The following is a 115343-nucleotide window of genomic DNA, read 5'->3' on the forward strand; positions in this document are numbered from 1 at the left end:
TGAGAACGCATATACAGTCAAAGCTCCTATTCCCCAGTTACTACATAAATGCAAAGTATTTTTTAAAGCCTCAACACCAGCAGTATGTCCAACCGTTCTAGGTAAACCCTTTGATTTTGCCCACCTTCCGTTCCCATCCATAATTACCGCAATATGGCTGGGCATCCGCAGACCATCCAAATCTTTAGGTATTGGAGACACCTCTCCTGAATTATCAGTACTTATCACAGAAGGGTAAGTCAATTTAAAGACTCCTTGCCGTCATTGCTTATCCCAAGATTAACTCTGGACTGAGAACTTTTAGGGTCATTATTAGCGGAAGATGTTTTCAATGAAGAATTAGGGCTGGTGGATTTGGTTGCAGATGAATTAGAAGAATCAAACAATTCTTGCAAAAGGTCGAGTAATCTACTGCTTGTGATAGGTCTTTCGAGTCGTCCTTGGCTAGCTAAAGATAAGGTACCTGATTCTTCTGAAACCACAACACAAATACATCGATCAAATCGTTCAGTTATTCCCAAAGCAGCCAGATGCCTAGTTCCATACCTACTAATACCTTGTCTTGAAAGAGGCAAAATTACTCCTGCAGAAATAATTCTATTCCCCTTTACCAAAACAGCCCCATCATGAAGAGGGGTGTCTGCGGCAAAAAGGTTTAATAGCAATTCAGATGATAATTGAGCATCTATTGGAACTCCTGGGAAGAGGAAATCTTCAGGACGTAAATCACTGCCCATATCAACAACAATTAGGGCTCCTTTTCTGTTTTGTGATAAACGACCAGCTGCTTCAGTTAATTGAGCGAAAGTATTAGAACTTGCCCTAAATTCTTTTTGAGTATTGCCAAGAATCACAGCTAATCTTCCAGTACCTAATAATTCCATTAATCTCCTTAATTCCCCTTGCCACAAAATTGCTAAAGATAATGAGCAGGCCAAAACCAAGGCATCAACAAGTTTTGAAGTAATTGGTAAATTCGCAAATCTCTGAACGAACCAAGCTAATGAAACCAGAAATAGATAACCTCTCAAAAGCCATAATGTTCTTGGCTCTTTAACTCTTGTAAAAAGAAGAACTCCAAGAGAAGACGCAAACAAGACATCAAGTAGGACACTCAAGTTTATAAGCCACCAAAAATTCACTCCTACTCCCCAACGTTATTTCAACTTACCTAATTCCGGCGAATAAAGCGATCAGGTAATATATCTAATTGCAATAGATCTTCAGGAAGTTCTCTTCTTTGAATTAACTCAGCAAGACCATCACGAACCATAATTGTGGCTGGTCTTGGAATTCTATTGTAATTAGAACTCATTGAGTAGTTATAAGCACCAGTTCCAAAAACAGCCAGAAAATCTCCACTTTCACAGGAAGGAAGAAAAAAATCTTTTAACAAAATATCCCCAGATTCACAATGCTTCCCAGCAATAGTAACTTTTTCAAGATTTGTATTCAATGGTTTATCTACTAAGCTCGCACTATATAGAGATTGATAAGTTATCGGACGAGGATTATCACTCATACCTCCATCAACAGATAAATAGGTTCTAACTCCAGGAACAACTTTTTTAGCTCCAATCTTATAAATAGTAAGCCCAGAATTAGCTACAAGAGATCTGCCAGGTTCACACATTAATCTTGGCAAATCTATATTTCTTTCATTACAAGCCCTGACAACAGCATTAGAAATAACTTCAATCCATCTTTCAATAGATGGCGGATTGTCTTCTTGGACATACTTAATCCCTAGACCACCTCCTACATTCAGATCAGCTATTGGATGACCAATTTCCTTTGCAATCTTGAACGTATCGACCATTACACCAGCAAGATCAACGTGAGGTTGAATTTCAAAAATTTGAGACCCTATGTGAGCATGTAAACCAGTTAAATTTGCCCATTTATATGTTTTTAATTCTTCTAAAACTGACTTAATATCATCTGGATCAAAACCAAATTTGCTATCTAGATGTCCAGTCCTAATGTATTCATGAGTATGGCATTCAATTCCAGGAGTAAATCTCAACATTAATTTTGCTGGTTTTTTATCGTTAGCAATGTTTTTTAGCAACGTAATATCATGATGATTATCTAAAACAATCGTCACGTTATTTTTATAGGCAAAATTCAACTCATCGTAAGATTTGTTGTTTCCATGAAAGACGATATTTTCCCCTTTTATTCCTCCTTTCAGGGCAGTAAGTAATTCACCTTCCGATACTGCATCAAGGCCAAAACCCTCAGAAGCAATTACGGCACAAATTGCTAATGAGCTATTTGCTTTTGAAGCATAAAGAGGAAGAGTATCTCCTGGATAATGCTTTTTCAAAGAAGAGACATAGGTTTTGCATGCAGTCCTAAGTGAAAACTCATCAAAGACATAAAGAGGCGTTCCATATTTTTCTGCGAGTTCACTAAGTTGACATCCACCAACTAATAATTTTTCACTTTCATTAATTTCCGAAGAAATTGGGGCTATGTTTAGATTTGGACTATGTATATCCCTATTGGGTTCAAAAGCTTTTGAGCCTTGCATGGAAAAATTTACACTTGAATATTTAGCCAATCTAGAGATCAATCAACCAATTGGTATTCTTTTTAAAGAAAGAAGGATCAATCAATTAAAAGTTGCATATGAATCTCAAAATAATTGAACTTGGGATGATGCACATAAATGATTGCTTGGAGCTAGACCAAAAATCATTAAAAGGTCTTTGGACTAAATCTCAATGGAAAAGAGAATTAAAAGATTCTAAAAGGATTTGTCTAGGAATAATGGACCTAAAAACAAAAAAAATTTTAGGGCTTTGTTCTTCATGGTTAGTATTGGACGAATTATATTTAACTTTGATTGCCGTTCATCCAACACATCAAAGGAAAGGACTAGGTAAATTTCTCTTGTCAGATTTAATCAAACGTTCAAGGTCTTTAAGAACAAATCAAATACATTTAGAAGTTAAAGTGACAAACGAGCCTGCCAAAGCTTTATACAAATCCATGGGTTTTAAAACTATAGCTAGTAGATCTAACTTTTATGAAGATGGAACTAGTGCTCTACTTCTTACAAAAGAAATCAATTAGTAACAAAAAAAAGCAATATTTCAGTACGGTTTACCGAAACAAAACACAAACAAATCGATCATTCTTTGCATCAATTAATACTTTTAATTATTTTTCAACGAACACTTAATATTTACCCTTTATAAAAAAAAACCTAACCGTACACATTTCACACTTAACCCTGATAAATTAGAAACAACAGTAAATGGCTAAAGCTAAATGTTTGAGAGGTTTACAGAAAAAGCTATAAAAGTCATCATGCTTGCTCAAGAAGAGGCAAGACGCCTTGGGCACAATTTTGTTGGAACCGAACAAATCCTCTTAGGCCTTATAGGAGAAGGTACTGGTGTTGCCGCAAAAGTTCTCAAATCAATGGGGGTAAATCTTAAAGACTCAAGAGTAGAAGTTGAAAAAATAATAGGAAGAGGCTCTGGATTCGTTGCTGTAGAAATACCTTTTACTCCAAGAGCAAAAAGAGTACTTGAGCTTTCATTAGAAGAAGCCCGCCAACTAGGTCATAATTACATTGGTACCGAGCATTTATTACTTGGCCTTATTAGAGAAGGAGAAGGAGTTGCAGCAAGAGTTCTTGAAAATTTAGGTGTTGATCTTACTAAAGTCAGGACACAAGTTGTTCGAATGCTCGGAGAAACCGCTGAAGTTACAACTGGTGGAGGGTCATCAAAAGGATCAGCCAAAACAGCAACACTTGACGAATTTGGAACAAACCTGACCAAATTAGCTAGCGAATCAAAGCTTGATCCTGTAGTTGGAAGGCATTCTGAGATTGATCGTGTAATTCAAATACTTGGAAGAAGGACAAAAAATAATCCTGTTCTAATTGGAGAGCCTGGAGTAGGAAAGACAGCTATCGCCGAAGGTTTAGCTCAGAGAATTCAACAAGGCAACATTCCAGACATTCTCGAAGAAAAAAGGGTTCTAACACTTGATATTGGTTTACTTGTCGCTGGGACAAAATACAGAGGTGAATTTGAAGAAAGGTTAAAAAAAATTATGGAAGAAATAAAATCTGCTGGGAATGTAATCCTTGTTATTGATGAAGTTCATACTCTAATAGGAGCAGGAGCTGCTGAGGGAGCAATTGACGCTGCAAACATATTGAAACCAGCTCTAGCGAGAGGAGAACTTCAATGTATTGGAGCTACAACGCTTGATGAATATCGCAAGCATATAGAAAGAGATGCTGCCTTGGAACGTAGATTCCAACCTGTAATGATTGGAGAACCTTCAATAAAAGACACAATAGAAATCCTTAAAGGATTGAGAGAGAGATATGAACAACATCACAGATTAAAGATTACTGACGCAGCACTTGATGCAGCCGCCAATCTTGGGGACAGGTATATATCAGACCGTTTTTTACCTGATAAAGCAATAGACCTAATAGACGAAGCTGGGAGCAGAGTTAGATTACTCAATTCAAAATTACCACCTGAGGCAAAAGAAGTTGATAAAGAACTAAGGGAAATACAAAAGAGCAAAGAAGAAGCAGTAAGAGACCAAAATTTCACCCAGGCAGGAGAACTTAGGGAAAAAGAAGTCGAACTTAGAGACAAAATTAGAAATCTTTTGCAAAATATTAGACAAAAAACCACACCAAATTCTGAGGCTAGCCCTATTGATAATCAGAATAAAACTAATGAAAGTGCTGATCAGTCAGATGAATCAAAAGTATCTCAACCAATAGTTAACGAGGAAGATATTGCTCATATTGTCGCATCTTGGACAGGCGTTCCCGTTCAGAAATTGACAGAGAGCGAGTCAGTCAAACTTTTAAATATGGAAGATACCTTGCATCAAAGATTGATTGGTCAAGACGAAGCAGTCAAAGCGGTTTCAAAAGCAATTAGGAGAGCAAGAGTTGGTCTTAAAAATCCAAACAGACCAATTGCCAGTTTTATTTTCTCTGGCCCAACTGGAGTCGGAAAAACTGAACTTACTAAAGCTTTGGCGGCCTATTTCTTTGGAAGTGAAGAAGCAATGATACGTCTAGATATGTCTGAATTCATGGAAAGACATACTGTAAGTAAATTGATAGGTTCGCCTCCTGGCTACGTGGGTTTTAATGAAGGTGGACAACTTACTGAAGCTGTAAGAAGAAGACCCTATACAGTTGTTTTATTTGATGAAATAGAAAAAGCACATCCAGATGTCTTTAATCTGCTCCTTCAATTACTTGAAGAAGGAAGATTAACCGACTCAAAAGGAAGAACTGTTGATTTCAAAAATACTTTGATAATAATGACTTCAAATATTGGATCTAAAGTTATCGAGAAAGGTGGTGGTGGATTGGGATTTGAATTCTCAGGAGAAAATTTAGAAGATACTCAATACAACAGGATTAAATCATTAGTAAATGAAGAACTAAAACAATATTTCCGACCTGAATTTCTTAATAGATTAGATGAAATAATTGTGTTCAGACAACTAACTAGAAACGAAGTGAAAGACATCGCTGAAATAATGTTAAAAGAAGTATTCTTAAGGATAAAAGAAAAAGGAATATCATTAACTGTCTCAGATGACTTCAAAGAAAGATTAGTTGAAGAAGGCTACAATCCATCTTACGGGGCTAGACCTTTAAGAAGAGCAGTAATGAGGTTATTAGAAGATAGCCTTGCCGAAGAAGTTTTATCTGGAAGGATAAAAGATGGAGACAAAGCAGAAGTTGATATTGATGAAAGTAAAAAAGTAATAGTCAAACATCTTGGCAAAGATAGCTCGAAACCAGAATTAGCTAGTGCTGCTGTTTAATTTTCATTAGAAAAGTTTAATGTCTATAAATAATCACAGTATTTCACCTTTAAAGGTTGTTAGAGGAGAGGGAGCTTGGATTAAATCCCTTGATCTAATCACCATACTTTGCAAAAGGCCTTTAATAATAGGGAGAAGTAACTCTACAAAAAAAATAAGAGCTTCTTTCAAAAAAGATTTACTTTTAAAAGGTATTCAACCAATCTCTTTCGAATTAGATCATGATTGTTGTGAACTAGATATCAAAAATGCATGTCTAGTCTCAAAAAACAACAAATGTGATGGGATTATTGCAACAGGAGGAGGAAAAGTACTTGATGCAGGGAAATTAATTGCTGATATACTCGGCATCAATTGCATAACCGTTCCATTAAGCGCTTCAACATGTGCTGGATGGACTGCTTTATCTAATATTTATACTCCCGATGGCAAATTTGTAAAAGATGTAGCTTTAAAAACCTGCCCAAGCTTATTGATCTTCGATCACACAATTGTCAGAGATGCCCCACCAAGAACTCTTGCTAGTGGCATAGCAGATGCCGTAGCAAAATGGTACGAATCTTCCTTAACAAGCAGTAAAAGCCAAGACGGTTTTGTGCAACAAGCAGTTCAGATGGCTCGGGTTTTAAGAGATCAATTATTATTAAATGGTCACCAGGCTTTCATAGATCCACTAAGCAATTCTTGGGAAACTGTTGCAGAAGGATGCGCTCTGACTGCTGGAATCATTGGAGGGCTTGGTGGTGCAAAATGCAGAACTGCAGCAGCTCATCCCATTCACAACGGATTAACACAACTTGCATATACAAGCAAACCACTTCATGGAGAACTTGTTGGATTTGGCTTACTAGTGCAATTAGATCTAGAAGAGAAAAATTCAACAAGTCAATTACCAAAACAAGCTAAAAAACAACTTATAAATTTCTTCTCAGAACTAAATCTTCCTATTTCAATCGAGTCAATTTGTCTTAAAGATACTACCTCGAGAGAACTACATAAAGCCTGTGAATTTGCCTGTAAAAATAACTCAGATATTCATCAATTACCTTTCCAAATAAATGAAAAAGATCTTTTCGAAGCAATTCAAAGTTATCAACCCTTGCCTAAAACCTCAAAAATAATAATTAATAGCATTGAATCAAAAAATGAATAAAAATATAAATAAAACAAATGCATCGAAGGCATACATTAATAAAATTCGAAACAAAATTATTGATAAACAAGCAAGTAAACTTTTTGAAGATCTTAAATGGTTAAAACTTGAGAATATTTCACGGAATCCATCTGATCTATTTCCAACAGTTTTAACAGGAAAAGGAGAAAAAATACTTCTAATACATGGCTTTGATAGCTGTTTTCTTGAATATCGACGTCTCACACCATTTCTAAAGAAAAATAATAAATTAATAATTCCAGATCTATATGGCTTTGGATTTTGTCCTAGATCTAATGGTAACAAATATGGATTTAAATATTTAATGAAACATTTGAATTATGTTTTGGACTATTTCTCAAAGAATCAACCCATAGGAGTAATAGGTGCCTCAATGGGCGGGGCTTTAGCTCTAGAACTCGCAAGACAAAACCCAAAGAAGGTCAATAAATTACTGCTTTTATCACCAGCGGGATTGGCAGGAAAAAATCCAAAAATACCTTGGCCCTTAAATCATTTTGGGGCCTTTTTCCTTGGTCAGCCTTTTGTTCGCAGGGGGTTATGTAGACAGGCATTCGCAGATCCGAGAAATAGTGTGGGTCCTGCAGAAGAACAGATCGCATCCATTCATATAAAAGTTCCTGGGTGGCAATCATCCTTAGCAGATTTTGCAGCCGATGGGGGAGTTTCTGACTGCGGACTCCCAAAACCAACTCAACCTCTCAAAATTATTTTGGGAAAACATGACAGAATCATTCCTAAGAATGAAAAGGAGGAAACCTACAGGAACTATAAACAAGAAATAGAAATAGCATCAAATTCAGGACATCTTCCACACTTGGAAGAACCAAAGTTAGTTGCTGATTTTTGGGAAAAATTATAAAATAAAATGATAGTTAAGCAGATTCAAGGGAAAGGGATTCTTGCTAAATTATTAGAGCAATGTGTAAGGATATTAATACTAAGAGAGTGTAAAAAAATCAACAATCTTAAAATAAATATTATCTCAAGTTCTGCTAATATAATTAAAGGAAAAATACAAAAAATTAATATTTTCGCTGAAAATATTAATTACAAAGATCTTTTATTCGATAAATTTGAACTAGAAGGTGATAATATTAAAATAATTTTTAAGTTAACCAATAAAGAATTATACTTTAAGAAAAATCCTATAATAAAATTCAAGATCTCTTTATCTCAAAAATCACTAAAAGCAATTTTATTTTCTAATAGCTGGTATTGGATCGGTGAAGTGATTAGCAACGAAGTCCTAAACCAAGAGAAATTAGAAGATATAGAAATAATCAATGATGAATTATTAATTAAAGCCTCTGAAAAGAATATTACTAAAAACAAAGAAGAAAAGATTAACATTCAAACTGAAAAAGGGAAAATCTACCTGCAAAAGAAAAGCAATAAAAAAAGTATTCAGATTCCGATTGAAGATAAAATATTTATTGAAAATATATCTATAGAAAATAATTTAATTAATATTATTGCAAATTCTCCTATTAGTATATAATTATTTCAAGAAGTAATTAATGGTGATAATAAAATTACTATATAAAAAACAATAGCTGGAGTAAATAAATAGCTATCTATTCTATCAAGAATACCTCCATGACCAGGTAAAAAATTGCCTGAGTCTTTTAATCCTGCGTTTCTCTTCAACATCGATTCTGTAAGGTCTCCTACGAGAGAAAACAATGCTACTAAAACACCAATAAATATTCCAATCAATATTCCGAATTCCCATCTAAGTAGATAACCAAAAAAGGCTCCTATTATTATTGAAAAAGAAAGTCCCCCAATCACACCTTCTATAGTTTTAGAAGGTGAGATTGGAGATAATAAGTGATTACCAAATTTCTTACCTACAAAATAGGAACCTATATCAAATCCAACGATCATAAAACATGTAGAAAAAGTTATTAGCATTCCAAAAGTAATAGATGTTGGCCAGTCAATGGGTATCAAGTTAAAGTTATTTGTTAAATCACTTTCTAAAAGATTTCGTAACTTAATCCAATGACTTGGTAAGAATCCTAAGTAAAATAACCCGAAAATTGATGCTGCTACATCAGCAATGGAACCAGTTATTGGTTGTAGCAACAACCAACCACAAATAGCGGCACCTGACAATGGCAAAATAGCATCTGATATTTCAATTGAGATATATCCAAGAGAAGATAGTTGAGTGAAGAAAAGTAATATTTGGCAGGCCAATAATGTGGTCTTCGTAGCTGGCCTTATCCCCGTAAACTCTGCCATCCGAAAAAATTCTAGAAGAGCCAAATGAACAATTAAACTTATTGCAATAGAAAACCACCAATCACCTAAATAGACTATTAAAAAGCCAAAAGCCCCAACTAAAAGTCCACTTAATAATCTCTTTTTCGAAACAGTTAAAAACATTAAATTAGTTGAGAAAAATATAGATTTCTTCTACAAAACATACTTAAAAGGATTTATTAATAATAAATTTCATTATAGCTGATAAGTAGATATGTTTACTCAAGAAGTACTCTTATAAAATCAGAGATTTGTTCTGGCCAAAAGCATTTTTGCTCTATCAACCAATCAACACGAGCTTCGTCCAAAATCTCACCAGGAATCAACAATGGGATTCCTGGAGGGTAAGGACAAACCATCTCAACTGAAATTCTTCCAATAGCATTCTGCAGATTTACAGTCTCAAAATCCGATCCCCAAGAATATGAACATGGCTTGCATGGCTTAGAAACGATGCTGAAAGGTGGTTTTTTAAAAAAACACGATTTCCGTTGACCAAAAGTTGTAAGGATTTCATTCCAAATTCCTACAAATCTTTTTCCTAATTTATTGTGAGATGAAAGCCCTAAGCAAAAAGTTAGTGTTCCTGGCTCAGCTAATTCACCAATTATTCCTTTACTTATAAACCTTTTATCAACTTCAATACCACTCAAACCGAATCTTGAGGTGTGAAGAATGATTCTTAATGGATCACTGTTTTCAAGAAGAGGAACTTTTTTATTAATCAAAAAATCTTTTAATAACTCAGCTTCTTCTATTCGGGATTTCAACTTCTTTAGCCCTTGAGGTTCGATAAGTTCCTTTATTGAACTTTCACAAGAGGCTAACAATAAAGAACTTGGGCTTGAAGTCTGAAGCAATTCAATACTTTTATTGATTTTGAATGGATCAACCTTCTCACCTTGCGACCATAAGACTGCAGATTGAACCAATCCCGGAGCAGATTTATGAAGAGAGTGAACAACTAGATCTGCACCATAAGATATGGCTGACTTAGGTAAATCTGGTCTTATTTCACTTATAAAGTAAGCGCCATGAGCCTCATCAACTAATACTGGCAAAGAATGTGCATGAATCTCCTTAATCAGGGATTCCATATCTGCAGAATATCCTTGATATGTGGGGTTAACTAAAACCACCGCAGCTATGTCCTCTTTAAGTTTTTTTGCTTTTTTTAAAGCTCTTTTAAGCCACTTACTATCAAATACAGAGGCATGACCTCGATCAGTTAAGTAAGGCACATCGAAAAGTAATGGTATTAATCCTCCAAACAAGCATGCTTGAATACAGCTTTTATGTATATTCCTGGGCATAAGAACAGCTTGACCAGGACGAGCGAGAGCTAGTAATGAACTTTGAAGTAAACCAGTCGCCCCGTTGACTCCATACCAGCATCTATCAACACCCGCTTGATAAGCAGAGGACTTTTGACTTTCAGCTATGGCCCCTTCACTAATTAACGGGCCACCAATCTCGAAAAGCTCTGGCAAATCCCATATACCTGGCTTTAGTTTCAATAGTTTTTTTATCTTTTTTGGGAGAGCATTTCCTCTCCCATGGGCTGGCAAAAAAAGGTTTTCGCTTCTATCAGCAGAAAGCAAGTTAAAAAGCCTCATTGAGTAAAAGGAATACCTAAAATCAATGTAGTTAAATTAATCAGTAAGCAAATCAAAAGAACTTCATATAGCGGTAGCTAAAAGAACTTATGATGAATCCATGAAATACGATTTCAAAAGAGATTTCATCTGGCTAATCACAAGGCCATGGATATTGGTGCCTAGATTTATTCAAATAGTTTGGGCGATATCACTATTGTTAGCAAGACTTATTTTTCAAGGTTCAAGCAATGACGAAAAGACTCAAAAAAACCTAGCTAAATTTCTACTTAAAACACTTATTAGTCTGGGTCCCTGTTTTATAAAAGTAGGTCAAGCCCTTTCAACTAGGCCAGATCTAATAAGGAAAGATTGGTTGGAAGAATTAACAAACCTTCAAGATAACTTACCCTCATTTCCTCACGAAAAAGCACTTCAGATTATTAAAAGTGAGCTAGGAAGACCAGCGAATGATCTTTTTGAAGAATTTCCCTCCATACCAATAGCCTCAGCAAGTCTTGGACAAGTTTATAAAGCAAAATTAACTAGCAATTATTGGGTAGCAGTTAAAGTTCAAAGGCCTCTTCTTATTTTCAATATAAGAAGAGATATCGTAATTATAAAAATACTTGGTGTTCTTAGTGCACCAATACTTCCATTAAATCTTGGGTTTGGATTAGGTGAAATAATAGATGAGTTTGGAAGAAGCTTATTTGATGAAGTTGATTACACAAAAGAAGCTAATAATGCTGAAAGATTTTCTACACTTTTCCACAATAACAAGTCAGTAACTATACCAAAAGTAGAAAGACATTTATCAACTGTAAAGGTATTAACGACAAGCTGGATTAACGGTACAAAATTAAAAGACAGAAATGAATTAGTTGTAAATAACTTAAATCCATCAAAAATCATCAGAACTGGAGTTATCAGCGGAATACAGCAGTTATTAGAATTTGGATACTTTCATGCAGATCCTCATCCGGGAAATATGTTTGCTCTTGAAGGTCACAATGATGATTTAGGCAATATCGCTTACGTTGATTTTGGAATGATGGACTCAATTTCAGAGGAAGACAGATTAACTCTTACTGGCGCAATTGTTCACTTGATAAATAACGATTTTTATGCCGTAGCAAAAGATTTTCAAAATCTTGGCTTTTTAAACAAAGATCAAGACCTTAAGCCTCTAATACCTGTATTAAAAGAAGTTCTTGGAAGCGCGATTGGTAAAGATGTTGCATCATTTAATTTTAAAGAAATTACTAATAAATTTTCTGAATTAATGTTTGATTATCCCTTTAGAGTTCCCGCAAGATTTGCTCTAATTATAAGAGCGGTTATTAGCCAAGAAGGACTTGCTCTACGCTTGGATCCTAATTTTAAAATTATAGATCTAGCTTATCCTTATGTAGCGAAAAGATTACTTACTTCAGATACGAATGAAATGATAAATATATTATTGGATGTTATATTTGATCAAAATGGACACATTAGAGTTGAACGAATAGAAAATTTATTTAATGTTCTAGTACAGGATTCTACTACACCGGCAAAAGAACTGATTCCTGTAGCAGGTGCAGGGATTAAGCTCTTAACTAGCTCTAGAGGCTCACTAATAAGGAAGAACTTATTAATGAGCATTATTAAAGATGAAAGAATAGATACAAAAGATATGAAACAATTAATTAAGCTTGTACGAAAAACATTCAATCCTTTAAGAATGGCTTCAAGTCTAACAAAACAAAACAAAACACAAATTGCGTAGAATACTTTTATAAAATACAATAACCAAAAAATTTAAATAAGCATAAAAGCATGATCAATAGCAATATTAAAAATATTTTCGCATTTATTTTAGCCAACTTAGGAGCGGAAGATATTCCAGATATAAATGAATTCATCTCCAATTATCAGCAAATAAAGCCAATTGAAGATCCTATTTTTTGGCTGTCTTGTGGAGCATTTATTTGCCTGATGTCTGGATTGATATTTGCAGACATAATGAAATCAAAACTAAATAATTGGTCATCAAAGAAGATTTCACCAAATCCGCTACAAAATCCTAGAACAATATCAAGTTGGTTTTCATTCTTTACAGGCCTAACAATTATTTTCGTAAGTGCATTAAGTATCATAAACTTTTCTATTATTAAGTCAGTAATATTTTCTTCAATTATCTCAATACTTTTCGGCATAAGCATGTGGAAAGCAATTAAAGATTTATTAATCCAAGTAGAAGAGGGAACAGTTAAAGAAATAGATGAATTTTTTTAATGAAAATAGATTTTATACAATTTATTTTGAAATCAATATAGTATTTAGTTTATAAATAATGCCACTTAATAGATTACAAAAAATAATATCTGACTCCGGTCTTTTATCAAGACGGAAAGCTGACTTAGTAATAAAACAGGGCAGAGTAACATTAAACGGAAGGCAAGCTATTCTCGGAGAGAAAGCAGATCCAACCTCTGATCAAATTTTGGTTGACGGGAGAGATTTACCTAAAAAGCTAAATCATAAAGTTTTTCTATTAAATAAACCTTATGGAGTCATATCTAGCTGCGAAGATAATCATGGAAGGAAAACAATTTTAAGTTTTATTCCATCACACTTACGTCTTGGGATTCACCCTGTGGGAAGGTTAGATTTTGATAGCAGAGGAGCAATTCTATTGACCAATAATGGAGAGTTAACACTTAGACTTACACATCCAAAATACTCCCACACAAAAACCTATCTTGTTTGGGTAAGTGGCAAGCCAAGTCAATCAATACTAGATAATTGGAGAAGGGGAATTTTACTTGATGGCAAAAAAACACTGCCAGCGAAAATAGAATTTTTGGATAACGACTCTCGCAAAACTCTTCTTAAAGTGATTTTAAGAGAGGGTCGCAATCGCCAAATTCGAAGAATAGCAGATCTCATTGGACACCCAGTTCAAGATTTGCAAAGAATATCGATCTCAAATATAAACTTAAATGGACTACAAGAAGGTAAGTGGCGAGAGCTAAAAAGGAAGGAATGGAGCTCAATAATCAATTAAAAACATTTGCATTTTATGGCTCTAAATTTTTACTTCAAAAAATCCTCATCCAAATTTTCTCAGGAGCAGGATAAACCTGTTTCTGAGAATGATTTTTCAGAAGCAATTAATTTATTTAAAGCTGAAAGAAAGAAATCTGGGATTTCTTTAGAGCAACTATCTAATGAGACCAAGATTTCAAAAAATGTCTTAATATCTATTGAAAATGGATGGAAAAAGTATCTACCAGAGAAAACTTATTTGATTTCAATGATCAAAAGTATTGAGACTAAGTTCAATTTAGAGAAAGGTAGTTTAAATGGTTTACTCGCACAAAAAGATAGTATTGATAAAATATCAAGGTTTAAATTTAATTTCATAAATATAGACTTTCTTAATAGCTGGGTTGGGAGCTTATTATATATTGTCTTTATGCTTTCATCGATATTAGCCCTTAATATTCAACTAAGATATCTTATAAAAATAAATAGTGTTTCGACTGAACCAATAATGTTAGAAAATACTATTGTAAAAAATGAAAACAAATTCAATAAAAAAGACAAGTAATTTTATCTCTTATTTGCTTTAGCTATATCACCATATCTTTTTAAAGATTCTTGAATATTCAAATCATTTCTAGATAATCTCCATGACCAATTATTTTCTACTGTCCCAGGTTTGTTATAACGAGAGTTATTATCAAGATTTAATAAATCTTGCATAGGCGCTACAAATAATTTGGCTTTTGTTTCCATACCCATTCGAATCAACTCCCAAGAAGTGAAATTATCAAAATCAACTATTCTTTCTCTAATTTGTTCTTTTCTTTCTTGATCCATTTCTCTCCACCAGCCTTGAGAAGTTGAATTATCGTGCGTTCCTGTATAAACAATCCAATTTTCATTTTTAATATTCTCTGGCAAATAGGGATTATCTAAATTCCCATCAAAAGCAAATTGAAGTATCTTCATTCCAGCTAATTGAAAGTCATCGCGCAACTTTTCAACATTTGATGTGATAAGACCGAGGTCTTCTGCAACTAAAGGAAGAAAACCACTGCAATCTTTTTTTATTAACCCTAGGATCTCTCTTCCTGGGGAAGATAACCAAAAACCATTCTCAGCTGTTTTATCTTTACCAGGAATTGCCCAAAAAGCTTCAAAAGCACGAAAATGATCAAGTCGTAGAAAATCAACTTGTTCTAGATGTCTTGAAATTCTTTTTCTCCACCATCTATATTTGCCGGCTTTATGCCTACTCCAGCGATAAACAGGGTTCCCCCAAAGCTGGCCGGTCTCAGAGAAATAATCAGGCGGAACTCCACTTTGAAGGTATGTATTTGAATTCGTTAAAATAGAAAACAATGATCGATTACTCCAAACATCAGCACTATCTTTAGACACGTAAAAAGGGACATCTCCAAATAAAAAAATCCCAAGATCTTTCGCAAGTTTTCTGATTGATTTCCACTGGCTGTCTAAATGCCATTGGAGCAGCTTATGACCTAACAATTCTCTTTGATTATTAATTTTCCACTTTGCTAATTCTTTCTTATCCTTGGCTGCATATTTATCTGGCCATTCCCACCATGGAAGATCGTTGTTTTGAATTTTTAGTTCCATAAATATGGAATGATCATCCAACCAAAATTGTCTTGAGCACCATATTTCAAATTCTTCTTTAATAGTTCTATTTTGTTTGTCCCAATGATCAACCAAAGATGAACGCAAGGCCTTAACTTTTGAATTAGCTAATTGAAAATCGACTCTATCAACACAAAAAATATTTTCAGAAGAGGATATTTCAAGACTATTAGCTAAGAAACCGTCTCTCACTAAATCATTCTGATCAAGGAACCATGGATTAAAGGCAAAACTTGATGGAGAACTATAAGGAGATCCAAATGAATCCGTAGGAGCTAGAGGTAAAAATTGCCAAACTCCTATCCCAGAAGCAGCTAGTTCATTAAGCCAAATTCGAGAAGGGTTGCCAAAAGTACCGCAGACAGGGCTATCAGGCAAAGAGGTTGGATGAAGAAGGATCCCTGAATTTCTTTCTAATTTCACTTTTTTTATCTCTAAAAAACACGAAGAAAAACTAATAATGATATTTTTTTATTAAATTCAAAATGGATTCCATTGTAAAACGGGAACTCTTTTTCTTAAGTATCAAAAAAATATATTTAGTATTTTTATACTAACAAATCTAATAATAATTAAACATTTATTTTAGAAAAACCAAATCTTTTTTGAATTAAAACAAAAATTCTTATTATATTTCTTTTTATCAATAGCATTATTTATGCATACAGCCAAAATATTTTCTTTTAATAAGCCACTATCAAAGGCGATGATTTAATTTGAGATTTTATATTATTCATTCAAGGAGCCTGCTCCTCAAGATGGCCCTATTTCGATAATTCAGCTCTCTTTATCTTTGTGTTTTCAGCAAAAGTACCTTTAAAAATCTTTAAGCCTTTACCAGAAGTCAAATTATTAATGTTTTCAAAAGAAAATTCTTCAGAAGATATTTATGTACCCCACCTCCCAAAAAGAAGACAGGGCAATGATTCCAGGTTTCACAAAAGCTGATGAGATCTTTTAAGAAAAAATTAAACAAAGCTTTTAGATGATCATGTATCAACATAAAGGTAGATTAGTAAATACTATTTCTTGCTTGCGGTGGAACGGTGACTAGTTTTATAACTGCAGCACATCCTGAGCCTACTAGTCTCAAGCATGACACTAATAGACTCAGATTGATTAGCGGGACATCAAATACAGCATTAGCAACAGAGATTGCAACTTATATGGGGATAACCAATGTCCCTCTAGTTTCAAAAAGGTTTGCGGATGGAGAGCTCTACGTTCAAATACAGCAATCAATACGAGGATGTGATGTTTTTCTAATACAGCCAACCTGTGCTCCTGTTAATGACAGCTTAATGGAGCTCATGATCATGGTGGACGCCTGCAAAAGAGCATCTGCAAGACAAATTACAGCTGTAATTCCATACTTCGGTTACGCCAGGGCAGACAGAAAGACAGCAGGTAGAGAGTCAATAACCGCGAAACTAACCGCAAATATTCTTGTCAAATCAGGAGTAGACAGAGTATTGGCCATGGATTTACATTCGGCACAAATACAAGGTTATTTTGATATTCCCTGCGATCACATATATGGTTCACCGGTTTTAGTTGATTATCTATCAACCATGAAACTTGATGAAATCGTGGTCGTCTCTCCTGATGTAGGCGGTGTAGCCAGAGCAAGAGCCTTTGCCAAACAAATGAAGGACTCACCTTTAGCCATTATTGACAAGCGCCGCTCCGGGCATAATGTTGCCGAAAGTCTCACAGTAATTGGGGAAGTCTCAGGCAAAACTGCAATATTGATTGATGACATGATTGACACTGGAGGAACTATTTGTGCAGGAGCAGAATTACTCAGGAAAGAAGGTGCAAAAAAAGTAATTGCATGTGCATCTCATGCTGTTTTCTCTCCACCTGCTTACGAGAGACTTTCAAAAGAAGGCCTTTTTGAACAAGTTATTGTCACTAATAGTATTCCAGTACCTACTAACTTAGATTTCTCTCAATTAAAGGTCTTATCAGTTGCAAATATGCTTGGAGAAGCTATTTGGAGAATTCACGAAGAGAGTTCTGTTAGCTCAATGTTCAGATAATTCTGTAAATTCACTTCAAAATTAGTTCCACTACCTCTCTTGTATTTGGTGAAATATTTGCTCTATTAATTTTTAAAATTGATTTATACATTCCCTCCTTATTTTCATCGACGTATGTTTTCCATTTACTAAAGATTTTTACCATTCTTGAGGCAGTTATTGGATTAATTTTATCTAAATCTATTAATTTATCAGCAAAAAATAAATAGCCTTGTCCATCAAGAGAATGAAACAACTCAATATTTTGACTAAATCCTCCTAGAACAGCTCGTATTGCATTTGGAGCCTTCCAATCAAATTTAGGATGTGATAATAATTTTTCAATCACATCAATTCCTTCCTTATTAGGTCTTGACGCCTCATATGCGAACCATGAATCCAAAACAACTGCGTTCTCATTCCAGAGGTTATAAAACAAATTTGAAGCTTCATTTGTCTCAACGCAATCAAGTGGTTTCAATGCCCCTAGTGCTGCCTTTGAGATAGTCATTGAAGAGTGATTGATTGATTCAAGACAATTCTTTCTAACATTATTATCGCCCGCAAGAGTTAAATAAGACCAAATAGTTCCTAATAGTTTTCTTTGACCTTTGCCCTCAGGCCATTCATGGTCAATATTGACAAATAATTTACAAGCTAGTGTTCTTAACTCTTGAAGAATTCCCTTACCAATTAAAACTTTGAACTCAAGTGACTTTCTATATATATTTATTGGATCAACTTTTTCACATAGAGATTCCAATTCCGTTAAACCAGGAGTCTTTAAAAGAGTTGCCAAGAAAAAAGGATCTTTTATTTCTAAAGATTTCATGGATTGCTTTATAGCAAAAATAAACTTATCTTCCAATGAGGAATTTGGTTTGTTAAAAAGCCTATTTTTAATCATTTCACGCATTAAAAACTGACCAGAGTCCCACCTCGAGAAATAGTCATTATCATTTAAGAAAAGAAAAAGATAATCATCTATAGACAAATCAGATTCCCAAGCAACAGGGGAAGAGAAACGTCTGAAAATTGATAGAACTGGGGCTTCTTTCTCAAATGGGAGATTAATTTTTAAATTCTTATTATTTTTATCTAAGACAAATAAATTTTCCTCAAAGATAGGTATAGCTCCTTTTTCTCTGCTATAACAAGAATAAAGAATTGGAATAATCATCTCAATATTTTCACTAGTCTGATCACTCTCTATCTTCTGCTTAAAAGAGACATTTAAAATTGAATTTTTCGAATCCCAAGATTGATTAACATATACTTTTGGTGTACCTGATTTATAATACCAATTAAGAAATTTTGATACATCAAAAGGACAATTGCTTTCTTCTTTATAGGCGCCTTTGATTAATGAATCAATGAAATCCTCAGTTGTAGCGGCAGTGCCATCAAAAGTTTTAATATAGATATCGATACCTCTAAAAAACATTTCTCTGCCAAGTAATAGCTCAAGCATTCTTATCAACTCAGCGCCCTTTTCATATATAGTTGTTGTATAAAAGTTATCGATAGCCACATACTCTTTAGGCTTAACAGCATGTGAAGTAGGTCCCTTATCTTCAGCAAATTGAAAATTCCTAAGAAATGAAACATCTTCTATTCGTTTAAGTCCAGTGTTATGAAGATCTGACGTAAAAGATTGATCTCTAAAAACTGTCAATCCCTCCTTCAATGAAAGCTGAAACCAATCTCGACATGTAATTCTATTACCGGTCCAATTGTGAAAATATTCATGAGCTATAACACTTTCTATTCTCTCTAATTCATCATCAGTTGCAGTCTTTGAGTCTGCTAAAACCAATTTTGAATTAAAAATATTTAGTCCCTTATTTTCCATTGCCCCCATATTAAAATGCCTCACCGCAACAATTTTATATTCATCTAAATCATATTCAAGACCATAAGTATCCTCATCCCATTTCATTGCTTTCTTTAGAGAATTTATAGCATGTTTTGTATATTTTTCATCTCCAGATTCAACATATATTAGAACATCAATCAATCTTCCTGTGTTTGTGATATATTTATCAGAAACTGAGTTAAGCTTACCAGCAACTAAAGCGAATAAATAGCTTGGTTTAGGGAAAGGGTCTTCCCATACCACTTGATGTCTATGAACATTATTTTTTAATTTTCCTGAATATTTCTTATTTCCATTTGACAATAAGACAGGATACAATGAAGTGTCAGCTTCCAATCTTACTGTATATTTACTTAAGACATCAGGCCTGTCAGGATGATAACAGATACGTCTAAATCCTTCAGCTTCGCATTGTGTAGTTAACATCCCTGAGCTTATATATAATCCCTCTAATGATGTATTTCTAAAAGGATCAATTTGCGATCTTATTTTTAATTCAAACTCTGCCCCTGGCGGACTCTTTATAATCAAGCATTTATCTGTAACTAAATATTCTTCTGACTTAAGTTCTTTTGCATTTATTGATATTGATAACAATTTAATTTGACTACCATTAAGAATAAGCTTTGTGGATTCTTTGTGCTTTGGTTTAATTATCATTCTTGATTGCACAAAAACACAATCATTTTGAATATCAAAATTTAAATCTATACTCGGTATTAAGAAAGGATATTCAACATAGTCTGATAATTTAATAGATTCCTGAGTTAACATATTAAATAAATTTCTTTAATTCAGAATATAATTTATTTCTTTTGGTTTAATTGTTCAACAGTTTTTAAGAATTTTTTCTTATCTTCATCTGGCACCATCTCCGGGCAATTCTTTATGGCACCATCAAGAATTTGCAAAATTGCTCCATTATAAATATTTTTTTCTGGTAATTTTTCTTTTCCTAATTCTTTAATTAATCCGCCATGTCTACTTGTTATGAGCAATTCATAATTTTTCGCAGCTAAGGAAATAGCCTTAGAGAAATCAACTTCAATTTGTCTTGCCATACACAAATAGTTTATTCCTATTTGTCTGTATAAAAAAATATCTTCATCACTAGCAGGAATAATATTAATTTCCGTTTTGTCAGTTCTAATTTTAGGTGCATTAGATTCCGACTTTATGGAGTTGCTGCAACTTGATAAAAATATTGAAGCAAACATAATTGATAAAGCCAAGATTTTGTGTCTTGGTGAATTTTTAATTTTTCTCAAGAGATTTTAGTCGGTAAGAAACATATGATGCAGGAAAAAAATCTATTAAAAATTCTTCACTTGCAAATTAAATATATAACATACATTGATTTCTATCAAAATAGATTTAACAAACTCTTCAGTTGGGATTCTTAATCCTTATTTCATGATGATTTTCAACTATCTTCAACTTATCGTCAAACCAACTGTAAATAGTTCTGGATCTAAATTTATCTTGGTCTATTAAGCGTGTATGTTCCAATACGTGCCAATTATCGTAATTAGTATCAAAAATCAATTCGTGTTCATCAACTTGCCTAATGTTTGATATTCCTGAAGAATCGGTTAAATAAGAACCATCACGAATTAGTTGATGCCCTTGTAATCGAGCAATTATTTCTCCTTCACTTTTATAAGTTGGTCGTTTAATAAAAAAATCTTTTTCATCCTCGCACCACCACTTAAACCGATAGCTTTCAAATTCCGAATCTGGTTGATTTAACTTGCTTACATTTATGTACATTTCCAAATTAATAGCCTTTTCTTTATCAAAAAAATATTGTCTTTTAGAATGCCACAAACCAATATTCCGACCAAACCATCGCCTTAAATTACTATCAAAGTTGATTCGCAGTCTATCAATACCTACAGCAGAGTCTCTAGTCTTTTCAATACCAGATGAATGTGAAATAGCCATTTTCTGGAACTGAGAGATTTAAAAAGTATTCACTTAATTATTAGCCAATACCTAAAATGAGTCTCATTACCTTAAGGTATGCGTAATTATTTAGATTGCTCGACACTGTGGATAGTGCCGAAGCTCAGGACCGACGACAGTTAAAACTGTTGCTTGTGGCATCTCGCCACCATCTCTCAAGGGGAGATATTCGATCGTTAATTGAATATTTGGAAACAGAAGATAGTGGTTTCATTGTAAACTTAGAATTTTCAGATCCTACTGATAACCCAGAATTACTCGAGCTATATAGATTGGTGGCACTTCCTGCTCTAATAAAATTAGAGCCTTCGCCCAAACAAATTTTTGCTGGAAGTTCAATTTGTTCACAAGTTAAAACTTGGGTACCAAGATGGCAACATGAAGGTCTAATCAACTCTTTTGGCATCAGTCTTAGAGCAAAGACACTTGAATCCAATCAAACACAAAAAGAACTTCTTCTTGAGGATGATCTTCTAGTTCTCCGACAAGAAAACGAAACACTCACTAAAAAAATACATTCGCAAGAAAGTCTTTTAAGAATGGTTGCTCATGAATTGAGGACTCCTTTAACAGCTGCAGGTTTGGCTCTCCAAAGTCAAAAGCTTGGACAAATAAGCATGTCAAAATTTCAAGAAGTCTTAAAAAGAAGGTTAGAGGAGATTGAACTACTCTCAAAGGACTTATTAGAAGTTGGAAGTACTCGGTGGGAAACTTTATTTAATCCTCAAAAAGTTGATCTGGCGAACTTATCTGCTGAAGCGATTCTCGAGCTTGAGAAGCTATGGCTCAATCGCAAAATTAAAATTAATACTGATATTCCTTCTGATTTGCCCTCTGTCTTCGCAGATCAAAGAAGAATGATGCAGGTTTTACTAAACCTCATCGAAAATGCCTTGAAATTTTCCGAAGACGAAGGTGAAATTTTTATAACAATGCTTCACAGAACAAATCAATGGGTTGAAGTAATTGTTCGAGATAATGGACCTGGAATCCCATCAGAAGAACAACACCGAATATTTGTTGATCGAGTGAGACTTCCACAAACTTCTCAAGAGACAACCGGCTTTGGCATTGGTCTTTCAGTTTGTAGAAGAATTGTTGAAGTCCATGGTGGCAAGATCTGGGTAGTTTCCAAACCGACTGAAGGTGCATGTTTTTACTTCACCGTTCCAGTATGGCGAGGACAAAACAAGGATCAAGAAGCCTTGACGAGTGGCAAGGCGGGCCCGTAACTTTCAATTGTGACAACAATTACTTATTGAGTGATTTGTCACTTCATCTGGCCCCATCGTCTAGAGGCCTAGGACACCTCCCTTTCACGGAGGCGACAGGGGTTCGAATCCCCTTGGGGCTATAAATAAAATTTATTTAAAACTTTTTATAGGGCAAAAACCTTTTATTCTGATGGCAAAAATTTAAATGGTATTTCCGTTTTTTTAAATCCTTTACCAGTAGAACAATGAATATAAAAATTTAGTAAAAATTTTTTCGGTTAATCAAAATCAATATCTAAAAGATTTAAATAGATGCATCTTTGGAAGAAATCAGCTTGTGACGGTCTAAAAAGGTGAACCAGAAATTAGTAATATGATGATAAAACAGCTAAAAGTTACCACTTATTGGTAATCTCGGAATCTAATTTAAGTTTTTATGGCTTACTCAGAGACAAAGGTAGTTCTTGGTGGTCTTGCACATATTCCTATCATAATTGGTTTTTTCTACCTAATTCAGAGGCAATATTCATTTGGTGCAATTTTGCGAACTGATAAAAATGCATTGAGCGACAAAGTTAAAGCCAAACCTGCTGCTGCTAAAGCCCCTGCAACTGCAAAGCCTGCTGCTGCTAAAACCCCTGCAACTGCTAAGCCTGCTGCTGCAAAACCCCCTGCAACTGAAAAGCCTGCTGCTGCTAAAGCCCCTGCAAATGCAAAGCCTGCTGCTGCTAAAACCCCTGCAACTGCAAAACCTGTGTCCGAATCAACCCCCTCTTCACCTGCAAAAGCACCGGCAACAAAGAAACCCCATGCAGATGTGCCAGTAAATACTTACAAACCAAAAGCACCTTTCACTGGGACAGTAACCGAGAATTATTCAGCTCTCAAAGAAGGAGCAATAGGGAAAGTTCAACACATAACTTTTGACATATCAGGAGGTGACCCAGACTTCAAATATGTCGAAGGTCAAAGTTGCGGAATACTTGCTGCTGGCGAGGATGCAAAAGGTAAGCCTCATAGGCCAAGACTTTATTCAATTGCAAGCACTAGGTATGGTGATAACTTTGCAGGTAACACACTCTCATTATGTGTACGCCAACTTCAATACGAAAAAGATGGTGAAACAATAAATGGTGTTTGCTCTACATATTTGTGTAACCTATCCCCTGGAGATAAAGTAAAAATTAGTGGTCCAGTAGGGAAAGAGATGCTTCTTCCAGAGGAAGAAGATTCGAACATAATAATGCTTGCCACAGGAACTGGTATAGCTCCAATGAGAGCCTATTTAAGAAGGATGTTTGAACCGACGGAAATTGAAAAACATCAATGGAATTTTAAAGGAAAAGCTTGGTTGTTTATGGGTGCACCAAAAACAGCAAACCTTCTATACGATGCTGACTTTGAACACTACAAATCAAAATTCCCAGAAAATCTTAAATACACAAAAGCAATCAGCAGAGAACAGCAAAACACAAAAGGTGGAAGAATGTATATCCAAGATAGGGTCCTAGAACATGCTGACGAAATATTTACCATGATTGAGAATCCTAAAACACACATTTACTTGTGTGGACTAAAAGGAATGGAGCCAGGGATAGATGAAGCAATGACAACAGCAGCTTCTGCGAAAGGTTTAGACTGGTCTGAACTAAGACCTAAGCTAAGAAAAGCAGGTAGATGGCATGCTGAGACTTATTAGTAAAATAAGAAAGTCTGGAAAGCGATAATTATTAATTACTTTATAAATATTTTTTCTATATTTAATCAATCAATATCAATTTTGTTTTTGGACATCCGACCAAAAAATGGCGGAATGATTAGAAGCAATTTGGATAATATTTCAAATCTAATTGGCAAGGAATTAATCAATGAGCATGCCAGTAACAAACCCGTTGAGAATTGGTCTTCGCCAAGAGCGAGTAGTACCTCCTCAATGTCTGGTTATTTTTGGTGCTTCAGGGGATTTGACTCACCGGAAACTTGTTCCTGCTTTATTCGAGCTCTTTAAACAACGAAGATTACCAAGTGAGTTTGCAGTTTTAGGCTGTGCAAGAAGACCATGGACTGATGAAATATTTAAAGAAAAAATGGAAGAAGCTCTTTCTTCTCGAATAAAAGAAAGTCCAAAAGAATGGGAATTATTTTCTCAAAATCTTTTCTATGAGCCTGTAGACCTTCAACAACCTGAGCACCTTGTAAAGCTTGGAGAAAGACTAGAGGTAATTGATAAGTTAAAAGCAACGCATGGCCATCGAACTTTCTACCTTTCAGTTTCACCCAAATTTTATGGAAGTGGATGTAGAGCTTTAGCAGCCGCAGGATTATTGAAAGATCCTAAGCGCAGTAGAGTTGTTATTGAAAAACCTTTTGGAAGAGACTTCAATAGCGCTCAGATACTCAATTCTCTAGTTCAGAGTTGTGCTCAAGAAAGTCAAATATTTCGAATAGATCATTATTTAGGAAAAGAAACAGTTCAAAATATTCTTGTTCTCAGATTTGCAAATACGATTTTTGAACCTATTTGGAACAGAAATTACATATCGAGTGTTCAAATCACCAGTTCCGAAACAGTTGGAGTTGAAGATCGTGCAGGCTATTACGAATCTTCAGGAGCGTTAAGAGATATGGTTCAAAACCATTTAACTCAAATGCTTGCATTAACCGCAATGGAACCACCTGGGCATTTTGATCCAGAAGCCATAAGGAATGAAAAAGCCAAAGTTCTACAAGCAGTAAAGCTTGCAAATGAAGAGAAGCCTTGGGAATGCTGCGTTAGGGGACAGTACTCAAAAGGAGGAAGCGATGCGGATCCACTCCTTGGATATAGAGAAGAACCTGGTGTTAATCCAAACAGCACAACCGAAACATATGTAGCAATGAAGCTTTTCATAGACAATTGGAGATGGCAAGGGGTCCCTTTTTACGTGAGGACAGGAAAACGATTAGCTAAAAGACTTAGTGAGGTTGTTCTTACATTTAGAGAAGCTCCTGTTCACCTTTTTGATGCAGCTGGGGGATGCCCAACATCAAACCAATTAATCCTCAGAATTCAACCCAACGAAGGAGCTGAATTTAGTTTTGAGGTGAAATCCCCAGGTTCTGGGATGAGAAGTAGACCTGTAAATATGGAGTTTTCTTATGATGAATCTTTTGGAGAGCCATCAGATGAGGGTTATGTAAGGCTCCTAGCTGATGCAATGCTTGGAGATCCAACATTGTTTACTCGAAGCGATGAAGTAGAGGCTGCTTGGCGTTTATATACACCTCTTTTAGAGAAAATTGAGGATTCCCCTTGGGAATTACCTGTTTATCCATATGAATCAAGGACATGGGGTCCTACTGAATCAGACTTACTAATTGGAAAAGATCAGCTTCTATGGAGAAGACCTTGAAAAAATTGAATCTAAATCATTTATTCGAACTAAATTAAATGTCGCCTCAATTAACACTTCAAACGCCTCTTCAGCTACCTCCAGCTGAAATTCCTACATACCTTGAGCAACTATGGTCTCATGAAGAAAGAGGAGATAAAGGAGCCAACACTTTTTGTTTAATTGTCTGGCAACCTGCTTGGATCGAACAAAAACTAGTCAAAACTGGAAAAATATCTGGGCCAGTAGTAGGTAGTCAAAGAAATGATCTTATAGAGGCTGCAAGAGAAATTATTTTAAAAGGTAATCTCCCTAACAGTACTTCACCATTAGATTTTAGAGTTCAATCTTCAATACAATGCGAAGAGCTAATTAAAAATGTAGAAGACCTTAGAGGGCAACATATTGACACCTCAATTAGTAATTTACAACCTAGAAGATTAATAACTATTGCACCAACAATTGAGAAAGAAAATAATTTAGAGACATTAGTTGCCGCATATTGTCCTCTTCCCGAAGAAGGCGGAGGCAAAACAGCTTGTGGCGACGTCATTGTCTTACGAGGTAATAAAACCGTAATTAATGATGGGCTTGAAATTGTTGAGACTCTTGTCCCTGATGAACTTCCTTCTTGGTTGTGGTGGAATGGAAGAGTTGATGAGGCTCCTGAATTCCTTCATGCTCTAGCACTGCCAAATCGAAGATTAATTATTGATACTGCACATGGAGAACCAGGCGTTTGCTTAAATTTATTACTTCAAAGGATTCAATCGGGCCAAGCTGTTAACGACCTTAATTGGCTTCGTCTTAGAAGCTGGAGAGAGACTTTAGCGATGGTGTTTGATCCACTTCAAAGAAGAAATGCTCTTGAGAATTTACAAAAAATCGACATCGATATTGAGGGTTCTCAAACAGTTCAAGGGCTTTTACTTGCTGCCTGGATTGCTGATCGTCTCAACTGGAAACTTGAAAAGTTCATCTGCTCAAAAAAAGATCAGCTAAAAGTTAATTTTCTTCGTCAAGACAAAACTCCTATTGAAGTCGGCATAACTTCTCTACCTATTGGTAAGCCAAGCATTAATCCTGGCCAAATAGTTGGTTTAAGATTAATTTCAAAAGCCAAGAACAAACAAAAAAACGATCTTTGTGTAATTCTCGCATCAGAATCTGGGGAATGTATGAGATTAGAAGCTGGAGGCATGGCAAGAATGGAACTTATTGAACAAGTAGTTCCTATTCAAAAGACCTCTTTAGAGAATGATGTTGCTCGTTTACTTTCCAGTAGTAGAGGAAACACAAGTCCTTTACTTGCGAGTGCGGCACCAATAGCAAATGAGATCCTTGATTTAGTTAATCAATTCAAATAAATATAGTCATTAGATGGCATGCGTAATCTCTGCTATATCAAGTAACAGCGGTAAAACTCTTTTAAGTCTTCTTTTAATTTCTTATTTAAAAAGTATCAATAAAACAGTACAAACTTTTAAAGTTGGACCTGATTATTTAGACCCTCAACAACTCGCAGCGGTATCAAAGAAAGCTTGTCGAAATCTTGATTTAATTCTCTCTGGAGAAAGTTGGGTTAAAGAAAACTTTAATCGCTTTGGAGGATTAACTGATTATTCGTTTGTTGAAGGTGTAATGGGATTATTTGATGGAATTGGCAGTAGTTCCGAAGGGAGTACAGCTGAATTAGCTAAGGTGTTAAATCTGCCAATAGTTCTAATTGTTGATGCCAGAGGGAAAGCTGCGTCAATAGCAGCCTTAATAAAAGGATTTAGAGAACATGATAAGGAATTAAAAATTGCAGGCGTTGTCCTAAATAATGTTCAAACTCCTAGACATGAAAAGATACTATTGGAGGTCCTTGATCACATCAATATAAAGTCATTGGGTTCTCTACCTCCTTGCGAAGACTTATATCTTCCAACAAGGCATTTAGGTTTAGCACCAGCACATGAAATTCTTGAGTTAGAAATTAAAGTTAAAAAGTGGGCATCAATAGCAAAAGAATATCTAGATATTGAAAGTTTTAAAAAACTTTTATTAGCTCCAAAATCTAACCACAAAACATATAAATTTTTGCCAAGGAAAGATCCAAGATTTATTCACCCAATCGCAATAGCTGAAGATAAAGCTTTCCATTTTAGGTATCAAGAAACAAAAGAATTGTTAGAAGATCACGGCATGCCAACTATTACTTGGAAACCTCTTGAAAATGAACAAATTCCAAAAGAAGCTAGAGGATTAATAATACCTGGTGGTTTTCCTGAGCAACATGCAAAACAATTAAGTAGTTCAAAAAATAGCCTTAATTCATTAAGAATTTTTTCTCAACAGTTTCCTATATACGCTGAATGTGGCGGAATGATGCTTTTAGGTAAAAGTATATTTGATCTTGAAGGAAGAGAACATTCAATGTCTGGGGTATTACCTTTTAAGGTCAAAAAAGGTGATTTAAAAATCGGTTATAGAGAAGCAAGAAGTAAAAATAAAAGTCCTATCACCAGTCCTGGAAATAAACTAATAGGGCATGAATTTCATCGATGGGAATTAATTAATGAAAAATATAATTCACAAATAAATCACATATGGGATATCAAAGGATGGGATATGAAAATAAAGAATGAAGGTTTTTGCAATCGTTTAATTCATGCAAGTTGGATACATCTACATTGGGCAAGTTCGCCTCTCATAATAAAAAACTGGAAAAGAAGTGTTAGGAATTATGCCTAAAGTAAATTTATTTTCAAAAATAAAATTTTTTAGAAATTAATCAGTTAATAGTTTCTCTAAAAGAGCTTTATTCCTATTACTTTTACTGTCACCAACAATCCAAACGCCCTCGCTTGCTCTGCTTACAGCGACGTATACAAGTCGTTTTCTAAATTCAAGGTCTTTAGGCCAAAAAACATCGGAAGTTATAAACACTTCTCCAAAAGTACTTCCTTGACTTCTGTGAATTGTAAGGACAGAAGCAGGACCTAAAGAAGCGAATGAATCTCTAATAAAAAAGAAAAGTTTCCAAATCGAAGCGCTATTTTTTTTTCCTCTTTCTCTTGCCAAATTGCTCAACTCATTCAAAGAGAGGTCCAACTCGCTGCGAGATTTAGAACCTATTTGAGGCATTAATCTTAGAGAGAATTCTTTTTGATCACAGCTAACTTTAGCTATCTGAGTTTGAATAACAGGTAAAAGATTTTCAAAATTATGATGAATCCCTAAAGAGGCTAAGTCAAAACTATTTGGGATTACATCTTCTACCAGCATTTCTCTGTTGGAACTAATCAAAATATCTGGTTCTTCTCCAAGCTCATCCTCATTTAATGAAGCGTTTACCATTACAGCCTTACGGCTAATTAAAACCTCACCAGGTAAAACCTGATATTGATCTGCCATCTCACCATGAATAGCTCTTCTTGCATGAGGTACTAGATTATCAACGATTCTATTCGTGTAGCAAAGAATTCTTGCTCTATCTGGATCATCCTCTAAAGAAGATAACCGTAATGCTGCTTTAGCTCTTTCAAGCCAACTATTTCTATCTAATATTCCAACATTACCTTTCTTAGAATGAAAAATTGGAAGTATAGATGGCTGATTACAAGGGATTTGCCCGTCTCTAATTATCTTTGCCAATCTAAGAACAGGTCCTTGATGACGAACAACTTCTCTAAGTTCAGTATTTATTGCTCTTTTCATTAAAAAAACTGAGCTAGAGCTTTCTCCTACTGGTGGGAGTTGAGCAGGATCACCAACAAAGACCAACCGAGTCGAGTTACATCTTGCACATTCAAGAGTTATCTCCAATAATTTGGAATCAATCATTGATGCCTCATCAATCAGAACAAGTCCTAAATTCTCTAAAGATTTCTCCGTTTGATCTGTTTTCTCGCATATTTCGGCATCCGCCTGTCTTTTTAACTTAAGACGAAGCAAACGGTGAATGGTAGAAGGGAACCATGTTGGCTGAATAGATTCACTTTTCAATCCCTCCCTTAATACGCCTACAGCTTTATGAGTTGGTGCAACAACAGTCCAACACAAACCTAATTCATCTACCTTTTTTAATAGTTTCATTGACAAATATGTTTTTCCGCTACCTGCAAAGCCTTTCATTACAAAAGGTTTAAATGAATATGGTGCCTTTAACCACTCACAAAATAATTGGAGAGATTTTTCTTGGTCCTTGGTTAAGAAAACACAATCTTCTTTTATTTTTACTTCTTTCACACAGAAAATAATCCTATAATTTGCAAAATATGCAAAGGAGAACCAAGGAAGAAAATACCTGGCAAAGCAACCATAGGTCCAACAAAACTGCCAACTAATACTTCAATTTTAGTATGTCCTAAAGACTCTTTTAAAATAGTTTCAGTCGATAATTCACTGTAATTATCTTTTAAAATCTCATTAACTTTTGCAGCCGTTAAACCTGCCGATCTTCTTATTCCAGCAGCATCATACATAACGATAAAAGCAATTGTTGAAGCCAAAGCAAATAAAGGATCATTAAAACCAAGCTGAAGCCCAATTCCTGAAGCAGTTCCTGTTACCAAAGCCGAATGACTTGAGGGCATACCGCCTGTTTCTATAAGTACTGATGGTCTCCATCTTTGCTTAAAAATTAATTCAAATAATAATTTAGAAAATTGAGCAATACCGCATGCTGCAAGGCCCCAAGCCAATACAGCATTATCAAGAATATAAATAAATTGAGATTCGAAAGCCGGATTGGTACTCATCTATCTCTACTTGTTATGTAATCAGCCAATGCAAGAAGAGGTTTTGATTTTTCAGACCAAGGATCAAGAGCATTTTTTGCTCTAGCTACTAATAGATCCGCTCTTCTTCTAGATTCCTCAAGACCAAGTAATTTTGGATAAGTAGTTTTATCAGCAATTAAATCTTTTCCTGCTGTTTTGCCTAACACTTCACTACTTGCTGTTACGTCAAGAATGTCATCAATTATTTGAAATGCCAATCCAATCCCTCTTGCATAGACACTTAATGCTTCCAGAAGCTTCTCATCAGCCCCACCAATTAATGCTCCACAAGTAACACATGCCTTTAGCAAAGCTCCTGTTTTGTGAAGATGAATATACTCCAAGGTCTCTAAATCAACCTCTTTACCTTCACAATCAAGATCAACTACTTGCCCTCCCACTAATCCAGGGGCTCCTGCCACTAATGAGAGCTCACCTACTACTTTCAAGAGTCTCTCTGATGGTATCCCCTTGGTCCGTATCGATACCATCTCAAAAGCCCTAGTCAATAGAGCATCTCCAGCAAGTATTGCTACAGCATCTCCATAGACTTTGTGATTAGTAGGACGTCCTCGACGTAAATCATCATTATCCATTGAAGGTAGATCATCATGGATAAGAGACATCGTGTGAATCATTTCCAGAGCTACTGCAGTAGGGAGAGCTTTTTCAACTTCTCCTCCAGCAAGTTCACAAGCAGCTAGACAAAGAATCGGCCTTAATCTTTTCCCTCCGGCCAAAAGGGAATAGCGCATAGATTCTCTTAATTTTTCAGGCTTTTCAGGGCCCAGAGAGGCATCCAGCGCATGTTCAACGCGAGTTCTAGATTTTTCTAGATACTCTGCGAAGTCAAAAGAAGCGATTGCTTCCTGCATGCAAAAAATTAGTTTGTATCAATTCTGTCAGGACATTGTGATTCATGGAAGTAAATGACTAATAGTTAAAGGTAATCCACAATGTTTCTGCCACCTATCAACCGTATTTGCTAGAAGCATTGTCACTGTCATAGGCCCAACACCTCCAGGCACAGGAGAATAGGCAGCTACTTTGTCTTCAATTTCAAACATCTTTACATCTCCACACAGTTTGATCTTTTTTCTCTCTTTCAGATTTTCTTCTTCAGGTTTAATTCTATGAATACCTACATCAATAACGACACAATTATCACTTACATGATTTTTTCCTATCAGATAAGGCTTTCCAGCAGCTACAACAAGTAAATCAGCCTCCCTAGTTATAGAAACTAGATCTTTAGTTCTTGAATGAGCAACCGTAACAGTGGCATTTGCGGCTTCAAGCATTAAAGCCATTGGCTTGCCAACTAGGATGCTCCTCCCAACTACCACAGCTCTTTTTCCTTCTATTGTTATTTGGTTTCTCTTAAGTAGAGCCATAACTCCTGCAGGGGTACATGATCTTGGGCCTTTTTCACCCTTTATTAATCGTCCAAGATTCAAAGGGTGTAATCCATCAGCATCCTTGTCAGGATCAATACTCCCAAGCAAGGAATCCTCGTCCAGATGCGAAGGCAAAGGAAGTTGTAATAAAATTCCATCAACATTCTTCTCCTCATTCAAACTTTTAATGATTTCTCTTAGTTCTTCCAATGAAATATCTTCTTTTAAATGATTAGCAAAACTTCTAACACCTATTCGATCGCATGCTTTTTCCTTGTAATTGACATAAACTCCACTTGCAGGATCGTTACCAACCCTTAGCACAGCTAAACCAGGGGGACGCTTCGCAAGCTGTGATCCAGATTCTATAGTCTGTTTAAGAATGAGTTCAATCTCCTGAGCAAGTTTTTTCCCATCTAAAATGTTTGGCATAAATAAAATGAATACAATTACAATTAATCAACGCATTAAACCTAGCGTTAGGAGTAGGTGAAAAAGCCTGTGGCTAAATTACCGAGTCCAAAAAAAATATGGAGAATATGGTTAGGGAGCCAATCTCCCAGACGTCCGATACTTCGCTGGTCAACAACGGACAAGTTAGGTCTCCTATTGGTCTGCCTATTAGTAGCAATATTTTCAAGTTATAAGTTACTTGCTGTTCCGGATCTCAAACCTGGAGATATTGCTCAAATCAACGAAATAGCTCCAAAGGATGCATTAGTAATAGATACAAAAGCACTAAAAGAGAAGAAAAAAGGCTTGGAAGACAATTTTCTCCAAGTTATCGATGAAAATCAAACCAATAATTTAGAAAAAATTGTTTTAAAGAAAATCAAAAAACTTCGCACCTTAAAAGATTCTACTTTCGAAGGAGATATAAATAAAATTAATCCAACCGATTCAGAAAAGAAATGGCTGATTAATGTTTCCAATAGTGAATGGAAAAGCTGGGAAAAAGAGATGAAAAAAGCATCAAAGAGAATGCTATCTCAAGGAATTATAAATACGCTTGCATTTGATCAACTTAATGAAGCTTCATCTCTACAATTACTAGATCTAGGTGTCAAAGATTATCCAAGCAGATCATTGGGAGCAAAAGTATTATCGAGTAGTTTTTATCAGAAAAGTAATTTAAAAATTGATTATTCGAAAACAAATATATTACTTGAAAATTTAATAAATAATGAAGGACTAAAAATTATAAAAGTTAAAGAAGGTAGCTTAATATCAAAGAAAGGAGAGCCAATAAGTTCTCAAGACTTTGATATTCTAGAACATTTTAACAAGGTAAGTCGAAGTCCTAGGCCAATAAAGTGGTTAATAACCTTCACAGAATCTATGGGAAGTTGTGGGTTACTTCTGATGATTATGAGAAGAGATAAGCCTAGACTTAAAGCCAAGCATGCGTTACTTTCTTTAACTTTATTATTTGTAGTTCAACTAACAAAAGACTGGCTTGGTACGCTTGCAAGCCCATTGCAATTAATATTACCTCCTATACTTCTTCTTTCACAAGGAATAGGTACAACAACCTCATTAGCTTGGATGGCTGCTGCTAGTTTAATATGGCCAATATCTCTTGATAGCTCAAATGAAATTAGATTAATAATTGCTTGCATTGCCGGATCATTTATAGCCTTTTTAGGTAGAAGAATGAGAAGCCGTGCACAAATTCTTCAAATAGCAGTTTTTATACCTTTTGGTGCATTGTTAGGACAATGGTTTATATTTAATCAACTAATTGAAGCAAAAAATTTAGAATTTAATAATCTATCATTTGATCTTAATTCTCTTCTGAATGAAACACTTATTATAAGTGCAATGCTGATGGTAACGATATTAATAATTCCTATATTGGAAAATACTTTTGGATTACTTACAAGAGCAAGATTAATGGAGCTAGCTGATCAAGAACGTCCGTTACTTCGCCGTTTATCTAGAGAAGCACCAGGTACGTTTGAGCATACTTTAACAATTTTAAGTCTTGCAGAGGAAGGAGCAAGAGTAATTGGAGCTGATGTTGACTTAATAAGGACTGGAGCCCTGTACCATGATGTTGGAAAGCTACACGCTCCTAATTGGTTTATTGAAAATCAGAAAGATGGAATAAACCCCCATGAAGAAATCAAAAATCCATATAAAAGCGCAGACATTCTTCAAGCACATGTAGATGAAGGATTAAAGCTTGCAAGGAGATATCGACTTCCATCACCCATTGCTGACTTCATTCCAGAACATCAAGGTACTTTAAAAATGGGTTATTTTCTTCATAAAGCCAAAGAAAGAGATCCTTCTGTCTCTGAAAAACGTTTCAGATATAAAGGCCCTATTCCTCATTCCAAAGAAACGGGAATACTCATGCTTGCAGATGGTTGCGAAGCAGCATTAAGAGCTCTAGACGCATCATCATCAGATAATGATGCTTGCAAAACAGTAAGGAAAATAATTCAGTCTCGTCAGATTGATGGCCAATTAAAAGAAAGTAGTTTAACGAGAGCAGAAATAGAAATAATACTTAGGGCTTTCGTCTCTGTCTGGAGGAGGATGCGCCACAGAAGGTTGAAATATCCCAGCTTAAATTCAAGGTAGGAAATTACCGCACCTATTGAAATATTTAATAAGTTAAAGCCTAATTCTTCTGTGACCTCTTCTACACCAGTAGAGTAGGGCTAATAAATTCAGAAAAGCAATAAGTAATGATAAGCCGCTAATACCAAAGAGATCATTTACTTTGATCAACCTGATTATCCCATAGGGCAAAGTTCCTGAAAGAGTCATAGACAAAGCAACTATTGATAAAATTACACCCCAACCTCTTTGAGCAAATAAACCCGCAGAAGCGACAATCCCAGTTACTGCAGATGGCCAGGCAAGGCTAATAGCAATTGTTATATTTGCCGTTTGCAGAGGTGGTCCTGATCCAACTACATAGGCAATAAATGGAATTGCAAGCGTATTTGAGGCTAAGCCAAACCAAGCAAGTGTCCAGTAGCCGCGCATTCCTGAACCCATTTTTAAAAAATTATTCCTTCCAATAAAAACATACGACCTTAATCACAATTTATTTTAAGCGAGAGACAATTGCAAACAATTAGATGGATAACAAACTGTTCTCCAAGTTCCATTTCCTGCAAGCACTTGTACACCTATTCCTCTGTCTTTAATTGTGCACTTCAATCCTTGTCCATTGCACCAAGACTTTGCAGCAAAAAGTGCTGCATCAATACTTTCATAAGGAGCATCTAGGACATGATGAGGAGCCCCATCAAGTCCAGTCAGTCGGTAAAGATTTCTTTTTAAAGCCATTTATGTGCGCTTATCAAATCGTCACAGGATATATTAATCTTTGAATAATGTTTATAGAAGTTTTTCTATAAAAAATTTACGCAACCCTATTTCACATATCAAAAAGGACCAAAGTTAAACCCCTTTTTTCTCTGCCTTGGCGAGATCATGTTGCGGATGAATGGATTTCCTTCCCTCAGCGGCTACTAATCTATTAAGCGCATTTATGTATGCTTGCGCAGCTGCAACAACAACATCAGTATCAGCTGAATGACCCGAGAATAGGCTTCCATCTCTTCTTATTCGAATCGTAACTTCTCCTAAAGCATCTATTCCTTCCGTAACGGACTTTACAGAGAATTCAATTAATTCATTGGGTTCTTCAGTTAGAGAATCCAAAGCTCGTACTACTGCATCAACAGGACCTGTACCTAGGGAAACAGCGGTTTTTTCCTCTCCATCTTCTCCAACTACAGTTACGGTTGCCGTGGGTCTTAGCGATGTGCCACAACTTACTTGGACCAATTTCAATTGGAACAAAGCTTCTGGAAGTTGAACTTGCTCACTAACAATGGCTTCTAAATCACGATCTGTTATCTCTCTTTTTCTATCAGCTAAGTCTTTAAATCTAGCAAAAGCATCATTAAGATCTTCTCTGTTCAAATCATAACCAAGGTCTTCTAGCCTAGCCCGAACTGCACTCCTACCACTTAATTTACCTAAAGAAATTTTATTGTCTGACAAGCCAACTGTTTTTGCATCGATAATTTCGTAGGTAAGCCTATTCTTCAAAACTCCATCTTGATGTATACCAGATTCATGCGCAAAAGCATTCGCTCCAACAATTGCTTTATTTGGTTGAACGACCATACCAGTTAAATTAGAGACCAATCGTGAGGACTTAGTTATTTCCTCTGTTCTAACTGCTGTTAAAGGGGTTGGAGATTCAGGAGGTCTCCCAAAAAAAGGATTAAAATATGATCTTCTTACATGTAGAGCCATAATCAATTCCTCTAAAGCAGCATTACCTGCTCTCTCTCCGATTCCATTGATCGTGCATTCAAGTTGTCTAGCTCCATTCTTTACCGCCTCGAGGAAATTTGCCACAGCAAGTCCTAAGTCGTTATGGCCATGAACTGAAAGAACTGCTTCATTTATATTTGGAACATTTTTGTTTATATTTAATATTAAATCTCCAAACTCAGAAGGAGTTGTATATCCAACGGTATCTGGAATATTTATAGTATTGGCACCTGAAGATATGGCTAATTCAATTACTTCATATAAAAAATCCAAATCACTTCTTGCTGCATCTTCACAAGAAAACTCAACATCATCTACATAACCTTTAGCGTAGTTAACCATATCTGGAACAATATCGAGAACTTCTTTTCTGGATTTCCTTAATTTATGTTCTAGATGAATATCACTAGTTGCGATAAAAGTATGTATCCTTTTTTTTGGTGCTGGAGATATAGCATCGGCACAAGCTTTTATATCAGGTTTTGAGGCTCTTGATAATCCGCAAATAATAGGTCCTTCTTCTCCACCTACTTGCTCAGCTATTTTCTGAACTGCAGCAAAATCGCCAGGGCTAGCGAAAGGGAAACCTGCCTCAATAACATCTACGCCTAGTCTTGCTAATTGTTGAGCAATAGCCAACTTTTCTTCTAAATTCAGACTCGCACCAGGGGATTGTTCTCCATCTCTTAATGTGGTATCAAAAATTAAAACTCGGCCTGGATCTTTGGCCATAGCATGAAAAATATAAAAATAACTAGACTTTTTAAGGTCTATATGAATGATCTTAATTGTAGTATATTTCTAACAAATTTTTACAAAAAACATTAAGTTTCTAACTATATCATTGAACTTTTTATTTTTTTTATTTCTAAAAATTTAAAATTTAAGATTGAACCTCAAATTTGCATGAAGAAATTCTAAGTAATAGTTCAAAATTAATTATTTCCAACTTACTCAATCACGTATCTAATTTAACTAGATTTGGATTAGAACTTAAAGTTTATCTATTCTAGTGCGACTAAAGAGTATAAGTATCCAAAGATCTATTCCGAAAATCTTGGAGTTTTAATGGCTAAAGGCAATCTCGCCATAGTCCTGCATGCCCATCTACCTTACGTGAGATCAGAAGAACCTGGTTCACTAGAGGAGGATTGGTTCTTTCAAGCTCTGGTGGAATGTTATTTACCACTTTTAGAAACCCTTGAAGAGGCCTCTAATGCAAACGATCAAACACCTAAGATCACAATAGGTTTATCGCCAACGTTGCTTTCGCTTTTAGATGATGACCTATTAAAAAATCGTTTTGAAGCATGGGTAGCTATTAGATTAGAAGTCTTAAATACACTTGAAACAAACTGCAAAGCGGCGGTCCTACATCTAAAAAATCACTTTCAAAAACAATTAGAAAGCTGGAAGAGGTGCAAGGGTGATCTAATAGGAAGATTTAAGCAATTACAAACATCAGAAGTAATTGATATTCTTACTTGTGCAGCCACTCATGGATATCTGCCACTTTTAAGAGAAAACCCGGAAGCAGTTAGAGCTCAATTAAGAACTGCAGTCAGAGAACATCAACGACTTTTTGTGAATGCTCCGTTAGGCATTTGGTTACCCGAATGTGCCTATTATGAAGGCTTAGATGAACTAATGGCTGAGGCTGGCCTTAGATATGCAGTTCTTGATGGACATGGATTATTAAATGCAGAACCTAGACCAAGATATGGATTATATGCTCCAATTTGCACTAAAAAAGGAGTAGCTTTTTTTGGTAGAGATAGTGAATCAACTCTTCCAGTTTGGTCAGCAAGGGATGGTTATCCTGGCAATCCAAACTACAGAGAATTCCATAGAGACTTGGGATGGGATTTATCAATAGAGAATTTAAAAAAAATAGGTATTAACGAAAAAAGGCCATTAGGAATTAAATTATTTAAGATTACTTCTCAAAATACATCTTTAGCTAACAAAGAAGAATATGATCCACAATCTGCAAAAGAAAGTATTAAAAAAGACGCCGAAAGTTTTTTAAAAGAAAGAAAGAAGCAACTTATAAATCTATCTAATTCAATGCAAATAGAGCCATTGTTAATTGCTCCTTTTGATGCAGAGCTTTTTGGACATTGGTGGTTTGAAGGACCAAAATTTCTCTCAAATATATTTATCAAATCAAAAAATGAAGGTATTAAATTAATCACGCTAAAAGAGGCTCTTCAATCAACATCTAAAATCCAATTATGCAATCCTTCGCCATCTAGTTGGGGACAAGGTGGCTTTCATGATTATTGGTTAGACAAATCAAATGCATGGATTGTTCATGAATGGAGTAAAGCTGGAAGAGAGATGATAAGTATTTGCTCAGATGGTTTAATAGATGAATCAAATATAAAAATAATTAGACAGGCTGGGAGAGAACTTTTATTGTGTCAATCCTCTGATTGGAGTTTTATTCTCAAGGCAGGAACAACTACAGAGCTTGCCAGAGAAAGAATCAACTTGCATCTAAAAAGATTTTGGATGTTAATTAATGCTATTAAAGATAGTAAAATCATCAATCAAAAAATATTAAAAGAAATAGAGAGAGAGGATTGTATTTTTCCTCTAATTTCTCCTTTAGATTGGAAAAAGAAAAACTAACTTTTCTTTTTTATTAAAAAGTTAATCATTCCTAACCGAACCTTGAATGGGGCAATAGAAAATAATTTGAGCATAACAATAAAAAGTCTTGGCAAAGGAAGCGTATTAGTTAAATATCCATACCAATCTTTTTTGGGTAATTTAAAAAAAGTATCAAAAAAAGATCTTAAGAGGGATTCGTCAAAACTCATTAGACGTTGAAGTCCAAACTGATAAAGCCGATGTCTTTGAACTAATTCAGTAGTCCAAAGAGTATTCCATCCTCTTCTCGCTATCTGAGATGTAGGCAGAGAAGGATCTTTTTTGATTGTTTTTGCTATTACCTTTGCTAATGAAGGCGCTCTTCTTAAAAGTGATCCGACAAGGTAACCAGATGCAGGATGAACCATGCTGGCCGAGCCTCCAAAAGCCAAAAGAGGTTGATCTCTATATGGCAATGGCAAATTCATAGGAAAAAGACAATGCTCTTCATGAATTATCTCTTCAATTTGAATTCCTTTGCTTGATAATCGTGCAATTAATCTTGCTTTTAAAATTTCAAAAGAAACAGGAGGTGCACATGCCAAGGAAGTTTCCTCAACAAAATAACTTCCATCTCCCAAGTCCATTGCATAAAGGAAAGAAGGGGGCTCACTTAGTTGCTTTGAATTTAAATGGTCTGGTCTGAAATCCATTAAGACAAATCGATTCTTCTCTACTGGAGCAGAACTAAACTTCCCAACTACACCATATGCCGCCTGCTTAGCAATTTCATCATGATCAGGTCTTCTAATAAAAGGGGTTTTGTGACCGCTTGCATCAATTACTAGCCTGGCGAAATATTTGTTTCCAGAAGTGCAAATCACAGTTGTTTCTTTTTCACCAAAATCTATTTTTTTTACTGTCTCAACTTGCCAAGAAAGTCCATTGCATCTCTTTAGAAGAGCTTCTTGAAAATTAATTGAATTAAATAGACCGTAATCAAGAGAATGGTTTGTACAAATATTGCCTTCTTCATTCAAACCATCTCCAAAAAAACTAACAGTATCTTTCCACCTATATTTAAGTAACTCCTGCATATTTAAAGACTCAAGCTCAGATGCCCAGATCCCATAAGTATTTGGCCAGGGTTCTAGAGGAGACTTAGAAGCTATTGCCTGAACTTTAATTCCTTGTTGAACCAACTCAGCAGTAATACAAAGAGCAGCTGGTCCTGCTCCCAAAACTAATACGTCAGCAGAATCAATCAATTTCAATTGTTAGACATTGGATCAGTATTTATCGGTTCATCAATTGTGGATAATTCTCTCCCTTCCTCATCATTTGTTTGTTCTCGAGGGACTAAAACAACCTCCGACAACTTATCACCATTATCAAGTTTCTGAATTCTTACCCCAGTTGCAGCTCTTGATTGTTGAGAGATTTTATCGGCACTTGTTCTAACAATTACTCCCCTTTCACTAACCAATAATAATTCTTCTCCTTTTCCTAGAACCCTTAGACCTACAAGCTCATCACCATCTTTTCTGAATTTTATTGCTCTTAGTCCCATGCCTGCCCTCTTTTGCAAGCGAAATTGTGTAACAGGAACTCTTTTCCCAAGTCCATTTCCAGACGCAACAAGAACCCAAGGGCCTTCAGAGACTGATGATTCATCCTCTAGTTCTTCTTGCACCTCACTTTTATCTACATGGTCAGCCAACTCAGTAGATAAAACATCCATACTAACAAGTGAGTCTCCAGACTTTAAATTCATTGCCCTAACCCCTCTTGCTGCTCTACCTAAAGGACGTAATTCGGAATCATTTAATCTAAAATGGATGGTCATTCCATTTTTAGAACCAATCAAAACACTGTCGCCAGATTCAGCCAATCGAACCCAAGTCAAAGCATCTCCATCCTCAAGACCTATTGCAATTAATCCATTTGCTCTAATCTTGCTAAAAGATGAAAGAGGTGTTCTTTTTATAAAGCCTCCCCTCGTAAGCATTAACAAATAGTTTTCATCATCAAAAGAACTCACAGAAAGTAATGAGGTAATAGCTTCTTCCCTTGGAATTGGAAGCAGTTGAACAATAGGAGTGCCTTTTGCAGTTCTGCTACATTGAGGAACTCTGTAAGCGGGAAGTGCATAAGCAACTCCTCTATCACTAAAAAGGAGGAGGCTATCATGATCATTACAGCTAATAAATTTTTTTACTTCCTCCTCTCCTTGGCTTCGGGTTCCTGCTTTACCTCTAGTACCTCGACTCGTTGCTTCAAATTCATTCACAGGCATCCTCTTTAGGTATCCTGTTTCGGTCAACAAAACAACTGATCTTTCATTTGCAATCAAATCAATATCCTCAAGACCTCCTCCGAGATCAAGTATTTCTGTTCTTCTGGTAGAATTATATTTTTCTTTTATTTCATTTAATTCTATTTTTGTGATTTCAAAAACCCTTTCTTTCTTATTTAAAATATCTTTTAAATCTATTATTTTTTCAACTAAATCTTCATGTTCTAGTCTTATTTTATCTGCTTCTAATGCAGTCAGCCTTCTTAGCTGCATCTGCAAAATAGCATCAGACTGAATATCTGTTAAGCCATGAAGTTCTTGTAATTTAGTTTTAGCTGTAGCAGAATCAGAAGCTGATCTAATGAGACTAATTATTTCATCTAATTGATCTAAAGCTAATAATAATCCTAGTAATATGTGATCTCTACTCTCTGCCTTCTTCAGGAGATATTTAGTTCTTTTTTCAATAGTTTCTACTCTAAAATCTAGAAATACTTGCAACATCTTTCTAAGTGACAATGTAACTGGTTCACCATTGACTAATGCAAGCATATTTGCACTAAAATTAGTCTGCAAAGGAGTGAGTTTAAATAAATTATTTAAAACAACTTGAGGATAAGAATCTCTTCTTAACTCAACGACAATTCTCATTCCATCTCTATCACTTTCATCTCTTATATCTGCAATCCCTTCAAGTTTTTTATCATTAACCATATCAGCGATTCGCTCTATTAAAGCTGCTTTATTTGTTTGATAAGGAAGTGCAGTTATTATCACTGCATCCCTATCTGGTCTACCTGTATTTTCAATTGTTTCTATTTCAGCAACTCCACGCATTGTTATTGATCCTCTGCCTGTAATGTATGTTTCTTTAATTCCACTTCTGCCAAGTATCTGTCCCCCAGTTGGGAAATCTGGGCCTTTGATAATATTCATCAACTCTATTTCTTCTAACTCAGGATTAGAAATTAAAGCCATCAATCCATCAATCAATTCCCCCAGATTATGGGGAGGTATGTTTGTTGCCATACCTACAGCTATTCCAGAAGAGCCGTTCAATAACAATTGAGGTATTCTTGCAGGCAATACTGTTGGCTCTTGAACAGATCCATCAAAATTATCTGCGAAATCAACTGTTTCAGATTCAATATCTTCAAGCAAGCTATCAGTGGTCAAAGATTGCAATCTTGATTCCGTGTACCTCATTGCAGCCGGTGGATCATTATCAACAGATCCAAAATTCCCATGCCCATCAATGAGGGGCATTTGCATTGAAAAATCTTGCGCCATCCTAACCAAGGCGTCATAAACGGCTGTGTCACCATGGGGATGGAATTTACCTAAAACTTCTCCAACCACACGTGCACATTTCCTGTATGGCCTATCACTAGTTAGCCCAAGCTCATACATTGCATACAAAATCCTTCTATGAACGGGCTTAAGTCCATCTCTCGAATCAGGCAAAGCTCTGCCAACTATCACACTCATCGCGTATTCCAAGTAGGAACGCGACATTTCGTTTCTTAAATCAGTCTGTATGATCCGATCGTCGGATTCCCCAGGACCAGTACTATTAGGCCCCAATGGATCAGCCATATATAAGTGTTTTACCAATTATAAGAACATCTGTGAATTAATAAACCTTTTAAAGTGAATAACCATACATCTGAAAGTAAATCACCCTAAACAAAATCAACTATTACAAAAACATGATATAAATTGGCCCAAAGCATTCCTAAATCATCTTCCAATAATTAAAGAAACACCAAAATCTTGATTATCTATTCCCAACATTTGCTCAATTTGGCACTTGAGTTGGTAGTTTGACGAGAACTTACAAAATTTAGGTGTGAATATTCAACTAGGACGCACCAAAACCGTTCGAAGAGCCTACGGAATTGATGAAATTGCATTAGTTCCTGGAGGAAGAACAGTTGACCCTGAAATCACAAAAACCAATTGGGAAATCGGTGGCATTAAAAGAAATATTCCCATAATCGCTAGTGCAATGGATGGCGTTGTGGATGTAAAGATGGCATTGGCCCTCTCGAGCTTAGGAGCCCTTGGTGTTTTAAATCTAGAAGGAATTCAAACTAGATATGACGATCCTGAAGAAGTCCTAACCAAAATCCAATCAATTGGGAAGGAAGGATTTGTTCCTTTAATGCAAGAAATTTATAAGCAACCGATAAAAGAAGAATTAATTTCAAAAAGAATTCAAGAAATTAAAAAAGGTGGGGGAATTGCTGCAGTAAGTGGAACCCCATTAGCCGCGATTAAGTATAGAGAGTTAATCAAAGAATCAGAAGCTGACCTGTTCTTTTTACAGGCAACTGTTGTTTCAACAGAACACCTGGGGAAAGAAGGTAGTCAAAACCTCGACCTTTATGATCTTTGTCAAAATATTGGATTGCCAGTTGCCATTGGAAATTGCGTTACATACGAAGTCTCGTTAAAGCTAATGAGAGCAGGAGCAGCCGCGGTAATGGTTGGTATCGGCCCTGGAGCAGCATGTACCTCAAGAGGGGTATTGGGTGTTGGTATTCCACAAGCAACAGCTATTTCTGATTGCGCTGCCGCAAGAGATGATTATCAAAAAGAAAGCGGAAAATATGTTCCAATCATTGCTGACGGTGGAATTATCACTGGTGGGGATATTTGCAAGTGCTTAGCTTGTGGTGCCGACTCAGTTATGATTGGTTCCCCAATTGCAAGATCTCAGGAAGCTCCTGGGAAAGGCTTTCATTGGGGCATGGCAACTCCAAGCCCTGTCCTACCAAGAGGAACGAGAATCAAAGTAGGTACAACTGGAAGTTTAAAAAGTATCCTATGTGGTCCTGCAGTTCTTGATGATGGAACGCACAATTTATTGGGAGCAATTAAAACCTCTATGGGAACTTTAGGTGCTACCAATATCAAAGAAATGCAAAAAGTTGAGGTAGTTGTGGCACCATCTTTGTTAACAGAAGGAAAGGTTTACCAAAAAGCACAACAACTTGGAATGGGAAAATAAAGTTACCGAAAGATTTCATAATTAAATACAATCGCTAAAATTAAGTAGTGAGAGCCTCAGCTTTCACACTCCTCACACACAAAAATGCCCGACACGTTCGGGTTTTTATTATTAAATGCACGTAAATCAATATTCAAACTTCGTTTAAAAATGGCAGCAAAGCTTTTTTTAGGCAAAATACAATTGTTATGATCAAGTTCTTAAGATTTCCAAGGTATGTCCACAGCTTCTCCAGTAACTGATTCATCATTCGAACAAGAAGTCCTCCAGAGTGATGTGCCTGTTTTGGTTGATTTTTGGGCACCCTGGTGTGGGCCATGCAGAATGGTTGCACCAATTGTTGAGGAGATCTCAAAAGATTTCGAAGGAAAAATAAAAGTTTTCAAATTAAACACTGATGAGAACCCCAATGTTGCTAGTCAATATGGGATCAGAAGCATTCCAACTTTAATGATCTTTAAAGGAGGGCAAAAAGTAGATACTGTTGTTGGTGCAGTTCCTAAAGCAACCCTCTCTGGGACAATATCCAAGCATCTTTAAATGGCAAATTGTAGATTTCGCTTTTCGAGCTACTTTTTAATGATTTCAGGTTAGATCTATTGGCAAAAATTGGATTAATAGATTATGGAATGGGTAATCTTTTTTCCGTACGTCAAGCTTTTAAAAGGGTTAATCAACCTTTGGATGTTATTTGCGATGTAAAAAAACTCAATTCTTGTGATGCCTTAATTCTTCCTGGAGTAGGTGCTTTTGATCCTGCTATGAGTAATTTAAAAAAAACTGATTTAATTCCTTCAATAACTAACTGGATAAATAACGGAAAACCTCTTATTGGAATTTGTTTAGGGTTACAACTTCTTTTCGAGACAAGTGATGAGGGTAACTCAAAAGGTTTAGGAGTTATAAAAGGACATATTCGTAAATTACCTCAAGAAAAAAATGAGAGGATTCCTCACATTGGTTGGTCTCCAATATATAAAACAAATGAATGTCCTATTTTAGAAAATTATTCTGATTCTAACTGGATGTATTTCGTCCATTCTTACTCGGCATGTCCTTTAGAACAAAAAAACACCGTTGCCACTACAAAATACGGTAAGACTGATTTTTCATCCATAGTCTGGCATAAAAATACTGGTGCCTGTCAATTTCATCCCGAAAAATCTGGAATCGCAGGACAAAAACTTATTTTCAATTGGATTAATTGGTTGAAAAAAACAACATTTTAACTTGAAAGGAAAACTTAAACTTATTTCGGGGAAAAGAATAGAAAGTCCTTTAAACAAAAAAACAAGGCCTACTTCTTCCAAAGTAAGAGAGGCAATAATTAATATTCTTGGGAAAGACCTGGAAGGAGCAAGTTGGTTAGATCTTTGTAGCGGAAGCGGCGCAATGGCATGCGAGGCACTTCAAAAAGGTGTAAAAAGGATTCTTGCAATTGAGAAGCAGAGGGAAACAGCAAAAACATGCAAGAAAAACCTTATCGAAATATCTAATAGTATGGACAATTCAACACATGTTGAAGTCATATGCAATGAACTGATCTCCTTTCTAAAAAAAGGACCAAAAAACAAAAAAATTAAATTTACAAAAGACTCTCAAAGTTCTGAGAAAAAATTTGATTTTGTTTTTCTTGATCCTCCATATGAATCTGGTTTATATGAATTTTCTCAAGAACTTTTATTGTCTAAGCAATGGATTAAAGAATCATCTACTTTGATATGCGAATGCTCGTCAAAATCAATGCCAAGAATACATAATGGTTGGAAACTTAATAAAGAGAAATTTTATGGAAACACCTCTCTTCTTTTTCTTATTCCCAATCAGGCATTGAACTACTTCGACGATACTGATTCCATGCACTGACAAAAAGACCTAATAAAGTTATTGGAACAAGCCCAAGAACAATCCCACAAAGGAGTGGCTCAATCATTGGCTAAGATTTCTAATGATTACTAATAACAATTCTTTCATGTCAAAGAGGTTTTAGTGAATACTCCGTCATCAAAAGCATTAATTAATAAGGATCAAAAGATTAGTCCTTGGAGAATATTCTTGTTATCCTCTGCAACTTTTGTCTTCATTATCTTTCTTTGGAGCATGGGAAGCTTTAAACAAGACCCTTTCATAACTGATACTTTGTCTATTCAAGGGGAAGCTTTATCTGGCAGCAAATTATTCAAAATCAATTGTGTCGGTTGCCATGGGATTTCTGCTCAAGGTTTTGTAGGCCCCGACCTCCATGAAGCTACCCAAGAAATGAATGATAAAAAGATTATCAATCAAGTTATTCGAGGATTGACTCCGCCAATGCCAAGTTTTGAAATTGACCCTCAATCAATGGCGGATCTCTTGGCCTACATGCACTCTCTTAATTAATAGTGGTTAATAAAAAGAATCTGATTGTAGTGCTGGTTGAGCCATCAGGACCAATCAATATTGGTAGCGTCGCAAGACTATGTAAAAACTTTAGTGTTCATGAATTAAGGCTAGTTTCTCCTAAATGTGATTATTTAAATCAAGAAGCAAAAAGGATGGCCGTCAGAGGAGTGAACATTTTAAAAAAAGCAATTGTATATGAGGATCTAAATTCAGCCCTCTCAGACTGCTCTAGGATTATCGCTACTTGTGGGAGAACAGAACATGGAGATATCCCGCTTAATTCAAATAAAGATGCACTCTGCTGGGCTCTCAAATCAAAACGAGAAGAAACAATAGCTTTGGTTTTCGGAAGAGAAGATCGAGGTTTGTCTAACGAAGAACTTCTTAAAGCAAATAAAGTAATCAGTCTTAATACAAGTGTAGATTATCCATCATTGAATCTTTCTCATGCAGTAGCAATCATTCTTCATGAATTAAGTCAATTTAATGAGATTGGTATATCAAAACACCATAAAACAATAAGTTATCCAGCTAATTTAATTAAATTAGAAGATTGTATTGATGATGCAGGTAGCCTTTTACTTGATATTGGTTTTTTAATGAAACATACTTACAAAGCCAAAATGGCGAAAATTAAAAAATTGCTTGTAAGAGGTGAGATAAAAGATGATGAAGTTGCTCTAATTAGAGGAATAATTAGTCAAGCAAGATGGAAGATTAAAAATAAAGAATGATTAATTAAAATAACAAGCTACAATAAACAGGAAAGATTTATATACATTTACTTCAAAGTGAAAAGTTATCTCAAATTAATAATAAACATATTCTTAACGAGTATAGGAATATCAGTTTTACTTGGGACCTTACTAAGCATTTTTGGTCCTATTAATCAAAGTCATAAAATAAACAAAAAAATCAATATAGGAACAAAATCATCAAGGTCTTTGGGAAAAGAATTGCTAACCAGAAGATCCAACTTGTCATTATTTTACAATAATAAATTAGAAGGATTTAAAAGGGAAAAAGAATTAATCAATAAATGGGAAACCCTTATAGTTAAAAATCCAGATTTAAATGTAAGTGCTTTTTTCTTATCATTAGACAATAATATCTATGCTGGGATAGAATCTGAAACCAGTTTGTCTGCAGCTAGTAGCATTAAAGTTCCTATATTAATTATTTTACTTAGGATGCTAGAGAAAGAAGAAATATTTTGGAATGAAAAATTGACACTGACCGAAGATACAATTGGTGGTGGTTCAGGATGGATGGCATATCAAAAAATTGGAGAGGGATTCCCTGTTTTTGAAGTAGCTTCGGAAATGATCAGAGTTAGTGATAATACAGCAACTAATTTACTAGTAAAACGAATAGGAGGAATAAACATAGTTAATGAAAAATTCAAAGAAATTGGGTTAAAAAATACACAGCTAAATAACTATCTTCCTGACCTAGATGGAACAAATCTTACATCTACAAAGGATCTATCATTAGCAATGGCTCTTGTAGACAATGGTTATCTACTTAATGTTAGTTCTAGAGATATTTTTAGAGAAATAATGCAAAAATCAAAAACAAATACACTAATACCATCTGGAATTTTAAGAGGTCTGGGGAAAGAGTCTCAAGAAACTGACTATCATCTTTCATTGAAAGGTTATTTAGTTCACAACAAAACCGGTGATATTGGAATCGCTTATTCAGATACCGCTCTAATTCAAACTCCTTATAACTCCAGAGCATTCGCAAGTTTTATAGTTAAAGGCCCCTTTAACGATCCAAGGTCTGCAGAGTTGATAAGAAATCTATCCGCAGAATTAGTACCATTTTTAGTGCCAGATCAAAAATCAAGTAATCAAAATTAAATTTTTTACCGGCTTAAATAAACTTTTGCTATTTATTATCGTTTTTTTTTGAACTTAATCAATCTAAAGTGGCCTGCTTATGAAACAATCTTGTTAATAGTACTAAGAAAGTGAGTTCAACTAGAAAACGCAGAGTTTTTCCTTTCACCTCAGTGATTGGACAGGAGGAAATGAAGCTAGCGCTTCTTTTAAATGTTATTGACCCGAGGATTGGCGGAGTGATGATAATGGGTGATAGAGGCACTGGAAAATCAACTACAATAAGAGCCCTTGCGGATCTTTTACCTGCTATTGAAGTCGTTGAAGGAGATCCCTATAACAGTTCTCTTGATGATCCAGACCTTCAAAGCAATGATGTCAGAGAGAAAATAGACGGTGGGGGTGACATTCAAAAAGGGGAGAAACAAGTACCGATGATTGATCTTCCATTAGGTGCTACTGAAGATAGGCTTTGTGGAACTATTGATATTGAAAAGGCTCTTAGTGAGGGAGTTAGAGCCTTTGAGCCAGGACTTCTAGCGAAAGCTAATAGAGGGTTGTTGTATGTTGACGAGGTCAACTTATTAGACGATCACCTTGTTGACGTACTTCTTGACTCTGCTGCCTCAGGCTGGAATACAGTTGAGCGAGAAGGTATATCGGTTCGACATCCGGCAAGGTTTGTACTTATTGGTTCAGGCAACCCTGAGGAAGGAGAATTAAGGCCGCAATTACTTGATAGATTTGGAATGAGCGTAGAGGTAAGAACTGTAAGGGAAGCACAACTTCGCGTTCAAGTTGTTGACCAACGCACAGCCTTTGACAATAATCCTGATGCTTTTAGCGATTCGGTTCAGGCAAAACAAGACATTCTTCAGAAAAAAGTGGTTGATGCTCAAAACTTACTTAACGAGGTTTCTATCGATGAAGATCTCAGACTAAGGATTTCTGCAGTTTGTGGTGAACTTGATGTTGATGGTCTTAGAGGAGATATTGTTACCAATAGAGCAGCTAGAGCTCTTGCAGCCTTTGAAGGAAGAAAAGAGGTAACCGAAGAAGATATTGCTCGTGTTGTCTCAACGGCTTTAAGGCACAGACTTCGAAAAGACCCTCTAGAAACAGTCGATTCAGGAGATAGAGTTATAAAAGCTTTTTGTAAAGTATTTGAGAGAAATGAAAGTGATGATGTTTCTGAATTTGAATTAGCTACAAAAAATTAAGTGCGAATAATTGGAATAGATCCAGGACTAGCAAGGGTAGGTTATGGAATTATTGATGAAATAGAAGGAAAGAAAATAATGATTGATTGCGGGATCATAGAAACAAAATCAACACAAAAAGAAGAAAATAGACTCTTAGAAATTTCAAATGATTTAAGCTCAATAATAAGAAAGTGGAATCCAAGTTGTGCAGCAGTAGAAAAATTTTTTTTCTATCGCTCAAGCACGACAATTAGCGTTGTCCAGGCTCGCGGAGTCATAATGATGACTTTAGGAAAACACAATCTTCCAATTCAAGAATTCCCCCCAATGCAAATCAAACTTGCAGTTACTGGCTATGGTCATTCAGATAAAGATGAGGTTTTGAGCTCTGTGATGGATGAGCTTAGTATCACTTCACCGCCAAAGCCTGATGATGCGGCAGATGCACTAGCAATTGCTCTTACTGGAATCTATCTTAAATAATTCGAATCAAATTTAACTACAATAGTTCATGAAAAATAAGCATGAAGATATTAAATTAATTAAAGAGGTTAAAAGAAAAGAATATAATTCAATACGCAAATCGAACTCATCCTTACTACATGATAGAATAAAAAACAATGTAGAATTAGCATTAAAAATACTTTTACCTAAATATCATGTTAAAGGGAAATATATAGGTATTTATTGGCCATTAAAAGGAGAAGTTGATATACGATTTATCAAAGACAATAGCGATGAAAAATTTGCTTTACCATCAAGTTGTAAAAGTAAAACGATTAGTTATCATCATTGGTCAAATAATCAATTAGTACTGGATTCAAACAAAATTCCAGCACCAAAACAAGAAAATGCTATTAACCCTATTGATATTTCTATTCTGCTTGTTCCTGCAATAGCCATAGATCAAGATGGCTACAGATTAGGTTATGGAGGAGGGTACTTTGATCGTCTTCGACAAAAAGATTTGTGGTTTTCAATACCATCATTTGTAGTGATCAGTAATAATTGCATATCTAAAAAACCTCTCCCTAGAGATAAATGGGACCTGCCATTTAATGGTTGGATTAGCGAAAAAGGTCTACATCAAATTGAAGCAACTAAATAATTAGTTAGGGTTTAAGATAAATCAATTCTTGATCTACAGAGGTGACTGAAATCAAAGAAAAATCTTATGGAAGTGATTCATTGGATAATCTCATAGAGCGTCTACAATCAACCTCAGATCCCAAAAGGCGCTATGAATATATCTTATGGCTAGCTAAAAGCTTGCCATTACTAAATGAGGATCTTCGAATAGAGACTACTAAAGTAAAAGGATGCATTTCAGAAGTATATGTTCTTGGAATTCTTATGAATGGAAAAATTCAATGGAAAGGCTATTCAGATGCACTCATAACAAAAGGATTGCTAGCTTTTCTAATAAAAGCTTTGAATGAACTTACCCCTTTTGAAGTACTCTCGATAGATGAAAAATTCATTGAGATGACAGGATTAAGCAAAAGCTTGACTCCATCAAGAGCAAATGGTTTTCTCAACATATTCCTGAAAATGAGATCTCAAGCTAAAAACCTCTCATTACCAAGCTCAAATAACGAATAAATAGTATTTGAACAAAATTATCGCCTTATAAAACATGAAAAAAATTGGTATCGGTTTACTTGGCCTAGGCACTGTTGGTCAGGGTGTCGCAAATATCATTAACAACCCAAATGATAGACATCCATTGGTTGGTGAACTTGAACTTGTTGGTATTGCAATAAGAGATCTCCAAAAGAAAAGACAAATCAACATACCAGATTCAATCCTTACGACAAATCCAATAGAAATAGTAAACAATCCCCAAATTCAAATAGTTGTTGAAGTTATGGGTGGTATCGAGCCTGCAAAATCACTAATCATCCAAGCCATAAGAGCAGGCAAGTCTGTTGTCACAGCAAATAAAGCAGTAATTGCAAGGCATGGTGAAGAAATTTCAAATGAAGCGAAAGCCGCTGGGGTTTATGTCCTCATCGAAGCGGCTGTAGGAGGAGGGATCCCAATAATCGAGCCTCTAAAGCAATCTTTAGGGGGGAATAAAATAACAAAAGTAAGCGGAATAATAAATGGAACAACTAATTACATACTTTCCAGAATGGATAAAGAAGGAGTTAATTATGCTGATGTTTTAAAAGACGCCCAAGAGCTTGGATATGCAGAGAGTGACCCTGCAGCTGATGTAGAGGGATCAGATGCAGCCGACAAAATTGCAATCCTTAGTGGACTTGCATTTGGGGGAGCAATTAACAGATCTAACATTCCAACAACTGGAATAAACCGCTTAGAAGCGGTAGATGTAAATTACGCCAGAAAATTAGGATATGGAATTAAACTTTTGGCTATTTCTGAAAAGGATAACTCAACAACCCAGATCAACGGGAGTCAACCCCTATCAATATGGGTTGAGCCCACATTGGTACCAGAAGATAATCCTTTAGCAGGGGTAAATGGAGTGAATAATGCAATTCTTGTTGAAGGAAATCCTATAGGGCAAGTAATGTTTTTCGGACCAGGTGCAGGATCAGGTCCAACCGCCTCAGCTGTAGTTGCAGACATCCTAAATATTGCAGGTATTCAGTCTATGAGTGATAACAATATATTTAGTTTAGACCCACTTCTATCTGCCAAGAGTTGGAGAACTTGTCACGTAGCAGAAAAGAAACAAATCACGAAAAAGAACTACATACGGCTAATTGCCAAAGATAGTCCCGGAGTTATTGGAGAAATAGGTACTATTTTTGGACAAAAGAGAATATCTATTGAGTCAATTGTCCAGTTTGATGTAACCGAGAAAGAAGCAGAGATAGTAGTTATTACTCACAAGATTAAACAAGGTCAACTTGAAGAAGCTCTTTTGGATATAAAAAATTTATCACAAGTTAAAAGAATTGCTGCAACAATGGGTTGCCTTTAGCTAACGAAAACTAGTCAAATCAAAATTAAGTTGCTAATTATATAATTAGAACAAAAGAAATTTTCGTTTAAGTTTCTTTTCGAAACTAAACCATGACCTCATCCAAAAACGTAATTGAAAAAACCAAAAAAGAAGTAGAAAAGAATATTAATCAAGGAGATTGTGTTTACCTTAAGAATCAAGAAAAACTTTTTCAAGTATTAGGAATAGATAATTCTTATGAAAAATGCTGGGTTCGTGAATGGCCGCTTAATTCTAATGGATCTCCTGTCTTTGAAATATCAATCAAACAAGTATCTCCAAATCATTAAGAAGTGATCTTAAAAATCTTTTTAGAAAATTACACTAAATGTTCAAAAAAAATTATATTAATAATATTTTATACCTATCAAGCATTCTCTTAATCCTTCTACAGTTTTCATGCGTTCAAAGTAATAGAAGAGAAAATATTATTGTAGCAAGTGCAGGTAAAATAGAATCTCTTGATCCTGCTCAGGCAAATACTCTTAGAACAATACAAATATTAAGTGCTCTAGGTGATACTTTGTACAAAATAAATAAGGAGGGGAATCTTTACCCAAGCTTGGCTAATGATTTACCAAAAGTGAGCAAGGATGGAATGCGAATAGATGTACCGCTCAGAGAAAATGTTACTTTTCACGATGGAACTATTTTCAATGCAAAAGCGATGAAGTTTAGTCTTGAACGCTTCATGAAGATAGGTACTTTAAATTATCTATTAAATGACAAAGTAGAGGCTATTCAAGTCAAAGATGAATTTCTCCTAAGAATAAAGTTAAAGAAGCCCTCGAGTTCTTTAAAAAGTCTATTATCGTCAATAAATTTAACACCTATATCTCCTAGTTCATACTCGAAATACAAAAATAAGTTTAACAATAAAACTTTTATAGGGACTGGTCCTTACTTATTAGAAGATTTCAGCTCAAATCAACAAATAATCAAACCATACAAAAACTATTGGGGCCAAAAGCCCTTAAACAAAGGCATTGACTTTGTTAATTATACTAATTCTAGTACTCTTTTTGGAGCTATTAAAGCGAAAGAAGTTGACGTACTTATGTCAAATTCAATAGATGATATGCAGCGTTTAGCATTAAATAATATGGTCAAGAATGAAAAGCTTAACTCAGGTCAAGGTGAACCGCTTGAGATTGGGTTTATAACTTTGAGAAGCAACAAATTTCCTTTAAAAAATAAAGCAATTAGGGAGGCAATTTCTTATACGCTTGATAGAGAACTAATTAGTCAGCAAGTAAGTTTTGGGCTTAGAAAACCACACAGATCAATAGTGCCTCCTCAATTACATAAAAAAGAACTTTCTCCATGGCCTAAATATGATCCTAATTTTGCAAGATTCTTACTAAAGAAAGAAGGTTATTGTGAAAAGGATATTCTTACTATTCCACTAACATTTAGATCGAATGTACCTGCTGATAAATTACTTGCCCTTACATGGAAAGATCAAATCAAAAGAGATTTATCTGATTGTATCAAAATAACTTTAAATGGAATTGAATCAACCACCGTTTACAAGCAACTTTCTGAAGGAGCTTTTGAAGCAGTGATACTAGATTGGACTGGAGCATATCCAGACCCAGAAGCATATTTAAATCCTTTATTAAGTTGTAATGAAATAGAAAATAATATTTGCCTTAAGGGCGAAGCTGTTTTCAGTGGTAGCTTCTGGGGTAATAATGAAGTGAAAGAGTTATTGCAAAAAAGTGAAGAATTAGAGGGTAAATTAAGATTAAAGAATTTAATAAAAGTGGAACAACTTGCAGCAAAAGGAAGTGCCTACCTCCCTGTTTGGCTAGTTAATCCTAAAGCTTGGTCTTTAAAAGATATAAGTCAACCAGAATTCTCGAGGGATGGATTAATTATTCTAAAAAACTTAAAAAGAGATTAGTTTTGACACCTAAAAAGGAACTCTTCAAATATATCCTCTCGAGATTAGCTCTATTGCCAATTATGCTTTGGATCATTTCCAGCTTAGTTTTTATATTACTTAGAATCGCACCAGGCGACCCCGTAGATGCAATTCTAGGTACTCGTGCTAATGAATTTGCACGAGAAAGTCTTCGAATCAAACTTGGATTAGATAAACCTTTAATTAATCAATACCTTGAATATATAAATCACTTACTGCATGGAAATTTAGGAATTTCTTTAAACACACAAGAACCTGTAAAAGTAATTATTTCTAGAGCTCTTCCAGCAAGTATAGAATTAGCTATCTTTGCATTATTAATAGCATCATTAGTTGGATATTTAATTGGTTTTTTAGGTGCAGTTAAACCAGAAGGGAAAATAGATTTTTTTGGAAGGCTCTTTGGTATTGGAACCTACGCTCTACCCCCTTTTTGGGCAGCGATGCTAATTCAAATAATTTTTGCCGTATTGCTTGGTTGGCTACCCATTGGTGGAAGATTACCCCCTGGGCTGAGTTCGCCTCCTCCCATTACTGGTTTTTTACTTTTAGATAGTCTTTTAAATAAAAACATTGAAGTATTTTTTAGTTCTTTTAAACATTTATTATTACCATCTCTCACTCTAGGGATATTATTAAGCGGAATATTTAGTCGTTCATTAAGATTGAACTTGGAGGAGATTTTAAAAAAAGATTATATCGAGGCTGCAAGAAGTCGTGGAATTAGTGATATGAGAGTGCTTTTTAAACATGCTTTACCAAATACACTACTTCCAATATTGACAATTACTGGATTAACAGTTTCTTCTTTAATTGGTGGTGCCCTTTTAATTGAAATCACATTTTCATGGCCTGGTATTGCTCTTGGACTCCAAGAGGCAATTAACCAGAGAGACTATGCAGTTGTACAAGGAATAGTTGTTGTAATATCAAGTCTTGTTGTATTTATTAGTATTGTAATAGATATTGTTATTGCATTTATTGACCCAAGAGTAAGCTATTGAATATCGATAAGCTTTTCAATTGTATCTCTGTCCAGAATATGAAATGTTAACTCATCTTTAGTTAAATTTGTATTAGAAGGAATTGATTCTTTCTCTTCTAATTTTTCTAGGAAGTTTATTATCTCAAAAGATAATAAACTCTGTACAGAAAGTGGGTGATAACCAACAATTGATTCTCCTAGATTAAATAAATCCTTACCTTCGGACTGATACATCTGCCCCTCCACTCTAATAGGTGAGAAATGACTAGCCCCTTCTATTAAAAGGACTCTGCTAAATGGGCTAGAACTCACAGAAAGCAATAATCCAAGTTGTTCACTAATAGATGGTGTGACCAAATCAAAAGTTCCTCCAGTAAGAAAAAGAGGAACATTTATCTGTTTAGCTAAATTCTTTTGCCACAAGAAACTCCCAAAACTATTCATGCCAATGATTGATGAAAGATTTTCCATACTTTTTCTTTCTGGCAAACTGATATCAACTAGCTGACATTGCAATAGTGAAGATAAATTAGTAAGAGAAAGATTATCAAGAACTTTCTGACATCTATTCTCAAGATGATCATCTATTTCAACTCCTGAAGCTAAAATAGCAGTGAGAGCACCTAAAGAATGACCCATCAAGACAACGTTCTCAATTAAAATATCGATCTTGCCTAATTCTTTTGCCTTAAGAACACTATCTAAATCATTCAATCGATCAGGGATAACTTCAGCGCCAGGGAGGGGAAGTCTTCCTTTGACCAATGCTTCTAATGCTAACGAGTCACTTCCTGGATGATCAAGAACTACAACAGGCCAACCATTATGACTAAGACTTCTTGCCAGCCAATTAAAATGATTACGATCACCTCCCAATCCTGGCATTAATAAAATCCAGTTTTTTCTTGTTTCCTCTCTAAAGGATGGGTTCCAAACCTCTAAATTTAAAGGCTCATCTCGATGAGGCACAATTAAGGAAACCAATTTATATTCAGTTTCTTTAATCTCGAAAGGTAATACATTGCGTTCCTCCCTTTTATAAGATATTTCATTAATTGCTCCCAAATCTGAAATGAGTTTTTGTTGTTTATTTAATTCACTTCTCCAATTTTTAGCAACTTCAATCCACCCATCTAAATCTATATGAATTGCTTTAACAGAAAGTGAATTTAGAAGATCAAAAGTTGTCACCTCATCCTTTTTCGCTAGAAGATTTTCCAAAGTATCTAGAACACTCTCACCAGAGCTATCTTCATCCATAAGTATTAGATCACTTACTTCATCAAGTAATTTGCGGCCAGACCAACTTCGTAAAATTTGTCTTGCCATACTTTTATCTCTTACCAAGGGTGTATTTAAAAACTTTGCTAACCCTTTCCTTTCTTTAAAGCCAAGTAAATTGAGCCAGCTTGCCAATTCTGAATTTGTTTCCTCTAAACCATTACTCCAATCAATCAATTCTTTAATAGAAATTGGAATAGACATTCCCTCAAAATGGATTTCAAATCTCTCCGCTGCATGAAGTTTTGGATAAATACAATAAGGAGCTAGTAAGCTTCCAACTGTTCCAAGAACAACTAATTTTTTAATGAATGAATTTGTTCTCAACTTCTAGTGTTAGCAATTATTGGGAAAGATTCCCAGTATCCCTAAGATTAATCATAAAGGCTCGATTTTGGACAGCGATAGGAGCAGGCGGGGTATTGTATTTAAGTCCAATAATTTTTAATACTTTAGGCTTTACAGCTGGACAAATCGGGAGTGGGATCACTATTGCTGCATTTGCGGGAATAACGACAAGATTAGGGACAGGGTATTTACTTGACAAAAAATTAAGCTATGCAAAAGCAATTGAAGCTGCATGCTTGGTAGCAATATTTTCTGACTTTATTCTTTTTTATTCGCAGAACTATACAGCTTATCTTTGTGGTCAGTTTTTTTTAGGGGCAGCGGCTGGAATTTATTGGCCTTCAGCAGAATTAGGAGTCCCTTTGAATTGCAATAATGACATCAAGTCAAGCGAAGGGTATTCACTTGCAAGAAGTGCTGATGCAATTGGTGTAACTGTTGGGGTTTTTTTAGGCACCCTTGGAACATACTTTGAATTGGCAAGAATGATATATTTTATAGACATTGCTTGCATGTTATATATATTTAACATGCTAATTAATAGGTTAGACTCACAAAATAAACATAATCAATGCCAATCCAAAGATGATTTAAAAGCCAAATACAAAGGGAAAGATAAAATATCAAATAAAAAATGGTTAAGAAGATTAGTTCCTTTATTATTAATAACTTTATTTGTAACAGGAGTAATGAGTTTATTGCAAAGTATTCTACCACTAGATTTAGCAAATGGAGGGATCATAAGACCACCATTAACGGAGGAAAGAGTCGCCACATTAGTAACAATTAAACTTGTTTTAGTTGCTATTTTTCAATGGCCAGTTGGTTATATTTTAAGAGATAAAAGATCATCTTTTAAATTTAGAATATGCTTAACATCACTTCTTATTGGTTCTATTTTCTTATCGCTATCGAATTTCTTACTTCATGGATATTTATTAATACTTATAGCTTTCGTTCCTCTTACAATTTCCCTATGTATATTCCTACCATCTGCTTCAGATGCAATAATAAAAACTTCTCCAATTAAATATCAAGGTTCAGCTATAGCTTTATATTCTCAGTGTTTTGGCTTTAGTTCTCTAACCGTACCATGGATGGCTGGCAAATTAATCGATAACTACGGAACAGCATTTCAATTGTGGTTAATTATTAGTCTTATTTGTATATTTTTACTACCTATTTCTAAGAATATTAAATAAAAATATCTAGACCTTTAAATTAATTTAATTCCTATTCATTTCTTCTATTCTTAATTCCCTTAGATATAAAAAAAGAGGGGCAGAAAAGGCAAATGCGATTGTAAATGTAGTTAATATTACAATCCATAAGTTTTTCATCTCAAGTCTCTTCGATTCGGAGATTATCCAAATAAAGACAGCCGTTGATCCAATTAACAGATCTCTAGACAAGGACTGAGAGGCTGGATTATTATTAGCCAACTCTATAAATAATTGAATATCAAAAGAAGGGCCAAAACTTTTTGCGAATTCAATATTTGCAAGTGTAGGTAAAACAGCTCCCAATATAGCTAATAACAAATAAACCCATTTCAACCATTTAATCTGACTAATCATAAGGTTTTTTCTTTGATACAAAATAACATATCAGAAACATTAGAAACCTTTTCTATTTTATAAAAAAAATATAATAGTTTTATCTATGAACTAAAATAAATATATTAGAGACAACTTTTATAGTTAAGAATGGAAATTAAGAATGCGCCCAAAGAAATATTTAACCTGCCTAAACTTAAATTAGCGGTGATTGGCCATGTTGAATGGGTAACGTTCTTAAAAGTCGATCAGCTTCCATTAGCAGGAGAAATTTCACATGCGAACGAATGCTTTGAGGAAGCAGCAGGAGGTGCGGCAGTTGCAGCTGTTCAGATGGCAAGATTAATAAATGAGCCTGTTGATTTAATCACATCACTAGGGAAAGACAGTTATGGTGAAAAATGCTATGAAAGACTTACCAAACTCGGTTTAAATTTAAAAGTAGCTTGGCGAAAAAAACCAACTAGAAAAGGTATTAGCCTTATCACCAATGATGGAGAGAGAGCTATTACAGTTATCGGAGAGAGACTACAACCAATCGCTTCTGACAATCTCCCATGGAGTGAAATGAAATATTACGATGGTATTTTTGTAACCGCTACTGACAAGGAGGGACTAAGGCTGGCCAGAGAAGCCAAATTTCTCTCTGCGACTCCGCGAGCAGGTGAAAACGCCTTAAGGAAATCAAAAGTAAGAATTAACGCATTAATTGGCAGTGCTCTTGATCCTGGCGAAAAAATAAATCATCAAGAACTTTTACCTCAACCAGATTTATACATAGCAACAAAAGGGAAATCAGGTGGAACCATTTTCCCTAACAATCAACACTACAAATCAATTACACCTAGCTCAAAAGAGATAGATACCTACGGATGTGGAGATTGCTTTGCAGGAGGAGTTACTACTGCACTTTCTGCAAAACTAAATTTAAAACAGGCGATTAATATAGGAGCCTATTGTGGAGCCGAATGCTCAACGCATTACGGACCTTACTAGAATGAAAAATCAAGGCACCAAAAACACAAATCCAAAAAAAAATAATTCGATTACTCATAATTTTATAATCCTAATATTTTCAGTTATATCTCTTTTTTTTGAATCAATAATAATAATTATCAGTTTATCTAAAAAAGGAATTTTAAAAAAAGAAATACTTTCAAAAAAAACAAATCTTGGCTTCGATTTAATTATCAAGAGAAAATAAAGAGGGCAAGTCAAGACAAATCAACCTATGGTTTTCAATCAACTGGCTTTATTCCAAGAAATTGCTTTAATAGGATTAGATTATATTTGCACATAGTGAAATTAATTCTGATATTTTCAATAATATTCTTTATATATATATTATTTATTTCAAATAAGAGAAAAAAGTTTTCTAACCGAAAGAATTTAATGGAAAGATTCAAGAAAAGATTCAAGAATATAAATATTCGTCGAAAAAGGATATCGGAGGAATTTACAAATTCTCTTTTACTTGACCCTTCTAAGAATATCCCCATAGGGACATGGTATTCAGAGGAAGAGCTAAGAGAAAAAGCAAATATTCATAAATCAAGACTAAGTAAATTTGGAAAATCAAAAATTAATGGTGAAATGCTATTTGTTGGTCCTAAAGGAGGTATTTACAAAATAAGTGCTGATGGAAAGAAAAAATATGTGTAAAGCTTAAAAGACAAAGAATAATTATTATAAAAAAATCTAATTATTGCTAAAATATCCATAATTTATAAGTACATTCAAATTGAATTTATACTTAACAGTATCATTTGGGGAGTTAGAACTATCTAACCTAACTTTTTGGAGCCTTGTTGGTATTACTATATTATTTGTCATCTCTTTTATTTTATCAACAATTCCTCTTACTAAAAACATACAAGATGCAAAAAATACATCATCTAAAAAGTAAAATTTAAGCAACCTTTTTATATTCTGAAAAATCTCTATTTGCCCAATGCATTTTTTGTATAGATAGATCATAGATTGAAATCTTTTTAATTTCTTGTTTTATAGATATCAAATTCTTATCATCCTGAAATTGATTTGAAGTTTTATTAGAAGAGATATTTGAAATCTTCGAACGATATTTACGAGCAAAATTTTGAATTGAGAACCCTTTTGGATTAGATCGATGAGGCCAGAAATTTTTCAAGATAAAATTAGACTCTTTTATCAAGAAACCCAAAAAAAATAAAATTGCAACTAATTCTTTTTTTTTATAACAAATCTTTTGTAGTTTAAGCCTAGAATTCAAGCTGATGGCATAGCAGGTTTATATGAGTCTTTATCTCCTACACATTCAAGACTTTCCCTAGTGGATACGCCAGTAGTTGGATTTACACCATCAGCTATTTTACAAAGATTTCTTTGATCCTCGCTATCAAGAATTGCGAAAGTGAAATCTGCTCCTTCAATTTGTGCACCAGCAAAGCTACTGCCAGAAGCAATCATATTTATCAAAACTGCATTTCTAAGATCTGTTTTCTGAAAATTAACCCTGTCAGAAAGAGTATCAGTAAGGTTAATGCCGTTAAGGTTTGAACCTTTAAGATCAGACAAAGTTAATGTTGTTCCATGAAGATCAACATCACTGAAATCAGCATCTCTTGCCATAGCTCCGGCTATTGAAGAGAGATGCAAGTCTTCTCCATGAAAATCAAAACCAGTTATGTCAGATCTAACGTAGCTTGGAACTTCATCTCCTTCGCCCTTAACCGCAACATTAGCCCCGGCAAAAACTGGATTCACAGCAAAAAATATAATTAAAAAGCTGAGTAGATGTTTGGTTATTTTTGTAAAAAAGAGATCAAAACTCATGAGTAAAAAAATGATAATCAGCCTTAATAATGCAATTATCTCCCCTATCAAAGAATTTTATGCGCATTGATAAGACAAATTAATGCATTTGGAAATATTAAATCTGTGAATTTACAAAAGAGGAGTTCCAGAGATGAATTCATGCATTTCAGGGTTCATCCAATAAAACCCTACGAATAACATTACAAGCAAATTAAAAAGTACTAGAGCCCCACCGAGCAAAAAAGTCTGGTCATTCGAGGAGATATTTTTTGAAGTTTCTTGCAATATTGCCTGAAAATTCTGATTCATTTTTCCATAATAGACTGAGCTAATTTACTAGAAAAACAAAATTATTGAGGCTCCAACAGGAGAATTAACAAGATCTTTCTAATTTTTTAAGATTTCAAAAATCTTTTTACTCAGAATTTTAATGACAGATGTAAGGGTTTTTCTAAGTTAAAAAAAAATCAATCTCCCTTTTCAGTATTAGTATCTTTCAAAGAGTTATTAACGCATGCCATTCATTCAAGTCAACACCTCCTCCAAAAGTGTTTTAGATGATGATGCTTTGCTCCAAAATGATATTTCAAAAATGGTTGCTGAACTTACTGGAAAACCTGAAAATTACGTAATGACAATGATTCAAAAAGATATGAAGATGACTTTTGCTGGATCCGATGAACCATGCTGTTTTATTAAAGTTAAATCAATTGGCTCACTTAGTCCCTCATCAATGAGCAAGTCTTTGTGCGAGTTAATTGCATCTAAAACAAATATAAGCACTAGCAGGATTTACATTGAATTTACAGACGTAAAAGCCTCAAATTGGGGATTCAATGGTACAACTTTTGGATAATAAGTCTATTATCTTTAGTTCATAATCTGTATCTATGTAGTATCAAGAAAATTAGTTCTATAAATAATCAATATATATCACAACCTCTTTCTTCACAGAGCTTTTCGATAGAAGGCCTGAAAGTGATTCTCAATCTGTGTTTAGCCCATAATCCGTAAATAAACTCAAAAATTTTGTCAAAAAAAGGGATTTTTGTTGGGGCATAAATCCAACCCAAGCCAATCAAATCATAAGCCTCTTGGAAAACCTTAATATTTTTAATAATCGAACCATCACTTTTCAAGGCATGGATTCTTTCCATAGCTTGTTTATAAGTAATTCTATTATTAAAACGATACGAAAAATCCGAACTATTAATATCAATAAATTCCAAAACTCCTTTTTGATTTCTTGATTGCATGAAATCTACCTCTCTTTTACATAAGGGGCAGCCACCATCAAAAAAAATAGTAAGTTTGACTGTATTCATAAAATTTAATTACTCACAAGTGATTGAATTAAGCAAGGAAAGAGTATTTTCGTTGTTCAATGTAAATAAACACTTGATAGCATACGAAGAAAGAGGGATCTTAATGATATCTAACTGATAAAAAAAATGCTTACCCTATTTATTTTCATATTAATCTCAGTATTAGTAGTTTCAGCCTTACTTTTTTTCAATAAAGGACAGAAATCTCAAGAGATTAAAAGCATTCTTAAAGACATATATGAAAATTTCAAAGAACTCTTTTCAAATTTGAAAAAGCTTTTTTTGATAATTAAAGAGCTAATTATGGAAAGATTAGATCAAGAACCAACTCAACTGAAAGAAGAAGTAAACAAGTCTCAAACCGAGGTGACCGCTGAACCAGAGGTGCCTGCTCAGCCAGAGGTGACCGCTGAGCCAGAGGTGACCGCTGAACCAGAGGTGCCTGCTCAGCCAGAGGTGTCTGATCAGCCAGAGGTGACCGCTGAACCAGAGGTGCCTGCTCAGCCAGAGGTGACCGCTGAGCCAGAGGTGACCGCTGAACCAGAGGTGCCTGCTCAGCCAGAGGTGTCTGATCAGCCAGAGGTGACCGCTGAGCAAGAGGTGACCGCTGAACCAGAGGTGCCTGCTCAGCCAGAGGTGTCTGATCAGCCAGAGGTGACCGCTGAACAGGAAATCACCCCAACCACCGAATCAGAGAGCTCCTCTGAAGATTCAATTGATGACGAAAATATTGAGATAAAAAGGGAGTAATTTTAAATTAGATATTGTTAAAAAAAAAGGCCTCATCAAATTTGATGAGGCCTTTTTGGGGGAAATTTGAGCTTGAATTAACTAACTCTCAGTCGTTGCGAGAGAAGCTACTGATCCAACAACACGACGGAAGTCAAATCCCATAGCCCTGAGAGCATGCCATATATGACCTTGAATAAAGAAAAATCCAAAGTAATAGTGAACGTTTGACAAAGCAGCTCTAGTTGTATGACCTAAAAAAGCAGTGCTATCTGATACATCTCCTGTATCTACCCAATAAGGAGAAATACCAAACTTCAAAGCCAGAGGCTCTCCGTACCAATCTATTGGATAAACAGTTGTGTTTTGTGCACACCAGAATGCAGCAACAATTGCCATCCAACCAATACCAGCAAGAGACCATGAGAGAACTGCTTCTGCTGAAAGCAATCCTTTACCTTTGAATTCGGTATATTCTCCAAGCTGTTTTGTAGCTATGTGCCAAGCACCACCACTTATTTGAACAAATGCCAAGAATGCATGTCCACTCATTACCTCTTCAAGACTGTCAATGGTTAGGAAGTCGAACTGATGCCCGTAAACCATTCCAAAATCCCCATATCCAGGGAAGATTGTTCTGATTTCACCTATGGCTGGATCATAAATTCCATGCCATCTAGCCCACTCAACGAACCAAATATTTGCAACCCCAAAGAAAATCAAATGATGACCAAGAATAAATGTCAAATTATCAGGATTATCCCACTCTAGTTTGAATTTCTTGGTGGTAGGGATTGGACCATCTTTCAAGTCGGGATCAAATAAGAGTGAATGAGCTAATCCAGCCGTTCCATATACAGCTGAAAATATCAAATGGAAAATAGCAATTGTTGCTACACCCGCTCCGGTCCAGACACCAGCCTCATCAAAGCCAATTCCAAGAGAAGCTAAATGAGCAAGGAATATGGAACTTTGATGACCCATTGGTATTTCTGGGTTATACCGGGCAAGCTCCCAAAGTGTGCTTCCGCCTGCTGCGAAGCAAATAAGACCTGTGTGGCCTATATGTGACCCTATGAATCGACCTGCGCGATTGGTCACCACAGAATTACCAACCCACCACCCATAGGTGACGTCTGGATTTCCGTAGGTCTGCATAATTAAGGAATTAAAGTCGAAATTTTGGCTACCATACACTTATTGGAATTGTTTTTACCAGAATAGTTAGAGGTCTTTATAGGTATCTCTCTTTTTTTACAAAAAAACCACTTTTTACATATGAAAAACAAAAAAAATACCTCCCAAAGGGAGGTATTTTTTTATTGTAAGTTGAATTTTATCTTGGTGCTCTTCCGTTAAAGCCTGCGCCTTCAACTCTAACAGTTGCTCCTTGACTGTTACCTATTGCCTCAGAAACTTTCTTAAAGTCGAATCCTAAAGCACGCAAAGCATGCCAGAAATGTCCTTGTAAGAAGAAAAATCCAAAGTAATAATGAACATTAACTAAAGCTGCTCTTGTTGTATGACCATAGAAAGCTGTTATATCGGTACTATCAGCTGTATCGATCCAATAAGGTGCAACTGAGAACTGTAACTTCAAAGGCTCTCCAAACCACTCAACAGGATAAACAGTTGTATTTGTTGCAGCCCAGAACGCTGCAACAATTGCCATCCAACCAATACCAGCAAGAGACCAAGAAAGAACTGCTTCAGCAGAAAGCAATTCAGCTCCTTTGTACTTACTCCATTCACCTAGTCTCTTATTTTCCCATTGAGTTGATCCAGCAACCATGTGAATAGTTGCTCCAGTTAATTCAGCAAAAGCAAGGAAAGCATGACCACCCATTACATCTTCAAGACTATCGATTCCTATGAAATCAAATTGACGATTCCATATCATTGTCAAATCAAGATTGTAATTAACCTGTCTTACTGCTCCAATAGCTGGATCGTATATACCATGGATTCTTGCCCATTCAACAAATGCTATGCAAGCCATTCCAAAGAAGAATAAATGGTGGCCCAGAATAAACGTCTGATTATCTGGATTATCCCATTCCAATTTAAACTTTCTAGCTCTTGGAACCTCGCTATCTGCAACGTCAGCCTCAAAATAAACTGCGTGCAATAAAGCACCCCCTCCATAAACCATTGATAAAACCAAGTGAACAATGGCTACGGCTGCCACACCTACACCAGTCCAAGCACCAGCCTCATCAAAACCAACGCCAAAGGCAGCAAGATGCCCTAAGAACAAGGAACTTTGATGACCCATAGGGATCTCTGGGTTGTAGCGAGCAAGTTCCCAAAGGGTACTTCCTCCGGCCGCGAATGCGATCAAGCCTGTATGCCCTATGTGGGAGGCTATGAATCGACCGGAGCGACTGGTGACCACAGAATTACCAGCCCACCACTCGTAAGTAACGTCTGGATTTCCATAGCTCTGCATAATTTCTAAGCGAATCAGGGAAATATGCGTGCAGATTACACTCTGTTGAATTGATATGTGCAGAATAGTTAAAGGTCGTTATGTTTGAAACTCTTTTTTTTAGATATTGAATAGGTCGAGTCTATTAATCTTTATCAAATCAACTATGAGAAAGAATTTTTGAAAGCAAAGGAAAAATTAAATTTCATCCAAAAATAAAAAACAAAAAAAAGAGAGGATTAAATCCTCTCTTTTTTTTAATCAAATTTGTTAGAAAATCAATAAAGCTGAGCTGGAAGAGGTTCTTTTAGAACTTTCTTGAAATCAAATCCCATGGCTCTTAAAGCATGCCACAAATGACCTTGAAGGAAGAAAAATCCAAAGTAATAATGAACATTTGCTAAAGCTGCTCTGGTGGTATGACCAAAGAAAGCAGGACCTCCTGAAAGATCAACACTATCTATCCAATAAGGAGCAATACCAAACTTCAAGATTAAAGCTTCTCCATACCAAGCCTCTGGATAAACAGTTGTGTTTTGAGCGCACCAGAAAGCTGCAACAACAGCCATCCATCCAAGTCCTGCGCATGAGAAGGAGAGAATTGCTTCAGCAGATAGGAGACCGGCACCTTTGAACTTGGTGTATTCGCCTACTTGTTTAGTAGCAATATGGAAAGCTCCACCTGTGATTTCCAAGAAAGCCAAGAATGCATGACCACCAAGAACATCCTCAAGACTATCAATAGCCAAGAAATCAAACTGATGGTTCCAAATATTGGTCAAGTTAAGGTTGTACTCGACTTGTCGAACAGCTCCTATTGCAGGATCATAAATTCCGTGAATTCTGGCCCATTCAACGAACCAGATACATGCAACACCAAAGAAAAGTAAATGATGTCCAAGTATAAAAGTCTGATTATCAGGGTTGTCCCACTCAAGTTTGAACTTTCTAGCTTGAGGGACCTCTGAATCTTGCATATCGCCAACGAATAGCACTGAGTGCAATAGTCCACCGGCTCCATAAACCATGGAAAGAATCAAATGCACGATGGCGATAGAAGCGACTCCTGCACCTGTCCAAGCACCGGCCTCATCAAAGCCGATACCAATGGAAGCTAAATGAGCAAGAAAAATAGAACTCTGATGGCCCATTGGGATCTCAGGATTGTATCTTGCTAGTTCCCAAAGGGTGCTACCACCTGCTGCAAAGGCTATTAGCCCAGTATGAGCAATGTGAGCAGCAATGAATTTACCAGATTTGTTTGTAACCCCAGCATTTCCAGCCCACCAACCATAGGTGACATCCGGGTTTCCGTAGGTCTGCATGATTTAAGATTTTTGGCGTAATACGGTGATCACACCTTACAGGTAGCTGAATTCAAAAACTACCAATAGTTATAAGGCGTATAAAGAAGTAGTAAAGTTTTTTTTCTTCAAATTGGCTTAAACCCCAACTAAACTAGGTTTTCATGGAAATACTCAAGAAAAATTTAAATATCAAAAAATGAAATCTGCTTTACAACTTGAATTGCAAGACCTTCATGGACTTCCATATATCGCAACAATAATTTGGTTTTCTCTACTGGGAATTTGTCTTTTAGCAGTGGTTTTTTATCTATTTAAAAAAAAATACAGGCCCAAAGCAATAATCGATGATGATCAACCTCCTAAGAGGAAATCACAACCTAAAGGGTTTTAAATGACTAAGAAAGTTTTGCATATCTCTCTTAGTTCTCAAATTAATGTAATATCCACACACACGGGTTTGGCATAGTGGCCACCTGGGTTATCAATAAAAACATTTTTTTTAATCAATGATTGATTTTTCTCATCTTCTCGATTTCGCCACTCAGCTTCCACACCCATCAGATATTGGTTTAATCAAACCATCAGGTGGTTTTAATGTAGCAGCTGCTCTATGTGGATTAGGAGCAGTTTTTGGAGCATCTCAATTCTTTTATTATTCTGATGACTCCAAAAGAATTGATCCTTGGGCAAAGCCTGAAAACTACAAAAACTAAAGAAAATTAAATACTAATTTTTTCATAAAAAAAAAGCCTCGTCTTATGACGAGGCTTTTTTATTGGAATTTAACACCAATAATCAATCAGAAAGAGTAACCCTAGCGTTATCAAGATTACTAATTGAATCAGTAACCTTCTTAAAATCAAAGCCTAAAGCACGTATTGCATGCCAAAGGTGACCTTGAATGAAGAAAAAGCCCAGGTAGTAATGAACATTGGTAAGCCAAGCTCTTGAAGTATGGCCACTAACAACTCCACTCATATCAGCAGTATCAATCCAATAGGGAGAAATACCAAATTTAAGAGCCAATGTTTCTCCATACCAAGCCTCTGGATAAACAGTTGTATTTGTTGCGCACCAGAAAGCTGCAATAATTGCCATCCAACCAATACCAGCAAGAGACCAAGAAAGAACTGCTTCAGCAGAGAGAATGTTCTTTCCTTTGAATTCGGTGTACTCGCCTACTTGCTTAGTAGCGATATGAAATGCTCCACCTGTAATCTCAACGAATGCTAAGAATGCATGACCACCCATAACATCCTCAAGACTGTCGATAGACAAGAAATCAAACTGATGGTTCCAAATGTTGGTCAAGTTAAGGTTGTACTCAACTTGTCGAACAGCTCCTATTGCAGGATCGTAAATACCATGAATCCGAGCCCACTCTACAAACCATATACATGCGACACCAAAGAAAATCAAATGGTGACCAAGAATAAAAGTCTGATTATCTGGATTATCCCATTCAAGCTTGTATCTTGCTGCCTGACGATGCTCAGGACGATCATCAGCAAACAAACCTGAACTATTTTGGGTGTCTTCGCTAAAAATCAAAGAGTGCAATAGTCCTGCACCCGCATAAACCATTGAGCAAATCAGATGGAATACGCCAATAAAAGCAATTGATGTGCCATCAAATACTGTTCCTGTTGGATCAAAACCAATACCAATGGAAGCAAGATGTGGGATACTCACCATTCCTTGGTGTCCCATTGGAATATCGGGGTTGTATCTAGCCAGCTCCCAAAGGGTGTTAGCACCAGCTGCGAAACAAATCAATCCTGTATGAGCAACATGCGAGCCAATAAATCGGCTTGACTTATTTGTTACGACAGAATTACCAACCCACCACCCGTAAGTGATGTCTGGATTTCCGTAGGACTGCATAATTGAGGAAATTGAAGTCGAAATTCGTCCTACCTTACATTTAGTGCAATAAATTTGCTTGAAATCGTAAAAGGTCTTTATTTAATACACAAATTTAATCAACAATAAGGGCTGGGATTAATGATTGATTCTCTTTACGAAACCAGTCTCAGGTCGAATTTTAGAATCCTTGCCAGATAACAATCAATTTTGTTAAACAATAAAAAAGCCCCGCAATAAATTACGAGGCTTTTTGTGAAGTATCCAAAAATTGAATCAGTTAGCCATTGAGAGTAACTTTTGCAGTATCTAAACTAGCAACAGCATTTGTAACTCTCCTAAAATCAAAACCTAATGCACGGATTGCATGCCATAAATGACCTTGTAGAAAGAAGAACCCAAAATAATAATGGACATTAGATAATGCAGCTCGTGTGGTATGACCTGCAAACGCAGTGCTATCACTTACATCAACAGTATCAATCCAATAGGGAGAAATACCAAATTTCAAAGCCAATGGCTCTCCATACCAAGCTTCTGGATAAACAGTTGTATTTGTTGCGCACCAGAAAGCTGCAACAACCGCCATCCAACCAATACCGGCCAAAGAGAAAGAGAGTACAGCTTCGGCGGAAAGAATGTTCTTACCTTTGAATTCGGTGTACTCGCCTACTTGCTTAGTAGCGATATGAAATGCTCCACCTGTAATCTCAACGAATGCTAAGAATGCATGCCCGCCAAGTACATCTTCAAGATTATCAATGGCTAAGAAATCAAACTGATGATTCCAGATATTAGTCAAATTAAGATTGTACTCGACTTGCCGAACAGCTCCAATAGCAGGATCATATATCCCGTGAATCCTGGCCCATTCCACAAAAGCAATACAAGCAACACCAAAGAAAATGAGATGGTGACCAAGAATGAATGTCAAATTGTCAGGATTGTCCCATTCAAGCTTAAATTTCTGAGTAGTAGGTCCTGGTCCATCGGCTAAATCACCATCAAAAAGAAGAGAGTGGGACAGAGCCCCTCCTGCATAAACAAGCGAAGCAATAATGTGGACTATCGCTACTGAAGCAACATTTGCACCAGTCCAAACACCCGCATCATCAAATCCAATTCCAATAGAAGCAAGATGAGCAAGAAAGATGGAACTTTGATGCCCCATGGAGATAGAGGGATCAAACCGAGCTAATTCCCAGAGAGTGCTAGCTCCAGCAGCAAAAGAAATCAAGCCAGTATGTCCAGCATGGGCTGCAATAAACTTTCCAGCACGGTTAGTAACCCTTGAATTGCCAGCCCACCACCCGTAGGTGACATCTGGGTTTCCATAGGTCTGCATATCAGTTCAGGGGGGAAAATATATTTTCCACACTACAAGTTGCCAGTCTTTTTAACTATTAAAAACGAAGATAAATGGCTATTGATTAATAATCAAACATCATTTTATACAAATCGATAAGAATATCTTAACAATCAAAAAAAATACAATGTTCGAGCAATTTAAAGAAGCATAAAGATAAATATGCTGGCCTTAAGTATTAGATAAGCTTTTCTTAACTGTTAAACATCTCTTATGTTTAACAGGAAGAATGCAAGCACTCTTCCTGTGCTGATAGAGAAAGAACTTCGACTTCAATTCCCTACAACAAACAAGTCATAACAAAAAACATCTAAGAGCGTGGGAAACTTACAAATCATTTTATACATCCAAAACAAAATGAAAAACCAATACTTTCAAAAGGCAGACCAAATAACCCCCAAACAGTGATTAGCAAAATTTATTATCGTACTAGCACTTAACATAAAACACCATAGACAATCATATCGATCAAATTGATCTTGAAAGAATTATTGAAATGGCTTGGGAAGATAGAACACCTTTCGAAGCAATTAACCTTCAATTCAATTTAAAAGAAAAAGATGTAATTCAACTAATGAGATCCAATTTAAAAAGATCTTCATTCAACAACTGGAGGAAAAGAGTATCAGGAAGAAAATTAAAACATGGATTCCCTGAGTTCAAGACAAAATTCAAATCACCTAATCAAAAGTGAAAATAAAACTGACGAAAACTTGTCCAAAGTGTAAAAAGGATTTCGAGTGGAGAAAAAAATGGTCCAACGATTGGGACAATGTTGTTTATTGTTCTGAAAGATGCAGACGAAGAAAAAATAAAGTAAGACGTACTTATAAATTCACGTTTAACAAAGAATCTAGTTAATGTTTTTCATAAATTATACCTAGTTTGAAAAGTGAAAAAAATATTTTTAATTTTTCCAAATCAATTATTCAAAATAGAAAATCAATTTTCTGAGATAAGAAATATTGCTCTGATAGAAGATACTTTATTTTTTGGTTGCGATTCAGAGTGGAAACAAAAGTTTCATAAACAGAAAATTATATTTCAAAAAGCCGCAATTCTAGCTTATCAAGAATATCTTGAGGATAAAGGTTTTAGAGTAATAAGAATAAATCACAAAAGATATATTAGAACTGAAGATAACCTTAATTATCTAGTTAGAAAAGGCTTTAATTATTTCATCACGTATGAAATATTTGATTGGTCACTAAATAAAAGAATAAAAGATTTCTCTATAAATAATAAAATCATAATAGAAATTAGAAAAAATAGTATGTTTTTAACTAATGAGAGCCTGGTAGATGAATTAATAAATCAAAAAAGAATTTACGGCATGCAAACATTTTATAAAAAGCAAAGAACAAGCCTGAAACTTTTAATCGAAAAAGATGGTTCTCCTACCGGGGGAGATTGGAGTTTTGATAAACATAATAGGAAAAAATTACCAAGAGCAATTAAAGTACCAAAAGTACCTACTGTAACAACAAATAAATTTATAGAGAAAGGAAAAAATGATGTTTCTAAGAATTATAAAGACTATTTTGGTAATACTAAAAACTACAATTACCCAGTTACGCATAAAGATGCCGAAGAGTGGCTTGATATATTCTTGCTTGAAAGATTTAATCTATTTGGAGACTATGAAGATGCAATTAGTTCAGAGCACAGAGTTCTTTGGCATAGTGTCCTCTCTCCATTGTTAAATACTGGATTACTTACGCCTAAACAAATAATTAATAAAGCCAATGATTATTTTAGATCAAATGAAATAGAGCTCAACTCATACGAAGGTTTTATCAGACAAATTATTGGATGGAGAGAGTTTATGTTAATAATCTACAAGCGTAATAGTTTAGAACTTAGAAATGGAAACTTCTGGGGCTTTGAGGATAAATCAATACCATCATGTTTCTACACCGGACAAACAGGTATTAAGCCAATTGATGATTCAATAAATAATATTTTAGAAACGGGTTATGCTCACCACATTGAAAGATTAATGATAATTGGAAATTTTATGCTTTTGTGTAGATTCCATCCAAATCAAGTTTATAAGTGGTTTATGGAGCTATTTGTTGATGCATATGATTGGGTTATGGTCCCAAATGTGTATGGAATGAGTCAATTTTCAAATGGGGGATTATTTACTACTAAACCATATATATCCGGATCCAATTACGTAAGAAAAATGTCTAATTATAAACCAGGTAAATGGTCTGAAATCTGGGATGGTCTTTTTTGGACATTCATAGATGATTATAAAGACGTTTTTAAAAGTCAATTTAGATTTTCAATGATTTTAAAAAATCTTGAAAAAATGGATATTAATAAAAAAAACTTTCATAGAACTATTGCAAAAAATTTCATATCAAGACTTATTTAAAAAAAGGTCTTGTACTTACTCCATTCTGAAACTCTCGGAAAACAAAAAAATACCTATAATAAAATTTTATCTTTTTTATTAAGGTGAATCTGAAAGTTGGTGATAAAATTCCATCATTTTCTTTAAAAGATCAATATGGAAATATAAGGTCACCAGCACAAATTAAAAAACCATTAGTTTTATTTTTCTATCCTAAAGACGACACTCCTGGTTGTACAATTGAAGCTTGTGGATTCCGCGACAAATACGACCTCTTCAAAATTCTAGGAGCAGAGGTTTGGGGGATAAGCAATGGCAACAGCACTAGTCATCTTGATTTTGCCAATAAAAATAATCTTCAATACCCATTACTCTGCGATATAAACAATAGTCTGAGGAAAAAATTTGGTGTTCCAAAAGCACTTGGGTTTATTCAAGGAAGGGTAACTTACATAATAAATCAAAAAAGAATGATTACTCACATATACGAAGACCTTTTGAATGGGCCAGCCCATATAAAAGAGGCAATACGAGCCTTGAAAGAACTTCAAATATAAAAAATAATATTTAAAATGAATATTTTTAAAGAAGCTAATAGTTGTCTAGATTACTTCATTAAAAATAACCTTAATAGATATCATGAGTTAAGGAATTATGATTACGGAATTGGCAACCACTCTAAAGTATCACAAATTTCTAAATATACATCTCATAGAATACTTTACGAATATGATATCCTTGAAAAATTAAAATCAGTTGACAAGAAAAGAAAATTTAGTGATGAAATTTTATGGAGATTGTATTGGAAAGGTTACCTAGAAAATTACAACTCAATTTGGATAAAGTACAGAAATTTGTACGGTATATCATACGATTCAAATCTTCTAAAGATCGCACAAAATGGAAATACAGGAATAGATTTTTTTGATAGCTGGGTTGAAGAACTTAGAGACACAAATTATTTGCATAACCACTCAAGAATGTGGTTTGCAAGTGTATGGATATTCACATTAAAACTACCATGGGAATTAGGTTCTAGGTTTTTTATGAAACATCTGTTAGATGGCGATGCCGCATCAAATACTCTTAGTTGGAGATGGGTAGCGGGGCTACACACAAACAAAAAACCCTATTTAGCATCAAAAGAAAATATTAATAAATTCACCAAATATAGGTTTAAAGTTTATAGTAAAATCGCCAATAGAGTAATACCAATATATGGAAGTGAGCACCTATCAAATAAACTACCAATAAAAAAAATATCCAATAATAACCATCTAGTTATGTTTGATAACGATTTAAATATTAATAAAAGATCTAGCTTATTTAACTCTTATGCAAAAGTTTATATATTGCAAAATGACTTAATAGAGGATCATTCAAGACAAAGTAATAAAGTATTCTGCTTTAAACAAACTTTACTTGAAAAAGTTAACAAACTAATCCCAAACTCAGAGATATCAAATTCAAATGATATTGATTTAATCCTAAAAGATTTAAAATCAATCGATGTTGTCTATCCTGGCGTAGGAAATAATCTAGATTTAATAAATAACTACTCAAAACTTAATGGAATCAAAATAAATTATATATATAGAGATAAAGATCTGCTCAATTGGAAATTTGCAAAATCTGGTTTTTATAAATTTAAAAAATCTTTTATTAATACCAATAATTATTAAAACTTTGATTTGTAGTTAAGCAAAAGAAAAAAATCAAGAACTCACATTCATAGAAATTTTAACTATGATTGTTAAAAAATTTAGATCAATGAAAGTTGAATTAAGCTTAATATCATCGCAAAAGAAAAAAATATTCTTAATAACTGGCGCTAATAGTGGACTTGGCTATGAGACATCTAAATTCCTCCTGGAGAAAGGTGCAACTGTAATCATGTGTTGTAGAGACTTAATCAAAGGTGAAAGAGCTAAGGAAGAACTTTCAAAGTACAATTACACTGGTGATATAGAACTTATTGAATTAGATTTATCTGATCTAATTAATGTAAAAAATGCATCAAACAAGATTAAAAAGAAATTTAATCATATAGATGTAATTATAAACAATGCCGGTATAATGGCTCCACCTTTTACTCTTAGCAAGCAAGGATTAGAAATACAATTTGCCGTTAATCACCTTGCTCACATGTCATTAACCCTTGAATTATTGCCTTTATTGAAACATACCAGAGATTCCAGAGTTGTAACCGTCACCTCAGGAGTTCAATATTTGGGTGATATTTATTGGGAAGACTTGCAAGGAAAACTTAAATATGATCGTTGGTCTTCATATGCGCAAAGTAAACTTGCCAACGTAATGTTTGGTCTGGAACTTAATTTAAAACTTGAGATGAGCAACTCGAAAGTTATTTCTTTATTGGCTCATCCTGGACTAGCTCGTACAAACTTACAGTCAAAATCTGTTGAAGCGAATCAATCATGGCAAGAAAAAACTGCGTACAAATTAATGGATCCAATATTTCAAAGCGCCAAAATGGGCGCACTTCCTCAAATAGCAGCAGCAACCTTGCCTGGCGTGAGGGGAGGCCAACAGTATGGTCCAAAATTTAACTTCAGAGGGGGCCCGAAGGTATGCAGAAATGCCCCAAAAGCTCTAAATCATCTTTCAAGAAAAAGATTATGGGATGTCAGTAAAGATCTCATTAACGATACTTAACCACAATTAGATGGATGCAAGTAGTTTTTCTCCTTTTTCACAAATTTCCTGCTGCGAAGGACAGTTAAATTTTCCAGTCCAATCAATTAAACCTTTTCTAATTGGACAATTACATTTGTTGTCTCTAGCCAAATCATTAAGTTCTTTGCCTGTCCAAGGATCAGGTTTTTCATTAAGCATCACTTCCCTCAATCGTTCAGTCGGGAAATGATCTATTCGAACATAATTTAGTAGATGATTGAAAAAGTCATCAAAGGCTTGATTTTTATCAACAAACTTTCTTTTTTCAACTTCTTTGTCAAATAATCCTTTCATAAACCTTGTGCAGTTAACTGCTTCTGGGTTGGTAAATGGCTTTAGCTTTTGACTTAAGTATTCACGATTACTAACTATTGATTCAATGTTCAACAACCTTTGTTCTAAAGCCTTAAGCCTTCCATTGTGAAATTCGTCTGATTCTGGAAAATCATTCTCTGATAAAGATTTAGTTACTAGATCAGTAATATGTTCGGTTAAGCTTTTTCCAGACATCATTGCCTGTTTCTTTATTTTGCTTAACAAGTCTTTTGAGATCTTAATATTAAACTGACTTTTGGTCATTTAATCTCAACTTTAATAGCAACTATACTCATCTTATATCAGGCTTCAAGATTGACTTTACAAAAGATTTAAGACCTTAAAAAAACCTCTAGTATTAATATATAAATACTAGAGAGTATAGTAAATTCAAATCTAAGCTTTCAATTTAGCCAGGGCAAATGGTCCTAGTAATAATTGAGTGAATAGTTATTTGTCCGCAACGTTTTTTTGTAGCTTGAGATGAAAAAATTGAGAAATAATAATTTGTTTTGATTATGGGTGATTAAATTTATTAGTAAAGCTAATAACATAAGAAATATCTATTTTCTTAACTAGGAATCCTTATAAGAAATAATGAAATTGGGGGGGGGGTTACCCAACCTTGTTATCTGATTAAGAAGCTAAATTTCTATTGTCAGATTTTTTCTGATCTTACCTATTGCTCACCTGAGCAAATACTTAACGCTCTTATTCATGACCACCATTCAGCAGCAGCGTTCTTCGTTGCTCAAAGGTTGGCCACAATTCTGCGAGTGGGTTACTTCCACCAACAACCGTATTTATGTCGGTTGGTTCGGTGTATTGATGATCCCTTGCCTTCTTGCGGCAACAACTTGTTTCATCGTTGCATTTATCGCTGCTCCTCCAGTTGATATCGACGGTATCCGTGAGCCAGTAGCTGGTTCATTCATGTATGGAAACAACATCATTTCTGGTGCTGTTGTTCCTTCAAGTAACGCTATCGGCCTTCACTTCTACCCAATCTGGGAAGCAGCAACTCTTGATGAGTGGCTATACAACGGTGGCCCTTACCAGCTTGTAATCTTCCACTTCCTTATTGGTATCTCTGCATACATGGGACGTCAGTGGGAGCTTTCATACCGTTTAGGTATGCGCCCATGGATCTGTGTTGCTTACTCAGCTCCTGTATCAGCAGCTTTCGCTGTATTCCTTGTTTACCCATTCGGTCAGGGTTCATTCTCTGATGGTATGCCTCTAGGAATTTCTGGAACATTCAACTTCATGTTCGTTTTCCAGGCTGAGCACAACATCTTGATGCACCCATTCCATATGGCTGGTGTAGCAGGTATGTTCGGTGGTGCTTTGTTCTCTGCAATGCACGGTTCTTTGGTTACTTCATCACTTATCCGTGAGACCACAGGACTTGATTCACAGAACTACGGTTACAAGTTTGGACAAGAAGAAGAGACATACAACATCGTTGCAGCTCATGGCTACTTCGGTCGTTTGATCTTCCAATATGCAAGCTTCAACAACAGCCGTAGCCTTCACTTCTTCTTGGCTTCATGGCCAGTAATTTGTGTTTGGTTGACATCTATGGGCATCTGCACCATGGCTTTCAACTTGAACGGCTTCAACTTCAACCAGTCTGTTGTAGATACTTCAGGCAAGGTTGTACCAACCTGGGGTGACGTACTTAACCGTGCAAACCTTGGTATGGAAGTAATGCATGAGCGTAATGCTCACAACTTCCCACTTGACCTAGCAGCTGCTGAGTCTACTTCTGTAGCTCTTGTTGCACCTGCAATCGGTTAAGTCTTTAACTTGATTTTTTCAAAGCCCTCTTTTAGAGGGCTTTTTTTTTGCTTTTTTTCAAGTTATGCATTGCTTAAAAAGGAAACAAAAAGGTTTCTCCCAATTATCATTACTTTAGAAATCGTAGAGGTTCTGCCTCTACACAAGGGATAGGCACAAGAGGCAAACTAAGCAGTAAGAGTAAAATTATTTATAAATTAAGGTAATTTTCTTAGTTAAATTGAATCATTAGACGATAGTTTTCAACCATAGAAGAAATTACAAATCAGTCTGATAAATGCTTAATATTAGTTGCCCATTAGACAAGGATCAGCTAAAAAAGTATAAACAACTACTATTTTGGCTTCGACCCATGATTAACGAAAACCTTGTAGAAATTCTTCTCGCTGCAATCCTAGTATCGAATACCTATGACAAGGGTCAGCCTGTAATCAAATGGGGTGGAATAGTAATAGCTGTAGCTGGCGTAGCTTCAGCTTTATTTGGTTAAAAGTAAACACCATTTAATTCAAGAATATTCAAAAAAATCAAAATTATTAATTAAAGCTGCAAATTATTTGCAGCTTTTTTATTTTTTTCATTAAAAAACGAAAATTCCATTCTTATCATTTATCACAATCTAAAATTAACTTAGAGCAGAGAAAAAACTAAACAAGATTTGAACGATATCAATCAAAATTCTAAGAGATTAAGAAGAGGGTAATACTCTAATCAGGATGAAACTTTTTATACAACTGATTTTCTGATAATTCAATTCCAAAACAAACAACATTATCAAAGTCACCATTACTATGCATACTAGACATATGATCTTTAATTTCTGTATTATCGAAAGTCAATCCAAAATCTTTACAATACTTAGACAACATTTTCATTGCTGAATCGTGATCAGTAAGAAACCGCTCACATAGCTCTGACAGATTTTCATCACTCAAATTATTAATCATTTTATGAAAATCTTTGAAACCTTTCATCTGATTTTCTAAGAAGTCGAAGTTATATATTAATAACTTTTTTTCATAACTTCTTCACAGCAAATATTGCTTTGGCACGTAATCAAATATTCATCATGAAGTAACATTGATTCAAATAAAGTGCATACACCTATTAAATTCACTTCTTAGAGGCAAAAAGTTCTATTCAAATTAGGGGTGGCCAGACTAGAAATCTTTAATGAAAACAGCTGAAAAAGTTAGACCATTTTTGAGATAGATCGAGACTAATCACTCAAATTTATTTTTTAGATAAGATAAAGTTTTAACTTTGAAGATGGGAACTTTAGACTCTGTTTATAAATGCTATCAAATTGAAACTAGTGTAGAGATAGAGCCTTTTAACAGATACATAGAAGTTTATGGAGTCAAAATAGCTGGCTTGAAAGAAACAGGAGGAAACATTGCTGTAGAAGATGAATTTATTAGAAAGATAGCTCAAACAACAAAATTATTACTCAACCCAGAAGACACCTCTATTGATTCAGACTCTCAAATTAAAGCTATTAATCATTTAAAAACTATAAATACCCTACAAAGAATAGGAGTTGAGGAAATGGATTCCTACACTCCTACGTTAAACGGCGATAATTATTCAGGATGGGACTTAACAAATGATAAGCATAGTCTTACCGATTTCATATGGCAATTCAACCTTTCTGGTGATTCAGAGAAAACAGCTAACACTCAAATAACCGAAGTACTCGAACATTTACTCCATACACTAGTTAGATTTGCTTTACCAGGTGCTTTCCCAGCGCAATTTCTATTCATTGAAGACAGAAGTCCTGAGTACGGTGGAGATGTCTCAAAAGAGGAGCCAATATTGTCTGGTTTGCTTTATGAAGCAGCAAAAGAGGCTATTAATAATGGGGTTTTTGATGCTTCAAGCTACAACAACATGGGAGTGGGTAGTTTCACATACTGGAAAACAGTAATGGTTGAATATCAATACGCTTTAACCTTTGCTGAGTGGGGATATATTGAAAAATATTCAGGCAGTCTTGATCCAGAATGGTCAGATAATTACCTAACTCCCGACAAGATTAAGGAAGGAAATCCTTTAGGACATAGCTTGTATGAAAACTATATTAAAAAAGTAATTAGTAAGCCCTCCAGCAATGAATTGGAAAAAATTTTCAAAGAAAACAATCAAGGGCTTTCTGGGTATATCGCAAACACTGGGAGTAGTTTAAACGATGAGCTTATTGGTAGTAGTAGCAATGAAACTTTCTTCGCTTCAGAAGGCTCCGATACAATTAATGGCGAGGGAGGCAACGACACTTCTATTTATTCTGGAAAGTTTTCTGATTATTCCTTTACAAGAGAAAGCAATTCTTTAAAAATTGCCGATCAAAGAACAGGTGCTAATGATGGGACAGATACTCTCTCTAATATTGAATACATTCAATTCACCGATCAAACCGTAGAGGAATCCAAAGTAGATATCGTTAAAACCTATAGCGGTGAGTTTAGTGATTACAAGTTCTACAACAAAGGCAATGGTGTCTATCAAATTAAAACCAACTCTGGGTATGACGACATCACAGGACTTCCCTTATTAACCTTTACTGGAGAAGCATCAACAAGTTCCTTTAGAAACGTTAGCGCCATTATTGATATAAAAGGTACGTTTGATCAAGTCACTGGTTTAGAAACTGATGATGCAAAAATGTTCCGTCTCTATAACGCTGCCTTTAAGCGTCTTCCTGATGCTGATGGATTGAAGTATTGGATTGAAAAATATAGTTCTGGGGAAAATGATGAACGAGCAGTAGCATCTTCATTCTTAGTTTCTGCAGAGTTCAAGCAACGTTATGGAGAAAATGTCTCTGACACTATTTATCTCAACAATCTCTATCAAAATGTTCTGGGAAGATTACCTGATACAAGTGGGCTGAACTATTGGTTAGGTCAACTCAATAGTGGCGATGAAACACGGTATGAAGTTCTCTTAGGTTTTTCTGAATCAGATGAGAATAAAACTCTCTTTACTGAAATGACTGGTTTTGGTTAATTAAAGAGGCTTTTGAACAATTAGGATGTAAACACCTATAGAAAATCAACTCAAAAGTTAGAATAAAATTAAAATAGGGAATAATTAAAGGATCCGAAATGCATTGGTATCAATAAATTTCTAGACGTTGAATAAAAACTCCTTAGCGTCCAGTCATACCAGTTGATTACGAGCAAAAATCGCGGTTAGACGTAAGTTAGAAAAGTAGAACGAAGTTAGAACGTTTCTATTGGCAAAAGAAATTTGCAGTAGATCGATCAATCTGCTGTCATACAAGTTTTTTCGCATCCACCGCATTTAAAAAAGCTTCATTTAATGGTTCTAAAGAGCTATTTGTCCATTCATGCAGAGCACTTCTCATTCCACAAGATCCATTTCTATAGGCATTTGTCATTTCTAAGCCTGTTAACTTGTGATTACCGGAGAGGATTTGAGAGACTAATTCGGGATAACTATCGTAATTCTTAAGACAATTAGATAACTCTCCTAAGGCATCATTCATAGAAAGTTTTTTTTCTTTCCGATGTAATTCAAATAATTCTCTAGCAACTTCACCGTATATTTTTGCTCCACTATCAGAAAAAATACTATTACATTGATCTACCTCTTTTTCTTTATCAGAAGAAAAATTATCGGTTAGATTGAGATGTTCTTCTATTTTTTGTAGTCTCTTTTCAAGAATATCAAAGTCGTCTCTCACTTTAGTGGAGCCTTGTTCTAGTAGCTCAGTCACAAAAGCTGTTAGTGTTTTTCCACTCTTAATTGCCTTAGACTTCAATCTAAGCAAGAGTTTCGGATCAATCTTAATGTTCAGCTGAGACTTGTCTTCACTCTTCATCTTCTTTTTCATACTTCTACTAGTATATCTATATTTTCTCGATAAAAATCGATTCCTTCCAGCAATTATTAAATCATTTTCTATGATTTATCAATTAAGGACTTCACCAACAAAGCATGCTTAAAAGTTAGAACAAAGTTATAATTGAACTTCTTCTAACCTTTGAGAACCCCTGCTATAACTGGACGCTTATACGTTGAATAAAAACTCCATCACGTCAAGTTATACCAATTGATTACAGCTAAAAAACAGGGTTAGACATAAACGCTAAAAAGTTAGACAAAGTTAGAAAACCAGACGAGAGCATAAAGAATCCATTTATAAAACTAGACAATCTAGTGTCAGCTGAAAATCATCAATAAACTTTCTTTAGCTTGTATTGTTCAAAAGAGAAAGCTGATCAAATGAAACGTCTAATACTTGCACCTTTACTGCTGTCTCTCGGATTACCTGTAAATGAGGTAAAGGCCGCCAACCCTGCTCATACTTTTTGCATGGAAGAGGCGAATTCTTATTCAGGTTCGGCTCATTTTCATGATGTTTATACAGATTGCTTGAAAAATGCTCCCGACAATGAAAGTCTTACTTCATACGAAGAGAATATAAACCCAAAGGAAAAGGCTAATGAATTGCATGATCTTTCCTGGATTAAGTTTAAACAAGGTGACTATTTAGGAGCTATTTTGGATGCAACAAAAGCTATTAAGATTCTTCCAAATCAGCATGCCTTACATACTTCGAGAGGCTTGTTTTACCAAGCCAATGAAGATTGGGAAAGATCGCTAAATGATTATACAATTGCAATTAAAATATTTCCTGAGCGTTCATCAGCATATTACGGCAGATCATCTGCCAAGCAGGAGTTGGGTGATTTAAATAGTGCTCTTAGTGATATTAATAAAGCCATAGAGTTGGCACCTCTTGATAATTATGTATTAGTTTATGATCAGGAATTAATGCTTGATAGAAGAGCAAAGATTAAAGAAGAATTAAAAGATTATTATGGAGCAATTGCTGATTATAAAAGGACTATAGAAATTACACCTAAAGATAATTATTTTCACAGATGGGCTTATTTCAATATGGGGACGATTAAACAGCTTAATCTTAAGGATTATTCTGGTGCAATTGCAGATTATAATGAAGCTCTTAAACTTTTTACAGATAGCAAATGGATTGCAGGCCTCAACAAAATGAAGAATATTGCTTTGAATAAATTAGCAAGTCAGAATAGAAATACTTCAGTGACTACTTATAACTCTCCAACAAAGAAAAATAATAAAAAAGGTCAACGAAAAGGTAATGGATTCGCAGGAAAACTAATTCGTGGACTTGCAGGTGCAGGAGGTAATAATCAATCTTATCCAGGTCCTGCTCAGAATCAATTTCAACGACAGACTCAAAGAAATTTAAATAATCAATATCAATACAATCAAAGACAGAATCAACAATTCAAACAGCAGTATCAACCAGGCTATAAAGCTCCTATACAACAACCATACAGGCCATATAGATCTCCAGGACTTTATCAGCCTTATTAATTCAGTATTACGAACCGCTTATTAATACTCTCCTTATCAAAAAGATAACTAACTAAACGAGATATTTTTAATAAAAACAGCTAAAAAGTTAGACAAAAAAGTTAGACAAGGCTCTATTGAGAATGCTGAGAACCCTTGGTATGACTGAACTGCTATACGTTGAATAAAAACTCCATTACGTCTCCTTCATTCACTACATACTCTTTCCCTTCACTTCTTAGCCAACCTTTGTTTCGAGCTTCCACTAATGATCCTGCCTCTAGTAATCTTTTATATGAAATTGTCTGAGCTCGAATAAATCCCTTTTCAAAATCTGTATGAATCACCCCAGCTGCTTGAGGAGCAGTCATCCCATCAATAATAGTCCAGGCTTTAGTTTCTTTTTCTCCTGTGGTGAAATAAGTGCTTAAGCCCAGCAACCTGTATGTAGCTTTGATAAGACTAATTAAACCTCCTTCTTCAACTCCTAAACCATTTAAATAATCATCTCTTTCTTGCTCACCCAATTCAATTAACTCAGCCTCAACTTGAGCTGAAATCTTCACACATTCAGAACCTTCTTTCGTTGCCAGTGTATTTACCTCATCTGAAAAGGAGTTACCATTCGCAAGTTCATCTTCTCCAAGATTAGTTGCGTAGATAATTGGTTTTTCCGTTAATAAGCCTAATGGTTTAATTAATATTTTTTCTTCATCAGTTAATGAAACACTTCTCACTGCATTTTCATTTTCCAAGGCTTTGCTTAATTTTTCCAATACCTCATCTTCTAACTTTGCTTCCTTATTAGTACTTACTTGTTTTTTTAATCTAGTTCTACGTTTTTCGATCTGATTTAAATCAGATAATGCTAATTCTAAGTTGATTATCTCAATATCTCTTGATGGGTCTACTGATCCAGAAACATGAACAACATCATCATCGCTAAAACACCTAATCACATGAACTATTGCATCAACCTCCCTTATATTTGCTAAGAATTTATTCCCTAGTCCCTCCCCTTTACTTGCCCCCTTAACAAGACCAGCAATATCAACAAATTCCATCCTAGTTGGAATAATTTGCTTGCTGTTACTAAGTTCGCCAAGCAAATTCAAACGTTGATCCGGTACTGAAACAGAGCCAACATTGGGTTCAATCGTGCAAAAAGGGAAATTTGCTGCTTGAGCTTTTGCATTAGCAACAAGAGCATTAAACAAAGTGGACTTTCCAACATTTGGGAGTCCTACAATTCCGGCCTTGAGCATTGAAATGGGTCTTTGAAAAGACGCCAGCTGATTAATTTGCCTAAATTAAACCCAATAGTGCCTTTTAGCAGCGAAAATATAGTTATAAATCTCAAAAGGAAAGTTTTTAAGCTTTTCTTTAATAACTCAGCTTCTAAAAGTCTAGAGAACTTGACTTTAACAAAATGATTTGGAACACATTCAAAAAGAAAAAATTTTTAGGCTTAATCGCGCTTTCAGTATTAAGTGCTGGTGGAATTAGTTTTAAACTTGCACAAGGAGATGGATCGAACAAAGACATAACCGAATTTACAATTGCAGCAGAAAGCGGGAGCCTACCTGGTTTGATAACAGCAAGTGGTGAACTAAAAGCAAATAAAAGCGTAAATGTAAGCCCAAAAAGACAGGGGATACTTTCTGAAATTTACGTGGAGGAAGGCGATCAAGTTAAGAAAGGAGATTTAATTGCAAAAATGGATTTTGGAGACTTGGAATTTAGAATTGACGAAATAAAAGCTAATTATGAGACTCAAAAAGCGAGTTACCTAAGAAGGAAGATGCTTTTCAATGAAGGTGCGATAAGTGCCGAGGAGTATGAAGAATACAAAAGTAGATTTTTAAGAAGCGAAGCTAAATTTAAACAAATACAGGTTGAAGAGAATGAGACAAGCATAAGGGCACCATTTAAAGGTGTAATAACAAGCAGATACGCAGTACCTGGGGCATTCGTAACTCCTACGACCTCTGCTTCTTCATCAAGAGAAGGAGGATCTACAAGCTCATCAATAGTCAAACTCTCACAAGGTCTTGAAATAGTTGCGAAAGTTCCTGAGAGCGATATTGGAAGAATAAAAACCGCTCAAGAAGCGACAATTAGAGTAGATGCTTTTCCTGATAAGCGTTATAAAGCAGTTGTTTCCAAAATCTCTCCAAGTGCAATCAAAAACAACAACGTAACATCATTTGAAGTTACGTTGTTGTTGAGCAATAGGCCTGAAGATCTACGTCTAGGAATGACATCTGACATCAATTTTCAAACCGGTGCAACAAAGATTAGTACACTTATTCCAACTGTTGCAATTGTCACGGAAGAAGGAAAAGCAGGAGTGCTTGTAGTTGGAAATAACAATCAACCAACATTTAAAAAAGTTGAGTTAGGTACAAGTAGTGGTAGTAAAACTGCAATAATATCTGGATTAGAACCAGGAGAGAAAGTTTTTATTAATCTTCCTCCTTGGGCCAAAAAAAGAGAAAATTAATAAATTTATTAATTAATCTCATTATTAATGTTTCATGGAAGAAATAAAAAAGCCAACCTTATTATTAATTGATGGCCATTCTTTAGCTTTCAGAAGTTTTTATGCTTTTAGCAAGGGGGGGGAAGGAGGACTTGCCACAAAGGATGGATTTCCTACAAGTGTTACTTATGGTTTTTTAAAAAGTCTTTTAGACAATTGCAAAACTATTAAACCCAAAGGAATCACAATTGCTTTTGATACTGCTGAGCCAACATTTCGCCATAAGGAAGATCCAAACTACAAAGCCAATCGAGATGTGGCACCAGACATATTTTTTCAAGATTTAGACAAGCTTGAAAAAATTCTCAAAGAAAGTCTCAATCTTTCAATATGCAAAGCTCCTGGATATGAAGCAGATGATGTCTTAGGAACACTTGCCAATGATGCTGCTGAAAAAGGTTGGAGTGTCAGAATACTCTCTGGAGATAGAGACTTATTCCAATTAGTAGATGATGCAAGAGACATAGCTGTCTTGTACATGGGGGGTGGTCCTTACGCAAAAAGCGGAAATCCTAATCTGATTAACGAAGAAGGAGTAAGGGAGAAACTAGGAGTGAATCCAAATAAAGTAATAGATTTGAAAGCCCTAACTGGTGATAGCTCAGATAATATTCCAGGAGTCAAAGGAGTTGGTCCAAAAACAGCAATAAATCTTTTAAACGAAAATAATGATCTTGATGGAGTCTATAAAACACTCCAAGAGCTCGAGAAAGAAGGCGATAAAGCGAAACGTGGAGCCATAAAAGGAGCAGTTAGGTTAAAACTAAAAGCAGATAAAGATAATGCGTATCTCTCAAAAAAACTTGCAGAAATTTTAATTAAAATCCCTATAAATCGAAACATAGATCATAACTTAGAGGGTATTAATGAATCAAAGTTAGCTGAAAACCTTGAAAAACTTGAGTTACATAGTTTATTAAAACAAATTTCAACTTTTAAAGCTCTATTTTCTAATGAAGAATTATCAGAACAAGACACTAATCTCTCATCGAAAGAAATTAAACAAGTTAATAATAATAGTGAGAATAATGAAATAGAAGAGATTCCTCAGGTAGAACCTAAAATTATAGACAACTTGGAAGAACTTAATAATTTTGTTTCACAAATAATGAAGCATAAAGATGAGAAGAAACCAATAGCAATTGATACAGAAACAACGAGTTTGAATCCTTTTAAAGCTGAACTTGTTGGCCTAGGCTTTTGTTATGGTGAATCATTAAAAGATATAGTTTATATACCAATAGGACACCTCAATAAAGAAGAAGATTTAATAGAAAAGAATCATATCAGTCAATTAAAGATTGAAGAAGTTATCTATGCACTTCAGGATTGGTTCTCTAGCAAGGAAAATCCTAAAACCCTACAGAATGCAAAATACGACAGACTGATATTGCTAAGACATGGAATTATATTAAATGGCGTTGTAATTGATACTTTACTTGCTGACTACATATGCGATGCAACTCTTAAGCATAGTTTAGATGAAATTGCCTATAGAGAATTTGGCTTTAAGCCCAAAAGTTTTTCTGATGTTGTCAAAAAAGGAGAAGACTTTTCTTCTGTTGACATTAAGTCTGCAAGTATATACTGCGGAATGGATGTTTATTTAACAAGAAAATTAGCAATAATTTATATTGAAAGGTTAAAAAGTACAAGTACGAAATTAATAAAGTTACTCAAAGAAATTGAACAACCACTTGAGCAGGTTTTAGCGGAAATTGAATCTACAGGTATCATTATTGATACACCTTATCTAAAAGATTTATCCTTAGAGCTAACAGACACATTAAGAAGTATTGAGGAGGAAGTTTATAAGATTGCAGGAAATGAGTTTAACCTTTCATCACCTAAACAATTAGGTGAACTACTTTTTGAGAAGCTTGATTTAGATAGGAAAAAATCAAGAAAGACAAAAACAGGATGGAGTACAGATGCAGGTGTATTGGAAAAGCTGGAATCAGACCATCCAATAATAAAAATGATTATTGAACATCGCACTATAAGTAAGTTGCTTAATACTTATGTAGATGCTTTGCCTCAGCTTATTGAAAAAGAAACGGGCAGAGTACATACTGATTTCAATCAAGCCGTAACCGCTACTGGAAGGTTAAGTAGCAGCAATCCAAATCTCCAAAATATCCCTGTTAGAACTGAATTTAGTAGACGAATAAGAAAAGCTTTTCTTCCGCAAAAAGATTGGAAACTTCTAAGTGCAGACTATTCACAAATTGAACTTCGTATACTCACACACCTTTCAGGTGAAGAAGTACTAAAAAATGCTTATTTAAAAAATGAGGATGTCCACTCTTTAACAGCCAAAATTTTATTTGAAAAAGAGGCTATCGACGCCAATGAAAGAAGAATAGGAAAAACAATAAATTTTGGGGTTATTTATGGTATGGGGGCTCAAAGGTTTGCAAGATCAACGGGCGTTTCATTAATAGAAGCAAAATATTTTTTAAGTAAATTCAAAGAACGTTATCCAGCCGTTTTTAAATTTTTAGAATATCAAGAAAGACTTGCCCTAAGCCAGGGGTTTGTTGAAACATTGCTAGGGAGAAGACGTTATTTTCATTTCAATAAAAATGGGCTTGGAAGACTTCTGGGAACTCCACCAAATGAAATTGATTTAACTACGGCCCGAAGAGCAGGTATGGAAGCACAACAATTAAGAGCCGCAGCAAACGCACCTATTCAAGGCTCAAGTGCAGACATAATTAAGCTAGCAATGATTCAATTGCATTCAGCTTTAAGAAAGACTGGATTGGCAGCGAAAATTCTACTTCAAGTGCATGATGAACTCGTGCTAGAAGTTGATCCCAAAGATTTGGAGGAAACAAAACTCCTTGTTCGAAACACTATGGAAAATGCTGTAAAACTTAGCGTCCCTCTTATAGTTGAAACTGGCGTTGGAGTAAATTGGATGGAGGCAAAATAGTTGCTGATAAATTCAATAATTTTTCACATTTTTATCTAAGAAATTGTCCCTAAAATTCACAAACACCTTATCCAAAAAGAAAGAGGATTTTATTTCTATAAATCCTAATCAAGTTAAAATATATTGTTGTGGAGTAACTGTTTATGATCTTTGTCATCTTGGTCATGCAAGAAGTTATCTTAATTGGGATGTATTAAGACGGTTTTTAATTTGGAAAGGATTTGAAGTTAATTTTGTACAAAACTTCACTGATATTGATGACAAAATTATTAATCGAGCAAATAAAGAAGGGTGTTCTACTGATGAATTAAGTGAAAGAAATATTGATGATTTTCATAAAGACATGGATTCTCTCTCCATTCTTAGACCAAGTAGCATGCCAAGAGCAACAAAATGCCTCCATCAAATTATTAATTTCATAGAAGAATTAGAGCAAAAAAAAATAGCTTACTCATCAAATGGTGATGTTTATTTTTCAGTAGATAAACATAAAAATTATGGGAAACTTAGTGGAAGAGAAATTGAGGATCAGATAGATAATGCAGCAGGTAGATTAAAAACAAATCAAAAAGAAAGTAAAAAGAACTCACTTGATTTTGCTCTCTGGAAAAAGTCCAAATCAGGTGAGGTTAGTTACTCTTCGCCTTGGGGAAACGGCAGACCAGGTTGGCATATTGAGTGTTCAGCTATGGTTAAACAAGAATTAGGAGAAAGTATTGATATTCACCTTGGTGGATCAGACCTTATATTTCCTCATCATGAGAATGAAATAGCTCAATCTGAAGCCTGTAATGGGAAAGAGTTAGCAAAATACTGGCTTCACAATGGAATGGTTAATGTGGGAGGTGAAAAGATGAGTAAATCACTAGGGAATTTTACAACCATTAGGTCTTTATTAGATGAAGGAATTTCACCTATGACTTTGAGATTTTTTGTATTACAAACTAATTATCGAAAGCCTCTAGATTTTACTGAAGAAGCGCTAAAAGCAGCTTCAAAAGGTTGGGAAAGATTAAATAATTGCCTGTCTTTTGGTTATATTTATAAGATTAAAGATCAAGCCAAAAACGAAATCAACCTAGATGAACCGATAAAAAGATCTGCCAACAGTAAACTTGATAAAGATTCATTTAAATTATTATCAGACTTTGAAAAATATATGGATGACGACCTAAATACATCTGGAGCTTTATCTATACTTTTTGAATTATCTCAACCTATTAGAAAGTGCCTAAATTTATTAAAAGAAAAAGATATCAATGAAGTTGACGAAGATATTTTAAATCAAGTTTTTAATAAATGGGAACTACTCTGTGAGTTGGCAGGAGTTCTGGGCTTAAAAGTAAATTTAAATCAAGAAGAAACAAAAAACGATACTGAAATTGACACTAATAAAATTGAAGAACTTATCAAGAATAGATCCTTAGCAAAAGCTAATAAAGACTTTTTACTCGCTGACAAAATAAGAGATGATTTGAAAAATATTGGAATTGATTTAATTGATAAACCAAAAGGGGTTACTGAATGGAAACAAATTTCAGATTAAGCAAATGTTTCCATTGTAGATAAGACTGTTAAATAAAGTCCTATAGCAATAACTGGTGGAGACACCCAGCGCAGCATAAACTTTAGATACCTTCTAACTCTTAAATTAGCATTAGAATTTGCAAGATCTTCATCATAACGATTTGGAACAATCCAACCCAAAAGAATTGAAATTAGAAGACCACCTAATATCAAGAGTGTATTACAGATAGCATCGGACTTACCTAAAAAGTCTGTAGAAATAGCAGACGGTATTCCAATCAAGAAAATCAATAATGTTGAAGTCCAAACGGCCTTTTTCCTACTCCAATTCAATCTGTCCATTAAAGAAGATACTGGTACTTCCATTAATGAAATAGAAGAAGTAATAGCAGCTATAAACGCCAATCCAAAGAAAACGGCAGCAATCAATCTCCCAAGCAATCCAAGATTCGCAAATCCAGTTGGGAGAGCAATAAATAAAGTCCCAACAGTTGATTCACTGATAACATCTTTCAAACCAAAACTCATAACGACAGGGAATGTAATCAACCCGGCAAGTAAACCAACAGCAGTATCCAAAGTTGCAACTCTCAAAGCTTCTTTAGGAAGATGATTTTTACGGTTTAGATATGAAGAATAGGCAACCATAATCCCAATACCCAAACTTAAAGAAAAGAAAGCTTGTTTAAATGCATTACTTATTGTGTTTTTATCAAAAAGTTGAGATGAATCCCATTTAAGTAAAAATGATGTATATCCTTCCCATGCCCCAGATAAAGTTGCAGCCCAAATAGCTAACAACAAAAGGAGTCCAAATAAAAATGGCATTGCCCATTTTGTTAGTTTTTCTATGCCTCCACGAACGCCAGCAACAACAACAAAAGCAGTTAACAATAAGCTGATTATTTGACCTACAAATACACTATTACCACTGCTAATTTTACCAAAAAATTCTCCCGCCTCCGTCATATCGGAGGGTAGGCCGACGAACAAGGCATGGAAAAAAGTATCAATTGTCCATCCCATTATCACTGCGTAATAAGAAAGAATTCCACAAGAAGCTATTGCAAACAACCAACCTAGAGGCTTCCAATTCTCTCCAGCAGCTTTGATGGGAGCAAGGAAAGGACTACTTGCAGTGCTTCTCCCCAAGACCATCTCTGCAACTAAGACAGGAAGGCAAACAACTAAAACAACCAATATATAAAGGATAAGAAAAGCAAGTCCACCGCCTTGAGATGACCTATAAGCAAAGCCCCAAAGATTTCCAAGGCCTACAGCACTTCCGGCCGCGGCAAGTGCGAATCCCAGTCCTGATCTCCATTGTTCCCTTTCTTGCATAATAAATCTCTATTAAAATCCAGAAGAAACTGGTAAATATACAACTGGGTTATACCTTTAAATGGGAGACTGGTCATACTTGACTTCACAATGTGAAAGCCATAAGCGTTTTAGGCTCAACGGGATCTATTGGAACTCAAACTCTTCAAATTGCAGAAGAGTTTCCTGATCAATTCAAAATTGTTGCGCTAACAGCAGGAAAGAATCTTGATTTAGTAATCAAACAAATTGAAACTCATCAACCTGAAGTCGTTTCACTAGCCGATGAGTCTCTTTTGCCAGAACTGTCTAGGCGAATAAATAGTCTTACTGAAGATTCAAGAATATTCAAGAAACCCTTATTGATGGCGGGAGCCGAAGGACTTAATACTGCAGCAGCTTGGGGAAGTGCAGATCTTGTTGTAACTGGAATAGTTGGCTGTGCTGGTCTCTTGCCAACACTTGCAGCTATTGAAGCAGGGAAGGACCTAGCTCTAGCAAATAAAGAAACTTTGATTGCAGCAGGACCAGTTGTCATTCCTGCTTTAAAAAAAAGTGGAAGTAGGCTCTTGCCTGCAGATTCTGAACACTCAGCGATATTTCAATGTCTCCAAGGAACGCCATGGGCTGAAAATGCAAGACTCTCAACTGGGGTGCCTACTCCAGGATTTAAATCCATACAATTAACTGCATCAGGAGGAGCATTTAGAGATTGGGAAGCTGAAGATTTAGCTAAAGCAACTGTTGATGATGCGACTAGCCATCCTAATTGGAGCATGGGAAAGAAAATAACTGTAGATTCTGCAACCCTTATGAATAAGGGACTCGAAGTCATTGAAGCGCATTATCTTTTCGGCCTTTCATATGATCAAATCGAAATCATTATCCATCCACAAAGCATCATTCACTCGATGGTTGAATTGGATGATTCATCAGTTTTAGCTCAATTGGGATGGCCAGATATGAAGCTCCCTATTTTGTATTGTTTAAGTTGGCCTGGTCGACTTAAAACACCTTGGCCAAGATTAAAGCTTACTGAAATAGGCAATTTAACTTTTAAAGAACCAGATACTAAAAAATATCCATGTATGGAACTTGCTTACGGCGCAGGAAAAATAGGAGGCACAATGCCAGCAGTGCTTAATGCCGCTAATGAAAAAGCAGTAGAACTATTTCTAGAAGAAAGGTTTAAATTTATCGATATTCCAAAAGTAATTGAGGCGATTTGCGAGAAACATAAATGCGACCTAAATCTAAATCCAAGCCTCAGTGAAATTCTTGAAGTTGACAGCTGGGCCAGAGAAGAAGTCTTAGATTATTCAGAAAAAAATATTACAAAAATGCAGTTTTAGATTAAATATTTTTCAAAGATAAAAACCATTTAGAAACAACTTGATCCCCCCAACAACCTTGAACCCCATGAAATCCATTGTGTCCTCCTTTTTCAGTAAAAATAAATTTATTAAAATTTTGATCTTTAGAAAATTTCATTTTTTTCATTAGTCTTTCAGCAGCAAAATAAGGAACCCAAGGATCATCTTTAGATTGAATAAATAATGTTTTAGGAATAGATTTTTCATTATTAATAAGAGAGAAAAATGGAGATGCTTTCGCATAATATTCATCAACATTTTCATATCCCCACCTCGGAGCAGTTATAAAATTATCAAAGGATCTAATATCATTTATTTTTCTTTTTTTATCTTTTTTATTTATTACTAACGCATCCTTTTCAGTTTCTTCTATCCCAAAAGGATCTTCTAAAGTTTGCCTAATTAAACGATTTAACAACCATTTCTGATAAATAAAATTTCTCGGTCTTTCAATAGATGAACTACACTCACTCAAATCCAAAGGACTACTAATACATACCAATCCATCTAAGAAAGACTCATCACTCATACAAGCATTTAAAAGAATGGTTCCACCCAAAGAAATCCCAGCGCCAAAAAGAGGAATGTTTTTTGAACACTTATAGTCATTAGTTAATTGGTATGAAATCTCTCTAGCACGCCTTAATACAGGAACCAAATCACTATTGCACTCAGCGGCATAGGTACCATCAACAAAATTTCTACAAGGATCTGAACCTCTCAGATTGAGTTTCAAAACGGCGAAGTTTGATTGCACCAAAGCACTAGCCATTCTAGTCAACCCTCTTCTACGAGTAGAACCACCAAGTCCATGCAGAAGTAGAACTAAACCATTGATGCGCAAGGAACTTGATGGTTTATCCAAATACGCAACTAATGAACCTCCTCCTTTTTTTCTACTTTTTAGTGGTGGAACATTGATACGAATCTCTGATGAGTTGACATCAGGTAATTCATCGGAAGCGAATGTATCTCTTAGGGTCTGAAGGTCAGGACCAATCCAGGGGATACGCTCTTTAAAAGGGCTTATTCCTAAATCTGATAGTAAACCTTGTCTTTTAAAATTATCCTTTACTGCCAAGTCCAAGCTCCTTTAATTCCAACAAAAGATCTCCAAGAACTTTTTTTGCATCTCCAAAGACCATAGAAGTATTTTGCAAATCAAAAAGATCATTTTTTATCCCTGAATATCCAGCACTCATTCCTCTCTTAACAACAAATACTGTTCTAGCTTCTTGAACATCTAAAACTGGCATACCATAAAGAGGCGAAGTCTGATCATTCTTAGCCTGAGGATTAACCACATCATTCGCTCCTAGAACTAATACAACATCCGTAGCAGGAAATTCAGGATTAATCACATCCATTTCTTTTAATTGCTCATATGGAACATCTGCTTCTGCCAAAAGAACGTTCATATGACCAGGCATTCTTCCTGCAACTGGATGTATGGCATACGTGACTTCAATGTCGGCACTCTCTAATACTCTGGTGACCTCTCTTAGGGTGTGCTGAGCCTGGGCCACGGCAAGACCATAACCTGGAACAATCACAACTCTCTCTGCAGCTTCGAGCGTGAGTGCACATTCTTCCGGACTGCAACTAGTTATGTTTGTATACTCTCCTCCACCTCCTGAGGCAACTGAGCTAGCACCAAGTGCACCTCCAAACAAAACAGAAACTAAAGATCTGTTCATGCCATCGCACATGACTTGTGTAAGGATCAGTCCAGCAGCTCCAACCATTGCACCGGCGACAATCAAAAGTTGACTACCAACAACAAAACCTGCCGCTGCTGCTGCAACTCCTGAGTAGCTATTTAGCAAAGATATAACTACTGGCATATCTGCTCCGCCAATAGGAAGAGTAACTCCAATACCAAGCAAAGATGAAGCAACTACAATAAGGAAAAGACCATTTTTTCCATCTATTAAAAGATAGATCCCGCCAATCAAAGCAAGAGCAGCAAACAATATATTAAAGAAATGCCTAGCTTTACTTTGGGTCCACGAAGGTGTAGACAGCCAACCCTGAAGCTTGGCCATTGCAACTATTGATCCAGAGAAAGTAATCGCTCCAACAAAGAGTGAAACTACTATTGAAAAATTCCTGACAAGCTCACTTGCAACTCCATCTGAGCCCTCTGAAGATGGGAATAATGCAACACCAAGTGCAACCAAAAGTGATGACATTCCTCCACAACCATTAAACAAAGCCACTATTTCTGGCATTGCAGTCATTGGAACTTTTTTAGCTGTAATGGCTCCTAAAAGCCCACCAATCAAGGTTCCACTAATTATCCAAACCCAAGAGTCAATAGAAATCCCAATAGTGCCTTGAGAGTTCATCAAAACCCCAAAAGCAGCCAATAACATTGCAATAGCAGCAAGCCTGTTTGCTTCCCTTGCTGATCTAACTTTTGACAGGCCTTTAATGCCCAAAGCAAGTAATAAAACCGCTAGTAGATCAATAGCAAACTTAATTGGACCAATAAAAGTCATAAGAAATAATCCTATTTACGAGTTTTTTTACGGCTAAACATTGCAAGCATTCTGTCTGTAACAAGAAAGCCACCAATTACATTGAATAAGGCAAAACCAAGAGATATTGAGCCAATTATTAGTAAAGGTAAATTGTCTCCTGATTTGATTATCAATGTTAAAGCTGCAAGCATGGTGATGCCTGAGATTGCATTAGCTCCACTCATTAATGGAGTGTGCAAGGTTGGCGGAACCTTGCCTATAAGCTCTAGTCCCAAAAGACTTCCAAGAAGAAGCACCCAAAGAGCTTCACTAAAAAAACTCATTACTTAATTCCTCCATTCTCAATGATTTCTGATTTAAGGATTACTCCATCCTTACTAATCAAAGAACCACTAATAAGCTCATCATCGTTATCAATTAAAAACTTACCCTCTTTAAACATCGGTTTTAGAAGAGACAATAAATTTCTGGAATATAAAGAACTTGCGTGATTTGGAATTGAACAAGGCAGATCAGATGCACCAATAATCTTGACCCCTTTTCTAATAATAGTTTCTCCTGGTTTTGAGCATGCACAATTACCACCACTAAGGACAGCAAGATCAATCACTACCGAACCAGGACGCATATCATCCAACATATCTTCATCAATAAGTTTTGGAGCTCTTTTACCAGGAACCTGCGCAGTACAAATCGCTACGTCAGCTTCAGATAATTGAGTAGCCAATTCTTTTCTTTGTGCAATGAGAAATTCATCCGAAACTTGTTTTGCATATCCTCCAGATTCTGAAGGGGTTTCGTCAATCTTTGGAAGCTCAATAAATCTTGCGCCTAGTGATTCAACTTGCTCTTTCACAGCCTCTCGTATATCACTCACATAGACAACAGCACCAAGTCTTTTTGCTGTTGCAATAGCTTGCAATCCTGCGACTCCAGCGCCTAAAACAACAACTTTTGAAGGCTGAATTGTTCCAGCAGCAGTCATTAACATCGGGAAATATCTATCAAGAGCACTAGCTGCTAAAAGTACGGATTTATATCCAGCTATATTTGCTTGAGAAGATAATGCATCTGATGATTGTGCTCGGCTAATTCTCGGAAGCAACTCCAAAGATATTGCAGAAATTTTTTGAGATTTTAATATTTCGGCTAATAACTTGTTCCCGTAAGGATTCAGTAATCCCACAAGAAAACAGCCCGGTTTTAATTGTGAAAGAAATTTTTCATCCGGAGGCTGAACGCAGAGAACTATATCAACAATCTTTATTACCTCATTATTTTCCTTTTCAATTAATTCAGCGCCAGCATCAACATAAGAATTATCTAAAAAACCAGCAGCCTGTCCTGAACCTTTTTCAAAAAATACTTTACAACCCAGGTCCAAAAACTTTTTAACAGTCTCTGGAGTAGCTGAAACGCGAGTTTCCTCAAAAGCTGATTCGAAAGGAATTAAGAGACTAACCAAAAGTAAAAAAATTGATCCTCATTAAGATTAGGAGAGGAAACGTTTGAATACCACCATTTTTAGTTAAGAAAGGTTTTCCTAATAGTTTTTCTTGGCTATGAAGGAAATGAGAAAATGTTATCGATCAAAAAAAATGAGCCTCACCGCGATCGAATGTCCTGATGGTGTATGTCATAGCCATCACGGTGGGCATGCTGTTCCAAGAACAGCCATGCAAAAAAATCTTCAAAGTCATGGCAAAGAGTGGTGTGAGAGGCTAGCAGAACGAATTTATGAAATGTCTGTAGACACTTTTTCTCAGACAGTAATGCCAAGTCTTCACGCCTCCGGATGGCAAAGGAAACATCTTGATTGGGAATTCAAACTTGCAAATAAAGAATCTGAACCAGATGAAGCCTTGGTTGAAGGCATCATCAATGCAACCGAAAGTTTTTTAAGAAGTAGTGAAGTTCACCGATTATTTATACAAGAACTTGTGCAAGGAACATTTGCTGAAGCAAAAGATGACAGATTGCCATCTAAAGCTGTTAGAAAAGTAATAGAAAATGAAATAATTGTAATGATTGAAGGAAGGAAAGAAGAGTTAACAAATAAGATTGCAAAGGCTTTGGAAGAAGAGGCTAATGGAGATTATGAGTTAGCCAAGAATGCAGCAGTTGAAGGCATAAATGATGTTGAGAAATTATTAATCAACCATACAGAAGCCGTATAGCATGACGGTGATTAATTACAAAATAAAAGCTTTAATCAATAATCAATAAAATAAAGAAACAACAGAAATATTTTTTCCATCACAAATATAAAGAAAATCTAAAATCTTAAGTGATAATTTCGTTTTGCCGACAAAACGCAAATTTGTACCAAAAAACACAAGTTAATCTCCCATTGGCATGTCAAGGTAAGTTCGTTGGGGATTAATTATGAATGCTTCTTTCAACAAGAGAATAAGTATCGCAAGCTGTTGGGCCGCAAGCAGAATAGCTTTACTTGATAGCGTGGAAAGATATGAAGATAGCTACGCTATCAGCCAGGAATTCTGTGAATGGATTACTTGCATAAATACTTATCCAGAGGGATTACAGGCTTCAACCTTAAAAGTGCCTCACTTTCAAAAAGAAAATTTTGACGCCGACGAACTTCTTGAGCTTTGATTTTTAATCGATTAATGATTTAGAAGTAATCCACTTTCTTAGGCTTTAGATACACTTTCAAGATTTTTTCTTATATCGTATAAGTCAGTCTGAATTAATATGGCATGGCAGCTGAAAGTAAAGAATTAAAAAATGAGAATTTAGTAATCTTAGGTTCAGGACCAGCTGGATACACTGCAGCAATTTACGCTGCAAGAGCGAATCTGCAACCATTGCTAATTACAGGTTTTGAACAAGGTGGAATCCCTGGGGGACAATTAATGACAACCACATTTGTAGAGAATTTCCCTGGCTTTCCTAATGGGGTTCAGGGGCCGGAGTTGATGGATTTAATAAAAGCTCAAGCTTTGAGATGGGGAACAAAGTTAATTGAAGAAGATGCAATATCAATTGATTTAAGCAAAAGACCCTTTACTATTCTAACTAATACAAAAAAAATCAAATCACACTCCTTAATTATTTCAACAGGAGCAAGTGCCAATCGTCTGGGGCTTAAGAACGAAAAATCTTTTTGGAGTAAAGGTATAAGCGCTTGTGCAATCTGTGACGGTGCAACTCCTCAATTCAGGAATGAAGAACTTGCAGTAGTCGGAGGGGGAGACTCTGCTTGCGAAGAAGCTGAATATCTAACTAAATATGGAAGCCATGTACATTTGTTAGTTAGATCAAACAAGTTAAAGGCCTCTGCAGCAATGGCCGATAGAGTAATCGCAAACTCTAACGTTACTATTCATTGGGAGACTGAGCTTTTAGATGTTTCAGGTAATGAATGGTTGGAGAAATTAAAAGTCAAACGAAAAAATACAAACCAGCAAGATGAGATTTTTGCTAAAGGCCTTTTTTATGCAATTGGGCATACTCCAAACACCTCTTTGTTCACCAAACAGTTAGATACAGATGCAAAAGGTTATTTATTAACAGAACCTGGAAGGCCCGAGACTTCTTTGGAAGGTGTTTATGCAGCAGGAGATGTCGCCGATTCGGAATGGCGTCAAGGAGTTACTGCTGCTGGAAGTGGTTGCAAAGCAGCTCTAGCCGCTGAAAGATGGCTATCAAAAAATAATCTGGCAACTCTTATTAAACGAGATGATTTAGAGCCATCTAAGGCTGAGACGACAAAAACTTTAGAAGTTAGTAACAAGGAAAATTTTGACCCTGACAAGACATGGCAAAAGGGAAGTTATGCATTGAGAAAGTTGTACCATGAGACAGAGAAACCTCTTTTCGTTATATATACATCCAGTAGCTGTGGCCCCTGTCATATACTCAAGCCCCAACTTCAAAGAGTCCTCAAAGAATCACAAGGAAAAGCTATAGGCGTTGAAATTGATATAGAAAGCGATCAAGAAATTGCAAAGCAAGCTGATGTGAGCGGAACTCCCACGGTTCATCTTTTTAAAAATAAAGAATTAAAAGAACAATGGAAAGGTGTCAAAGCAAGAAGTGAATATAAATCTGCATTAGATTCACTAGTTGATTAGCTATTAAAGCCTTATCTTTTTCTTGGTCCACCTGGTCTATTCCCACCTTGCCTTCCTCCACCGGGGCCTACATTTCGCTCCCTGTATGTGATTCGACCCCGTGTCAGATCATAAGGACTGATTTCAACTAGGACTTTGTCTCCTGCAAGCAATTTTATTCTAAATTTTGTTAATTTTCCTGCGGCCCTACACAAGCATTGATGTCCAGCGGGCTGCTCAAGAGTTACAAGATAGAATCCATTGCCTTGCTCTTTTTCAATAACGCCGGATGTTTCAATCATGTGTTTTTTTTTGCATCACTAATTAACTAAAATAATTGTATTCTAAAAAGTCTTTGGTTAACCAATAAATGTATATTTAGCTAAAAATCTCTTGCAACTCTCTAGCAGTTTGAAATTGTCCATAATAATAATTTGCAGAAGCTCTTATACCTGCATCATCCAAACCATCAAAAGCATCAAAACCAATACTTTTCCATAACTCATTACCACATAATTTATCTAACTCGGAAGAGGCTTCTTTAGATAGATTTTCCAATCTTCTATTAAGGTTTTTGATTTGACTAATGGACATTACAAATAAAAGTTTTTTCAATAGTACATATTAACTATAGTTTTGCAACAGTTTAAATAGGGAATTTCTTTTTCTCTTCAATATCAAGGTCAACCCCAATATCTTTAAGTCTTTTCAAAATAACTCCGTAATACTCTTTTATGTAACCCTCCATTGTTGTTGAATCGGCTTTATCAAGACCAAAAGCAGTGTAAGTATCATCCATAGGAGCATCTAATTTCCCTCCATTCCCACTCAATTCAGAGAAAGAGAGCCTTTCAGCAACATTTAAGGTCGATTCAAAAAACGATACAACTGATTGAGCAATAGAAATTATGGTTGGAGAAACTTTTAATACTCTCGCTCTTTTTTCACTGAACTTTTCACATAAACCAACCAATTCTTTTGCACTCCATGCTTTAGGACCAACTATGGGAAATCTTCCTTTTATGGTTTGAGGCCTATCTAACGCTGCGACAGCAAATCGAGCTATGTCTTGCGTATTCATGTAAGCAATTTCGGTTGGATTTCCACTTATCCAAACCGGTTCATTATTTAAGATTGGAATAGCAAATTGACCTATTACACCTTGCATGAAAGCTACACCTTGCAAGATGGTGTAATCCAAAGATGAACTAACCAATAATTCTTCAGTGCAATATTTTATATCCATTAATGGAATTTGCCTGTATTTTTCTGCTCCTAATAGAGAGAGGAATATTACTCTTTTTACATTTTTTTCTTCACAAGCGTTGTATAGATTTAATTTTCCATCCCAATCTATCTCGTAAACGCTGCGAGGATCATCAGGTCGGCTAGTAGCTGCATCAATAACAGCGTCTACACCATCAAGGGCATACTCAATATCTTCTTTATTTATTAAATTGCCACGGGTTAACTCACAGCCCCACTCTTGAAGGAATGAAGCTGCTTTTGGTTTCCTAACCATGCAACGCACTTTATGCCCTGCATCTATGGCATTTTTGGCTATTTGGCGACCAAGAGTTCCTGTGCCACCAATCACCAGAACTTGCATAGTTGAATTCATTACAAGATTCGAGCTTAAATGGGCAAACTATGGATTGTGGAAATCAATCACCTTGAAGTTTCAAAAGAAGAACTCCTCCTAAGAGCCCAACGGGAATTAAAACCCAAAAGACTGCAGCGATTCCAAAAATTTCTGATGCCATTCAGATAATTTAACTCATCTTCTATTAAAACCTAAAGCCCTGACATTCAGACAGCAATAGAAAAGCATAAGCAAATTTTTAAAATAAACTTAAAATGAAATTTAAAAATTATAAACCTCAAAGTCAAAGTAGGTTTTTAACCAAATGCAGCAAAATATTTTTAATAGAAGGCGTTTCATAGGATCCCCAGATTGGGGTGAGTCTAAATATTGGAACTATAAAAATAATATGGTTCACTTCAGGGTAACTGGAGAGGAATCAAATCCTCCCATTGTTCTAATACATGGTTTTGGAGCCAGCAGCGATCATTGGAGAAACAATGCAGAAATATTTGCATCGGAAGGTTATAGGGTATTCGGTATAGATTTGTTAGGTTTTGGGAAATCAGAGCAAAATCTTAAAGGCAAAATAAGATATTTAGACAATCAAATTTGGGCAGCACAATTAGCTTCTTTTCTTGATGAAATTGTCGACATTCAAAAGAATAGAAAGGTTATTTTGATTGGAAATTCATTAGGAGCTTTAACAGCACTCACAACCCTCTCTGAAAAGGCAGCGCAGATAAAGACAGTAATAGCAGCTCCACTACCAGAGCCAGTTTTTATAAATCCAATTAAATTATCTTTTCCGAGTTCGTTGGAAAAACTCAAAAGTTTTCTTATAAAACTTTTTTTTCATTTACTTCCACTTAAGATTTTAGTAAATTTAATATCTAGGACAAAATTAATTACTTTTGCCCTTCAAAGTGCGTATTTTAGCTCAATTTCAAATGACATTCCATTAAGAAAAATAGTTACCGTCCCTGCCAGGAGGGTAAATGCATCAAAAGCTCTTAGAGCCATGTGCATTGGAATGAGCAATAGGCCAACCTCTGCAAAAGGTCCATCTATCATTGAAAAAATTCAAACACTTCCAAATCGCCCACCAATTTTATTGATTTGGGGTAAGCAAGATAAATTGATACCTATATTTTTAGCAAAAAAACTTATAAAGCTCCATCCTTGGCTTAAATTAAAAGTGATTAATGAAGCTGGCCATTGTCTCCACGATGAATTACCTAAACATTTCAATCAGATTGTTCTGAAATGGCTGAGGAACTTAAAAACTTCTAAGTAAAAAATATGAAGCACACACTTTCAGTTTTAGTTGAAGATGAATCTGGAGCATTAAGCAGGATTGCAGGCCTTTTTGCAAGAAGAGGATTTAACATTGATAGCTTGGCTGTCGGCCCTGCAGAAGCCAAAGGAATATCAAGATTAACAATGGTCGTTCAAGGGGACGAATCAACACTTCAACAAATGACAAAACAGCTAAACAAATTAATAAATGTTTTAGAAGTTCTTGATTTAACTAAATTACCAGCTGTAGAAAGAGAGTTAATGCTCTTGAAGGTTTCAGCATCATCAGAAAACAGAGGAAAAATTTTAGACCTTGTTCAAGTTTTTAGAGCAAAAGTTGTAGATGTTTCTGACAATGCGATGACACTTGAAGTCGTTGGAGATCCAGGCAAACTTGTCGCTCTAGAGAACCTATTGAAGCAATATGGAATTTTAGAAATTGCCAGGACTGGAAAAGTTGCTCTTAAAAGGGCCTCAGGAGTAAACACTGAAATGTTAAAAGCTAAAAAATAATATTTTGATTCAGGAATCGACTCTTTTTGCTTCAATTATAAAATCTTCTTCCTCGATTAAATCAACTATATTCATACCACTAATTACTTTCCCAAAGACAGAATATCTTCCATCTAGTTCTGGTAAAGATTTTAATAATATATAAAACTGAGAACTTCCTGAATTAAGATTTTTAGATCTGGCCATTGATAAATATGATCTCTTATGCTTAAGTTCAATATTATTTATTTGACTAGAATCGTATATTTCTTTCCCGTAAATAGGTAAATATTTTGTTCTTAGTTTTATCTCTAAAGGAATATATCTTTTTTTACCTGTTTTAACATCTATAAACTTATTTTTATTTTCTTTTAAAATAGTTTCTCCACCTCTAATAATAAAAGGGTAAGGCTTTTTAATAACCCTATTAAAGATAGTTTCATTATAGGCTCCTTTTTCTACGAAATCAAGAAAGTTTCCTACAGTTATTGGAGCTGATTGTCCATAAAGCTCTATTTTTATCTTTCCTCTATTTGTAATCAACAAAACATATGCATTTGAATTCTGGCAGGGAAGTGTTGTAGTAGAACATATATTTACATATTCTTTTTTCTTTAAATTTGAACATCCATATATAAAAATCGAATTAAGAATTAAAAAAATAAAAGCTGGTTTTAGGGATTTATAAGTGAAAGTTTTATTTAAAATCTTTGTGCTTTTATTATCCTTTTTAAATTCCTTCAAGATTAACCTCTAAAAACCTAGCAATTTCAGCACCTTCATTTTCTAAATCCAATAGAGGTTTAGGAGATCCAACTCTAGATATAGGCAAATCCTTTCTACCTTTAATTCTCAAAGATACTCTTCTAAGAGGATTAAAACCCTCTCTTACCTCTAATTTCACAGCTTTAATCTCATCAATTGGAATTTCTATTTCTATATTTTTTAATAAACCTCTCCTAGACAAAGATAAAACTCCTTTGTTTTTATCAAATCTATTAACGCCAGACCCATAATCGATGCTTATTAGTCTCCAAAAATAAAGAGCAAGCAAAAAAGCCGCTACTCCGTAAAGACCCATAACCAAGCCTTGAGGAACAAAAATTAGCGTTGAAGGGTTTCCAAGTGGTAAAAAGTCTCTTCCAAAATAACTAGAGATTGAAGCCAACAAAAATCCAACACCACCAATACTAAGCATCGAAGCAACTATGTAGTTCGAAACCTTACGAGAACCTTTAATTTTCTGTTCTAGAACCAAATCAGATAACTCTTTATCCGATTGGCTTAACTTTGATTCAGATGACATAAGCTCATAAAATTGGGAAGCACATCCCTTTCAAAACATTATAGAGACTAAGTTTTTGAGATTTAATAAGAAGAAATAAAAAACACTGCTTTTATCTCAATTCAATACAAGGGATTTCATCAAGTTAAAGATTTACCCACAAACCCCGTCATCGTTGTTAAAGTCCTCGACGTATACAAAAGCTCAGCAACGCTCCTCCCATGACGATCGCTGTTGGAAGCGCAACAGAACGAGGTTGGTTTGACGCCCTCGATGACTGGTTAAAGCGCGACCGATTCGTATTTGTTGGTTGGTCTGGACTACTTCTCTTCCCTACGGCTTTCCTAGCTATTGGTGGATGGTTTACAGGTACAACCTTCGTTTCTTCCTGGTACACCCACGGTGTAGCCAGTTCTTATCTTGAGGGATGTAATTTCCTCACTGCCGCTGTAAGTACTCCTGGCGATGCCATGGGTCATAGTCTTCTATTCCTTTGGGGACCAGAAGCTCAGGGCGATTTAACTCGCTGGTTCCAGCTTGGTGGCTTATGGAATTTCGTTGCTCTTCACGGTGCGTTTAGTCTTATTGGCTTCATGCTTCGTCAATTCGAAATTGCAAGACTAGTTGGTATCCGTCCATATAACGCACTAGCTTTCTCAGCAGTTATTGCAGTATTTACTGCTTGCTTCCTCATTTATCCATTAGGACAGCATAGTTGGTTTTTCGCTCCTTCATTTGGAGTTGCAGCAATATTCCGTTTCATTCTCTTCATTCAAGGATTCCACAATATTACGCTTAACCCATTCCACATGATGGGAGTGGCGGGAATTCTTGGTGGTGCACTACTTTGTGCTATTCACGGTGCAACAGTCCAGAACACCCTTTACGAAGATTCAAGTCAGTATTCAGACGGTAAAACTCAAAGTTCTACCTTCAGAGGTTTCGATCCAGTACAGGAAGAAGAGACTTACTCATTTATTACTGCAAACCGTTTCTGGAGTCAGATTTTCGGTATTGCTTTCTCAAATAAGCGTTTCCTTCATTTCTTGATGCTCTTCGTGCCAGTAACAGGCATGTGGGCCGCATCGATTGGAATCGTCGGACTAGCTCTAAACCTTCGTGCTTACGACTTCGTTAGCCAAGAAATCAGAGCTGCTGAAGATCCTGAATTTGAAACTTTCTACACCAAAAATATCCTTCTTAATGAAGGTATGCGTGCATGGATGTCTTCTGTAGACCAACCACACGAAAACTTTGTATTCCCTGAGGAGGTACTCCCACGTGGAAACGCCCTTTAATAGTTTACTCAAAGCCCCTAATCAAAGTCTTGAAGAGACTGGTTACGCCTGGTATGTAGGAAATGCAAGGCTAATTAATCTTTCTGGAAGATTATTAGGTGCTCACATTGCTCACGCGGGACTAATTGTGTTCTGGGCGGGTGCGATGATGCTCTTCGAAGTAAGTCACTTCACCATGGATAAACCCATGTGGGAGCAAGGCTTAATTTGTATGCCTCACGTAGCCATGTTCGGATACGGTATTGGTCCTGGTGGAGAAGTCACAGATGTCTGGCCTTTCTTCATTGCGGGGGTTATACACCTTGTTGCATCTGGAATCCTTGGCTTTGGGGGTGTTTTCCACTCTCTTGCTGGTCCAGAAAAATTAGAGGAAGATTTCCCATTCTTCTCAACTGACTGGAGAGATAAAAACCAAATGACCAATATTCTTGGTTTTCATTTGGTTGTTCTTGGAGTTGGTGCCCTCCTATGGTCCATCAATTGGATGTACATAGGTGGTGCTTATGACACCTGGGCTCCTGGCGGAGGAGAAGTCCATTTAATTAATCCAACACTTGATCCAAGAATTATTTTTGGATATCTGCTATCAACACCTTGGGGTGGCGGTGGCTGGATGGTTGGTGTTAACTCAATGGAAGATATTGTCGGAGGACATGTTTACCTGGGGGTAATTGAAATAATTGGTGGTCTTTTCCACATCTTCACCCAACCATACGGATGGGCAAGAAGAGCTTTCATTTGGAATGGTGAAGGACTTTTAAGTTATGCATTGGGTGGAATTTGTGTTGCAAGTTTTGTTGCTTCAACTTTCATCTGGTTTAACAACACTGCATATCCATCTGAGTTCTACGGTCCAACAAACGCTGAAGCCTCTCAGGCACAGAGTTTTACATTCCTTGTTCGCGACCAACGTATTGGAGCCAATGTAGGATCAACAATGGGCCCCACTGGTTTGGGTAAATACCTCATGAGGTCACCTACTGGTGAAATCATCTTTGGTGGAGAAACCATGCGTTTCTGGGACTTCAGAGGTCCATGGCTTGAACCACTAAGAGGTCCAAACGGATTAAGTCTAGACAAAATACAAAATGATATTCAGCCCTGGCAAGTTCGTCGTGCTGCTGAATATATGACTCATGCTCCTAACGCTTCTATCAACTCTGTTGGTGGAATCATTACTGAGCCAAATGCAGTTAACTTTGTTAATTTGCGCCAGTGGCTTGCAGGTGCTCAGTTCTTCCTTGGTTGGTTTACTTTTGTAGGTCATCTTTGGCATGCTGGCCGTGCGAGAGCTGCTGCTGCAGGATTTGAAAAAGGTATCAGTCGTTCACAAGAGCCTGCTCTTTCAATGCCTGATCTAGATTAGATCCCAAATTTAAAAAAAGTCCTCCTAACAGGGGGCTTTTTTTTATGCTTAAAATATTTAACTTAATTTTCATACGTCTATAAGCAAATCAGATAAGCCGAATTTTTCTAGATTATTTTTTAACCATGGCAAGCTAAGTCCAATAACATTGCTGAAACATCCTTCTATTTTTTTTATAAATATTCCTCCGTAACCTTCGATAGCAAACCCTCCAGCGCAATTGTATGGTTCAGGAATTGAAGCATATTTTATGATCTCCTTGTTTGATAAACTCATAAATTCAATTTTGGTGCTCACAACTCCTTCACTGCATTTATTCAATGAAATACTTTTCATATCTGATTTGAAATTAACTAGTGAAATCAAATAATGCCCTGTATGCAAAAATCCAGATTTTCCAGACATCCTTTGCCATCTAGATATCAATTGCTCTTTATTAATTGGCTTTTCGAAAATTTCTCCTTCAAACTCAAACAACGAATCACAACCTAATAAAGCTTGAAAAGTATTAAAGGGTTTATTTTTCTTGATCAACTTTTTTAATGCACTTTCAGCCTTGCCTTTAGCTAATAATTTGACCTTTAAGATTGGATCTGATTCTTGAAGCTGTGTCTCATCAAAATCACTTACAATAACTTTGTGTTTCAAAGCTATTTGATCAAGTAATTTTTGACGTGCTTTGGATGCAGAGGCAAGCACAAACATAGAAAACTAAATTTTTTAATCATTATTAGTATCATTATTGATCTTCTATTAAAAATAAATCCATTTAATTAAATGTTTCTGATTGATCAAAAAATCTTTAGGAGAGCAAAGAAAGGGATAAAAAACTGTCCCTTTAACTTTTTTCTTTTTCAAAGTCTTCAAAAAGAGAGCCTCAGCGCACAAAATGTTTTTGAGAATAAATCAAAATATTTGAACCAAGAATTTATGTTTATCAATAGTCCTTTATTCATAGAAAATGAATTTCTTAAATTAATTAAAATAGGCGTTTTAAGAAGAGAAGTTGATGGCCAAGGTCTTACATCAAAAGTTCGTATTACGCCAATAGGCAGAAAAGTCCTAGAGGTAGATTCTAATTTATTTACTAAAAAAATATCACTTATAAAAAAATTAATTACATGCATAAAATACCAATTATCACCAAGATGACTAAAGAAATAAAACGCACTCCTTTAATGGTTTTAGGAACATCAAGCGGGGCGGGTAAATCACTCATAGCCACTGCTATTTGTCGATATTTAAAAAGGAAAGGGGAACAGCCAATACCTTTTAAGGGGCAAAATATGAGTAATAACGCTTGGGTAGATAAGAAGGGAAGAGAAATGGCATATTCTCAAGCCCTTCAATCTTGGTCTGCAGGATTAGAGCCATGTGCTGAAATGAACCCTGTGCTTCTAAAACCAAAAGGGGACTGCACAAGTGAAGTCATTCACCTAGGCAAAAGCGTCGGAACTAGTAAAGCCATAAATTATTACAAAGACTGGTTCGATCAAGGGTGGGAAGCTATCAAAAAAGGGCTAGCAATATTATTAAAAAAAGACGGAAGGCTAATTCTTGAGGGAGCTGGAAGTCCTGTAGAGGTAAATTTGCAACATAAAGATCTTACAAACCTGAAATTAGCAAAATTTTTAAATGCAAATTGCATTTTAGTTGCAGATATTGAAAGAGGAGGAGTTTTTGCTCAAATTATTGGAACAATTGCATTGATGAACCCAGATGAAAAAAGATTAATTAAAGGGATAATTATTAATAGGTTCAGAGGCGATAAAACCTTATTTGAATCGGGAGTTACATGGATAGAGAAAGAAACAGGAATTCCAGTTTTAGGAATATTGCCTTGGCTAAAAGAAATATTTCCACCTGAAGATTCTCTTGACCTACTTGAAAGGAAACAAATAAATAAAAGTGCAGAAATAGAGATAGCAATTATAAAATTACCCAGAATTAGCAATTTTTCTGATCTAGACCCTTTCTTTAGTGATTCAAGTATTCAAATAAGATGGGTAGAACCTGGCCAAGAGCTTGGGGAACCAGATGTGTTAATCATTCCTGGAAGCAAACAAACTATCAAAGATTTAAAGATTTTAAATAAAAGTGGATTGAGCAATCAAATAAAAGAGTATGCCAAAAATGGGGGAAATGTTTTTGGCATATGTGGAGGATTACAAATGCTCGGCAAATCATTAGAAGACCCACATCAGCAGGAAAGTATTAATGAACCAAATAAATTTTTAAATATTGGAATAAACATTCTTCCTATAAAAACAACTTTTGGAGAAATAAAGCACACCTCGCAAAGGAAAGAAAGAGTTTCATGGCCAGATTCACAGCATGTAACAGGTTTTGAGATGCATTACGGGGAAAGTGATTTGATCAACAATAAAGATTCCTATATTATTTCTCTATTTAAAAACAGTAATTTAGGATGGGTAATTGAAAAAGAAGATAAAAGCTTTATTGGAGGAACTTATTTACATGGAATTTTTGAAAATGATGAATGGCGCAGGGAATGGATAAATAAAATCAGACAGAGCAAGGGATTAAAGAAAGTAACTGCTCACGAAGAAAAGAATCATGATAAAAGAGAGAAGTTATTAGATTTACTAACTGACGCATTCGAAGAAAATATAAATATGAACATACTAATTAAATAATTTAAATAATGAAAACTGTAAAAATAAATTGGCCTAATAAGAAATCAAGCAATTGCACTCCAGGCTCTGAATGGTTAAAAGCTGCATATGACGCAAATATCGAGATCCCTACTGGGTGCCTTGGAGGCAGCTGCGGTGCATGCGAAATAGAAGTAGATGGAGAAGTCATTCGTGCTTGCATCGCCTCAGTACCGGATAAAAAAGAACTTACTGTTGAATTCTTTAGTGATCCTTATTGGTGATAATAAGTAATAAAGTTATTTGATAATTAATAATATTTCTCTGCTCTTCGAATGGCATTTATAGACCCTTTATAGTCTCCGCTTTTATACTTTGATTCACTTATTAACTCCAATTTCTTTATAATTTCCTCTTTTCTTTTCTTACTTATTACTTTTTTATAATCTGCAATTAAATCGTATCTACTTTTTTTAATTTTTGAAACTTTAATTAATGTTTTATATTTAGGCTCTAAGTCTATTTTGACAAAAGTACCTAATAAAATATTTTTGTAATCTATTTTGATATTATTTTCCTGAGGGAATTTATCATATTCTAATAATCTTATCTTTTTTGCTTTCCTTTTATCATCTATAGCACCCTGATAATCGCCATTCTTATACCTAGAATTACTTCTACCACTAAATGAAATATCTTTAGACCTTATAGTTAAAATTTCCAATTCAGATTCTAAATTAATTGATTTTGAGAAGCAATCTATAGAAGAGATATAATCTCCCAAATAATCATTCAAAAAGCCACAAATAATATACGCTAATGCAATATCTTCATATTTTTTGTTACCAACAATGTTCTTTTCAATGTACTCAATAGCACCTTGATGATCATTTAAATCAATCAAATTAATTACTTCATTATAAAAAGATGAAGACTCATCAAAAGTTTTCATATAATTTGTACAGTTCCTCTTTAATCATAATGAAAAAAATTCAAGGAAAACAACCTTGACTTAAAAAGTTTCTAATCTTTGCTGAAGAGGCAGTCTGCATAAGCAGTCATTCTTAATGAGGACAGAAAAAAAGGATCTATTTTCGTACTAAACCCATAAAATCTAGTCATAGATTACATCCCATATAGTATGACTATACACTGAGTATCAAGGGAATTGGGATCAAGAGGCAGGTTGTAAAACAAATAAAAGCAATATTAAGAAATCAGTTTTAAAATCGAAAAAATATCAAAAAAACTTACATCAACTAATAATTTTTTTAAATGGAAGTGAGTACCTTAAACAAAGAAAACAAGACACCAAAAGAAGTGCAGAAAAGAGACAAAAGCCCTTCAAACTTTAATCAATCAACTTCCTCGCTATTTGTTTCTATTCAACATAAGTTATAACTGATCTATAGATCAGTTAAATAATCCCAACCACTCTTCAATGCACAACAATCTGAAAATATCAAATTGCCGTAAAGACAAATCGCCATTCATAAAATCAGATACATACTTAGATAAAACTTTTCTATTAGAATATTGTGCAAGTTTCGAATTTGTACCTTTAAGTTGAGAAAGTTTATCAAGGAATATCTCTTCGGTCTTCAACCAATCATCCAAAGGAATGGTTAGACCTATTTTCTTTCTATAAATAATGGATCTTGGTAGATACTTTAATGCTATAGTCTTAAGAATCTTTTTTGTCTCCGACTTAGTTACCTTATAATTTAGTGGGATTAATTTTGAAAGCGAAAATATAGCTTGATCAGCAAAAGGTGTCCTACATTCAACTGAACTTTGCATAGAAAGCATATCTTGTCTGTGCAATAAAGTTTGCAAATAATATCTTATATCGTAAGAATTAATCTTGTCTTGTATGCAGCCGTATTTCGATATGATTCTTGGGTTTAAAAACCTGTCTCCTTTAAAAAGATCTGGAAATGTATTTATCAAGTTAGTTGTATCACTATAGACACTGCTAAAACATATAGGGTCTCTTGAACGAGTATATGATTTAGCTGCTTTATATCTAGTGTATGGAATAATAAATTCTGGGATAATTTTAGCAAATAAACCTATTTTTTTTAATCTATCAGCCTCTCTATATCTACTATATCCCATAAAAGCTTCATCAGCTCCTTCACCAGTTATTGCAACTGGTGAATTTCGTCTCATGATCTCATAAAGTCTCATAATTGCTGGAGAACCTGAATGAACAATTGGACTATCTAATGCTTTAATTGTTCTTTCAAAGTAATTAGCAAATGTTTCAGAGGATATAGTCACTTCAGTATGTTCACATTGATATTTATCAACTACCAATTTTCTCGCCCAAGCCTCGTCCTGATGAGATCCTAATATTTCTAAGCCAAATGTCTTTTGTTTCTTTTGTGTAATCTTAGAAGCCAACGCAGTAATTAAGCTTGAATCAACACCTCCACTCAATTGGATAGAATAGCCTACATCACTTCTTAAATGTAATTCTATACTTTTGCATAACTCCTCTTCGACTAGATCTACAATTTCTTTTTCATTTAGGCTTTTTGGTAAATTTGTAAAAAAGGAATATTGATCTTTATTTAAAGATTTATGAGGTATTTTAGACAGTATAGATGTACCCAATTCATAAGAATATATACATCCCGGAATACATCTTTCTACATCTTTTAAGCCAGTCCGTTCATCACCAGGAGAGCCAAAAGTAACTAATTCAGGTAATACACTTTTATCCAAGCTATTAAAACCTAGTTCTCTAAATACACATGTTTCACTAGAAATAACCAAGTTACTATTTTTAAATGAGAAATATAATGGTTTAATACCCAGTGGATCTCTTCCGAAATAAATAATCCCTCTTTTCCTATCTAGAATCAAAAAAGCATACATACCTCTTAAATGGCTAATACTTAACTCTTTTTCTTTTCTCCAAAGATTAAGAAATACCTCAGTATCACTTTTGGTAGTGAAGGAGTATTCTTGACTCAATTCCTCCTTTAATTCTAAATAGTTGTAAATTTCTCCATTATTCATAATCAAATATCTGCCATCAATGTCTCTCATTGGCTGAGAAGCCCTATCATCTAAATCAATAATTGAAAGCCTAGAAAATACGAAGGTGCCTACATTATCTTGATAAATAGCTTGGTTATCAGGTCCACGATGATACAGCAATGATTTGATTCTATTAAGTGAATCTTTATTGTCATGATCAATGGATCTATTACTAAAGAAAAAGCCACACAATGGATTAAACCCCTTAAATCGATATACTGCTATTCAGTAATAATGCTATTCAGTAATAATGCTATCCAGCAGTGATTCTATTTACCATTTATCTGAATGAAATATTTGTTTTAGATTATTTGCTTCTTCTAGGGTGCCAGACCCACAAATTTATTTTCACCATAATTAACTTTGAATCAACAAAAAGGATTGAAGATAACTATTGAAGTCCTAAAGGATGAGGGAAAGTAATTTTCTAAAGAGCTTGGATATTATTGCCTTCCCAAACCCAAGTTGATATTGTTGCCCACTCGCCTAACCCATCCATTAATTCCCAGCACGACTGCTTCTTAAAATGGACTTGGATTAAAAAGCAGCAGAAATATGCGATTAATGATCTCCTAGAATATTAATTCTTGAATATGAGGTTCTTTATTTGAAACAAGGTTTTTATGAGGATTTAAATTGCTTCTTAAGTTCTAATTTTAAAAATAATTATTATTTTACCCAGATTTGCATCGCAGCAAGAAATGAACGTAATCCTCTAGGTGAGACTTGAAATTAGATCCATAACAACCTCTCAAAAGTTTTTAGCGGTTTCTCATAGTAGACAATGGAATCAATATTTCTTGAGTCAATCTTTTAGATTTAAGACAGTATAGAATTGTATTTAATAGAAATCCGGAATGATTGTTTTTCCATGAGAATATCTCTTCTTGAACTGCTGCTTCTATTTAGCTATTTCGAATTAGCTACGAAAAACTATTTCTCTAAAAGTATAAAATAATACTATATATATAGTATTTTCTTTAATTCTATATAAGACATAGTAATGCTAGATCATAAAATGACTTTAACTATCTATACAATTAAGTTAAATTTAAAAGTTTATATAATAAGAAGTAATTACTTTATAGTATGCCAGAAGCATATATATCGATTCAACAAATATATTGATTCAAAATATATCAGATTTAGTATATAAAAAGGGGTGCAAGCCTTATTTAATTTTTAATAATAAATTCAGAGGAGAAACTATTATTTATAGTTAATATAAATTTTACAAAAGACTATATGATACTTTTTATAAGCTGCTTTAGATGCTCTACAAATAAAATTGGAGCAGATTTTGAAATAGTATATTTTATATAGTTCTTCTGCGCATTGACTGCTATTGATGTACGAATTTTATCATCATTGATTATGGAGGCCAATTTTGATTTGAAATCAGTAAGATCCCATTTGTAATCTATGTAAGTCTGTTCTTTTTTAAAAAATGGTGGCCAAGTTTGCATATGATCCATTGATGGTTTGAACAACATTGCACCGGTAATGAAAACCTCATAATCCTTGAGAGTTATCTCTCCTAATCCAAATGGAGATATTACTACTTTTGAGGTTTCCAACTCATGAAAATACTGATATCTATTAACTTTATTTGTATTAAAGTTTAAACCTAGTATTCTTGAAACTTCCTCCCGATTCCACGCTACACTTTTTTGTATATAGTTAACACCATATCTACAACTAAAAGAATTATCACGTTGGGAAAGTGGATTTTTAAAATTACTATTAAAGCGTAATAGTCTTGTCAATTTAAGCCGGTCTAATAACTTGGCTGAAATAGGACCTAGTAAAGAATAATTTGCTAAACCAGAATTCCATCCTAAACGAAGCTTCCCTAGATCGGCTTCATTGGTAATGGGAACAGACCAAGATGGCTCGGGATCTAGGGCCACCCCTTTTTTGAAAGCAAATTCTCCATAAATTCGGCCCTTTGAATATATAGGTCTTAAATACTCTTGTTTATTTACAAGTAATTGGTTCTTAACCCATGCAGTTACATATGGAAGTGGGTATGTATTATCCATACCAGTACTATCTGTGGTATCAAAGTAAATTACAGAGTCAACATTTCTGGAAAATTGCTCAAATATTTTTTCGGTCTCTTCTCTAAAATCTTTCCATCTACTAGCAAAATACTTACTGTCTACACACAGAATATCGCAATCAAATAACTCTGGAGAAAGGTGGTTTTCAAAACAAACTTCTATTCCTGACTGCTTTAAATAGGATTTCCAAACTATAAAGGGAAATAGAAAAGCAATACCATTAGGTGTTTTAAAGCCTGGCGTTAAAATATTTAGTTTCATATAAAGATTATCAAGGAATATTCATTTAACACGCTAATCAATATTCTATTGTAGTGATATTTCAATCAACAAGCATATGCCTCGTATTAGTAATTTCTTGAAATTGATTAAGAGCAGAGGCCTGCAAGAGACATTAGTTGCATCATTCAACCATGCCTTAGCTTCAGGCAATAGAGTTATTGGAAATAAATACCTTAAGAAGAAGATATACAATTATGAAATGTTTCTAGATTTATATGATAGAGGCATATCAAGAGCTCTAATTCTTTTTGGAAATAGAGAGTTAGAACATAAATATATATTAGAAAAGGTGCTTAGAGAAGGAATGAATGTACTAGATATTGGAGCTAATATTGGTTACTATGCCTTAATGGAATTAAAATTAATAGGAGATTCTGGGAGATTGATTGCAGTAGAGCCCTCCTCATCAAACATTGCTCTACTGAAAAGAAATCTTGAATTAAATAATTATAACAAAATCGAAATACACGAAGCGGCAATATCAGATGAAGACTCAATAAAAGAGTTCCATCTGTCTCATATGTCTAACTTA

At 35.2% G+C, this 115343-nt stretch carries 113 protein-coding genes and 1 tRNA gene (2 of these 114 running past the window's edge); 65 read left to right on the top strand and 49 right to left on the bottom strand.

Annotation, left to right across the window (positions count from 1 at the left end; genetic code table 11):
- The 3 genes in view from uppS to lysA are tightly spaced (at most 29 nt apart) and all read right to left on the bottom strand, a layout consistent with a single transcriptional unit that may run on beyond the window.
- On the bottom strand, positions 1-243 hold the 5' end (the start) of the coding sequence (uppS, locus tag AC6EIW_RS04195; RefSeq protein WP_498521328.1) for an undecaprenyl pyrophosphate synthase. Its footprint begins 528 nt before the window's first position; only the first 243 of its 771 coding nucleotides appear in the window; it begins with the start codon at positions 241-243; its stop codon lies beyond the left edge, outside the window.
- Positions 240-1142: a diadenylate cyclase CdaA gene (gene cdaA, locus AC6EIW_RS04200; protein ID WP_498521329.1), complete on the bottom strand. Its 903-nt coding sequence runs from the start codon at positions 1140-1142 to the stop codon at positions 240-242. Before cdaA ends, uppS begins: the two co-directional genes overlap by 4 nt.
- 29 nt (positions 1143-1171) lie before the next feature.
- The gene (gene lysA / locus AC6EIW_RS04205; protein ID WP_498521330.1) at positions 1172-2536 is read right to left on the bottom strand and encodes a diaminopimelate decarboxylase; all 1365 of its coding nucleotides are present in this window, start codon (positions 2534-2536) and stop codon (positions 1172-1174) included.
- Positions 2537-2634: 98 nt separating this feature from the next.
- Between lysA and rimI the strand changes: the two genes are divergently transcribed.
- The 5 genes from rimI to AC6EIW_RS04230 all read left to right on the top strand — a co-directional run bounded on the left by rimI (position 2635) and on the right by AC6EIW_RS04230 (position 8510).
- The gene (gene rimI / locus AC6EIW_RS04210) at positions 2635-3081 is read left to right on the top strand and encodes a ribosomal protein S18-alanine N-acetyltransferase (RefSeq protein ID WP_498521331.1); all 447 of its coding nucleotides are present in this window, start codon (positions 2635-2637) and stop codon (positions 3079-3081) included.
- A 198-nt stretch (positions 3082-3279) separates the two neighbouring features.
- Positions 3280-5835, top strand: a complete 2556-nt coding sequence (locus tag AC6EIW_RS04215; protein ID WP_498521332.1) for an ATP-dependent Clp protease ATP-binding subunit — start codon at positions 3280-3282, stop codon at positions 5833-5835.
- Positions 5836-5854: 19 nt separating this feature from the next.
- Complete coding sequence (locus tag AC6EIW_RS04220; protein WP_498521333.1) at positions 5855-6988, top strand: iron-containing alcohol dehydrogenase; 1134 nt, start codon at positions 5855-5857, stop codon at positions 6986-6988.
- On the top strand, positions 6981-7871 hold the full coding sequence (locus tag AC6EIW_RS04225; protein WP_498521334.1) for an alpha/beta fold hydrolase: 891 nt from the start codon (positions 6981-6983) through the stop codon (positions 7869-7871). The genes AC6EIW_RS04220 and AC6EIW_RS04225 overlap by 8 nt, the downstream gene beginning before the upstream one ends.
- 6 nt (positions 7872-7877) lie before the next feature.
- Positions 7878-8510 (top strand): hypothetical protein, encoded by a 633-nt coding sequence (locus AC6EIW_RS04230; RefSeq protein WP_498521335.1) that lies wholly within the window; start codon positions 7878-7880, stop codon positions 8508-8510.
- A 5-nt stretch (positions 8511-8515) separates the two neighbouring features.
- Here the strand turns inward: AC6EIW_RS04230 and AC6EIW_RS04235 are convergent, their stop codons facing one another.
- On the bottom strand, positions 8516-9403 hold the full coding sequence (locus AC6EIW_RS04235) for a phosphatidate cytidylyltransferase (RefSeq protein ID WP_498521336.1): 888 nt from the start codon (positions 9401-9403) through the stop codon (positions 8516-8518).
- A gap of 95 nt (positions 9404-9498) precedes the next feature.
- Positions 9499-10896 (bottom strand): Orn/Lys/Arg family decarboxylase, encoded by a 1398-nt coding sequence (locus tag AC6EIW_RS04240; protein WP_498521337.1) that lies wholly within the window; start codon positions 10894-10896, stop codon positions 9499-9501.
- Between the two features lie 100 nt (positions 10897-10996).
- Between AC6EIW_RS04240 and AC6EIW_RS04245 the strand changes: the two genes are divergently transcribed.
- The 4 genes from AC6EIW_RS04245 to AC6EIW_RS04260 are packed head-to-tail and all read left to right on the top strand — an operon-like array spanning position 10997 to position 14470.
- Positions 10997-12643, top strand: a complete 1647-nt coding sequence (locus tag AC6EIW_RS04245) for an ABC1 kinase family protein (RefSeq protein WP_498521338.1) — start codon at positions 10997-10999, stop codon at positions 12641-12643.
- A 50-nt stretch (positions 12644-12693) separates the two neighbouring features.
- Positions 12694-13152 carry a hypothetical protein gene (locus tag AC6EIW_RS04250; RefSeq protein WP_498521339.1) on the top strand — a complete coding sequence of 153 codons (459 nt, stop codon included), beginning with the start codon at positions 12694-12696 and terminating at the stop codon, positions 13150-13152.
- Between the two features lie 58 nt (positions 13153-13210).
- The gene (locus AC6EIW_RS04255) at positions 13211-13924 is read left to right on the top strand and encodes a pseudouridine synthase (RefSeq protein ID WP_498521340.1); all 714 of its coding nucleotides are present in this window, start codon (positions 13211-13213) and stop codon (positions 13922-13924) included.
- A 15-nt stretch (positions 13925-13939) separates the two neighbouring features.
- Entirely contained in the window at positions 13940-14470 is a 531-nt protein-coding gene (locus AC6EIW_RS04260) for a helix-turn-helix domain-containing protein (RefSeq protein ID WP_498521341.1), read from the top strand.
- A 2-nt stretch (positions 14471-14472) separates the two neighbouring features.
- Here AC6EIW_RS04260 and malQ read toward each other — a convergent pair whose 3' ends face one another.
- Positions 14473-15969, bottom strand: a complete 1497-nt coding sequence (gene malQ / locus AC6EIW_RS04265; protein ID WP_498521342.1) for a 4-alpha-glucanotransferase — start codon at positions 15967-15969, stop codon at positions 14473-14475.
- Positions 15970-16592: 623 nt separating this feature from the next.
- Here malQ and AC6EIW_RS04270 point away from each other — a divergent pair.
- A complete protein-coding gene (locus AC6EIW_RS04270; protein ID WP_498521343.1) occupies positions 16593-17588 on the top strand; it encodes a ribose-phosphate pyrophosphokinase in 996 nt (331 codons plus the stop codon).
- Between the two features lie 10 nt (positions 17589-17598).
- Here the strand turns inward: AC6EIW_RS04270 and pepN are convergent, their stop codons facing one another.
- The 3 genes from pepN to AC6EIW_RS04285 form a co-directional block, all read right to left on the bottom strand.
- Positions 17599-20217, bottom strand: coding sequence for an aminopeptidase N (gene pepN / locus AC6EIW_RS04275; RefSeq protein ID WP_498521344.1), 2619 nt, complete (start codon positions 20215-20217; stop codon positions 17599-17601).
- Positions 20218-20249: 32 nt separating this feature from the next.
- Positions 20250-20675, bottom strand: a complete 426-nt coding sequence (locus tag AC6EIW_RS04280) for a DUF8650 domain-containing protein (RefSeq protein ID WP_498521345.1) — start codon at positions 20673-20675, stop codon at positions 20250-20252.
- A 154-nt stretch (positions 20676-20829) separates the two neighbouring features.
- A complete protein-coding gene (locus tag AC6EIW_RS04285) occupies positions 20830-21387 on the bottom strand; it encodes a hypothetical protein (protein WP_498521346.1) in 558 nt (185 codons plus the stop codon).
- Between the two features lie 107 nt (positions 21388-21494).
- Here AC6EIW_RS04285 and AC6EIW_RS04290 point away from each other — a divergent pair, with 107 nt between their 5' ends.
- The 6 genes from AC6EIW_RS04290 to AC6EIW_RS04315 all read left to right on the top strand — a co-directional run bounded on the left by AC6EIW_RS04290 (position 21495) and on the right by AC6EIW_RS04315 (position 28729).
- Positions 21495-22640, top strand: a complete 1146-nt coding sequence (locus tag AC6EIW_RS04290) for a histidine kinase (protein WP_498521347.1) — start codon at positions 21495-21497, stop codon at positions 22638-22640.
- Between the two features lie 49 nt (positions 22641-22689).
- A tRNA-Glu gene (locus tag AC6EIW_RS04295) sits at positions 22690-22762 on the top strand.
- A 296-nt stretch (positions 22763-23058) separates the two neighbouring features.
- Positions 23059-24321 (top strand): ferredoxin-NADP reductase, encoded by a 1263-nt coding sequence (locus AC6EIW_RS04300; RefSeq protein ID WP_498521348.1) that lies wholly within the window; start codon positions 23059-23061, stop codon positions 24319-24321.
- Between the two features lie 169 nt (positions 24322-24490).
- The gene (gene zwf, locus AC6EIW_RS04305) at positions 24491-26014 is read left to right on the top strand and encodes a glucose-6-phosphate dehydrogenase (protein WP_498521349.1); all 1524 of its coding nucleotides are present in this window, start codon (positions 24491-24493) and stop codon (positions 26012-26014) included.
- Positions 26015-26052: 38 nt separating this feature from the next.
- Positions 26053-27360, top strand: a complete 1308-nt coding sequence (locus AC6EIW_RS04310; RefSeq protein WP_498521350.1) for a glucose-6-phosphate dehydrogenase assembly protein OpcA — start codon at positions 26053-26055, stop codon at positions 27358-27360.
- A gap of 13 nt (positions 27361-27373) precedes the next feature.
- Positions 27374-28729: a cobyrinic acid a,c-diamide synthase CobB gene (locus AC6EIW_RS04315; protein WP_498521351.1), complete on the top strand. Its 1356-nt coding sequence runs from the start codon at positions 27374-27376 to the stop codon at positions 28727-28729.
- Positions 28730-28765: 36 nt separating this feature from the next.
- Here AC6EIW_RS04315 and AC6EIW_RS04320 read toward each other — a convergent pair whose 3' ends face one another.
- Genes AC6EIW_RS04320 through folD form a run of 4 tightly spaced genes read right to left on the bottom strand, consistent with a single transcriptional unit; the run spans position 28766 to position 32588 of the window.
- Complete coding sequence (locus AC6EIW_RS04320) at positions 28766-30226, bottom strand: ATP-dependent DNA helicase (RefSeq protein WP_498521352.1); 1461 nt, start codon at positions 30224-30226, stop codon at positions 28766-28768.
- The gene (locus AC6EIW_RS04325) at positions 30223-30738 is read right to left on the bottom strand and encodes a divergent PAP2 family protein (protein WP_498521353.1); all 516 of its coding nucleotides are present in this window, start codon (positions 30736-30738) and stop codon (positions 30223-30225) included. Before AC6EIW_RS04325 ends, AC6EIW_RS04320 begins: the two co-directional genes overlap by 4 nt.
- Complete coding sequence (gene crtE / locus AC6EIW_RS04330) at positions 30735-31634, bottom strand: geranylgeranyl diphosphate synthase CrtE (protein WP_498521354.1); 900 nt, start codon at positions 31632-31634, stop codon at positions 30735-30737. The genes AC6EIW_RS04325 and crtE overlap by 4 nt, the downstream gene beginning before the upstream one ends.
- A 42-nt stretch (positions 31635-31676) precedes the next feature.
- Positions 31677-32588, bottom strand: coding sequence for a bifunctional methylenetetrahydrofolate dehydrogenase/methenyltetrahydrofolate cyclohydrolase FolD (gene folD, locus AC6EIW_RS04335; RefSeq protein ID WP_498521355.1), 912 nt, complete (start codon positions 32586-32588; stop codon positions 31677-31679).
- Between the two features lie 69 nt (positions 32589-32657).
- On the opposite strand from folD, the gene AC6EIW_RS04340 reads away from it, so the two are divergent.
- Positions 32658-34745: an HDIG domain-containing metalloprotein gene (locus AC6EIW_RS04340; RefSeq protein ID WP_498521356.1), complete on the top strand. Its 2088-nt coding sequence runs from the start codon at positions 32658-32660 to the stop codon at positions 34743-34745.
- Positions 34746-34778: 33 nt separating this feature from the next.
- Here AC6EIW_RS04340 and AC6EIW_RS04345 read toward each other — a convergent pair whose 3' ends face one another.
- The 3 genes from AC6EIW_RS04345 to AC6EIW_RS04355 all read right to left on the bottom strand — a co-directional run bounded on the left by AC6EIW_RS04345 (position 34779) and on the right by AC6EIW_RS04355 (position 37196).
- Entirely contained in the window at positions 34779-35168 is a 390-nt protein-coding gene (locus AC6EIW_RS04345; protein WP_498521357.1) for a hypothetical protein, read from the bottom strand.
- Between the two features lie 54 nt (positions 35169-35222).
- Complete coding sequence (locus AC6EIW_RS04350; protein ID WP_498463149.1) at positions 35223-35462, bottom strand: hypothetical protein; 240 nt, start codon at positions 35460-35462, stop codon at positions 35223-35225.
- A gap of 114 nt (positions 35463-35576) precedes the next feature.
- Positions 35577-37196, bottom strand: coding sequence for a 2-isopropylmalate synthase (locus tag AC6EIW_RS04355; RefSeq protein ID WP_498521358.1), 1620 nt, complete (start codon positions 37194-37196; stop codon positions 35577-35579).
- Between the two features lie 336 nt (positions 37197-37532).
- On the opposite strand from AC6EIW_RS04355, the gene AC6EIW_RS04360 reads away from it, so the two are divergent.
- Positions 37533-39098 (top strand): glycoside hydrolase family 57 protein, encoded by a 1566-nt coding sequence (locus tag AC6EIW_RS04360; RefSeq protein WP_498521359.1) that lies wholly within the window; start codon positions 37533-37535, stop codon positions 39096-39098.
- Here the strand turns inward: AC6EIW_RS04360 and crtL are convergent.
- Together crtL and gyrA are read right to left on the bottom strand one after the other, a co-directional pair.
- Positions 39095-40324: a lycopene beta cyclase gene (crtL, locus tag AC6EIW_RS04365; RefSeq protein ID WP_498521612.1), complete on the bottom strand. Its 1230-nt coding sequence runs from the start codon at positions 40322-40324 to the stop codon at positions 39095-39097. The two genes, AC6EIW_RS04360 and crtL, sit on opposite strands and share 4 nt — an antisense overlap.
- A 5-nt stretch (positions 40325-40329) precedes the next feature.
- Positions 40330-42951 (bottom strand): DNA gyrase subunit A, encoded by a 2622-nt coding sequence (gene gyrA / locus AC6EIW_RS04370; protein WP_498521360.1) that lies wholly within the window; start codon positions 42949-42951, stop codon positions 40330-40332.
- A 253-nt stretch (positions 42952-43204) separates the two neighbouring features.
- On the opposite strand from gyrA, the gene AC6EIW_RS04375 reads away from it, so the two are divergent.
- From AC6EIW_RS04375 to rsmD, 4 genes are all read left to right on the top strand, one after another.
- Entirely contained in the window at positions 43205-44368 is a 1164-nt protein-coding gene (locus AC6EIW_RS04375; RefSeq protein ID WP_498521361.1) for a GuaB3 family IMP dehydrogenase-related protein, read from the top strand.
- Between the two features lie 216 nt (positions 44369-44584).
- Positions 44585-44908, top strand: a complete 324-nt coding sequence (gene trxA / locus AC6EIW_RS04380; RefSeq protein ID WP_498521362.1) for a thioredoxin — start codon at positions 44585-44587, stop codon at positions 44906-44908.
- A gap of 59 nt (positions 44909-44967) precedes the next feature.
- Positions 44968-45597 (top strand): imidazole glycerol phosphate synthase subunit HisH, encoded by a 630-nt coding sequence (gene hisH / locus AC6EIW_RS04385; RefSeq protein WP_498521363.1) that lies wholly within the window; start codon positions 44968-44970, stop codon positions 45595-45597.
- A 1-nt stretch (position 45598) separates the two neighbouring features.
- Entirely contained in the window at positions 45599-46234 is a 636-nt protein-coding gene (gene rsmD, locus AC6EIW_RS04390) for a 16S rRNA (guanine(966)-N(2))-methyltransferase RsmD (protein ID WP_498521364.1), read from the top strand.
- On the opposite strand, the gene petG is transcribed toward rsmD, so the two are convergent.
- Positions 46182-46301 carry a cytochrome b6-f complex subunit V gene (petG, locus tag AC6EIW_RS04395; RefSeq protein WP_011294783.1) on the bottom strand — a complete coding sequence of 40 codons (120 nt, stop codon included), beginning with the start codon at positions 46299-46301 and terminating at the stop codon, positions 46182-46184. The genes rsmD and petG overlap by 53 nt on opposite strands.
- 56 nt (positions 46302-46357) lie before the next feature.
- On the opposite strand from petG, the gene AC6EIW_RS04400 reads away from it, so the two are divergent.
- The 11 genes from AC6EIW_RS04400 (at position 46358) to AC6EIW_RS04450 (ending at position 55701) form a co-directional block, all read left to right on the top strand.
- Positions 46358-46747 (top strand): c-type cytochrome, encoded by a 390-nt coding sequence (locus AC6EIW_RS04400; RefSeq protein WP_498521365.1) that lies wholly within the window; start codon positions 46358-46360, stop codon positions 46745-46747.
- Positions 46747-47484 carry an RNA methyltransferase gene (locus AC6EIW_RS04405; RefSeq protein WP_498521613.1) on the top strand — a complete coding sequence of 246 codons (738 nt, stop codon included), beginning with the start codon at positions 46747-46749 and terminating at the stop codon, positions 47482-47484. The genes AC6EIW_RS04400 and AC6EIW_RS04405 overlap by 1 nt, the downstream gene beginning before the upstream one ends.
- A 57-nt stretch (positions 47485-47541) precedes the next feature.
- Positions 47542-48615 (top strand): serine hydrolase, encoded by a 1074-nt coding sequence (locus AC6EIW_RS04410; RefSeq protein ID WP_498521366.1) that lies wholly within the window; start codon positions 47542-47544, stop codon positions 48613-48615.
- A gap of 110 nt (positions 48616-48725) precedes the next feature.
- Positions 48726-49814, top strand: coding sequence for a magnesium chelatase ATPase subunit I (bchI, locus tag AC6EIW_RS04415; protein WP_498463158.1), 1089 nt, complete (start codon positions 48726-48728; stop codon positions 49812-49814).
- Positions 49815-50279: a crossover junction endodeoxyribonuclease RuvC gene (gene ruvC / locus AC6EIW_RS04420; RefSeq protein ID WP_498521367.1), complete on the top strand. Its 465-nt coding sequence runs from the start codon at positions 49815-49817 to the stop codon at positions 50277-50279.
- A 28-nt stretch (positions 50280-50307) separates the two neighbouring features.
- Positions 50308-50904 (top strand): 5-formyltetrahydrofolate cyclo-ligase, encoded by a 597-nt coding sequence (locus AC6EIW_RS04425; protein ID WP_498521368.1) that lies wholly within the window; start codon positions 50308-50310, stop codon positions 50902-50904.
- A gap of 41 nt (positions 50905-50945) precedes the next feature.
- A complete protein-coding gene (locus AC6EIW_RS04430; protein ID WP_498521369.1) occupies positions 50946-51398 on the top strand; it encodes a SufE family protein in 453 nt (150 codons plus the stop codon).
- Between the two features lie 34 nt (positions 51399-51432).
- Positions 51433-52749 carry a homoserine dehydrogenase gene (locus AC6EIW_RS04435; protein WP_498521370.1) on the top strand — a complete coding sequence of 439 codons (1317 nt, stop codon included), beginning with the start codon at positions 51433-51435 and terminating at the stop codon, positions 52747-52749.
- 92 nt (positions 52750-52841) lie between these two features.
- Positions 52842-53060 carry a DUF8657 domain-containing function gene (locus AC6EIW_RS04440; protein ID WP_498521371.1) on the top strand — a complete coding sequence of 73 codons (219 nt, stop codon included), beginning with the start codon at positions 52842-52844 and terminating at the stop codon, positions 53058-53060.
- A 38-nt stretch (positions 53061-53098) separates the two neighbouring features.
- Positions 53099-54676 (top strand): ABC transporter substrate-binding protein, encoded by a 1578-nt coding sequence (locus AC6EIW_RS04445; RefSeq protein WP_498521372.1) that lies wholly within the window; start codon positions 53099-53101, stop codon positions 54674-54676.
- Positions 54677-54738: 62 nt separating this feature from the next.
- Positions 54739-55701 carry an ABC transporter permease gene (locus AC6EIW_RS04450; RefSeq protein WP_498521373.1) on the top strand — a complete coding sequence of 321 codons (963 nt, stop codon included), beginning with the start codon at positions 54739-54741 and terminating at the stop codon, positions 55699-55701.
- Here AC6EIW_RS04450 and AC6EIW_RS04455 read toward each other — a convergent pair.
- Positions 55695-57290: an alpha/beta hydrolase gene (locus tag AC6EIW_RS04455; protein WP_498521374.1), complete on the bottom strand. Its 1596-nt coding sequence runs from the start codon at positions 57288-57290 to the stop codon at positions 55695-55697. The two genes, AC6EIW_RS04450 and AC6EIW_RS04455, sit on opposite strands and share 7 nt — an antisense overlap.
- Between AC6EIW_RS04455 and AC6EIW_RS04460 the strand changes: the two genes are divergently transcribed.
- Positions 57275-58513, top strand: coding sequence for an MFS transporter (locus AC6EIW_RS04460; protein WP_498521375.1), 1239 nt, complete (start codon positions 57275-57277; stop codon positions 58511-58513). The two genes, AC6EIW_RS04455 and AC6EIW_RS04460, sit on opposite strands and share 16 nt — an antisense overlap.
- A 24-nt stretch (positions 58514-58537) precedes the next feature.
- On the opposite strand, the gene AC6EIW_RS04465 is transcribed toward AC6EIW_RS04460, so the two are convergent.
- Entirely contained in the window at positions 58538-58888 is a 351-nt protein-coding gene (locus tag AC6EIW_RS04465) for a DUF2834 domain-containing protein (protein WP_498521376.1), read from the bottom strand.
- Positions 58889-59017: 129 nt separating this feature from the next.
- Here AC6EIW_RS04465 and AC6EIW_RS04470 point away from each other — a divergent pair, with 129 nt between their 5' ends.
- Both AC6EIW_RS04470 and AC6EIW_RS04475 read left to right on the top strand, forming a co-directional pair.
- Complete coding sequence (locus tag AC6EIW_RS04470; RefSeq protein ID WP_498521377.1) at positions 59018-59863, top strand: PfkB family carbohydrate kinase; 846 nt, start codon at positions 59018-59020, stop codon at positions 59861-59863.
- 396 nt (positions 59864-60259) lie between these two features.
- Positions 60260-60529 carry a hypothetical protein gene (locus AC6EIW_RS04475; protein ID WP_498521378.1) on the top strand — a complete coding sequence of 90 codons (270 nt, stop codon included), beginning with the start codon at positions 60260-60262 and terminating at the stop codon, positions 60527-60529.
- 247 nt (positions 60530-60776) lie between these two features.
- On the opposite strand, the gene AC6EIW_RS04480 is transcribed toward AC6EIW_RS04475, so the two are convergent.
- The 3 genes from AC6EIW_RS04480 to AC6EIW_RS04490 all read right to left on the bottom strand — a co-directional run bounded on the left by AC6EIW_RS04480 (position 60777) and on the right by AC6EIW_RS04490 (position 61972).
- Entirely contained in the window at positions 60777-61016 is a 240-nt protein-coding gene (locus AC6EIW_RS04480; RefSeq protein ID WP_498521379.1) for a hypothetical protein, read from the bottom strand.
- Between the two features lie 98 nt (positions 61017-61114).
- Positions 61115-61681, bottom strand: a complete 567-nt coding sequence (locus AC6EIW_RS04485; protein ID WP_498521380.1) for a pentapeptide repeat-containing protein — start codon at positions 61679-61681, stop codon at positions 61115-61117.
- 111 nt (positions 61682-61792) lie between these two features.
- Positions 61793-61972 carry a hypothetical protein gene (locus AC6EIW_RS04490; RefSeq protein ID WP_498521381.1) on the bottom strand — a complete coding sequence of 60 codons (180 nt, stop codon included), beginning with the start codon at positions 61970-61972 and terminating at the stop codon, positions 61793-61795.
- 205 nt (positions 61973-62177) lie between these two features.
- On the opposite strand from AC6EIW_RS04490, the gene AC6EIW_RS04495 reads away from it, so the two are divergent.
- A complete protein-coding gene (locus AC6EIW_RS04495) occupies positions 62178-62519 on the top strand; it encodes a phenylpyruvate tautomerase MIF-related protein (protein ID WP_498521382.1) in 342 nt (113 codons plus the stop codon).
- A gap of 67 nt (positions 62520-62586) precedes the next feature.
- Here AC6EIW_RS04495 and AC6EIW_RS04500 read toward each other — a convergent pair whose 3' ends face one another.
- On the bottom strand, positions 62587-62988 hold the full coding sequence (locus AC6EIW_RS04500) for a thiol-disulfide oxidoreductase DCC family protein (protein WP_498521383.1): 402 nt from the start codon (positions 62986-62988) through the stop codon (positions 62587-62589).
- A gap of 303 nt (positions 62989-63291) precedes the next feature.
- Here AC6EIW_RS04500 and AC6EIW_RS04505 point away from each other — a divergent pair, with 303 nt between their 5' ends.
- Positions 63292-63738 (top strand): hypothetical protein, encoded by a 447-nt coding sequence (locus AC6EIW_RS04505; RefSeq protein WP_498521384.1) that lies wholly within the window; start codon positions 63292-63294, stop codon positions 63736-63738.
- 81 nt (positions 63739-63819) lie between these two features.
- On the opposite strand, the gene AC6EIW_RS04510 is transcribed toward AC6EIW_RS04505, so the two are convergent.
- The 3 genes from AC6EIW_RS04510 to AC6EIW_RS04520 form a co-directional block, all read right to left on the bottom strand.
- Positions 63820-64875: a chlorophyll a/b binding light-harvesting protein gene (locus AC6EIW_RS04510; RefSeq protein WP_269610935.1), complete on the bottom strand. Its 1056-nt coding sequence runs from the start codon at positions 64873-64875 to the stop codon at positions 63820-63822.
- A gap of 178 nt (positions 64876-65053) precedes the next feature.
- Positions 65054-66166 (bottom strand): chlorophyll a/b binding light-harvesting protein, encoded by a 1113-nt coding sequence (locus AC6EIW_RS04515; protein ID WP_498521385.1) that lies wholly within the window; start codon positions 66164-66166, stop codon positions 65054-65056.
- A 257-nt stretch (positions 66167-66423) separates the two neighbouring features.
- Positions 66424-67470, bottom strand: a complete 1047-nt coding sequence (locus AC6EIW_RS04520) for a chlorophyll a/b binding light-harvesting protein (protein WP_498521386.1) — start codon at positions 67468-67470, stop codon at positions 66424-66426.
- Positions 67471-67648: 178 nt separating this feature from the next.
- Here AC6EIW_RS04520 and AC6EIW_RS04525 point away from each other — a divergent pair, with 178 nt between their 5' ends.
- A complete protein-coding gene (locus tag AC6EIW_RS04525; RefSeq protein ID WP_498521387.1) occupies positions 67649-67843 on the top strand; it encodes an LPXTG cell wall anchor domain-containing protein in 195 nt (64 codons plus the stop codon).
- A gap of 115 nt (positions 67844-67958) precedes the next feature.
- The gene (locus AC6EIW_RS04530) at positions 67959-68165 is read left to right on the top strand and encodes a hypothetical protein (RefSeq protein WP_413678269.1); all 207 of its coding nucleotides are present in this window, start codon (positions 67959-67961) and stop codon (positions 68163-68165) included.
- Positions 68166-68247: 82 nt separating this feature from the next.
- Here AC6EIW_RS04530 and AC6EIW_RS04535 read toward each other — a convergent pair whose 3' ends face one another.
- Both AC6EIW_RS04535 and AC6EIW_RS04540 read right to left on the bottom strand, forming a co-directional pair.
- On the bottom strand, positions 68248-69336 hold the full coding sequence (locus tag AC6EIW_RS04535; RefSeq protein ID WP_498521388.1) for a chlorophyll a/b binding light-harvesting protein: 1089 nt from the start codon (positions 69334-69336) through the stop codon (positions 68248-68250).
- Between the two features lie 259 nt (positions 69337-69595).
- Entirely contained in the window at positions 69596-70660 is a 1065-nt protein-coding gene (locus AC6EIW_RS04540) for a chlorophyll a/b binding light-harvesting protein (RefSeq protein ID WP_498521389.1), read from the bottom strand.
- Positions 70661-71144: 484 nt separating this feature from the next.
- On the opposite strand from AC6EIW_RS04540, the gene AC6EIW_RS04545 reads away from it, so the two are divergent.
- The 6 genes from AC6EIW_RS04545 (at position 71145) to AC6EIW_RS04570 (ending at position 75719) form a co-directional block, all read left to right on the top strand.
- Positions 71145-71375 (top strand): TIGR03643 family protein, encoded by a 231-nt coding sequence (locus tag AC6EIW_RS04545; protein WP_498521614.1) that lies wholly within the window; start codon positions 71145-71147, stop codon positions 71373-71375.
- Complete coding sequence (locus tag AC6EIW_RS04550; RefSeq protein WP_498521390.1) at positions 71372-71542, top strand: DUF2256 domain-containing protein; 171 nt, start codon at positions 71372-71374, stop codon at positions 71540-71542. The genes AC6EIW_RS04545 and AC6EIW_RS04550 overlap by 4 nt, the downstream gene beginning before the upstream one ends.
- A 31-nt stretch (positions 71543-71573) precedes the next feature.
- Complete coding sequence (locus tag AC6EIW_RS04555) at positions 71574-73064, top strand: cryptochrome/photolyase family protein (RefSeq protein WP_498521391.1); 1491 nt, start codon at positions 71574-71576, stop codon at positions 73062-73064.
- A gap of 89 nt (positions 73065-73153) precedes the next feature.
- Positions 73154-73600: a peroxiredoxin gene (locus AC6EIW_RS04560; RefSeq protein WP_498521615.1), complete on the top strand. Its 447-nt coding sequence runs from the start codon at positions 73154-73156 to the stop codon at positions 73598-73600.
- A 15-nt stretch (positions 73601-73615) separates the two neighbouring features.
- A complete protein-coding gene (locus AC6EIW_RS04565; protein ID WP_498521392.1) occupies positions 73616-74725 on the top strand; it encodes an FAD-binding domain-containing protein in 1110 nt (369 codons plus the stop codon).
- Between the two features lie 88 nt (positions 74726-74813).
- Positions 74814-75719: an oxidoreductase gene (locus AC6EIW_RS04570; RefSeq protein WP_498521393.1), complete on the top strand. Its 906-nt coding sequence runs from the start codon at positions 74814-74816 to the stop codon at positions 75717-75719.
- A 6-nt stretch (positions 75720-75725) separates the two neighbouring features.
- On the opposite strand, the gene AC6EIW_RS04575 is transcribed toward AC6EIW_RS04570, so the two are convergent.
- The gene (locus tag AC6EIW_RS04575) at positions 75726-76319 is read right to left on the bottom strand and encodes a hypothetical protein (protein WP_498521394.1); all 594 of its coding nucleotides are present in this window, start codon (positions 76317-76319) and stop codon (positions 75726-75728) included.
- Between the two features lie 453 nt (positions 76320-76772).
- Here AC6EIW_RS04575 and psbA point away from each other — a divergent pair, with 453 nt between their 5' ends.
- Together psbA and AC6EIW_RS04585 are read left to right on the top strand one after the other, a co-directional pair.
- A complete protein-coding gene (gene psbA, locus AC6EIW_RS04580; RefSeq protein ID WP_011294225.1) occupies positions 76773-77855 on the top strand; it encodes a photosystem II q(b) protein in 1083 nt (360 codons plus the stop codon).
- 352 nt (positions 77856-78207) lie between these two features.
- A complete protein-coding gene (locus tag AC6EIW_RS04585) occupies positions 78208-78345 on the top strand; it encodes a hypothetical protein (RefSeq protein ID WP_498492520.1) in 138 nt (45 codons plus the stop codon).
- Between the two features lie 217 nt (positions 78346-78562).
- Here the strand turns inward: AC6EIW_RS04585 and AC6EIW_RS04590 are convergent, their stop codons facing one another.
- Positions 78563-78829, bottom strand: a complete 267-nt coding sequence (locus tag AC6EIW_RS04590; protein ID WP_498521395.1) for a hypothetical protein — start codon at positions 78827-78829, stop codon at positions 78563-78565.
- A 295-nt stretch (positions 78830-79124) separates the two neighbouring features.
- Between AC6EIW_RS04590 and AC6EIW_RS04595 the strand changes: the two genes are divergently transcribed.
- Entirely contained in the window at positions 79125-80864 is a 1740-nt protein-coding gene (locus tag AC6EIW_RS04595; protein WP_498521396.1) for a DUF4214 domain-containing protein, read from the top strand.
- 268 nt (positions 80865-81132) lie between these two features.
- Here the strand turns inward: AC6EIW_RS04595 and AC6EIW_RS04600 are convergent, their stop codons facing one another.
- Positions 81133-81702, bottom strand: coding sequence for a hypothetical protein (locus tag AC6EIW_RS04600; protein WP_498521397.1), 570 nt, complete (start codon positions 81700-81702; stop codon positions 81133-81135).
- A 404-nt stretch (positions 81703-82106) separates the two neighbouring features.
- Between AC6EIW_RS04600 and AC6EIW_RS04605 the strand changes: the two genes are divergently transcribed.
- Complete coding sequence (locus AC6EIW_RS04605; RefSeq protein WP_498521398.1) at positions 82107-83243, top strand: tetratricopeptide repeat protein; 1137 nt, start codon at positions 82107-82109, stop codon at positions 83241-83243.
- Between the two features lie 152 nt (positions 83244-83395).
- On the opposite strand, the gene ychF is transcribed toward AC6EIW_RS04605, so the two are convergent.
- On the bottom strand, positions 83396-84487 hold the full coding sequence (ychF, locus tag AC6EIW_RS04610) for a redox-regulated ATPase YchF (RefSeq protein WP_498521399.1): 1092 nt from the start codon (positions 84485-84487) through the stop codon (positions 83396-83398).
- Between the two features lie 164 nt (positions 84488-84651).
- Here ychF and AC6EIW_RS04615 point away from each other — a divergent pair, with 164 nt between their 5' ends.
- Genes AC6EIW_RS04615 through cysS form a run of 3 tightly spaced genes read left to right on the top strand, consistent with a single transcriptional unit; the run spans position 84652 to position 90248 of the window.
- The gene (locus AC6EIW_RS04615; protein WP_498521400.1) at positions 84652-85725 is read left to right on the top strand and encodes an efflux RND transporter periplasmic adaptor subunit; all 1074 of its coding nucleotides are present in this window, start codon (positions 84652-84654) and stop codon (positions 85723-85725) included.
- A gap of 34 nt (positions 85726-85759) precedes the next feature.
- The gene (polA, locus tag AC6EIW_RS04620) at positions 85760-88702 is read left to right on the top strand and encodes a DNA polymerase I (RefSeq protein ID WP_498521401.1); all 2943 of its coding nucleotides are present in this window, start codon (positions 85760-85762) and stop codon (positions 88700-88702) included.
- Between the two features lie 43 nt (positions 88703-88745).
- Positions 88746-90248, top strand: coding sequence for a cysteine--tRNA ligase (cysS, locus tag AC6EIW_RS04625; RefSeq protein ID WP_498521402.1), 1503 nt, complete (start codon positions 88746-88748; stop codon positions 90246-90248).
- On the opposite strand, the gene AC6EIW_RS04630 is transcribed toward cysS, so the two are convergent.
- The gene (locus tag AC6EIW_RS04630; protein WP_498521403.1) at positions 90245-91570 is read right to left on the bottom strand and encodes a sodium-dependent transporter; all 1326 of its coding nucleotides are present in this window, start codon (positions 91568-91570) and stop codon (positions 90245-90247) included. The genes cysS and AC6EIW_RS04630 overlap by 4 nt on opposite strands.
- A gap of 92 nt (positions 91571-91662) precedes the next feature.
- Here AC6EIW_RS04630 and AC6EIW_RS04635 point away from each other — a divergent pair, with 92 nt between their 5' ends.
- The gene (locus AC6EIW_RS04635) at positions 91663-92901 is read left to right on the top strand and encodes a 1-deoxy-D-xylulose-5-phosphate reductoisomerase (protein WP_498521404.1); all 1239 of its coding nucleotides are present in this window, start codon (positions 91663-91665) and stop codon (positions 92899-92901) included.
- 1 nt (position 92902) lies between these two features.
- Here AC6EIW_RS04635 and AC6EIW_RS04640 read toward each other — a convergent pair whose 3' ends face one another.
- From AC6EIW_RS04640 to AC6EIW_RS04655, 4 genes are read right to left on the bottom strand one after another with little or no spacing between them, the layout of a single operon-like run.
- Positions 92903-94003, bottom strand: coding sequence for a serine aminopeptidase domain-containing protein (locus tag AC6EIW_RS04640; protein WP_498521405.1), 1101 nt, complete (start codon positions 94001-94003; stop codon positions 92903-92905).
- Positions 93987-95423 carry an NAD(P)(+) transhydrogenase (Re/Si-specific) subunit beta gene (locus tag AC6EIW_RS04645; RefSeq protein WP_498507829.1) on the bottom strand — a complete coding sequence of 479 codons (1437 nt, stop codon included), beginning with the start codon at positions 95421-95423 and terminating at the stop codon, positions 93987-93989. The genes AC6EIW_RS04640 and AC6EIW_RS04645 overlap by 17 nt, the downstream gene beginning before the upstream one ends.
- Positions 95424-95434: 11 nt before the next feature.
- Positions 95435-95728: an NAD(P) transhydrogenase subunit alpha part 2 gene (locus AC6EIW_RS04650; RefSeq protein WP_011294842.1), complete on the bottom strand. Its 294-nt coding sequence runs from the start codon at positions 95726-95728 to the stop codon at positions 95435-95437.
- Positions 95728-96870, bottom strand: a complete 1143-nt coding sequence (locus AC6EIW_RS04655; RefSeq protein WP_498521406.1) for a Re/Si-specific NAD(P)(+) transhydrogenase subunit alpha — start codon at positions 96868-96870, stop codon at positions 95728-95730. Before AC6EIW_RS04655 ends, AC6EIW_RS04650 begins: the two co-directional genes overlap by 1 nt.
- Positions 96871-97003: 133 nt before the next feature.
- Here AC6EIW_RS04655 and AC6EIW_RS04660 point away from each other — a divergent pair, with 133 nt between their 5' ends.
- The 3 genes from AC6EIW_RS04660 to trxB all read left to right on the top strand — a co-directional run bounded on the left by AC6EIW_RS04660 (position 97004) and on the right by trxB (position 99502).
- Positions 97004-97582 carry an EF-1 guanine nucleotide exchange domain-containing protein gene (locus tag AC6EIW_RS04660; protein WP_498507831.1) on the top strand — a complete coding sequence of 193 codons (579 nt, stop codon included), beginning with the start codon at positions 97004-97006 and terminating at the stop codon, positions 97580-97582.
- 208 nt (positions 97583-97790) lie between these two features.
- Positions 97791-98021, top strand: a complete 231-nt coding sequence (locus AC6EIW_RS04665) for a DUF8673 family protein (protein WP_498521407.1) — start codon at positions 97791-97793, stop codon at positions 98019-98021.
- Between the two features lie 104 nt (positions 98022-98125).
- Positions 98126-99502 carry a thioredoxin-disulfide reductase gene (gene trxB / locus AC6EIW_RS04670; RefSeq protein WP_498521408.1) on the top strand — a complete coding sequence of 459 codons (1377 nt, stop codon included), beginning with the start codon at positions 98126-98128 and terminating at the stop codon, positions 99500-99502.
- Between the two features lie 11 nt (positions 99503-99513).
- On the opposite strand, the gene infA is transcribed toward trxB, so the two are convergent.
- The 4 genes from infA to petM form a co-directional block, all read right to left on the bottom strand.
- Entirely contained in the window at positions 99514-99783 is a 270-nt protein-coding gene (gene infA / locus AC6EIW_RS04675; protein WP_011294847.1) for a translation initiation factor IF-1, read from the bottom strand.
- A 76-nt stretch (positions 99784-99859) separates the two neighbouring features.
- Complete coding sequence (locus tag AC6EIW_RS04680) at positions 99860-100075, bottom strand: DUF8669 family protein (RefSeq protein ID WP_498521409.1); 216 nt, start codon at positions 100073-100075, stop codon at positions 99860-99862.
- Between the two features lie 52 nt (positions 100076-100127).
- Entirely contained in the window at positions 100128-101090 is a 963-nt protein-coding gene (locus tag AC6EIW_RS04685) for an NAD(P)H-binding protein (protein ID WP_498521616.1), read from the bottom strand.
- Between the two features lie 55 nt (positions 101091-101145).
- Positions 101146-101244, bottom strand: a complete 99-nt coding sequence (gene petM, locus AC6EIW_RS04690) for a cytochrome b6-f complex subunit PetM (protein WP_011294850.1) — start codon at positions 101242-101244, stop codon at positions 101146-101148.
- Positions 101245-101388: 144 nt separating this feature from the next.
- Between petM and AC6EIW_RS04695 the strand changes: the two genes are divergently transcribed.
- On the top strand, positions 101389-102360 hold the full coding sequence (locus AC6EIW_RS04695; RefSeq protein ID WP_498521410.1) for an alpha/beta fold hydrolase: 972 nt from the start codon (positions 101389-101391) through the stop codon (positions 102358-102360).
- Positions 102361-102365: 5 nt separating this feature from the next.
- Positions 102366-102875: an acetolactate synthase small subunit gene (gene ilvN, locus AC6EIW_RS04700; RefSeq protein ID WP_498521411.1), complete on the top strand. Its 510-nt coding sequence runs from the start codon at positions 102366-102368 to the stop codon at positions 102873-102875.
- 9 nt (positions 102876-102884) lie between these two features.
- On the opposite strand, the gene AC6EIW_RS04705 is transcribed toward ilvN, so the two are convergent.
- A complete protein-coding gene (locus tag AC6EIW_RS04705) occupies positions 102885-103598 on the bottom strand; it encodes a peptidylprolyl isomerase (RefSeq protein ID WP_498521412.1) in 714 nt (237 codons plus the stop codon).
- Positions 103585-104160, bottom strand: coding sequence for a photosystem I assembly protein Ycf4 (locus AC6EIW_RS04710; RefSeq protein ID WP_498521413.1), 576 nt, complete (start codon positions 104158-104160; stop codon positions 103585-103587). Before AC6EIW_RS04710 ends, AC6EIW_RS04705 begins: the two co-directional genes overlap by 14 nt.
- 200 nt (positions 104161-104360) lie before the next feature.
- Between AC6EIW_RS04710 and psbD the strand changes: the two genes are divergently transcribed.
- Both psbD and psbC read left to right on the top strand, forming a co-directional pair.
- The gene (psbD, locus tag AC6EIW_RS04715; protein WP_498463213.1) at positions 104361-105437 is read left to right on the top strand and encodes a photosystem II D2 protein (photosystem q(a) protein); all 1077 of its coding nucleotides are present in this window, start codon (positions 104361-104363) and stop codon (positions 105435-105437) included.
- Positions 105421-106803: a photosystem II reaction center protein CP43 gene (gene psbC, locus AC6EIW_RS04720; RefSeq protein ID WP_498521414.1), complete on the top strand. Its 1383-nt coding sequence runs from the start codon at positions 105421-105423 to the stop codon at positions 106801-106803. Before psbD ends, psbC begins: the two co-directional genes overlap by 17 nt.
- Positions 106804-106872: 69 nt before the next feature.
- Here the strand turns inward: psbC and AC6EIW_RS04725 are convergent, their stop codons facing one another.
- Positions 106873-107508, bottom strand: coding sequence for a nucleoside triphosphate pyrophosphatase (locus AC6EIW_RS04725; protein ID WP_498521415.1), 636 nt, complete (start codon positions 107506-107508; stop codon positions 106873-106875).
- Between the two features lie 72 nt (positions 107509-107580).
- On the opposite strand from AC6EIW_RS04725, the gene AC6EIW_RS04730 reads away from it, so the two are divergent.
- The 3 genes from AC6EIW_RS04730 to AC6EIW_RS04740 are packed head-to-tail and all read left to right on the top strand — an operon-like array spanning position 107581 to position 109702.
- Positions 107581-107955: an Npun_F0494 family protein gene (locus AC6EIW_RS04730; RefSeq protein ID WP_498521416.1), complete on the top strand. Its 375-nt coding sequence runs from the start codon at positions 107581-107583 to the stop codon at positions 107953-107955.
- Positions 107952-109460, top strand: a complete 1509-nt coding sequence (locus AC6EIW_RS04735) for a cobyric acid synthase (RefSeq protein ID WP_498521417.1) — start codon at positions 107952-107954, stop codon at positions 109458-109460. The genes AC6EIW_RS04730 and AC6EIW_RS04735 overlap by 4 nt, the downstream gene beginning before the upstream one ends.
- A gap of 8 nt (positions 109461-109468) precedes the next feature.
- A complete protein-coding gene (locus AC6EIW_RS04740) occupies positions 109469-109702 on the top strand; it encodes a 2Fe-2S iron-sulfur cluster binding domain-containing protein (protein ID WP_498521418.1) in 234 nt (77 codons plus the stop codon).
- A gap of 26 nt (positions 109703-109728) precedes the next feature.
- Here the strand turns inward: AC6EIW_RS04740 and AC6EIW_RS04745 are convergent, their stop codons facing one another.
- The 3 genes from AC6EIW_RS04745 to AC6EIW_RS04755 form a co-directional block, all read right to left on the bottom strand.
- Positions 109729-110370, bottom strand: a complete 642-nt coding sequence (locus AC6EIW_RS04745) for a tetratricopeptide repeat protein (RefSeq protein ID WP_498521419.1) — start codon at positions 110368-110370, stop codon at positions 109729-109731.
- A 461-nt stretch (positions 110371-110831) separates the two neighbouring features.
- Entirely contained in the window at positions 110832-112658 is a 1827-nt protein-coding gene (gene asnB, locus AC6EIW_RS04750) for an asparagine synthase (glutamine-hydrolyzing) (RefSeq protein ID WP_498521420.1), read from the bottom strand.
- 1049 nt (positions 112659-113707) lie between these two features.
- A complete protein-coding gene (locus AC6EIW_RS04755) occupies positions 113708-114790 on the bottom strand; it encodes a hypothetical protein (protein ID WP_498521421.1) in 1083 nt (360 codons plus the stop codon).
- Between the two features lie 76 nt (positions 114791-114866).
- Between AC6EIW_RS04755 and AC6EIW_RS04760 the strand changes: the two genes are divergently transcribed.
- Positions 114867-115343, top strand: the 5' portion of a protein-coding gene (locus AC6EIW_RS04760; protein ID WP_498521422.1) for an FkbM family methyltransferase. 471 nt of this gene lie beyond the right edge of the window; the window shows 477 of its 948 coding nt (coding positions 1-477); its start codon is at positions 114867-114869; its stop codon lies beyond the right edge, outside the window.

This window comes from Prochlorococcus sp. MIT2308 (assembly GCF_059772345.1).

Bases quoted from the DNA above. Each gene is read 5' to 3' on its own strand.
- AC6EIW_RS04460 (WP_498521375.1), top strand. From the start codon at position 57,275: ATGAATTTGTTCTCAACTTCTAGTGTTAGCAATTATTGGGAAAGATTC.
- AC6EIW_RS04440 (WP_498521371.1), top strand. From the start codon at position 52,842: ATGACCTCATCCAAAAACGTAATTGAAAAAACCAAAAAAGAAGTAGAA.
- AC6EIW_RS04240 (WP_498521337.1), bottom strand. From the start codon at position 10,896: ATGAGGCTTTTTAACTTGCTTTCTGCTGATAGAAGCGAAAACCTTTTT.
- AC6EIW_RS04245 (WP_498521338.1), top strand. From the start codon at position 10,997: ATGAAATACGATTTCAAAAGAGATTTCATCTGGCTAATCACAAGGCCA.
- petG (WP_011294783.1), bottom strand. From the start codon at position 46,301: ATGATTGAGCCACTCCTTTGTGGGATTGTTCTTGGGCTTGTTCCAATA.
- ychF (WP_498521399.1), bottom strand. From the start codon at position 84,487: ATGCTCAAGGCCGGAATTGTAGGACTCCCAAATGTTGGAAAGTCCACT.
- AC6EIW_RS04510 (WP_269610935.1), bottom strand. From the start codon at position 64,875: ATGCAGACCTACGGAAATCCAGACGTCACCTATGGGTGGTGGGTTGGT.
- AC6EIW_RS04540 (WP_498521389.1), bottom strand. From the start codon at position 70,660: ATGCAGACCTATGGAAACCCAGATGTCACCTACGGGTGGTGGGCTGGC.
- psbA (WP_011294225.1), top strand. From the start codon at position 76,773: ATGACCACCATTCAGCAGCAGCGTTCTTCGTTGCTCAAAGGTTGGCCA.
- AC6EIW_RS04680 (WP_498521409.1), bottom strand. From the start codon at position 100,075: ATGTCCATTAGTCAAATCAAAAACCTTAATAGAAGATTGGAAAATCTA.
- crtE (WP_498521354.1), bottom strand. From the start codon at position 31,634: ATGCAGGAAGCAATCGCTTCTTTTGACTTCGCAGAGTATCTAGAAAAA.
- AC6EIW_RS04235 (WP_498521336.1), bottom strand. From the start codon at position 9,403: ATGTTTTTAACTGTTTCGAAAAAGAGATTATTAAGTGGACTTTTAGTT.
- AC6EIW_RS04260 (WP_498521341.1), top strand. From the start codon at position 13,940: ATGGCTCTAAATTTTTACTTCAAAAAATCCTCATCCAAATTTTCTCAG.
- AC6EIW_RS04505 (WP_498521384.1), top strand. From the start codon at position 63,292: ATGGAAAGATTAGATCAAGAACCAACTCAACTGAAAGAAGAAGTAAAC.
- AC6EIW_RS04525 (WP_498521387.1), top strand. From the start codon at position 67,649: ATGAAATCTGCTTTACAACTTGAATTGCAAGACCTTCATGGACTTCCA.
- AC6EIW_RS04650 (WP_011294842.1), bottom strand. From the start codon at position 95,728: ATGAGTTTTTTTAGTGAAGCTCTTTGGGTGCTTCTTCTTGGAAGTCTT.
- AC6EIW_RS04220 (WP_498521333.1), top strand. From the start codon at position 5,855: ATGTCTATAAATAATCACAGTATTTCACCTTTAAAGGTTGTTAGAGGA.
- AC6EIW_RS04500 (WP_498521383.1), bottom strand. From the start codon at position 62,988: ATGAATACAGTCAAACTTACTATTTTTTTTGATGGTGGCTGCCCCTTA.
- AC6EIW_RS04445 (WP_498521372.1), top strand. From the start codon at position 53,099: ATGTTCAAAAAAAATTATATTAATAATATTTTATACCTATCAAGCATT.
- AC6EIW_RS04735 (WP_498521417.1), top strand. From the start codon at position 107,952: ATGACTAAAGAAATAAAACGCACTCCTTTAATGGTTTTAGGAACATCA.
- petM (WP_011294850.1), bottom strand. From the start codon at position 101,244: ATGGCATCAGAAATTTTTGGAATCGCTGCAGTCTTTTGGGTTTTAATT.
- psbD (WP_498463213.1), top strand. From the start codon at position 104,361: ATGACGATCGCTGTTGGAAGCGCAACAGAACGAGGTTGGTTTGACGCC.
- AC6EIW_RS04425 (WP_498521368.1), top strand. From the start codon at position 50,308: ATGAAAAATAAGCATGAAGATATTAAATTAATTAAAGAGGTTAAAAGA.
- AC6EIW_RS04520 (WP_498521386.1), bottom strand. From the start codon at position 67,470: ATGCAGACCTACGGAAACCCGGATGTCACCTATGGTTGGTGGGCTGGA.
- AC6EIW_RS04730 (WP_498521416.1), top strand. From the start codon at position 107,581: ATGTTTCTGATTGATCAAAAAATCTTTAGGAGAGCAAAGAAAGGGATA.
- gyrA (WP_498521360.1), bottom strand. From the start codon at position 42,951: ATGGCTGATCCATTGGGGCCTAATAGTACTGGTCCTGGGGAATCCGAC.
- AC6EIW_RS04570 (WP_498521393.1), top strand. From the start codon at position 74,814: ATGAAAGTTGAATTAAGCTTAATATCATCGCAAAAGAAAAAAATATTC.
- folD (WP_498521355.1), bottom strand. From the start codon at position 32,588: ATGCCAAACATTTTAGATGGGAAAAAACTTGCTCAGGAGATTGAACTC.
- AC6EIW_RS04585 (WP_498492520.1), top strand. From the start codon at position 78,208: ATGATTAACGAAAACCTTGTAGAAATTCTTCTCGCTGCAATCCTAGTA.
- AC6EIW_RS04755 (WP_498521421.1), bottom strand. From the start codon at position 114,790: ATGAAACTAAATATTTTAACGCCAGGCTTTAAAACACCTAATGGTATT.
- AC6EIW_RS04470 (WP_498521377.1), top strand. From the start codon at position 59,018: ATGGAAATTAAGAATGCGCCCAAAGAAATATTTAACCTGCCTAAACTT.
- AC6EIW_RS04495 (WP_498521382.1), top strand. From the start codon at position 62,178: ATGCCATTCATTCAAGTCAACACCTCCTCCAAAAGTGTTTTAGATGAT.
- AC6EIW_RS04600 (WP_498521397.1), bottom strand. From the start codon at position 81,702: ATGAAGAGTGAAGACAAGTCTCAGCTGAACATTAAGATTGATCCGAAA.
- infA (WP_011294847.1), bottom strand. From the start codon at position 99,783: ATGATTGAAACATCCGGCGTTATTGAAAAAGAGCAAGGCAATGGATTC.
- lysA (WP_498521330.1), bottom strand. From the start codon at position 2,536: ATGCAAGGCTCAAAAGCTTTTGAACCCAATAGGGATATACATAGTCCA.
- AC6EIW_RS04465 (WP_498521376.1), bottom strand. From the start codon at position 58,888: ATGATTAGTCAGATTAAATGGTTGAAATGGGTTTATTTGTTATTAGCT.
- AC6EIW_RS04615 (WP_498521400.1), top strand. From the start codon at position 84,652: ATGATTTGGAACACATTCAAAAAGAAAAAATTTTTAGGCTTAATCGCG.
- AC6EIW_RS04645 (WP_498507829.1), bottom strand. From the start codon at position 95,423: ATGACTTTTATTGGTCCAATTAAGTTTGCTATTGATCTACTAGCGGTT.
- AC6EIW_RS04595 (WP_498521396.1), top strand. From the start codon at position 79,125: ATGGGAACTTTAGACTCTGTTTATAAATGCTATCAAATTGAAACTAGT.
- AC6EIW_RS04695 (WP_498521410.1), top strand. From the start codon at position 101,389: ATGCAGCAAAATATTTTTAATAGAAGGCGTTTCATAGGATCCCCAGAT.
- rimI (WP_498521331.1), top strand. From the start codon at position 2,635: ATGAATCTCAAAATAATTGAACTTGGGATGATGCACATAAATGATTGC.
- AC6EIW_RS04475 (WP_498521378.1), top strand. From the start codon at position 60,260: ATGGAAAGATTCAAGAAAAGATTCAAGAATATAAATATTCGTCGAAAA.
- AC6EIW_RS04350 (WP_498463149.1), bottom strand. From the start codon at position 35,462: ATGGCTTTAAAAAGAAATCTTTACCGACTGACTGGACTTGATGGGGCT.
- AC6EIW_RS04710 (WP_498521413.1), bottom strand. From the start codon at position 104,160: ATGTCATCTGAATCAAAGTTAAGCCAATCGGATAAAGAGTTATCTGAT.
- AC6EIW_RS04230 (WP_498521335.1), top strand. From the start codon at position 7,878: ATGATAGTTAAGCAGATTCAAGGGAAAGGGATTCTTGCTAAATTATTA.
- trxB (WP_498521408.1), top strand. From the start codon at position 98,126: ATGGCAGCTGAAAGTAAAGAATTAAAAAATGAGAATTTAGTAATCTTA.
- polA (WP_498521401.1), top strand. From the start codon at position 85,760: ATGGAAGAAATAAAAAAGCCAACCTTATTATTAATTGATGGCCATTCT.
- AC6EIW_RS04435 (WP_498521370.1), top strand. From the start codon at position 51,433: ATGAAAAAAATTGGTATCGGTTTACTTGGCCTAGGCACTGTTGGTCAG.
- AC6EIW_RS04515 (WP_498521385.1), bottom strand. From the start codon at position 66,166: ATGCAGAGCTATGGAAATCCAGACGTTACTTACGAGTGGTGGGCTGGT.
- zwf (WP_498521349.1), top strand. From the start codon at position 24,491: ATGAGCATGCCAGTAACAAACCCGTTGAGAATTGGTCTTCGCCAAGAG.
- ilvN (WP_498521411.1), top strand. From the start codon at position 102,366: ATGAAGCACACACTTTCAGTTTTAGTTGAAGATGAATCTGGAGCATTA.
- AC6EIW_RS04250 (WP_498521339.1), top strand. From the start codon at position 12,694: ATGATCAATAGCAATATTAAAAATATTTTCGCATTTATTTTAGCCAAC.
- AC6EIW_RS04360 (WP_498521359.1), top strand. From the start codon at position 37,533: ATGGCTAAAGGCAATCTCGCCATAGTCCTGCATGCCCATCTACCTTAC.
- AC6EIW_RS04740 (WP_498521418.1), top strand. From the start codon at position 109,469: ATGAAAACTGTAAAAATAAATTGGCCTAATAAGAAATCAAGCAATTGC.
- AC6EIW_RS04565 (WP_498521392.1), top strand. From the start codon at position 73,616: ATGAATATTTTTAAAGAAGCTAATAGTTGTCTAGATTACTTCATTAAA.
- AC6EIW_RS04450 (WP_498521373.1), top strand. From the start codon at position 54,739: ATGCTTTGGATCATTTCCAGCTTAGTTTTTATATTACTTAGAATCGCA.
- AC6EIW_RS04345 (WP_498521357.1), bottom strand. From the start codon at position 35,168: ATGGGTTCAGGAATGCGCGGCTACTGGACACTTGCTTGGTTTGGCTTA.
- AC6EIW_RS04310 (WP_498521350.1), top strand. From the start codon at position 26,053: ATGTCGCCTCAATTAACACTTCAAACGCCTCTTCAGCTACCTCCAGCT.
- AC6EIW_RS04225 (WP_498521334.1), top strand. From the start codon at position 6,981: ATGAATAAAAATATAAATAAAACAAATGCATCGAAGGCATACATTAAT.
- AC6EIW_RS04535 (WP_498521388.1), bottom strand. From the start codon at position 69,336: ATGCAGTCCTACGGAAATCCAGACATCACTTACGGGTGGTGGGTTGGT.
- pepN (WP_498521344.1), bottom strand. From the start codon at position 20,217: ATGTTAACTCAGGAATCTATTAAATTATCAGACTATGTTGAATATCCT.
- AC6EIW_RS04530 (WP_413678269.1), top strand. From the start codon at position 67,959: ATGATTGATTTTTCTCATCTTCTCGATTTCGCCACTCAGCTTCCACAC.
- AC6EIW_RS04665 (WP_498521407.1), top strand. From the start codon at position 97,791: ATGAATGCTTCTTTCAACAAGAGAATAAGTATCGCAAGCTGTTGGGCC.
- AC6EIW_RS04215 (WP_498521332.1), top strand. From the start codon at position 3,280: ATGTTTGAGAGGTTTACAGAAAAAGCTATAAAAGTCATCATGCTTGCT.
- AC6EIW_RS04315 (WP_498521351.1), top strand. From the start codon at position 27,374: ATGGCATGCGTAATCTCTGCTATATCAAGTAACAGCGGTAAAACTCTT.
- AC6EIW_RS04325 (WP_498521353.1), bottom strand. From the start codon at position 30,738: ATGAGTACCAATCCGGCTTTCGAATCTCAATTTATTTATATTCTTGAT.
- AC6EIW_RS04605 (WP_498521398.1), top strand. From the start codon at position 82,107: ATGAAACGTCTAATACTTGCACCTTTACTGCTGTCTCTCGGATTACCT.
- AC6EIW_RS04685 (WP_498521616.1), bottom strand. From the start codon at position 101,090: ATGCAAGTTCTGGTGATTGGTGGCACAGGAACTCTTGGTCGCCAAATA.
- AC6EIW_RS04660 (WP_498507831.1), top strand. From the start codon at position 97,004: ATGAGCCTCACCGCGATCGAATGTCCTGATGGTGTATGTCATAGCCAT.
- AC6EIW_RS04575 (WP_498521394.1), bottom strand. From the start codon at position 76,319: ATGACCAAAAGTCAGTTTAATATTAAGATCTCAAAAGACTTGTTAAGC.
- AC6EIW_RS04485 (WP_498521380.1), bottom strand. From the start codon at position 61,681: ATGAGTTTTGATCTCTTTTTTACAAAAATAACCAAACATCTACTCAGC.
- AC6EIW_RS04745 (WP_498521419.1), bottom strand. From the start codon at position 110,370: ATGAAAACTTTTGATGAGTCTTCATCTTTTTATAATGAAGTAATTAAT.
- AC6EIW_RS04255 (WP_498521340.1), top strand. From the start codon at position 13,211: ATGCCACTTAATAGATTACAAAAAATAATATCTGACTCCGGTCTTTTA.
- trxA (WP_498521362.1), top strand. From the start codon at position 44,585: ATGTCCACAGCTTCTCCAGTAACTGATTCATCATTCGAACAAGAAGTC.
- AC6EIW_RS04490 (WP_498521381.1), bottom strand. From the start codon at position 61,972: ATGAATCAGAATTTTCAGGCAATATTGCAAGAAACTTCAAAAAATATC.
- AC6EIW_RS04300 (WP_498521348.1), top strand. From the start codon at position 23,059: ATGGCTTACTCAGAGACAAAGGTAGTTCTTGGTGGTCTTGCACATATT.
- AC6EIW_RS04725 (WP_498521415.1), bottom strand. From the start codon at position 107,508: ATGTTTGTGCTTGCCTCTGCATCCAAAGCACGTCAAAAATTACTTGAT.
- AC6EIW_RS04285 (WP_498521346.1), bottom strand. From the start codon at position 21,387: ATGGCTATTTCACATTCATCTGGTATTGAAAAGACTAGAGACTCTGCT.
- AC6EIW_RS04355 (WP_498521358.1), bottom strand. From the start codon at position 37,196: ATGGCCAAAGATCCAGGCCGAGTTTTAATTTTTGATACCACATTAAGA.
- AC6EIW_RS04630 (WP_498521403.1), bottom strand. From the start codon at position 91,570: ATGCAAGAAAGGGAACAATGGAGATCAGGACTGGGATTCGCACTTGCC.
- AC6EIW_RS04590 (WP_498521395.1), bottom strand. From the start codon at position 78,829: ATGAAAGGTTTCAAAGATTTTCATAAAATGATTAATAATTTGAGTGAT.